Below are 115,343 nucleotides of genomic sequence, written 5' to 3'. Positions count from 1 at the left end.
TGACCCCTCCGACGACCGTGGATGACGATTTCGACCCGACCACCTTCGACCCGGACCACATACCCGGCGAAGACGATGAGCAGGGGTGGGCGGCATGAAACGCGGCCTGATCACCGAATCCCATGTCGTCATCTACTGCGATACCTGCGGGGATGTCCTCACCGATGCCGATGGCGAGTCGATCTGCTTCGACTCCACCAACCAGGCCGTGTCGTTCCTCGGCGTGAAGCTCGGCGGCTGGGCTTACGACGGCGACCGGATCACCTGCGACGCCTGCGCGGCCACCGCTGAATGCGAAGCGAACGGGCACCGCTGGCCGCCGACCTGGCAACAGGCGATCTGGCCCGCCTCCACAGCCGAAGCCGCCTGCAACACCTGCGGCATCACCAAATCCGAACTCACCCAGGAGAACTGACCATGGCACGCAAGAACACCACCGCCCGCACCGACAACGGCCTCGCTGACGTGATCGACTTCGCCGCCCGGAGCCGGTGCCGCTCCGAAGCTCGTGGCCTGGACCCGATCGCCGTGGCCGTGACCATGCTCGCCGAAACCGGCACCCCGCCGGCATGGGACGACTACAGCTCCGATGGTTGGGATGACGCGGCATGAACAGCTCATCTCGTCCCCGCCTGCTCGACCTGTACTGCAAGGCCGGTGGCGCGTCCATGGGCTACCACCGTGCGGGCTTCGACGTGACCGGCGTGGACATCGAGCCGCAACCGCGCTACCCGTTCACCTTCGTTCAGGGTGACGCTCTGGAATTCCTGACCGCTCACGGCCACGAGTTCGACGCCATCGCCGCGTCTCCGCCCTGCCACGATCACACCCCACTGTCCTCGCGTGCCGGGGTCAACGGTTCGGGATGGCTGCTCGGGGCGACCCTGGATCTGCTTGCCGCGCAGCCGGTGCCGTGGGTGGTGGAGAACGTCATGGGTGCGGATATGCGCGCTGACGCGGTGCTGTGTGGGTCGATGTTCGGGCTACGGACCTACCGGCACCGCAAATTCGCCATCGATACCCGGATCCCGTGGTTGCCCGCAGTGCCATGGCATCCGGCCCACACCGCCCGGACCTCGACCAAAAAGCGTCGCCGCGACTTCGACGCCGGCATGAACATCTCCATCACCGGCGACGTGGGCTCCTGGCTGGGTCCGGCGTGCATGGGCATCGACTGGATGACCGGTTCCGAACTGGCCCAAGCCATCCCACCCGCGTACACCCATCACCTGGGCCTGCACCTGCTCGACCACCTCGACAACACCACCGGTCTGGAGGCGGCATGAACACCGGCGACACACCCAAAAGCACTCGCAGACAGCCGAACCCGGTAGTGCAAGCCGCTGCCGCCAAGACCCGCAAACGTCGCAAGAGGATCGTCACCTTGCCGACCGATCCCACGCCGGGACAACTCCCGCTGTTTCCCGTGTCCGATCTCGATCCGGAGGCCCACCGATGAACAAGACCACCACCACGACGACGAACGACACCGACTTCGCCGACGCGATCATGGACATGCTTGGCAACCTCCTGGTCGCCATCGTCGTCGCCGCCGTCCAACTGGTGTGGTTGGCGGTGCTGTTCCCGATGCTCTCGGTCCCCGCCGGCCTTTCTATCGCGGCTGGATGGTTCTACGGCTGGCCGTTCGGGGTCGGCTTGGCCGGTGTGGCTGTCGCGGGGATGGTGCTGTGGCGAGTTTTGAGCCCGCAGACCTTCGAGCGCTGGCTCACCGGTCGCATCCGGTCCCGTTGGCTGACCTGGTTCCGCTACCGCCGCCGCTGGGCCGCGGTCATGGATGCCTGCCTGCTGATCAAGAAGGACGGCGACCGGGTGAGCGTCCCGCGGCTGATGGGAGTGCGGATCGGGGAATCGTTGGACACGGTCCGGGTGAAGATGCTGCCCGGGCACGCCCCCAGCGACTGGGAGAACCGCGCGGAGCACTTGGCCCACGCGTTCGGCACCCGGCACGCCCGAGTCGCGATCGTCGGCGCCAGCCTCGTCGAGGTCACCTTCCGCCGTTCGGATTCGCTCGCTGAACCGATCGTCGTCGACTTCGAATCGATGGCCGGTTTCAAGACGCTGCCGCTTCGCAAAGCCGCATGAGCATCACCATTGATCACCTAGCTGAGGGAGGCCGCACCATGGACACCACCACCACCAACGCCACCGACTCCGGCCCTGCGGCTTCCCTCGGTCGTACCACCGCCGCCCAGCGCCGCGCGATGCCTTCCCTCAAGGACATCGCTGCCTCGGCAGCAGAGAAGGAAGGCGTGTGCGCTCGGGTCATTCCGATGCGTGCCGTCGACGATTCCACCGGCAAGATCTCCTACATCGGTGCGCCGTGCAAATGCCGCTTCGAAGCGATCTGCCCGGCCTGCGCCAAGGCGTACCGCACCCTGCGGATGAACCAGCTCCGTGAGGGTTGGTGCCTGAGTAAGGAACCGGTCGATGAGACTGTCGAGCCGACTCAGGAGCAAACAGACTTGCTCACTGCCCGCGCGAAACTGTTCGACCAGTTCCGCCAGGCACGCGAACACGAGAACACCGAACTCGCCGACTCGATCCGTGAACAGGTCGCCGAAATCGACGTGAAACTGCGTGAACTCGGTGTCAAAGGTCGGTTCCCGTCGCTGGATGAAAAGCCACGCCGCAAAGCCAGGTCCACCCGCCGCCGCCAGGACGTTCCGAACTTGCCTCGTCGCAAGGTCGAAAAGCGCACCCTGGGTCAGGTTTACAACGGCTACCAGCCCTCCACCTTCCTGACGCTGACCCTCGATGGCTACGGCGCGATCAACAGGGTCTGGGACGCCAAGCAGAACAAGATGGTTTCCGACGGCTCACCCGTCGATCCGGAGACGTACGACTACACCCGTGCTGCCCGCGACGCGATCCATTTCGCCGCGTTGGTCGATCGCTGGGTGCAGAACCTTCGACGGGCTGTCGGCTGGGATGTGCAGTACTTCGCCAGTGTCGAACCGCAGAAACGTGGTGCCCCGCACCTGCACCTCGCTATTCGCGGGTCGGTGTCGAACAAGATGCTCAAGGCCGTCACTGCGGCGACTTACCGCCAGATCTGGTGGCCCCACTTCGACAAGCCGGTCTACCACGACGGGCAGATGCCTGAATGGGACTACGTCGCCGGCACTTTCGTTGACCCGCAAACCGGTCAACCGTTGCCCTCCTGGGATGACGCCCGGGCGGTGATGGACGAGGTAGACGACCTCGAACCGGCCCACGTGATCCGGTTCGGTGTGCAGGCCAAGCCGATTCAGATCCTCGGTGGCACCGACAAGATGGAACGCCGGGTGCGGTACCTGACCAAGTACCTCACCAAGAGTGTCGCTGACCTGCTCGAACCGGACTCTCGTCGTGTCGCCGAACACTACGACCGTTTGCACGCGGAGATGTGCGTTACGCCGTGCTCGGACAAGTGCGGGGTGTGGTTGCGCTACGGCATCGTTCCCAAGGGCGCCAGCGAGAAGACCCAGCCCGGCTACTGCAAGGGCAAAGCCCACCGCCGCGACACCCTCGGCCTGCCTGGTCGACGAGTCCTGAACTCGAAGAAGTGGACCGGCAAAACCCTGCCCGATCACAAGGCCGAACGCGCGGAATTTGTTCGGCAACAGCTCGCGGCGGTGGGCATCGTCAAGCCAGATAGCTCGCACGTTCGTGTGTATCCGGTCCCACCTGGCGATCCGGACGCACCTCCGCGTGAACACCTCGTGATGGCGCTGGTGAATGCGCGCTCGAAATGGCGGGTCGAATACACCGCTGCCCGCCTGGCCATGGGCGACAACCCGCCAGACCAACCGACTTTCGTTCAGCAATCGGCAGCGTAGGAAGGAAGACGATGATGACTCATCTAGTAGACGGCCGGTGGTACACAACCGCCCAACTCGCTACCGTCCTCGGGATCGATAGTTCGAGCCTGCGGCGCTGGCGTACCGCCAATCCACCCTGCGGACCGGCCTACATCCGGGTATCACCCCGCGTGGTGAAGTACAGCGCCGCCGACGTGGAAATGTGGCTCCTGAGCCTGCGCACGGACCCGACTCAGGCAGCAGCGTAATGGCGCAACGCGTGAATATCCCTGTGGGCGTAAAGCTTTCAGTGGACATCGAAGAACGAAGCGACTACGGCAAACGACCGTTTCGCGCCCGCGTGCGGTGGACTGAACCGGCGACGAAGAAACGGCCGACCGTCACCGAGCCGTTCGAAACTCGCGAAGAAGCCCAGGCGTGGATCGACCGGATGCAGCGTCTGGCTATGCAGGGCATCGATCCGAAGACTGCGACGATGTCTCTGGCCGACTACGGAAACGCCAATATGGACTTGGCGCTGCGCGGCCTCGAGAAGAAGACCACCGACCCCTATGGCTGCGGATGGCGGATGCGCGTTGTGCCGTCGTTGGGGCATATCCCGATCGGGATGATCACCAATGGCGCGATCGACCGTGCGGTGGTCGGCTGGATCAATGATGGGTCGGGCAAGTCGAGTGTCAAAAACACTCTGGCTGTGCTGGTTCGGGTCATGGAACAGGCCAAGCGTGACGGACTGAGGACGGACAACCCCGCCCAGGTACGTGGATGGCAGAAGCTCTACGCCCAGATCGAGGACGAGCTCGATGACCCGCGGTCGTTGGCGCTTCCGGACTGGTCGACCCTGGTGACGCTGGCCAATGCGTTGGTGGCTCGATCCGCCGACGAGTACCAGGGCTGGGGTGATGTCGTCACCTTCGCCGCGTGCACGGCGTCACGGATCGGTGAGGTGTCGGGGTGCCGGGTCGGTGATATCGATACCGCGACGTGGACGTGGACCGTTCGTCGGCAGACCACGCCCGGTCCCGGCGGACTCGACGACAAGGGAACCAAGGGCAACCGCCGCCGCTACGTCCCGCTGATCGAGGAAGTTCGACAATTGGTCCTCGACCGCATTGCCCTCGTCGGTGAAGACAACGCCGATGCTCGTTTGTTCGTCGGCCCGCGCGGTGGACGGATAGCTACCGGCGTTCTGCGCGATGCCACGCACTGGGACGAAGTGGTTACCAAACTCGGCTACGAACACCTGCGACGCCACGACCTCCGGCACACCGGCCTCACGTGGATGGCCGATGCCGGGGTGAGTCTGCACCTGCTCCAGAAGATCGCGGGGCACGCCGACAGCCGAACAACTGAGCGATATCTACACCCGGACCGGCGGGAGGTCACCGATGCCGGCGACAAGCTCTCGAACCACCTTCGGTCCCGTTCTGGTCCCGCTCTCCGTGTGGTGGGCTAACAGCAAAACCCTCTCCGACCAAGGTCAGAGAGGGTTTTCACTGTCGGGCTGACAGGATTTGAACCTGCGACCACTTGACCCCCAGTCAAGTGCGCTACCAAGCTGCGCCACAGCCCGTTCTTGCGCCCGTCTCCGGGTGCTCGAAAAGATTACCTCACGCCTTGGCGAAGGTACTAATCGGCTGGTAGATGCGCCTTTTTCCAACCTGGACGAGCGGTCAGCAGAGGTGCGGTGGAGCGTGACGGTGGGTGCCGAGATCATCGGGGTCCCATGTGGTTCCGGGAAGCTCGGAGCCGGGTCGACAATGTGACATACTCGTATCAGGCAGCATCGAGTCCTTTGGTGACCGAACTGCCCCGGCTGCGGTGAAGATCGACCCGCATCGCCTTCTTGAGCGCACATCCGCGACGTGCGCTTCAGATGTACCTCTCCCCCAGTTCTTCGACACCGCTCATTGAGCGCGCTGCACCCGCCCTCGTAACCAGTGGCCGAACCGGAGCCCTGCCGATTACCCGACTTCGCCGAGTCTTCGATCAGCAAGAGAATGGAGTGAAAGTCTATGTCTACCAACCCGATTACCACCGGCTCCGAGCGAGCGATCATCGAGAGCACGCTCGATCGCAACCGTGCAGCGCTCATCGCGACCGCACACGGCCTGTCCGACGACGACGCCCGCCGACGGCTCGTCACATCACTGACGACGCCGATCTCCTTGATCAAACATGCCGCCGCGGCGGAGCGGATCTGGTTCCAGCGGTTCTGGGCGGGACTCGACGCGGCCGAATGTGACGGGTACTCCAGCCGGGACGAGGGCACCTTCGTCGTTGCCGACGACGAATCACTGGCCGACGTGATCGTCGAGTTCGAACGGGCCAGCGCGCGATCACGGGCGATCGCCGCCCGCTTCGACCTCGACGAGACGAAAGACAATCCCCGCGAAGGGACGGTCAGTATGCGATGGACCCTGCTCGCCATGATCGAGGAATTCGCCCGCCACGCAGGTCACGGCGACATTCTCCGTGAGCAGATCGACCATCCACTGACGACACTCTGAGAGCCGCAAATATCGTGGGCCTGGCTAACCGATAGCTACCTTAGGGAAGTGCGTACAACCCCAGACGACTCCGGGTTGCCCGATTCGGTCGCATCCTCGACGCTGGGGCAGTCCTATCGAACCGGCGACTGCTATGTGGTCGGGCGCGAGAAGGTCCGCGAGTTCGCCCGCGCGGTTCAGGACGACCATCCCGTTCACCACTGCGAGCGAACGGCCGTCGACCGCGGTTACGGAGGTCTCGTCGCGCCACTGACCTTCGTCTCGGTACCAGCGCTTCTCGCCCAGCTCGAGATGTTCGATCGCGTCGTCCAGGGCTGTGATTTCAGCCGGATCACGCAGACCGACTACTCCCTCACCGTCGGCAGGCCGATCCTCGTGGGCGACTCGTTGCGCTTCGAGGTCGAGCTCGATGGGCTCCGAAAGGCGTTCGGAGGCACCCTCTTCGCTATCAAGTGTTCGGTCGTCGACCAGTACGGCGATCGGATCATCTCCCCACACGCACGTCATTCGTCGGCCGGTCGGAGGCGAATATCGCCGCGACGCGAATAGGCGACGGATTGCTGATGCAGAACTTCCGCCACGGCACGTCGATTCCACGACAGCACCACGCATTCGAGCATCCTGCGCCACACCTTCGGGCGACAACCGTGAACCCGGACCGGAATATGGTGCCGTTCAGCGCGGTAGCAGTCGGCGACGAGCTTCCGTCGAGAGTCGTGACCGTGAGGCTCGGCGATCTGGTCAACTACGCGGGCGTGGCGGGCGACCCGAACCCCATTCACTGGAGCAAGGCAGCGGCGGCATCGGTGGAGCTGGAATCGCCTGTCGCACAGGGCATGCTGATGGTCGGCATAGGTGCCGGGTATGTGACCTCATGGACAGGCGATCCCGGCGTGGTCACCGGATACGCGGTGCGCCTGACCAGCCCGGTCTCCGTGCCCGACAGCGGGGCAACGGTCGAGTACACGGGCAAAGTCAAGGCTTTCGATCCCGACCGCAAGACCGCGACGATCGCCCTCACCGCACAACAGGACGGCAAGCGGATCTTCGGGCGAGCGGTAGCCGTGATCGAGTGCGCGGATCGATAGCGCGTCTCAGCTGTCGAGGCTGACGGCGAGCAATCCGTCACTCACGCGAAGGCGCTCGGCCATCGTGACGAGGATGTCCATGGCCTCGCGCGACAATCCGACGACACGCAGCAACAGTGCGCGCGGCTCGTCGAGTTCCAGCTCGCGGATGAGCGTGTGATCGTCGGACTCCGGACGGTTCGCCGCGAGGAAGAAGTAATCAGGGGTGACCTGGAAATACTCGGCCAACGCCGCCACGGTTTTCGGGGACGGGTTGTCGCGATGCCCCGACCGCAGCTGTGACAGATACGGTGCGGAGATGCGGTGACCGGCCGCCTGCAGCATGCGCGCCACGTGGCGGTTCGTGCATAAACGCACGTCCGGCTCCGATGGGTTGTCGAAGAGCTCATTGAGGCGGGTGGCGAAGTGCGTCACAGCGGTTCCTCGGCGTCATGTTGATCAGAGAACCATCATGAGGCGCGGACTGTGTTTCCGGCAATAGTCCTAGCAAACTTGCGGACCTCATCACAGAAACTCGACAGGCAGTCTGTTCGGCATGACGACCGCCGACTCGACAGTGCCCTGCTCTATGCAAAACTGCAGAGTAGATGTCCCGCCCGTATCGAGGTGCGCACAGCGCCGGTGAAGGAGGCCTGACGGTGGGAGCCCGTACCGAGACGCGCCAGAAGATGCTGTGCGGTGCGATCGAACTTCTGGGCGAGCGCGGTGCGGCTGGGGTGACCGTAGACGCGGTGCTCGCGCGCAGTGGCGCTCCGCGCGGCTCGGTATACCACCACTTTCCTGGCGGACGTGCCGAGATCATGACCGCGTCACTCACCCTCGCAGGCGATGCGATCAGCGCCCTCATCACCGAGGCAGCCGATCGCGGCGCCCTCGGAGTGCTGGCCGGGATCGCCGAATTCTGGACGGCGACACTGCTGGCGTCCGATTTCGAGGCGGGGTGCCCGGTGGTGTCGGTGGCGGTCGGCGGATCCCCCGAAGACCGCCACTTGCAACCCGAGGTCGCCAACATCCTGCACCGTTGGCACGACACCCTGACCATCGCGATCACCGCGGAGGGTGTCGAACCGGCACGTGCGGCGCGCTTGGCCACCATGGCGATCGCCGGCGTCGAAGGGGCGGTGATCCTGTGCCGTGTCGACCGCTCCACCGCCCCGCTCGACGAGGTCGTCGACGAGTTGCGCGTACTGCTCGCCACCGCCGTCGACGCCTAGATCAGTAGGTCGGCCATGGTCCGCCCCGGACCGGTTTGGTGGCGGTGACGCGGTGCTCGTTGTCCCGGAAGCGGGGTTCGTAGTGGGTGAAGAACACCTTGGCGACGAGGTCACGGCGGCTGCGGACGCCGGTCTTGTCGAAGATGGCCTTCAGGTGCTGCTGCACGGTGTGTGCCGAGACGGTCATGTCGCGGGCGATCTGTGAGGTCGACGCGCCCTGCAGCACCAACCGGGTGACGTCGCGCTCGCGCTCGGTGAGCCCGTAGGCCGACATCAGCAGCGGGTAGATGCGGCCGGGATGGGCGGGTTCGATGATCACCGCGACCCTGGTCTGCCCGGTCGAGGTCAGGCGGGCGCCGTGCAACACCACCCAGGTGCCCGATCTGGACAGCGCTCGCGAGACGAGCACCTCGTCGGGGCGATCCTCGGCCGCGTTGCCGAACGCACGTGCGGCGAGGGTGATTACCGCGCTCGGCAGCTTCTGACGATCCCAGTCACCGTCGGGCAGATCGGCTATCCAACGCTGCACGCCCGCACTGGCCGATTCGATCTCGAATGCCGAATCCAGGACCAGCAGGCCGGGCGAATCCGCGTATTCGGGTTCGTCCGCCTGCCCGATCAGCAGGGACCGGCGGACACCGTCGGCCAGTGTCGGCGCCACGGTCGCCACGAATTCCTTCTCGGCGGGGTCGAACATCGCGGCGCCGGGTTCGCGATAGAGCGCGAGCGCTCCCCATACTTCACCGGAGCGGGTGCGCAGGCGCGCGATCATTTCCTGGTCCCCGCCCATCGTCATATTGCGTTGCCAGCGTTCACTTTTGGATGGGTCACCGCCGAGGGTGTCGTGCAGGGTCGACAATCCGGTCGCCGACCTGACGACGTCGACGATGCCGTTGCGTTCCTCGCCGTACTCCGCGGCCAGCCACTGCGGCGGAAACTCGGCGAGGCCGAGATGGAAGTGACTTGTCATCAGCAACGACGCGGGATCGAGGGTGTACCAGCACGGCGTCCAGTAGTGCGGGACGGCGGTGGCCAACACCTCTGTCGCCTGCTGCCACAGCGACACCAGATCACGCGGCTCGCGACACAGTCGCCCGATCTGGTCGGCGGCGCTTCGCATCGAATCCGTGCTCACCCGATCAACGGTAGGCCGTCGCCGGACCAGGGGAAATACCACGTTTGTGGAATGCCGCTCGGACCGGAATGCTCCTAACCTCGATATATGACGAATTCCGAAACCACGAATGTGCGACTCAGTCCGCCGCCGCCGGAATTGATGCGACTGATCAATCCTGTGGTTCGGCGCGTGTTGGCGACCCGATGGCTCGGCAATCGCATCCGGCGGCAGGGAATGGTCGAATTCACCGGCCGTCGCACCGGTCGCAGTCTGCGGATCCCGGTCTGTCTGCATCGAGTCGGTGACGAGACGCTGATCTTCACCGAGCGGCCGTGGCGCCACAATCTGGCCGGCGGCGCGCCCGTCACCGTCACCCATCGCGGGCATATCCGTCACGGTCGCGCCGTGCTGGTCGATGCCACACCGTCGCGAGTCGGTGCCGCGATGCGCGCGGCGATGGACGACGGTGCCCGACCGTTCGAGCTCGGACTGAAGGTCACCCGTGGTTACGACCCGACCGCCGACGATCTCGGTGTCATCGCGCGCTCGATCATTCGAATCGATTTCGAGGAATGAGGAAACATCATGCGTGTCAATCGAATCCAGCCCGATATCACTGTTCTCGCCGATGAACTGGAGGTTCCGGGTATCGGCCATCTTCCGGTGAATGCCTACGTTCTGCACGCGGCGGAACCGGTCGTCGTCGACACCGGACTCAGCCTTCCCGACCGCGGATTCATGGCGGCGCTGAGTTCTGTCATCAATCCCGCCGACGTGGAATGGATATGGCTCACCCATCCTGATCGCGACCACACCGGATCGCTGTTCGACCTGCTCGACGCCGCCCCGAACGCCCGGCTGATCACGACATTCCTCGGCGTCGGCATCATGTCGTGCGCGCGACCGGTCCCGATGGATCGGGTGTATCTGCTGAATCCGGGGCAGTCCCTCGACGTCGGCGACCGCCGCCTCACCGCGTTCCGGCCACCGCTGTTCGACAACCCGAGCACCGTCGGGTTCTACGACGAACTCAGCGAATCATGTTTCACCTCGGACTGTTTCGGCGCTCCGATGCCGAGCGCCGAACTCGCGACCGCCGACGACGTGGGGTACGCGCCGTCGGTCGAGATCCGCGCCGCGCAGCATCTCTGGGCGGCGGTGGACAGTCCGTGGGTGCACGCCGTGGACGAGAGAAAGTACCTTGCCACGGTGTCGGCTGTGCGCGCGTTCGACCCACGACGGATACTTAGCACTCACCTTCCGCCCGCATCGGGACGCACATCGCAGTACTGGGACATGCTTGCCGAGGCGCCGCAGGCAGAGCCGTTCGTCGGTCCCGATCAGGCCGCTCTCGAGCAGATGCTGGCGAGCTTCGAACCGTGAACGGTCAGGCGGGGCGCAGAATCCGCAACGCCGCCCGTTCGATGCGGTCGGCGATCTCGGAGTACGACTCATAGCCCATGCCCGCCCGCACCAGCGCGCCGGCGTAGATCATCTCGAGCCATTCGATGACCTCGTTGTCGGCGTCGGGACCGAGTGCGCGTGCGAGCCTGCTGCGGATCTCCATGCCGATGCGGGTGCGCAGGTGTTCGACGTCCGGGTCCGAGCCCAAGAGCGCGCCGGTGACCGCGCCGGACAACTCCTGCTCCTCGGCCACCAGTAGCGCGATGTTGCGTAGTTCGGCCAGCACCCGCACGGTCGGGTCGGGATCCTCGTTCGCGGGCGAGCCGGAGGCCAGTAAGCGACGCCAGAAGATCTCGGCGACCAGGTGCTCCTTGGAGGAGAAGTAGGTGTACGCGGTCGCGGTGGCGACGCCGGCCTCCGCGGCGACCAGGCGAATCGTCATGCCGGAGAATCCATCGCGGGTCAGCACCACCAGCGCGGCCCTGGTCAATCGATCGACGGTGTCGGCCTGCTTACCGGTCAATCGACGCCTGGTTGCTTCGAGGCTGATGGAATCGCTTTCAGACATGCGTCCGGATGTTACTCGGCAGTTCCGATGCCTCGGTGAACCGCACCGCGTGGGCGGGTTGTCCGGGATTGATTCGGAATACAGTCCAGAATAGTATCTGGACACATGTCTTATGAACGAAACACCAGGTCCGTCGTCGGTAAGGTAGTCGTGGTCACCGGCGGTGCCCGCGGCATCGGACGGGCGGTCGCGAGCGCGCTCGTCGACGCCGGATCGGTCGTCGCCATCGGCGACATCGACGCGACCACGGTCGCCCACACCGGAACAGAGATCGCCGCGACGGTTGCACAACACCTCGACGTCACCGACCCGGCCTCGTTCGCGACCTTCCTCGCCGAGGTCGAAAAGACCTGTGGCCCCATCGATGTGCTGATCAACAACGCGGGCATCATGCCGGTCGGCCGGTTCATCGAGGAGTCCGACGAGATCACCCGCCGGATTCTCGACATCAATGTCTACGGCGTCGCCCTCGGCACCAAACTCGTGCTGCCGTCGATGCTGGCTCGCGGCCGCGGGCACATCGTGAACATGGCTTCGATGGCCGGTGAGAACCCGACGCCGGGAATGGCCACCTACTGTGCGAGCAAGCAGGCCGTACTCAGCTTCACCGAAACCATGCGCCTCGAGCACCGCGGCACCGGCGTGCGGTTCTCGGCGGTCCTGCCGACGTTCACCAAGACCGAGATGATCACCGGAACCCGCGCGCCGCGCGCCTTGCTCGCCGACCCCGCCGACGTCGCCGCCGCGGTCGCGGCACTGATCGCCCGGCCACGACGACGCGTCTCGGTCACCCGCCTCGCGGGCGTGCTCGCCGCCTTCAACAAGCTGACTCCGCGCCCGATCGGCGAATTCATGGCACGCCGGTTGGGCGTGCACCGCACCTTCATCGATGTCGACCGCGATGCCCGCCGCGTCTACGACGACCGGCTCGCGACCGACTGACCGCTCAGGCGCCGGTGCGGGAGAGGATCACCACGGGGATCTCCCGCTCCGTCCACGACTGGTAGGCATCGAAATCGGCGTAGAGCTCGGTCAACCGCGGCCACAGCCGTTGCCGCTGTTCGGCATCGGCGACGCGGGCCAGCACCGGGTAGTGCTCGGCGCGGATCCGAACGTGCGCGTTCGGATCCGCGAGCAGATTCAGATACCACTGCGGGTGCTTCGCCAGGCCGCCTTGGGAACCGACGATCACCAGATCCTGGCCGTCGACGAGGTAGAGCAGCGGCGCGGTGAAGATCTTGCCGGACTTGCGACCTCGATGTTCGAGCAGCAGGGTCGGTACCGGCTTGCGGAACCCGGCGCCGATCCGCCAGGTCGCGCCGACGCGCCCGTTGGTGCGGCGATAGACCCACGCCTGCGCGCGCGATCCGTATCGGATGATCCGCGTCGTCATCGGCGCGTTCAGCCCTTTCGGCTGATTCTTCGGCATACCCATCGATCGCACGCTACAGCGGTCGCGGACGGCCGGGTTCGGTGTGGGTCATTTCTTGCGCCGCTCCTGCGCGATCACCTTGCCGACGGTGCCGTCGAGCGTCGTCCCCGACGGCCAGCCGACGTAGTGGCACAGGAACAGCGCGATCTCGCGCAGCTGCTCCTCGGACAACTCACCGTTGCGCAAGGCCGCGCCGATCTGGATCTCGGCGATGTCGAAATTGCCCTGCGCGGTGAGCGCACCGAGCAGCAGCAGCCGCCGTTCGCGCACGGTCAGCGCGGGCCGCGACCAGATGTCGGCGAACAGATGGTCGGCGGTGACGGCGAAATGGTCGCCGGGGCCGTCGGCGAATTCCCAGCCGTAGACCTCGCTCATCTTGGCCAGGCCACGCCGGCGGACGTCGGCGTTAGTCTCTCCGTCGGTGGTCATGATGTCTCCTTGTCGAGCGCGGGGTGGGCGACGCCGAGCCCCTCGGCTAGGCGCGTGATGGCGAGTTGTGCCAGTGGCAGGTCGACGTCGAGCCGGTCACCGAGTTCGAGCGCCAGCGACAGGTCCTTCTCGCCGAGATCGCGCACGTGACCGAGGATGGGGAACCAGAAGTCGTCCGGCTCGATCGGCGCGGTGGTGTCGCGCAGCATGATCGCGCCCGGCCCACCGGTCACCGCGTCGGAGTGCCGGACCACCTTGCCGAGCGCGGTGAGACTGATTCCGGCGGCCTCGGCGAGCCGCTGCGCCTCGGTGGTGGCGGCGAACGAGATGAAGTGGAGCAGGTTGCGCGCCAACTTCATGCGCGTGCCCGCTCCGACCGGACCGGCGTGCACGATCAGGTCGGCGAAACAACCGAACGGCGCCCGGATCTGGTCCACTGCGGTGTCGCTGCCGCCGACCATCACCGCCAGCCTGCCCTGGGTGGCGCCGGGGGCGCCGCCGCTGACGGGCGCGTCGACGAACTCGACCTCGTGCTCGGCGCAGCGGGCGGCCAACTCCTGCGCGGTCCGGTCACTGATGGTGGAGTGCACCGCGACGACCGTGCCCGGCGCCGCCGTACTGAGGATGCCCGCCGGGCCGGTGAGGACCTCGGTCACCTGCGCGTCGTCGATGACGGTCACGCAGATGATGCGCGCGTGCGTCGCGACCTGCGCCGGATCGGCGACCGACCGCGCGCCCGCCGCGACGAACGCTTCGGTGACCTCGGCGCGGACATCGCAGACCGTCAGCCCGCCCGGCCATTCCAGCAGCCGTCGCGCGATCGGCGCGCCCATATTGCCCAGGCCGATGAAACCGACCGGGGCACTGGTGGATTCGGTGGTCATCGGATGATCTGTCCGCCGTCGACATTGAGGATCTGGCCGGTGACCCAGCCCGCGTCGTCGGAGAGCAGGTACAGGCAGGCGCCCACCAGGTCCTGCGGGGTGCCCATTCGCTTGATCGGGATGCGCTTCACCATGTCCTTGACCATGTTTCCCGGCGTGACAGTCAGGGTGGCTTCGGTGTCGATCGGGCCGGGCGCGATGGCGTTCACCCTGATCTGCGAACCACCGAGCTCGGTGGCGAGCTGCTGGGTGAGGCCGTTGATGCCGACCTTGGCCAGCCCGTAGAAGCCCGAGTACAGCCAGGCGGCGGTGGAGGACTGGTTGACGATCGAGCCGCCGCCCGCCGCGATCATCGGCTGCCAGACCGCGCGCGTCACATTGAGCGCGCCGTCGAAGTTCACGCCCATGAACTTCTTGTAGTAGTCCCACGGCACGGTGAGCAGCAGATCGAGCTTCATCTCCCCGTAGATGGCCGCGTTGTTGACCAGATGGTTGATGGCGCCGAACTCGGCGACGGTGAATTCCGCCAGTGCGGCGGCGGATTCGGGATCGGCGACGTCGACGCGACGGAAGGCCGCCGACCCGCCGTCGGCGACGATCTGCTTGGCCACCTCCTCGCCGCGCTCGACATTGAGATCGGCGACGACGACATTGGCGCCTTCGGCGGCGAGCGCGGCGGCGTAGACCGCGCCGATGCCCTGCGCCGCGCCGGTGACGATCGCGGTACGACCGGTGAAACGTGCCATGGTTTTCAGCTCCTGAGTGTGGATGATTCGGTGAGGTCAGGCGGGGGTGGCGATCAGCTTGGTCTCGAGGTATTCCTCGAAACCGGCGACGCCCATCTCACGGCCGATGCCGGACTGCTTGTAACCGCCGAACGGCGCGTCGGCGTGATACCAGAGCCCGCCGTTGACGCTCAGGGTCCCGGTCCGCACCCCCGAGACCACGCGCTCGACCCGGTCCGGATCGGTACCCCAGACCGAGCCCGACAGACCGTAGGGCGATTCGTTGGCGAGCCGGATCGCGTCGTCGTCGCCGTCGTGGGCGATCACGACGAGCACCGGCCCGAAGATCTCCTCCTGCGCGACGGTCGCGGAGTTGTCGAGCCCACTGATGAGCGTGGGTTCGATGAAGTACCCGCGCTCTTTGTCCGCGGGCCTGCCCCCACCGACCTCGATGCGCCCGCCTTCGGCGCGCGCGCTCTCGAGGTAGCGCTCCACCCGCGCCCGCTGCCGCTCGGAAATCAGTGGCCCGCAGACGGTTCCGGGCTTGTTCGGGTCACCGGCCTTCAGGCCGCGCAGCGCACCCGCGGCCGCGGCGACCGCGGCGTCGTAGGACTCGCGCGGCACCAGCAGCCGGGTGGTGAGTGCGCAACCCTGGCCCGCGTGCACGGCGACCGTGAACGCGGTGTAGCTGGCGGCGGTCGCGATATCGGCGTCGTCGAGCACGACGGCGGCGGATTTGCCGCCCAGTTCGAGGAAGGTGCGCTTGAGTGTGGCCGACGCGCCGACCATCACCGAGCGCCCCGTCTGGGTCGAGCCGGTGAAGGTGATCATGTCGACGCGTGGATCGAGGACCAACTGGGCGCCGATGCCGTGATCGGACGAGGTGACGATATTGATCACGCCCGCCGGGATATCGGTGTGCTCGGCGATGAGCGGGCCGAGCACGGCCGCGCACCACGGAGTATCCGGAGCCGGCTTGAGCACCAGGGTGTTACCCGCGGCCAGGGCGGGCCCGATCTTGGCCAGGTTGATCTGGTGCGGGAAGTTCCACGGCGTGATGGCGCCGACAACGCCGACGGCCTCGCGGCGCACGACCCGACGGCTGGAGATGCCCATCTGGTCCCTGGTGCCGAGATCGGTTTCCCAGACGTAGTTCTCGGCCAGGTCGGCGGCGAAGGACAGATCCGCGATCGGCCCCTCCAGCTGCGGGCCGCTGGTCAGCATGACCGGCGCGCCGACCTCGGCGATCGTGATCGCCCGTAGTTCCTCGAGGTTCGCGACGAGCACGTCACGCAATTGACGGAGGCAGTGCGCGCGGAACGCCGGATCGCGCGACCACGGTGTCTCGTCGAAAGCGGTGCGCGCCGCGGCGATGGCCGCCTCCATATCGGCGCCCGAGGCGTCGGCGGCGTAGCCGAGCACCTCCTCGGTGGCGGGATTGATTGTCTCGAAGACACCGGAGCCACCCGGAATCAACTTGCCGCCGATCAACAGTGGTGTGCCTTCGGGAGGGACGAGGCCGTTCATAGCGAGGCTCCGATACGTGTCTGGACAGGTGTACGGAATATAGTTCGGTTTATCGACAAGACGCAAGACCATACAGTCCATTGGCCTGTACACCCGACTGTAGTAGCATCCGGACACATGTCCGAAATCGCGCCTACCGGCATCGAAGCAACGCGCCGACGTCTGACCGAGAAGCAGGCCGATACCGTGGACCGCCTGACTGTCGCCGCTGTCGACGTTTTGTCCCGCGAGGGCTACTCGGGGACGACGATCCGGCTCGTCGCCGCGGCCGCGGGCGTCGGCACCGCCACCGCGTACACCTACTTCTCCTCCAAGGAACACCTGATCTCGGAGGTGTTCTGGCGACGACTGGTCGCCATGCCACCGCTCGAGGCAGGCGATGCCGATGCGACCACGCGCGTGGTCGCCGTCCTCCGACAGGTCTCGATGCTGGTGGCCGACGAGCCCGCGCTGGCCGGGGCGGTCAGCAGCGCGCTGCTCGGCGACGATCCCGACGTGCATCATCTGCGAGTACGCATCGGCATGGAGATCCGCCACCGGCTCGAACAAGCGCTCAGCGCGAAAGATCCGGAACGCCTGGCCGCACTCGAACTGCTGTACTCGGGCGCACTCCTACAGGGCGGCATGGGCCTGCTGTCCTACGAGCAGGTCGCCGATCTGCTCGAGATGTGTGCGCGCCGGTTGATGATCGAGCCCGCCACCGACGACTGACGCGCCGATCGAGCCTTGTCGCGCGCTCGCCTCCGTAGTACTGTCCAGACACATGTCCACCAAGTGTCTGGACAGTATTCCGGGAAGGACGTTCCAATGACGCTGGTCAAACCGCAGCGCGTATCCGGAGGCGAAGAAGAACACGGGCACCTCGCCGAGTTCCGCACCGACCCGATCGCCCTGATGCGGCGCGTGCGCGCCGAGTGCGGCGATGTCGGGGCCTTCGAACTCGCGGGACGTGATGTCGTCCTGTTGTCCGGCGCCGAAGCCAATGAATTCTTCTTCCGCGCCGGCGACGACGATCTCGATCAGGCCGCGGCCTACCCGTTCATGAAGCCGATCTTCGGCGAGGGCGTCGTCTTCGACGCACCGCCGGAACGCCGCAAGGAGATGCTGCACAATTCGGCCCTGCGCGCGGACCACATGCGTGGGCACGCGGGCACCATCGCCCACGAGGTGGACCGGATGGTCGCCCAGTGGGACGACGAGGGCGAGATCGACCTGCTCGAGTTCTTCGCCGAGCTGACCATCTACACCTCCTCCGCCTGTCTGATCGGCGTGAAGTTCCGCAATCAGCTCGACGGGCGCTTCGCGCACCTCTATCACGAACTAGAGCAGGGCACCGACGCCCTGGCCTACGTCGATCCGTACGCGCCGATCGAGAGCTTCACCCGGCGCGACGCGGCGCGCGTCGCCCTGGTCGAGCTGGTGCAGGCGATCATGGATCAGCGGGAGGCGAATCCGCCCGAAGGCAAAGACGACCGCGACATGCTCGATGTCCTCATCTCGGTGAAGGACGAGAACGGGGCACTGCGGTTCTCGGCCAGCGAGATCACCGGCATCTTCATCTCGATGATGTTCGCCGGCCACCACACCACTTCGGGCACGGCGGCCTGGACGATCATCGAACTGCTGCGTCATCCCGAGACGATGGCCGGCGTCGTCGCCGAACTCGACCAGCTCTTCGCGGACGGCGCCGACGTCAGTCACCATGCGCTGCGCCAGATTCCGAATCTGGAGGCCGCGCTCAAGGAGTCGCTGCGGTTGCATCCGCCGCTGATCGTGCTCATGCGGGTGGCGCGCGCGGAGTTCGAGGTGTGCGGACATCAGATCGCACCGGGCGACATGGTCGCAGCCACCCCCGCGGTCTCCAACCGGATTCCGGAGGACTTTCCCGACCCCGACGCCTTCGATCCCGCGCGCTATCTCGATCCGCGCCAGGAGGACATCCTCAACCGCTGGACCTGGATTCCGTTCGGCGCGGGCAAGCATCGCTGCGTCGGAGCGCCGTTCGCACTCATGCAGCTCAAGGCGATCTTCTCGATTCTGTTGCGGGACTGGGAGTTCGAACTCGCTCAGCCCTCGGACACCTACCGCAACGATCATTCGAAGATGGTGGTTCAGCTGGAGCAACCCTGCCGCGTCCGTTACCGCCGCAGGCAGCGCTGAGCGCGGGCGGAGAAGCACTGTGACAGCGTCGTCCATTCCCAGCGGATTCGATTTCACCGATCCGGCACTGTGGGAATCCCGCAACCCCGTCCAGGAATTCACCGAGTTGCGCCGCACCGCCCCGGTCTGGTGGAACGCCCAGACCGACCCGCAGTCGGGCGGGTTCCGCGACGGCGGCTACTGGGTGATCAGCAAGCACGAGGACATCAAGGAGATCTCGCGCAATCCCGAGCTGTTCTCCTCCCAGCGCAAGGGTTCGGTCATCCGGCTGCCCGGTGAGGTGACTCCCGAGCAGATCGAACTCACCGGCGCCCTGTTGCTGAACATGGATCCGCCCAAGCACACCAAGATCCGCCGCATCATCTCCAAGGGGTTCACGCCGCGCGCGGTCGAGGGGTTGCGGGCGGCGTTGACCGAACGGGCGGCGGCGATCGTGCACGCGGCGCGGGCGGCAGGCGGCGGCGATTTCGTCGAACAGGTGGCGTGCGAGCTTCCGCTGCAAGCCATCGCCGAACTCGTCGGCGTCCCCCAGCAGGAACGTCGCAAGCTGTTCGACTGGTCGAACCAGATGCTCAACTACGACGATCCGGAGTACGGCGACGCGACCACGACCGACACCTCGTCGACCGCGGCTATGGAGATCCTCGGCTACGCCTGGAACATGGCCGAACAGCGGCGCGCCGAGCCGGCCGACGACATCGTCAGCAAGCTGGTGCACGCCGATCTCGACGGGGAGGCGCTGGGCTCCGACGAGTTCGGGTTCTTCGTGATCCTGCTGGCCGTGGCGGGCAACGAGACCACCCGCAACGCCATCACCCACGGCATGAAGGCGTTCATCGACAATCCGGATCAGTGGGAGCTCTACAAGCGGGAACGCCCACGGACCGCGATCGACGAGATCGTGCGGTGGGCGACCCCGGTGACGGTCTTCCAGCGCACCGCGACCGCCGACACCGAGCTCGGCGGGCAACTCATCCGCGCTGGTGATCGCATCGGATTGTTCTACAGCTCAGCCAATTTCGACGAGGATGCCTTCGAGCGCCCGTTCAGCTTCGACATCCTGCGCGACCCCAATCCGCACCTGGCCTTCGGCGGCACCGGCACCCATTTCTGTGTCGGAGCCAACCTGGCCCGGCTCGAGATCGAGCTGATCTTCAACGCCATCGCCGACGTGATGCCCGATCTGTCCCAGGTTTCGGAGCCGCAGCGGCTACGGTCTGGGTGGATCAACGGCATCAAGCACTGGCAGGTCAGCTACGAGTCAGGAGAACGGGACTGATGAGGATCGCACTGCTGTCCTACCGGAGCAAGCCGCACTGCGGCGGGCAGGGAGTGTATGTCCGGTACCTGAGCCAGGGGCTCGTCGAGCTCGGCCACGAGGTCGAGGTGTTCTCCGGGCAGCCCTATCCCGAGGATCTCGATCCGCGGGTGTGTCTCACCGAGGTGCCGAGTCTGGACCTCTACCGCGACGACGACCCCTTTCGCACACCGCATCCCCGCGAGATCCGCGATCGCATCGATCTGCTCGAGCTCGCCACCATGTGGACGGCCGGGTTTCCCGAACCGCGCACGTTCAGCCTGCGCGCGGCCAGGCTGTTGGCTTCGCGCGCACAGGATTTCGATGTCGTGCACGACAATCAGTGCCTGGGCTACGGCCTGCTCGACATCGCCGAGCGGCTGCCGCTGGTGGCGACGGTGCACCATCCGATCACTCGCGACCGCGCGGTCGATCTCGCCGCGACGCCGTGGCGGCGCAAGCTGTTCGTGCGGCGCTGGTACGGCTTCCTCGGCATGCAACAGCGAGTCGCACAGCAGATTCCGGATCTGATCACGGTGTCGTCGTCTTCGGCGGCGGATATCGCCGAAGACTTCGGCGTGCGGCCGGGACAGCTCCATACCGTTCCCCTCGGCGTGGACACCGAACTGTTCCGGCCGCGCGAGACACCGCGGGTGCGGGGGCGGATCGTCGCGGTCGCCAGCGCCGACAAGCCGCTCAAGGGCATCGCGCACCTGCTGAAAGCCGTGGCCCGGCTGCGCCATACCGGCGATGTCGAACTCCGGCTCGTCGCGAAGCTGGAACCGAACGGCCCCACCGAGAAGCTGATCGCCGAACTCGGCATCGCCGATATCGTCACCCCGGTCAGCGGAATGAGCGACGAGCAGTTGGCCGAGCTGCTCGCCTCGGCCGAGCTCGCCTGTATTCCGTCGATGTACGAGGGGTTCTCGCTGCCCGCGGTCGAGGCGATGGCCAGCGGGACACCGCTGGTCGCCAGCCGGGCGGGCGCGCTGCCCGAGGTCGTCGGCGAGTGCGCCGAACTGGTCGAGCCGGGCGATGTGGACGCGCTGACCCGGGTGCTCGGCGAACTGCTCGCCGACCCCGCCCGACGCGAGCTCCTCGGCGCGGCGGGTCGGGTTCGCGTGCTCGAGCTGTTCAGCTGGTCGGCCGTCGCCTCGCAGACGGTCGCGATCTACGACCAGGCGATCACCCGCCGCTCCCCCACCCCGCCGGGCACCGCCCGATGACTCCCCCGCCTGACCCTGTGCAGCACCTGGAGGCCTCATGTTGACCGTCGATTTCGACCGCTTGGGCGTCGGCCCCGGATCACGGGTGATCGACATCGGCTGTGGCGCGGGCAGACATTCCTTCGAGGCCTATCGCCGCGGAGCCGACGTCGTCGCGTTCGACCAGAACGCCGCCGACCTGGCCGATGTCGCGGTCATGTTCGAGGCCATGGCCGCGGCGGGCGAGGCGCCGGACTACGCCAAGGCCGAGACCGTGCGCGGCGACGCCCTCGATCTGCCCTACGGCAACGAGGAATTCGATGTGGTCATCGCCTCGGAGATCCTCGAGCACGTTCCGCAGGACACGCAGGCGATCGCCGAACTGGCGCGGGTGGTCAAACCCGGTGGCGCGCTGGCGGTCACAGTGCCGCGCTGGCTGCCCGAACGCATCTGCTGGGCGCTCTCGGACGAGTACCACGCCAACGAGGGCGGCCACGTGCGCATCTATCGCGCCGACGAGTTGCGCGACAAGATCACCGCGCGCGGTCTGCGCTACCACCACCAGGACTTCGCGCACGCGCTGCACGCACCCTTCTGGTGGCTCAAATGCGCTGTCGGCGTACGCAATGACAAGCACCCACTGGTGAGCGCCTATCACCGCATGCTGGTGTGGGACATGATGTCGGCGCCGGCCGTGACGCGCACGGCCGAGCGTGTGTTGAATCCGCTGGTCGGCAAGTCCGTCGCGCTCTACTTCACGAAACCGGCGGTGCGCGGCGATGCCCGTTGAACTACCGGCCCTTCCCGGAGTCCTCTCCGCGCGCGATATCCGCCAGACCGCCGAATCCATCGCCGCCGCACAGGAACCCGATGGCGCGATTCCCTGGTTCAGCGGCGGTCACACCGATCCGTGGGACCATATCGAGTCCGCGATGGCACTGACCGTGGCCGGCCTGTGGGACGAGGCCCGTGAGGCCTACATCTGGTCGGCGAAATCGCAACGCTCCGACGGCTCGTGGCCGATGCAGGTACGCGGTGGGGTGATCGAGAATCACGACGCCGACACCAACTTCTGCGCCTACCTGGCCACCGGCGTCCTGCACGCCCTTTCGATCACCGGCGATACCGGTTTCGCCGCCGAGTTGTGGCCGACGGTGCGCGCCGGCATCGACTTCGTGCTCGGCCTCCAGCTGGGCGCGCACGGCGAGATCCATTGGTCGGCAAACGAATCCGGATCCTCCGGGGAAGCCTTGCTGACCGGCTGTTCCAGCATCTTCCACAGCCTCGGCTGCGCGGTGACGCTGGCCGAGCGAGTGGGCGATCCACGCCCGGACTGGGCCGCGGCCCGCGACCGGCTCGGCCACGCCCTGCGCCATCGTCCGGAGGCTTTTCTGGACAAGAGCCGCTACTCCATGGACTGGTACTACCCCGTGTTGGGCGGTGCGGTGCGCGGCGTCGCGGCCACGGATCTGATAGCTCGGCGCTGGAACGAATTCGTCGTCGGCGACCTCGGAATCCGCTGCGTCTCCGACGCACCGTGGGTCACCGGCGCCGAGACCTGTGAACTGGTGCTCGCCTTGGACGCCATCGGCGACACCGCTGCCGCCGCCACGCTGTTCGCCAATATGCAGCATCTGCGCGAATCCGACGGTTCCTATTGGACCGGACTGGTTTTCACCGATGGCAAGCGCTGGCCGGAAGAACGCACGACGTGGACGGGGGCGGCGGTCGTGCTGGCCGCCGACGCCCTCACCCGTACTTCCCCGGGCAACGGCATCTTTCGCGACGCGCTGCCCGGCTGAGGCGACTCAGCCGCAGGCGGCGGTGCGCTGCAGGATGCGCAGTGAACCGGTGACCGAGAGTTCGCTGAACTTGCCGCTGTCGAGCGCGCGGCGATAGATGTTGAACGGCGCGCGGCCGCCGTCGGCGGGGTCGGGGAAGACGTCGTGGATGGCGAGCAGCCCGCCGCCCGCCACCCAGGGCACCCAGTTGTCGTAGTCGCGCTGCGCGGCTTCCTCGGTGTGGCCGCCGTCGACGAACAGCATCCGCAGCGGGGTGCGCCAGATGCGCGCCGCGGCGGTGGACGAGCCGATGATCGCGGTCACCGTGTCGGTGAGCTGCGCCCGAATCATGGTGCGCCGGAACGTGGTCACGGTGTCGAAGACGCCGGTCTCCGGGTCGACCAGGGTGGTGTCGTGGTACTCCCAGCCCGGCTGGTGCTCCTCGGAGCCGCGGTGGTGGTCGACGGTGAACACAGCGGCGCCGGTCTCGCGCGCGGCGGCGCCGAGATAGACGGTCGACTTGCCGCAATAGGTGCCGATCTCCATGATGATTCCGTCGCCCGCGTACGCGCGAGCGGCAGCGTAGAGCGCGTGTCCCTCGTCCGGCGGCATGAATCCGGTGACCTGTTCGGCGAGTGCGAACAGGTCGCTGGTACCGGCGGAGATTTCGTCCAGAGCTGCCATGCGAGCCACGCTAACATATGAACTGGAATACAATCCGGACTACTGTCCGGAAACCTGCTCGGATAGTCGAGACCAAAAGGAGAACACCGATGAAGACTCGTCTGAACTGCCCCTGCGGCGTCGCCATCAAGGGCACCGACGAAGACGATCTGATCAAGCAGACCCAGGCGCACCTGGCCGAGAACCACCCCGGACACGACTACACCCCCGACGAGATCCTCTTCATCGCCTACTGAGTCGGCTATTTGGTCGGCAGCGCGTTCTGCAGGCCACCCACCTCGGTGATCTGCCAGTCGGCATTGCGGTCGACAGTGAGCGAGTAGGTGACGGTGGTCCGCGTTCCGCCGGGCGTCTGGGCGCTGGTGGAGACCACATCGAGGTAGGCGTTGACCTTGTAGATGCCACCGCTTTCCGAGGTCACGGCCGCCGAGAGCGGAGTCGCCTTCGATGTCCACTGCAGTGGGAGCAGGATCTGCTCCAATTGCGGTGCGGTGGCGTCGAATTTCGCGGCCAGTTGCGGGGTGGTGCCGGTTCGCAGTCGGGTGAACCACGCTTGCACGTCGCGGTAGTCGATGGTGGACGCGCCGACCCCGTAGTCCGAGGCGATCTGTTCGACGTGCCGGGCATCGGCGTCGCGGGCCTCGCGATCGGCGATCGTCGCCTCGGCCGAGAAGTACAGCGACGCGAAGGTGACCACCGCGGCGACGAGGACCGCGATCGTGGCGGCGCTCAGCACGGTCGACAGTCGCAGGGATACGGTGCGCGGCTGCTGCTCGGCGGCCTCGGTGGTGGTGGCTTCTTCGGTCGCTGTACTCATGGTCTGTCCTTCGTCCGACTATTTGACGCCGATGCGCAAATGCACTGTGCCGTCGGCGTCCACGCTCTGCAGGGCTTGCTCGATCAGGGTGCTGAGGTCGAGGGCGGGTGTCCGGTTCACCGCATCGGTGACCACCGGACCCAGCACCTGCCCCAGCGGGGCGATGCTCGGCCCGATCTCCTCGATCAGGGTGGCGAGCTCGGCCAGGAACGGCACGAGGCCGTCGCCGGTGAAATAAGAAGGCACCGGACGGCTCTCGACGAGCTCCGATCCCGATTCGACGATCGCGTTCAGCGTCACGCCGAACTCGCCGAACAGTGGACCCGCCGTGCCGAGCGAGGGCCCGAACCATTCCATGTTGCCGCCGAGGGCTTGCACATCGGCGAACAGTTGCCGGACGGCCTCGGTGCGGCTGAGCAGGGTGGCCGCGAGCAGGGTCGATGATCGCTGCAGGGTCTGCATCGCGGTGTCCGTCCCGGCGAGCGCGCGGTCGAAGGTGTCGACCAGGTTCGCGATCGCCTCGGGATGGATCTGCTCGAGTAATTCGACCAGTCGGGCCGACAGGGCCGTGATGGTCATCGGCAGGTGGATCCGGTCGGCCGCGACGACCTGGCCGTCCTCGAGATACGGGCCCGCACCCGATTCCGGCGCGAAGGCGATATACGGCTCGCCGAGGGCCGAGAGCTGCTCGATCCGGACGTTGCTGGACACCGGGATGCGGTACCGGCTGTCGATCCGCAGCCGAACGAGCACCCCGCCTGCCTGTTTGCGCACCGACTCGGTGCGCCCGACCTGCACACCGGCGAGCAGGACAGGCGAATTCGGCGCGAGCCCGCCCGAGTTGTCCAGCCGCATGTCGGCGGTGATGTAGCTCAGTCGCGGGTCCAGCCGCAGCACCCCGAGCGACATGTACCCCACACCGAAAACCAGGACCGCCGCGATCGCGGAGAGCGATACTGTCGCGCGCAGATTCATCGTAGGAGTCCGATCATCCGCAGGGTGTCGACGATGCGGGCGGTGTGCTCGTCGGCGGGGGTCGAGCCGGTCGACGGCCCGAGGGTGACTTCGACCAGGTCGACCTTCGGGCCGTGGGTCGCGAAGGGCACGAGATCGGTGTTGATCAGGTCGATGAGCGCCTTCGTGTTCGACGGTGAATCGGCGTCGAGCGGGCGGCTGCCCAGCAGCATGGGAACGAGGGCGCGGGTGGTGTCGTCCAGGGAGGACAGCAGTGGGCCGAGCCACTGCGCGCTCGGCGCGACCGGGCCCAGCGCGGTCAGCACGAAGATGACCCGGATCTGCGTGTTCACCGCATCGGTGGTGTGTTGGACGCCGTAGGGGGTGAGCAGTTCGTCGAGAATCGGCAGGTTCTGCTGCATGCCCTCCTCGACTGTGGCCTCCAAGCCGTCGAGCAGGGCGTCGACCGAGTGCAGGTGGTCGCCGAGGTCGGTGATGTCGGCACCGAGAATGCCTGCAAGACGGGCGGTGTCGCGCGGATCGTCGGGGAACACGCCGTTCATGGTGCGCACGATGGATTGGAAATCGGTCACCGCGCCGCTGCCGATGAAGGTGGACAGCCCGGCCAGGATGTCCTCGATCGGGGGTGACTGGGTCGTGTCCGCGAGTGGGATGGTCGCGCCCGGCCTCAGCTCGCCCGTCCTCGCGGGCACCGGTTCGGTCAGCGCGATGTGGACGTCGCCGAGCGGAGTCTCCTGGCGGAGTTCGGCGGTGGTGCCGACCGAGAGCCGCACCGACTGCGCGATGGCGACATCGGCGACGGCATAGCCCGGCACGGCCGCGCGGTCCGGTGTGGCGGCGACCGGATCGACGAGGGTGACCCCGGTGAGTATGCCGACGCGGACACCGGCCGCGATCACCTTGGCGCCCTGCGGGAGATTGAGTACATCGGCGAACTCGATCCGCAGCTGATACGTCGGCCCGTCGACGCCCGAACCCGGTACCGGCAGGTCGGCGGGCTGGAAACCGCAGCCGGTGGCAGCGAGCAGCACCGTGAACAGGAGCAGGACAACGCGTTTCATCGTGCGCTCACCGCCCCGAGCAGCAGGGGCAGAGCAGGAATCGTCATCGCACCGCTTTCGGTCGCCTGGCAGGGCTGGCCCGTAACGACCTGCACGGCCGCACACACCTGGGTCGTGTCTTGCTGGGCAAGTACGAGTTTCGGTGGCGCGTAACCGATGGTCAGTGCCCCGCTGGCCGGGTCGACGGCGCCGGCGAAGCCGCTCGCGACGGCCGGGGCCATGGCGATGACATCGGCGAGCGAGCCGACGCCCGCCGCGATCATGCGCGACAGATCCGGCACCGAATTCAACGAGCGCAGCGCGGGCGATCCGAACATCACGATCACGTCGTTGAGCTGGGGCAGCAGGTCGGCGAGCGCGGCGACGATCTCGATGATCGGCGGGAACGCGATGGTGACGATGTCGTCGAACGTCTGCGGCAGCCCACTCACCGTGGTCTCCACCTGCGACCAGCCACTGCGCGCTCGGTGAGCGAGCTCGGTGAGCGCGTCGAGCAGTTGCCCGATGTGGCCGATCGCCGCGTCGGGTGCGACCAGCGCCCTGCTCAGCGCGGCGATGATCTCGTTGATCTGATCGCCGGTCCCCGCTGTCGCGCGATCGAGCGCGTCGACTCCGGCCCCGACGGCGGTGCGCTGCTGACCGGTTTCGCCCGCACCGTTGAGCTGGTCGGCGAGCCCGGCGAGGGCGTCGAAGGTCTGCGTGAGGCTTTTGGGAGTCAGTGTCTTGGTGATGCACGAGCTCGAATTCCAGCCCGGCCCAGCGGGTTCGGCCCCGATCAGGGCCAGTCGCCGGTCGGCGATCAAGGTGTCGCTGACGGTCACCGCTCCCACGTCGGTCGGCAACTTGCGATCGGCGCGGACGGTGAATTCGACGCGCGCCACCGCACCGTCGATGCTGATCTCGGTGACGCTCCCGACCTGCACTCCCATGACCGTGACCGCGCTGCCCTCATACAGCCCGATACTGTCCGGCATGTCGGCGCAATAGCTCCGCATCGGCGGATTCGGCGAGCTCAGCCGCAGGCCGATCGCACCGGCCAGCACGAGCGCCACGACGACCACGGCCGACATCAGCCCGCGCGATCCCAGGATCTTGTTCAGCATCAACAACCACCTCCCGGCAGCGGCACGCACAGGGCGGGGAGCTGGATGGTCGCGCCGGACTGGTCGACACTCACCCCGCCGCCCGCGGGCATCAGCGGGAGCAGCCGCTGTTCGAACGCGCGCACGGATTCCAGCAGGGCGCCGAGGCGCGCGCCGAGCTGCTCGAGCGCGGGGATGGCATCGGCGAGCGGCTGGGCGCGCTCCTTGATCGACGCGTCCCACGCCCGTCCGAGCGGCGTGAGGTCTTGCAGGATGACCGCCAGGTCGTACAGGGATTCGGCAACCTGCACCTTGTTGGTCTGGATGATCTGTTCGAGCGTGCCGAGGGTGATGACCAGATCCGCCAGCACATCGGCGTTCGCGTCGAGCGCGGTCAGGTATTCGTCGGCGATGGACAGGGCACGGGAGATGTCGGCGTTCTGCTCGTCCAGGATCGCGACCACGTCACCGGCGGCGCGTACCGTCGAGCGCACGGCGTCCGGGCTCTTGTCGATCGCGGTGGACAGTGCGGCGAGGTCCTGGCGGAAGACGCTCCCGTCGATCCGGCGGACGGGCTCCACCGCGTCCTGGAACGCCTTGGTCAGGTTGTAGGGCACGATGACTCGCTCCATGGGGATCACCGCGGCGCCGAGCGGTTTCGTGCCGGCGGGCAGGACGGCCAGGTAGTAGCCGCCGACAAAGGTGAGCATCCGGATGTCGAGGGTGGTCTGGTCGCCCAGGAACGCGTCCTCGGCGACGGTGAATTCCATCCTGACCCGATCGGGCAGCAGGGTCAGCGCGGTCACCTTCCCGACGGGTATCCCCGCGAGCCGCACGTCGTCGCCGGTGCGGATCGAGCCCGCCTGGGCCATCTCGGCGGAATACGTACGCTCAGCGGTGGTTCCGGTGACATAGACCGCGCCGATCGCGATCAGCAAGAGCACGGCGGCGCACATTCCCGCTATTCCCCAGCGCAATTCGCCCGCCCGCGGATCGGCGGCGCGTGCGCGCGCTATCGGTGACACAGCAAGATCCCCTGTCCGGCGATGAGTACTTGCAGAGGTTGGGGAGCCGTAGCGGCACCGTGCGAGCAGGTGAGGTCGGGCCCGGTGGGCGGAATCGCCTGTGTCATCGCCTGGATGAGACCGGGCATGCTCTCGAACGCGGCCACCGCGTCATACGGATCAGGGAACGCCCTGCGCAGCGCTACATCGAGGTCCCCGCCGGGTTCCCCTGTGACCCCGAAGACGGTGAGCATGCTCCGAAGTGGTTGCAGCACACCGGGGATGCCGTTCGCGAAGTCGACGAGTCCGGGCAGCTTCTCGGTGATGGTGATGAACAGGTTGGTCAGATTGGTCAGCAGGGTCATCGCATTGCCCGACTTTCCGCCGAGATGATCGGCCACCTGGGCGAGGTTGCCCACCAGCGTCGACAGCACCGCCTGCCGATCGGAGGCATACCGGCTGAGCTTGTCGATGGCGCCCAGCGCCTGCCCGACGCCCGTCCCGTCGCCCTGGACCACCGCGAGAATGCTGGTCGCGAACTGATTGAGATCATCGGGCGAGAGTTCGGCCAGCACCGGCTGTAATCCTTTGAACAGTCGCGTGATGTCGAAGTCGGGCACCGTCTCCGCGGTGCCGAAGACCGAGGCCGGATCACGCTGTCCCGCAGGCTGTTCGGGCTGCTCTATGTCCAGATACCTGAAGCCGGTGAGATTCTGGTACCGGATGGCGATGACGGTGTTGGTGAACACCGGCCGATCCCTGCTGACGATAAACCTCACGCGAGCCAGCGCCCCGTCGAGTTCGACCGCACGCACCTTGCCGACCTGCACGCCGTAGAGGCGCACGTCGTCGCCGGCGCGCAGGCCGTTCGCATCGGTGAACAGCGCTGTGTAGGTGTCGGTTTCGCCGTCGATCGGTCGCTCGATCACGCGCAGGACGCCCACCAGCACCAGACCCATCAGCAGGACCGCGGCGGCTACGCGTACCAGCAGGGAGCGTGTCGTCATCAGCGCGCGCCCCCGAGTATCGAGGCCAGAGGTGCCGCCAGACCGGGCACCACATCCAGTTCGACCCCGGCAGTGAGCACGGGGCCCTCGGGTGTGTCGCGAAAAGCGGTGTCGAGGCGGGTGAGCAGTTCGCTCAGTTGCTCCGCCGAACGGTGCGGGGTGCTGACCGATGCGGAAAGGCGGTCGAGGACAAGGCTGATCATGGGCAGGATTCCACCGAAATACTGTTGGGAGGTGCTGAGCAGTTGGGTCACCGTCGGCAGCAGTTGGTATTGGATGTTTTCGAACATCTGGCCGAAGCGTTGGAGTTGGTCGGGTACCGCCAGGTACTTGTTCGTGTACTCCGCGTTCAGCAGCGTCAGCCCGCCGGTGAGCATGGGCGGCAACCCGGTCAGCGCGGAACCGAACTGTTCGAACAGCATCGACGGCGGGAGCTCCCGGGTCTCGGCATAGGAGCGGGCGGTCGTGCCGATCGCCTGCAGCAGTGGCGTGAAGGCCGTGAGGTCGCGCGAGATCGTGCTGAGCAGTTCCACGAGTTTCGGTGTCAGCACCTCGTCGGTGAGCTGGCCCGTCGATGCCAGCAGGGCCGAGAGCGTGGCGTCGTGGACTCGATCAGCTTCACGATCGGTCAGATCGACCGTCGAGCCGTCGACCAGCTCCGCACCGCCCGGCGTCGAATGCAGCTCGATGGCGCTGATGCCGAAGAGGTTTCCCGGCGCGTAGTCGACGGTCAGGGCGTTCGTCAGGCCGAACAGCTGAGAACCACTCAGCGTCAGCTCGATTCGCTGCTCGCCGCGGCCCGCGAAGTCGATCGCGGCGACCGAGCCCACGCGTACGCCGTCGAGCCGGACATCGGTGCCCTCCCCGACGCCCTCGCCGACTTGGCCGACCAGCAGTGCGACCTGGATCCGGTCGTCGGGTTCGCTGTCGGGCACCACCCGCCAGACGAGCACGCCCACCAGCGTGAGCACGACGGCGAGGGTGCCGATAACGCGGGCGCGCAGTGGCCCGACTTCGGTACCCGGCAGAGCATAGGCAGGCATGGCATCACCCGGTGAACGTGACGGGGGATTGGAATCCCCACAGCAGAATGGTGGCGACCATGTCGAGCGCGATGATCGCCACCAGGCTCGCCCGAATGGCGCGCCCGGAACCGATGCCCACGCCCTCGGGACCGCCCGTGGCGAAATAGCCCTGATAGCAATGGATCAGCACGACAGCGACCGCGAACACCATCACTTTGACAGTCGCGGCGAAGACATCCCAGCCGACCACGAACTGCTCGAAGTAGTGGTTGTACGTGCCTGCCGGTGTCCCGTGGATGGTCGTGACGATGAAGGCGCAGGAGAAATAGCTCAGGATCAACGCGACCACGAATGCCGGTGCGACGGCGAAGATCCCGGCGATGACCCGCGTGGTCACGACGAACGGCACCGACCTGATGCCGAGCGATTCGAGGGCGTCGATTTCCTCGGAGATGCGCATGGAGCCGATCTCGGCGGTCATTCGGCACCCGGCCTGCGCCGCGAAGCCGATCCCCGCCGCGATCGGCGCGAGCTCGCGGGTCACGCCGAAGGCCGAGATGAGACCGCTGAGTTGCCCCAGCGACAACAGGTCGAGAGCACTGAACGCCTCGATGCCGATGGAGGCGCCCATGGCCGCGCCGAGCAACAGCATCAGCGGCACCACACCGCCGCCGATGATCACCGAGCCGCGACCCCAGGTCATGTCCGTCACCATCGTGATCGTCTGACGGCGGTAGTGCACCAGTGTGTAGGGCACCGACGAGAGCACCTGCCAGCAGAAGCCGAGGACGAACCCGATCGACTCGATCGGGCCGAACGGGCGGATACCACGGCGGCGCAGCCAGCCGACCCACCGCAGCGCGGCGGGATAGTAGGGCGCGCTCATCAGGCCATCCTCACCGGGAAGAACATCGTGACCACCTGGGTGATCACGGTGTTCAGCACAACGGCCGCGGCGATCGACATCACCACGGCCGCATTGACCCCGTCGGCGACACCGCGCGGTCCGCCTTTGGCTTCCAACCCGCGTTGACAGGCGATCACGACGACCAGGAAGCCGAAGATCAGCGCCTTGACCAGCGATACCCAGACGTCGATCGAGGTGGTGAAGGCGCCGAAGGACTGCCAGTAGCTGCCCGGGGTGACGTTCAACGCCGACACCGCGACCAAGAAGCCCGAGCCGACGCCGATGAAGATGATCAGGATATTGAGCAGCGGCGCGACCAACATCATGGCCGCGATGCGGGGCACGACCAGGCGTTGCACCGGGTCGATGCCCATCACCCGCAGTGCGTCGACCTCCTCGCGGACGGTTCGTGCGCCCAGGTCGGCCGCGATCGCGGCGGCGCCCGCCCCACCCAGCAGCATCGCGGTGGCCATCGGAGCGCCCTGCTTGATGACGCCGAGTCCGCCCGCCGCACCGATCATCGAATCGGCGCCGAGTTCGGACACGATATTGCCGACTTGCGCGGAAACGATGACGCCGAACGGAATGGCCATCAAAATACTCGGTACCGCGGTGACCCTGATCAGAAACCAGGCTTGCGTGAGCGTTTCGTGTACCTGGAATCGCCCGCGAATAGCGTCGATCACACCGATGTAGCTCGCTGCCGCGCCGATACGCAAAGCGCGGCCCAGAGTCGCGACACTCGAAAGGACAGTGTCGGAGAAGTTTCGACGAATTATCTGCCCGGCACCGGCCTGTTCCCCGTCCTGCACATCTGTATCGCTCGCGTCCGTCGCACCACCGTTGACCGGTGCAACTTCGTCGTCTACCCGTGCCATGGCGGTGACGGTACCATATGATTTGGACCACATTCCAGACACTGGTCCAGATATTTGACCGGCCGGAAACTCGGCCTCCACCAGCCGGTCAGCCCCCGCAAGGCCCCTGAAAGCGTTGTGCCGAACTCGTGTCGATGGTACCGTCCAGACACATGTCCAGCTACCTGTCTCCCTCGGGGTTGTCCGCCCCCGCCGCCGAAGGGGACGACCTATCGAAACCGGGGTATTCGCGATGACCAGCGCCACAGTGGAGCCCGTGGCATTCGACCCGTACGACTACGGATTCCACGAAGACCCGTACCCGACTTACCACCGATTGCGCACCGAGGCGCCGCTTTACCACAATCCGGAGCTCGATTTCTGGGCACTTTCCCGGCATTCCGATGTGCTCGCGGCATTTCGGGACAGCAATCGGCTTTCCAGCGCCAATGGCGTCTCCCTGGACCCGGCGGCCTGGGGTCCGCACGCCCATCGGGTGATGTCGTTCCTGGCAATGGACGATCCGCGACATATGCGTATGCGCAGGCTCGTTTTCAAGGGTTTCACCCCGAAACGCGTCGCCGAGATGGAAGTACGGATCCGGGAGATCACCCTCGAGCATCTCGAGCCGGCGCTCGCGCGCGGCAGCTTCGACTGGATCGACGAGGTCGCGGGCAAGCTGCCGATGGACGTCATCTCCGAATTGATGGGCGTGCCCGAGCCCGATCGCGCCGAGATCCGCCGCTTGGCCGATCTGGTGGTGCACCGGGAGGAGGGCGTGCTCGATGTGCCCGTCGACGCGATCGACGCCTCGATCCGACTGTTCGGCTACTACGCCGACATGGTCGCCCAGCGCCGCGCCGCACCCGCCGACGATCTCACCTCGGCGCTGCTCGATGCCGAGATCGATGACGACACCCTCACCGACGAGGAGATCATCGGCTTCATGTTCCTGATGGTCGTCGCCGGAAACGAGACCACCACCAAGCTTTTGGGCAATGCGCTCTACTGGGCCGGCGCCAACCCCGCGGAGTACGCCAAGGTCGTCGCCGAGCCGGAGCTGGTCAGCGACTGGGTGGAGGAAACCCTGCGCTACGACACCTCCAGCCAGATCGTGGCCCGCACCGCGGCGGTCGACCTCGAGTACCACGGCGGCACCATTCCGGCGGGCGCGAAGGTGTTGTTGCTGATCGGCTCGGCCAACCGCGATCCGGCCGCCTTCGACGACGGCGACAGCTACGTCATCGACCGCAGCAGCAGCTCCGCGCTCGCCAGTTTCGGCGCGGGCGTGCACTTCTGCCTCGGCGCGCATCTGGCCCGACTGGAGGCCACCATCGTGCTCGGCGAATTCGCTTCGCGGGTCTCGGCTTTCGACGTCGACGCCGACGGCATCGCCCGAGTGCACTCCACGAACGTCCGTGGCTTCGCCAAACTCCCCATCACAGTAGAGGTCAGCTAGTGCCCCGATTCGAACCCCATCCCGAGCGCAGGCCCGTACTGATAGCAGGCGCCTCCTCCGGCATCGGCGCCGCGAGCGCCGTCGCGCTGGCCCAGCTCGGCCATCCGGTGACGCTGGGCGCGCGCCGGGTCGAGTTGTGCGAGGAACTCGCCGCCAAGATCCGCGCCGACGGCGGCGAGGCGTACGCCCACCGGCTCGACGTCACCGATGCCGCCTCTGTCGACGAATTCGTGACGGCCGCCGAGCGCACGCACGGCCCCACCGAGATCCTCGTCTCCGGTGCGGGCGATATCGAATTCTCGCTGGTGGGCGAGATGGACCCGGAACGATTCCTGTTCCAGGTGCAGGTCCACCTCGTCGGCGCCCAACGCCTCGTCCACCGGGTGCTGCCGGGGATGACAGAGCGTCGGCGCGGCGATCTGGTCGTGATCAGCTCCGACTGCGCCGACCATCCACGGCCGCGCTCCGGCGCCTACAGCGCCGCGAAGAACGGTCTCGAAGCGATGGTCGGCCAGCTGCGCATGGAATTGGAGGGCAGCGGCATTCGCGCGTCGCTGGTCCGGCCGGGCCCGACCCTGACCGGAATGGGCATGGATTCGACCCCCGAGATCGTCGGGCCGGTGCTGCGGGACTGGAAGGACTGGGGCTTGGCCCGCCATCCCTACATGCTGCGTCCGCAACATCTCGCCGACGCGGTGGCGACGGTGGTCTCCGTCCCGCGCGGGGTCCACATGGTGCTGGTCGAGGTGCAGCCCGAGGCGCCCCTGCGGCCGGTGCCGGACGGAGGCGCGTCATGAGAATCGTGGTCGATCTGGATCTGTGTCAGGGACACGGGGTCTGCCAGGACGAGGCGCCCGCGGTCTTCACTGTGCCCAAACGCGGCCTGGTCGAGATCGTGGACGCCACCCCCGGCGACGCGCAACGCACGGCTGTCGAGGCCGCGATCCGCTACTGCCCCACCCAAGCACTGTCGATCGCCGACGGTGGCGAACCCGACTCCTCCGTGAAAGGCACAGACTGATGGCAAGTTTCGAGCGGGCCGAACTCGACGAGATGGTTCGGCGCTGGGTCGTGGAGAACCAGCGGTGTGAGGAGAAGGGCGACTGGAAGCCCCTCGCGGAGATGTACACGGTAGATGCGACCTACGGCTGGAACTACGGCCCCAAGCAGGAGTTCATGTCCGTCGGTCGCGACGAGATCCGCGACTACGCCCTCGGTCAGGAGATGCTCGGCCTCGAGGGCTGGACCTATCCGTACCAGGAGTTCGTCATCGACGAGCGCAGCGGCACCGTGATCGGCTTCTGGAAGCAGATCAACGAGGGCAAGCGCGCCGACGGCCGCCACTACTCCCCCGAGGGCATCGGCGGCAGCTGGTTCCGCTACGGCGGCGACTTCCAATGGTCGTGGCAACGTGACTTCTTCGACTTCGGCAATGTCTCGGCGATGTTCCTCGACATGATCACCGACAACGCGCTCTCGCCGGGCATGCACAAGCGCATCGAACGCTCCGTCTCGCGAGACCCGCTGCCCGGCTGGTACCGCATCGGCGAATCACCCGCTTCCCTGTGGTGAGCCCGATGAGCAGCTTCGCCGGGCTGTCCCGGCATCAACTGGCCGCGCTGGTCCCCGAGCTGTTGCTGTGCGGTCACCTCATCGATCGGTCCGGGATGGCGCACACCATCGCCGCCTTCGGCCGGGAGGGGATGACGGCGGTGGCCATCGAGGAGTGGCAGCTGGCCAGCCCGATCTACACCCGCCGGATGCAGCGGGCCCTGCGCTTCACCGGCGACAGCGTCGAGACCATCTTCAAGGGGCTGCAACTCGATATCGGCGCGCCGCCGCAGTTCATGGACTTCCGGTTCCGGGTCGACGACCACGATCACGGCGAGTTCTGGCTCGATCACTGCGGTGCGCTGGCCGATGTCGAGCCGATGGGCGAGGAGTTCGTGGTGGCGATGTGCCACGACATCGAGGACCCCACCTTCGACGCGACGGCGCTGGCCACCAATCCGCACGCCCAGGTTCGCCCGGTGCACCGCCCACCGCGCCGGCCCGCCGACCGGACCCCGGTGTGCGCGTGGACAGTGGTCATCGATCCCGCGCACGTTCCGCCCGCGGTGCCGCGCAATGCCGCGCTCCTGGCGAATTCCGTTGCCGCGGGGCTGGAATTGGCCGAGATCGATCCCGGCGACGAGGGCATGTCCGACTACACCGGGCCGCTGCTCAGCGATCTGCGGTTCGCCGATTTCTCCCACGCGGCCCTGCGACGGATGGCCGATGAGATCTGCCTGCAGCAGCATCTGCTGACGCTCGGGTTCATGGTCGCCATCAACGAACGCTCCGATGCGGAGACCGCGCTCGGGATCGGGCGCAAGCAGTTCGCCGGGATCGCCGGACTGACCTCCGAGCGAATCCGTCGATGCCTGGCCCTCGGCGACGATTCGCACGCGCTCGCCACGGTCCTGCGGCTTCATCCGGCGCTGAACCCGGTGAACTACACCGGAGTCGATATCGCGGTGCTGTCCTCCGGTGTGCGCCTGCGTTTTCCGCACGTCAGTGGGGCGCGAACCGACGGGGCCTGGTCTTCGATGGTGACACCCGAAGACCTGCGTCCCCTCGATGCACTGGTCCGCGGGGTCAACCCGCGCTTCGTCGCCCGCGTCGCGGCGACGGACGAGGACGGCTGGACCGTCGACATCGACCTGGCCGAGCAACCGTTCCGAGAAGCATCCGAGGTCGCGGTGACCCGCTTCAGCACCGGTGCGGGCTTCTCCTTCACCGACCGCGGAAAACCCCTGCCACTCACCGTCGTGTGAGAGATCGTCAAGAGATGGACTGACATGGCCAACAACTTCGCCGACCTGTTCGAACACTCCGTCGACGCCATGCCCGATCGCATCGCCCTGATTCAGCGCGATCGTCGAGTGACCTTCCAAGAACTCGATATTCGGGCCAACCGCCTGGCCAACCAGTTGGCCGAGTCGGGCGTCGGCCACGGCACGCACGTCGGTTTCCAGATGCACAACAGCATCGAGACCATGGAGACGTTGCTCGCCTGCTTCAAGCTGGCCGCCGTCCCGATCAACATCAACTACCGATACGGCCCCACCGAGCTGGCCTACGTCTACGGCAACGCCGACCTCGAGGTGTTGATCTACCACGCCTGTTACGGCGAGACCGTCCGCGCGGCCCTCGAGGTGACGCCGACTGTGCGCCAGTCGATCTGCGTCGACGACGATCGTGATGTCGGCGTACCGGGGGCGGGCGCGGTCCTGTACGAGCAGCTCGTCGAGGCGGGAAACCCGGTCCGTCCCTCGGTCACTCGCACCGCGGACGACCTGTTCATGATGTACACCGGCGGCACCACCGGCATGCCGAAGGGCGTCATGTGGCGTCAGGAAGACATGTGGCGGGTGCTCGGCGGCGGGGTCGACTTCTACAGCGGCGAACCGGTACGCGACGAGTATCAGCAGTCCGCGACCGGCGCCCAGGGTGTGCCGAGCATCTGGTTCGTGCTCCCGCCGCTCATCCACGCCGCGGCGATGATGCCGACGTTCAACGCACTCTGGTCGGGCAATACGGTGCTGTTCGAGCCGCGTTTCGACCCGGCGCGGGTGTGGCAGTCCGTCGCCACGCACCAGCCGCATGTCATGGTCATCACCGGCGACGCGATGGCTCGCCCGCTGATCGACACCTTCGTCGAAGCACCGGTGGACGCCTCCTCGCTGCTCGTGATCGCCTCGGGGGCCGCGCTGCTGTCGCAGCCGGTGAAGAACGCACTGCTGGAGCAGTTTCCGACGTCGATGGTGTCGGACTCGATCGGCTCGTCCGAAACCGGTTTCGGCGGTATCGGTTTCGCGCAGAAGGACGACGATCCGGCGCGCGGCCCCCGGGTGCAGACCGGGCGCGGCGCGGTGGTCGTCGACGAGGACGGGCGGCCCGTCGCTCCCGGCGAGGAGGGCTGGCTGGCCAAGACCGGCGCGGTCCCGCTCGGCTACTACAACGACCCCGAGCGCACCGCACGGCTGTTCAAGACGGTGGACGGCGCCCGCATCGTGGTCACCGACGACCGCGCCCGCGCCGAATCCGACGGCTCCATCACCCTGATCGGCCGCGGCAACATGGTGATCAACACCGGGGGCGAGAAGGTATTCCCCGAGGAGGTCGAGGCCGTGGTGAAATCCCACGACGCGATCTACGACGCGGTGGTCATCGGCGTCCCGCACGAACGGTGGGGCCAGCAGGTCGCCGCGATCATCTCGATCGCCCCCGACCGCACCCTGGACTTCGATGCCGTCCTGACCCACCTGCGCCCCCACCTCGCCGGATACAAGATCCCCAAACGCATCTGGACAGCGGAAACGATCTCCCGCTCCCCCAGCGGCAAACCCGATTACCGCTGGGCGAAGGACTACGTCACCGACCGCACCCCTGACCACCGGACCGATTGAGAAGACACTCTCGCCACAGCGGTATCCGCTCCAGAACTCGGCGGAAACCGCTGTGGCGCCTTTCGACCGTCAGATGACCTTGGCGTCGATCAGCAACGTCCAGATCTCACCCTGGTCGACGACCTCGACGCCGAGCTTCTCGGCCTTGGCCAGCTTGCTGTCACCGACCCCGGCGCCGGTGATGAGCATGTCGGTGTTGGCCGAGACCGAGGACGCCGCCGTCGCCCCGGCCTGCTCACAGAGGCGCTGAAAGGTGGGGCGAGCGACCTTTTCGCCGGAGCGCGGGTCGCTGATCGCACCGGTGATCACGACCGTTTTGCCCTCGAGGGGGGCGCCTGCCGCGATGACCGGCGGCAGGTCTTCTTCGCGCACATCGAGACTGACGCCGAGTTCTCGTAGGCGGTCCAGTTCCGGCCGCAGTCGCGTCAGGTGCGCGACCAGGGAGGCGGCGACCTTCGGGCCGATGTCCTCCACCGCGACCAGTCGTTCCTCGCCCGCGTCGGCGACCTCCTCCAAGGAGCCGAAGCCCGACCGGGCCAGGCGCGCGGCGGTGCCGTCGGAGGCCATCGGGATGGCAAGGCCGATCAGAGCGCGGCGCAGGCCGACCTGACGGCTGGCGTCGATCGAATCGATCATGCGCGCGGCGGAGACCTCGCCGACTCGGTCGAATTCGAGCAGCTGCTCTTTGGTCAGCGTGTAGAAGTCCGATGGGCTCTCGAGAATGCCCGCCTCGGCGAGGCGTTCGATCCACACTCCCCCGATGGCGTCGATGTCGGCGGCGGCGCGCGAGGCCCAGTGGATCAGCCTGCGCACTGTTTGCGCGGGACAGGAAACGTTGGTACAGAACAGTTCTCGGCTGTTGCCCTGCTCGGTGACCGGCTGACCGCACGAGGGACACTCGGTGGGCGAGATGATGTCGATTTCCTCGCCCGTGCGCTTGGCGGCGTCGAGCACACCCGCCACGAACGGGATGACGTCACCCGCGCGGCGCACCAGCACCGTGTCGCCGACCTTGATGTCGCGAGCGCGGATCACCTCTTGGTTGGCCAGCGTCGCCTTCGTGACCGTCGTGCCGCCGACGAACACCGGCTCGAGCCACGCGACGGGGACGATCTTGCCCGTCTTGCCGACATCCCAGATCACCTCGCGCAGCAGCGTGGTCTTCTCCTCGGCGGCGAACTTGAACGCCAGCGCACCGCGCGGTGAGTTCGACCGGGTCCCTGCCGCCGCGTAGGCATCACGGTCGGCCAGGCGTAATACGGCACCGTCGATATCGTAGTCCAGATCGTTGCGACCCTGCTCGATCTCGGTGATCGCCGCCTGCGCCTGCGCGGCGTCGGCGCACAGGCGCATCTGCGCACCCGCGACCCCGATCGCGCGCAGCCCTTCTCCGAGGTCGTGCGCGGCGTCGTCGGCCGAGGTGTCCAGGTCGAAGCCGAAGAACTGTAGGCGCCGTTCGGAGACGGTGGCCGGGTCCTTCGCCCGCAGGGTGCCCGCCGCGGCGTTGCGCGGGTTGATCAGCGGCTTGTCCGGGTGGGCGGTGTTGTAGGCGAGGAAGGTCGACCGCAGCATCACCGCCTCGCCACGCACCTCGACGCGGCCGGGCAGGTCGATCCGCTCGGGGACACCGTCGACGAGGGCGCGGACCAGCGGGGTCACGTCGTCACCGGTGGTGCCGTCGCCACGGGTGACCGCCCGCGCCAGTCGCCCCTTCTCGAAGACGAGAGCCAGCGACAAGCCGTCGAGCTTGGGCATCACGACCACCGACTGACCGGGGAAACGACCGAAGAACGCCTCGACCTGCTCGGGCTTGGTCGCCTTCTCCAGCGACAGCATCGGCCGCGAGTGCCGTACCGGAGCGTGCAGCACGGCGGGCGCACCGACCTGTTCGAGCGGATTCGGGTCCGGCGTGAGGTCGGGATGGGCCTCGATCAGGGCTCGCAGCTCGTCTTCGATCGCGTCGAATTCCGCGTCGGCGACCAGCGGCGCGCCCTGGTAGTAGGCGTCGCGCAGCGCCACCATCCGGTCGGCGAGTTCTCGGATACGTTCCCCTGTTTCCACGGACAAGACGCTACCGATACCCACCGACAACTCGCGCGGGTGGCACGCGGCGACGTCCTACTTCGCGTCGCCGTAACACTGGACGACCGCGGTGGTGAACGGGAACCGGACCGGCGTCTGCCCGAAGACGATCCGGCCCGCGGCGTCGGCGGCATCGGCGATCGCTTGGGCCACCGCCGCGGCCTCCTCGGTCGGGCAGTGCACGATCACTTCGTCGTGTTGGAAGAACACCAGTTCCGCGCGCAGGTCGCGGATCGCGTGCCGGATTCCGGCCAGCACCACCAGGGCCCAGTCGGCGGCGCTGCCCTGCACCACGAAGTTGCGGGTGAAACGGCCGCGGGCCCGGGCGGCGGAATCGGCGCGGGTGTCGCGGGGCGCGTCCGTGTCGTCGAGCCCGACCGACAACGGCGTGCAGGTGCGCCCCAGCCAGGTCCGCACCAGGCGGCCTTCCTCGCCCGCGTGCGCCGCGTCGTCGACGTAGGCCACCGCGGCCGGGTAGCGCCGGCGCAGGCCGGCGAGGTGGGTCAGGGCGTCGCCGGAGGTCTGTCCGTAGATGGCGCCCAGCAGCGCGATCTTGGCTTGGTCCCGATCGCCGCCGAATCCTCGAGCCGCCAGGTCCGCGTAGAGGTCGTCGCCACGGCCTGCCACCTCCATCAGTCCGGGATCACGCGAGATCGCCGCCAGGACCCTCGGCTCCATCTGGTCGGCGTCGGCGACCACCAGCGACCATCCTGGATCGGCCCGGATCGCCTGCCGGATGATCTTCGGGATCTGTAGTGCGCCACCACCATTGGTGGTCCAGCGCCCCGACACTGTGCCGCCGGGTAGATATTCGGGGCGGAAACGGCCGCCGTGCACCCACTGCTCCAGCCAGGACCAACCATGCGCCGTGTACAGCCGATAGAGCGATTTGTAGGCCAGCAGCGGCGCGACAGCCGGGTGATCGATCTGCTGGATCTCCCATTTCCGGGTGGAGGACAGCAGGATTCCGGCGCGACCGAAAGCCCTGATGATGTCGGCGGGCAGATCGGGCCGGACTCGCACCCCTGGCCCGAACGCCCGCGACACCTCCTCGGCCAACTCCGCCATCCGCCGCGGTTCGGATCCGCCCGGAAAGCGCTCGCCCAGCATCGAATCCAAGAGTTCGCGGTGGACATCGGCGCGCCACGGAATGCCGAGCTGCCCCATCTCGACAGCGACGAGCATGCCCGCCGATTCGGCGGCGAGCAGCAGCCGCATGCGCTCGGGATGCTCGGCCCGAGCGGTGCGCGCGACCTGTCCGGCATAGACCGCCAGCAAGGCGGTGAACTCGTCGATCCCCGGCGGCAGCGGCACCGGGCCCGATTCGAACAGCGACGGCTGGGTCTCCGCGGCCCGCACGCGAGCGTCCGGCGGGACAGCCAGGTTGTGCAACCGCGCCCAGCCCGCCGCCAGCGAGCGTGCCTGCCCCGCCTGTCCTTCCTCGTGTCCGATCAGCAGCGACTCCGCCGCCTGGACGTCGTAGCACCGCTCGACCCACACGCCCGCCGCCAGCAGCACACGGTAGATCTCGGCCGTGGACCGCCATACCCACCGGTCGACCTCAGGGCGGGTGCGTACCGCCTCGACGAGCGAGGGCTCGTCGAGGATCGGTCCCGCCGGGTGACCGTCCTGATCGAGCGGACACAACCGAGCGCCGCCGTCGCCCGTCTCCGCTATCGCCCATCTCACCTGCCGGATTCTGGCACCGGGGTACGACAATCAGCGGCAACCGCACGCCGACGACCAGCACCGACACCTCAGGAGACGCTCACCGCGGCCTGTTCTCGACGCTCACGCGACGGCATCGCCAAGGTCAGCACCGCGAGCGCCATCGCGACGACGGCGATCGCGCCCATCATCATGATGCTGCCGCCCAGGCTGTGCGAGCTGAAGAACACCGTGGTCAGCACCGCGAGGCCGACAGCATTGCCGATCTGTTCGATGGTCGGCAGCACACCGGAGGACTCGGCCATCCGATTCGCGTCCAACCCGGACAGCATCATCGGTTGCAGTTGCACGCCGAACAGCCCGACACCGAATCCGGCCGCGAACACCGGACCGGCGCAGAGCAGCGCGTTCGCCACACCGTCGACCAGATACAGGTACACCCCGCCCGCGGCGATGCACCCGCCGAACAGCGCGATACCGGCGGCCAGCGCCCAGATATCCCAGCGGGGAACCAGAATCAGCGAACCGAGGGCGCCGGCGCCCGCACCGACGGCGAACAGGGTCATCACCATGCCGGTGAGCAGCGGCGAGTAGCCGAGCACATCCTGCATGGTGATCGAGGCGGCGAACACGAACGCGGTGAAGAGTCCGAAGAAGACGCCGACCAGCACCGAGCCGATCCGGAAGCCCTGGTTGCCGAACAGGTCGAGGCGCACGAGCGGGTTGGCGCCTCGCGCGGTGCGGGCGCGCTGCTGGGCCAGGAACACCGCCGCCAGCACGAGCCCGGCGCCGGTGACGGCGATGAGGTGGAGCCGCCACCCGTGCTCCTGGATCTGAGCCAGGCCCGCGATCAGGGCGAACAACCCGAGCCCGGACAGCGCGGCGCCGACCAGATCGAGTCGGTGCCGACCGACCGGGCTGTTGCGGTCCAGGAATTTCCACGCCAACCCGAACGCGAACAACCCGATCGGCAGGTTGATCAGGAAGACCGACCGCCACCCCCAACCACCGATATCGATGGTGAGCAGGACCCCGCCCACGATGGGCCCGAGCATCCCGGCGAATCCGGCCACTCCCCCATAGAGCGCGAAGACCAGGGGATGGCGTTCGCGCGGAAAGCCGGCCGTGAGAAGAGCGATGGTCTGGGCCGCCATGCCCGCCCCCGCCGCACCTTGGACCACGCGTGCGATCACGAGTTCAACAGGGCCACCGGCCAATCCGCACCATACGGAGGCGGCGGTGAAAGCGACCACCGACACCAGGAACATCGTGCGCCGACCGACCATCGCACCGATCCGTGCGGCGGTGAGCAGGGTGCAGGCGAATGCCAGCGCATAGCCGGAGATCACCAGCAGTTGCGCCGATCTGGACGCTCCGAGGTCGGCGGTCAGGCTCGGCAGCGCGGTGTTCACGATCGTCACGTCGATCATCTGCATGAACACCGCGATCAGACAGGCGCCGAACGCCAGCCACCGGCCGAACTCGGCTACCTGCGCCTTCGCGACCCCGGTGGTTTCGCTCATGACACCAGTTCCATCGTGGCGCGCGGGGCCGACATCGACATCTGGGTCGGGAAACTCAGCTGCACCATCCGATGCGGCGCCGCCACCTCGAACAGCGCGATGAACGGCGGCACGACCGAGCCGACCATCTTGTCCAGCATCCCGTTGACCTGCTCGAAGCCGGGCCGCAACCGCACCTGCCAACACGGGAACACCCCGGCCGTCCCCGCGAAGACGACCTGTTTCTCCACCCGGACCAGCAATGGCCAGTGCACGGAGGAGGCGAGCCACACGTCGACCGTTTCGACCAGCCCGTCGGCGAATTCCAGTCCCCGCAACATGGTCAGACCGGCGGCGATCGGCATCACATTCGGGGGGAACGGACCGGGCAGGCCACCGAACTGCAGATGCACGGTGTCGACGAAATTCACCTCTTCGCGAGAAACCACCGTCGCTCCCGACCGTGTCTGCGCGCGATAGCTTTCCGCGTGCAGTCGCCCGTCGATGCGCCCGATTCGCTGTTCGACCGTCATGACCAGTGCACGGTCGCGCCCACTCTTGTCCTCCGGGCTCGCCTCGATGGTCGTGTGGTAGCCGCCCCGGTCGTGCACGACGACGTGGGACACCTCGAAGCCGCCGGGCTCGCCGGAGATGCCGACGCGGTATCTCGACTTCTCGCCGTCGGGAATGCCGGGATCACGAAAGATGGTCGGTTCGAATTCTTCTCGGATCATGGGTGCTCCGCGGCGCTGTCGATGATGGCTCCGAATACGGACTTCATGGCGGCCAGGTAGCGCCGCACCGACTCCTGCGCGATCGCGGTGTCGGGGAAGATGACGCTCAGCGTCGTCTGTCCCGGTAGCCGGTTGATCCAGATGAGGGCTTCCTCCGAGGCGGCGCGGTTGGCGAAGACCCCGGCTTTCATGCCGTCGAACAGTTCGTTGCCCAGAAATTCCCTCGCGTCGATGAACGAGATCATCGGGGTGACCCACCCCGGCTCGGCCTTGATCTCGGAATCGGCGGGCAGCAGGTCGAGAACACGGTGAAAAGAGGTGGGCGCCAACAGCAATCCACTGTCGTAGGCCCGTTGCGCGATCATGAGCGCGCGGGCGAACGTGGTGCGTTCGCTGAGCGGGAACGCGACCGGAACGAGCGTCACGTACCAGCCCACCGAATTGTTCTCGGCCGCCGTGGTTCTGGTACTGACCGGGGTCATGCCGAAGTAGTAGTCCGAACCGACCAGCTCGCGTTCGGCCAGTGCGGCCGCGGCGAACACACCGCCGACGAATTCGGCGCCGTTGGCCCGGCAGACCTCCTCGAATCGATCGGCCTGTTCGTCGTCGAACAGCACGACACTGAGGTGGGCGCTGCGATGGTAGCCGTCGGTCTTCTCGCCCAGGTCGAGCGGGAACGTCGGCAGCCGGTTGTCGTTGCCGCGCAACAGCGCGAGCCATTTCTTCACACCCGCCGAGGACAGGCTCTGCTGATCGCTGAAGAGCCGCTCGTTGCGGCAGTAGTCGAGATAGCTCGCCGCGGGAGCGAGCGGTTCGGCCTCGTCCCACAGTTGCGCCGCGTAGAGCTGGGCGAAGTCGGCCGCGGACAGGTACTGCCCGAGACCGTCGGTGTGCAGATGGTCCACGGCCAGATACACGGTGGTGGAATCGCCGTGCTCGATGGTGCCGAAGGTGAAGCAATCCCATTGGAACGGGCCGGGTGTCGTCTTCTCCACGTGTCGGCAGATCGACTCGGGGTCGTCGATGTGGCCGTAGTCGACCGGGACGAACTCGACATCGGCCTCCGGCACCAGATGGCGCCGCACTGTGCCGCCTGGTTCGACGGCGAACCAGGTGCGAAAGGTGTCGTGGCGCATCAGGAATGCGTGGATCGCCCGGGTGATGGCGTCGCGGTCGAGGTCGCCGGTGGGGATCTCGGCGGTGACCAGGCACAGGCCGGAGAACCGGAAATCCGCGCCGCCGTGCCGGTCGGCCAGCCGCAGATACTGCTCCTGCTGTAGCGAGGGCGGCGCCGGATGGGCCGGCGCCCCGGCCGCGCGCGCGACCGAGTCCGCCGAGGCGAACCAGGTCACGAGCCGACCGGGAGACGGGCGCCATTCGTCGATCAAACCGAAGTCGACCATCAGTGCGATCCCGCCATCGAGACCTCCGCCGATCGGTCGACGGTCCAGCGGTCGGGCACTTCGACACTCGGCGGGGCGGATTCACCGGGCGCCGGCGCCACCTCCGGAAGTGGCGGTGTCACCGTGGGTTCGGAGGCGAGAATCAGCTCCGCGACCTTCGGGCCCGCCTGTTCCAGGCTGAACGAGCGCCCCATCTGCATCGACATCAGGTCGATGCCCAGCGTCTTGGTGACGCGCGCGCCCAGTTCGACCGCCATCAACGAGTCGAGCCCCAGCTCGGGCACCGGCACCGTCATGTCGATCGACTCGACCGCGACCCCCATGACGACGGCGAGTTCGTCGGCCATCTTGCGGGCGATGGCCGGTCCGCGCTTGGCCTCCTCCATCGCGGCGAGTTCGGCACGGAGCCTGGCCAATTCGGAGGTGTCCTTGGCCGAGGATTGGGCCAGGGCGGCGGTACGGCCGGTGCGCACCAACTGTGGGAAGGTTCCGGTCAGTTTCGCCCAGTCGGTGGGGATGATCGCCGCGTTCGTCACGCCGAGGCGCAGGGTCTGTTCCAGGTAAGCGGTGGCGTCGGCCATGTCGATCGGACCGAACCCCACCAGGTCCAGATACTTTTCGGCGGTTTCGTCCGAGGCCATGCCGCCCGAGGCGCCCGACAGGTGGCCCCAGCCGATGCACAGTGCGCGCTCACCGGCGGCAGCCCAGCGCCGTGCCAATGTTTCGACGGCGACGTTGGCGGCGCAGTAGTTGTACTGACCGTAGATCCCGTACATCGAGCCACCCGAGGAGCACAGGACGAACATATCCAGGGTGATGCCCGCCTCGGCTACCGCCTGGTGGATCACCTGCGCGCCATGGACTTTGGGTCGATAGACCCGGTCGAGCTCGTCGATCGCCATGCTGGCCAATCGGTTGTCGGCCACCGCCCCCGCGGCGTGGAATACCGCGCGCAACCGATGGTGTTCGCTGTGCGCGCGAGCCACGATCGCGCCGACCGCGGCGGCATCGGTCACGTCGGCGTGTTCTTCGATCACCTCGATACCCACCGCGCGCCACGCCTCGAGCTGGCGTCGCGCCGGCTCGGTGGCGGCGCCGCTGCGCCCGACCAGCACCAGCCTGCGCGCACCGCGCATCGCCAGCCAGCGACCGATCGCCATGCCGAAGCCGCCGAACCCACCGGTGATGAGATAGCTTCCGGCGCCGTCGATCTCGAGTGGCGGCAGGTAGGGCCGCACGGGCGGCTGCGGGTCGTCCATCCGCAGCGCGACGCGGCCGACGCGCGAGGATCGCAGTGTCTCCTCGAACGCCTGGCTCACCTCGTGCGTCTGGAACATCTGGTACGGCAACGGGGTGTAGACACCCTCGGTGACCTTCTCGAACACCCGCTGGAGCAGTCGCGAGAGCCGTTGCGGACGCACCGCGACCAGGCGGTCCAGATCCATCGAGTAGTAGGCGAGATTCTTGTCGAAGTTGGCCAGTTCCAGCAGCCCCCCGGTGTAGATATCGGCCTTGCCGACCTCGACGATGCGCCCGAATTCGGCCGCGGCGTTGAAGTTCTGGCGCAGGATCTCACCGGGCGCGCTGCTGACGATCACGTCGACGCCCGCACCGCCGGTCAGCGCGAGAACGTCGTCGACGAAGTTGAGCGAACGCGAGTTCACCGCGAAGTCCGCGCCCATGGCCAGGACGTGTTCGCGACGCTCGGGTGAGCTCGCCGTGCCGATGATGCGGGCGCCGATCGACTTGGCCACCTGGATGGCCGCGGTACCGACACCGCCTGCCGCGCCGTGGATCAGCACGGTCTCGCCCGCTTCGAGGCGGGCCAGGTCGTGCAGGGCGTATTCGGCCGTGCCGAAGGCGATGGTGCTGGTGCAGTAGCCGGGATCGGTGTCGGCGGGCACGATCACGGCCAGCGCTCGATCGACGACGGCGAATCTGCGCATCATGCCCTTGGACGCCACCGCGACCTTGTCACCGACCGCGACATCGGTGATGTCGGCGCCGACCCGCACCACGGTGCCGATGCCCTCCATGCCGGGCACGGTGCCGAAATACGTCGGTGCGAGTTCGCGTTCGCCGAGCAGTCCGATGACCTTGAGCGGATCCTTGTAGTTCAATCCGATCACCGCCATCGCGACCTCGATCTGGCCCGGCGCGGGTTCCGGACGCGGGCACTCACGCCACGCCACCTGCGAGAGCAAACGCGTGCGTGGCATGTCCAGCTCGAAGTTCACCTCCGGATCGGCCAGCGGATGCGACGTCTCCAGCTCTTCGATGCGCTCGGGCAGCGGCTTGGTCACCATCGGCGCCAGGCGCTTGCCCGCGCGCAGCAGGACCTCGTCGCTGTTGTCGAGGGTGAAAGCGCCGGGCACACCGAGTTCGGTGACGAGTTCGCCGATCGTGGTGGCGGGCTCGGTGTCGATCAACCGCCAGCGCAGTGGGGTCTGCTCATTGAGCAACACCCGGCGGCCGCCGGCGAGCGCGGCTTGGCGCGGGTCCGGTGCCACCTCGCTACCGGGAGCCGTGAAGGCGGATTCGGTCACCAGCGTGGCGTGGACGTTGCCGTCGCCGAAGCTGATCTGCGGCGGGGCGCCTTCCACAGTCGGGGTGACGTATTCCGACACCGCGACCGCGACGCGCTTGAGCGTCCACAGGTCCGCGACGTCGTCGGTACCCGCACCGACCACGACGCAGACGTGGGTGCGCTGCGTGTCGTCGGCTTTCGCCGCCTCCAGATTCGCGACGAGATCGGACTCCAGTTCGCCGCTGTCCGGGTCGACGAGCACCACTCGCGACCCGGGGATCGCGGCGGCGAGTTCGGCGGTGCGCGGGTTGTCGCCGAGCGCGACGATCACGGTGGATACCGACCCGGCTTCGACCAGGGCAGCGGGGTCGATCGGGTCGCGCTCTTCGAGCACCTCGGTGTAGTAGAAGTCGGCCATCCGGTGCAGCGGGCTGTCACCGGGCTTGAGCGCGCCGATCTGCAGGCCCGTCAACCGCGCGACGAGCTTTCGGTCGCGGTCGAGCAGGTCGACATCGGCGCGCAGGCGGGCGCCGGGGTCGCGGCGGGCGACGACGGTGATCTGCGCGGGCAGTTCGGCGAGCAGCCGCACCGCGTTCACTCCCACGGGCACCATGACGCCCTCGTTGATCCGTTCGTCGGCGAAAAGCATCGCCGCGCACTGCATCGCGGCGTCGACGACGGCCGGATGCGCCAGATGCCCCGACCCTTCGGCGATGCTGCCGTCGACGGTGGCCAGCACGACGTCGCGTCCGACCCGCACCGAGGTCACCCGCTGGAACGTCGGACCGTATTGCAGGCCGGCCGAGGCAAGGCCCGCGTAGAACATCGCCGGGTCGACATCGACACCGATCTCGATGGTGGGCAGCTCGACTTCGGTCTGTTCGTGACTGCCGGTCAGCGAACGCCCCGTCGAGTGCACCGTCCACGCTGTACCGGTGGCGCTGCGCGATCTGATCAGGAAGCGGCCGCTGGCCTCCTCCACGCTCATCGCGACCAGCGGAACATCGGGGGCGCCCATGATCAGCGGCGCGACGAACCGAACCCCTTCCAGCGCGACCTGTTTGCTGCCGATCCGGGCGGCGGTGGCGCTCAGCGCCGCGTCCAGGTACGCCGCACCCGGCATGATCTTGACGCCGTTGACGACATGGTCGACCAACCACGGCAACAGTTCGGTGCCCACCTGCAACAACCACTCGGGACGCCCCTCGACATCGGGATCACCGAGCATGGCGTGGCCGCCGGGCGTGCCGAGGCGGGCCTGCTCGAACAGTGGCAGCGCCGAGTGCAGACGGGTGCGCTGCCAGGGATACCGTGGCAGCGGCACGTGCGCGGTGACGCCCCGCTCCGCCGGGAACAGCAGCCCACGATCGAGCACACCGGCGGCGTGCAGACCGATGAGGGTGCGCCGGAAGCTGTCCGAATCGGATTGCTCGCGGTCGAGGGTGGGCACCGTGGTGCCGTTCACGTCCGCGTCGACCAGCGCTTCGCGAATATTGCCCGACAGCACCGGATGTGGACCGACCTCGAGGAAGATCCGATTGCCCGCGGCGATCAGACTCCCGATCGCGGCGAAGAACCGCACCGGCTGACGGACATTCGACCACCAGTACTCCGCGTTCCAGTCGCCCTCGGTGACCAGCTCACCGGTCACCGAGGAGTACAGCGGCACCGACGGCGTCTGCGGCGCCAGATCGGCCAGCGCCGTGCGCAGTTCGTCGTGGATCGGATCCATCAATCGGCTGTGATAGGGCACCTCGACCCTTATCCGACGAGCGAATATGCCGTCCTCCGTGAGCTTTTCGGCGATCTCGTCGAGCCGGTCGACGTCGCCGGACAGGGTCAGCGACGTGGGGCTGTTGATGGCCGCGATGTCGACGCGCGGATCGCCGGCGATGAGCGCGTCGGCCTGCTCCTTGGTCATGCCGACGGCGAGCATCCCGCCGCTTCCCGCGGTCGTGGCCTGCAATCGCGCCCGGTGATAGGCCACGCGCACCGCCTCGCGCAGCGACAGCATGCCGCTCACATACGCCGCCGACACCTCACCCACGCTGTGGCCGACGATGGCAGCGGGGACGATGCCGTATTCGGCCAGCTCGCGCACCAGGCCCACCTGCACGAGGAAGTTCGCGGGCTGGGCGACCTCGGTGCTGGTGACCCGGGACTCGTCCTCGGGCTTGCGCAGTTCCTCGATGATCGACCAGCCCGCGATCGCGCGGAATTCCGCGTCGATCTCCTCGGCGGTCTCGGCGAACACCCCGCCTGCCGCGAGCAGACCACGGGCCATCTTCCAGTGCTGGGGACCCATCCCCGAGAACACGAACACCGGTTCGGCGGCGCTGGAGGAGACTGTGCGGCCGGCGTCACGGCCGGTACCCGACGCGTACGCGCGCAGTTCGTGAACCAGCTCGTCGGTGGAACCGTCGAGGAGCACGCCGGTACGGAACGGGTGGTGCGACATTCGGGTCCACGCCGCTTCGGCCAGTCGATCCGGGTCGGCCCCCGCGGTGATCAGGTCGGCGAACCGGCTCGCCAACGCGCGCGCGGCACCGGTACTGCGGGCCGAGATAGGCAGGATGCCGAGGTGGCGGGCCGGTTCGGTCGGCGATTCGGGCGCGCGGAACTCCTGCAGGATCGCGTGGGCGTTGGTGCCGCCGTAGCCGAAACCGTTGACCGCCACCGACATCGGCCCGGCGTCGTCGGGCAGCGGTTGCGCTTCGGTCTGCACGTGCAGGCCCAGCTCGTCGAAGGGGATGTCGGGGTTCGGGTTGTTCAGCCAGCCCTGCGGCGGCAGCGTGCGATGTTGCAGCGCCAGTGCGGCTTTGATCACGCTGGCCACACCCGCGGCAGCCTCGGTGTGACCGATCGTCGCCTTCACCGAGCCGACGCCGATGGTGCCGGTGCGCCCGGACGGCGCACCGAAAACCGCACCGAGAGCGCGCAATTCGACCGGATCGCCGACCAGCGTTCCGGTGCCGTGCGCCTCCAGATAGGTGATCTCGTCCGGCGCCAGGCCCGAGCGCTCACAGACCGCGCGGGCCAACGACTCCTGCGAGTCGGCGTTCGGGACCGTGATCGCGGTTGTTCGCCCGTCCTGATTGGACCCGGTGGCCTTGATCACGGCGTAGACGCGATCACCGTCGCGGACAGCGTCTTCGAGCTTCTTCAGCGCCACCATGCCCGCGCCTTCACCGCGACCGTAGCCGTCGGCGGAGGCGTCGAAGGACTTGCAGCGACCGTCGGTGGCCAGGAAACCGCCTTTGCACATGAGCACGAAGGTTTCCGGCTGCAGCATCACATTGACACCGCCCGCCAGCGCGACCTTGCAGTCGTCGTTCTCCAGCGCCTGGCAGGCCAGGTGCAGCGCGACCAGCGACGAGGAGCACGCGGTGTCGACGGTGATCGCCGGACCGACCAGGTTCAGCGCGTAGGCGATCCGATTCGACAGCATCGTGTAGGAGGCACTGGCCGGGGTGTGCATGTCGGTGTGGAACAGCGCGGGGCCCACCACGCCGATCACCGACTGGTCCACGACGAAACCGCCCACATAGACCCCGATCTGTTCGCCGGCCGAGCGTCCCGCGATCCCGGCGTCGTCGAGGGCCTCCCAGGTCACCTCGAGCATCAGCCGCTGCTGCGGGTCGAGCACCGTGGCCTCACGCGGGGAGATCCCGAAGAAGTCGGGATCGAACTCCCACGGATCATTGGTCATGAAGGCGCCGTGCTTGGTATAGCTGCGCCCCGGCGTCCGTGGCTCGGGGTCGTAGTAGCGGCGCCAGTCCCAGCGGTCGGCGGGCATCTCCACCACGCCGTCGCGCTTGTCGACGACAAAGTCCCAGAATGATTCCGGGGAGTCGATCCCGCCCGCGAACCGACATCCGATTCCGACAATGGCAATATCCGACACGTGATTTCCTCCGGTTCGACCGGCCTGTGGCATTGACCGTTGGTGTCAACGTAGAAGCCCACCACCGTGACGATCGTCCGATTACCGACCTCTGGAATTTCGGACGGGTAATAGCGCGCCTCTCTGTGATCGGGCCCATAGAGCGAAGTCATGCCTCACAAGAAGACTCGGAGAGTCGTTGTGACCGGCCGCAAGATTGCGTGGTAGCGACCGAAAAGGATACTGACAGTGACAAGTTCGACGCATCGCGAGCAGTTGGGAGGCGAATGTGTTCGCCGAGTTGACACAATGGGCAGACACCGTCGTGCGTCGGCGATATTTGGTGATCTTGATTATGGTGACCGGATTGTCGGCACTGGGAACCTACGGGCTCGGACTCGGCGCGGATCTGAGTTCGAAAGGGTTCGACGATCCGTCATCGGAATCGGTTCGTGCGGCGCACGTACGCGACAACGCATTCGGCCGTGATCACAGCAGCGATGTGATTTTGTTGTTTCGGGCGCCCGAGGGCGCAACTATCGACGATCCAGCCTTTACCGAGACAGTCGTAGCGGGACTGAACAGTCTGCCGCAGCGTTTCCCGAACGAAATCGACCGGATCAACGGCGCGTATTGGCCCACCGATACCGGCGTGGCGCTTCCCGACGTCTTCGGCTCGCCCGAACGTGACTACGCGTTCGCCTCCGTGGCGGTCAGCGGCCTCGATCCCACCGAACAGGGCCGCAACTACCGCAAGATCGCCGAGGAGTTCGTGATCCCCGGGGTCGAGGTCGAACTCGCCGGCGGGCAACCGGTCGCTCTCGCGTTGAACGACACCATGGTTCAGGATCAGCGACGCGTGGAGTTGTTCGCCATCCCCGCGGTCGCGATCCTGTTGTTCTTCCTGTTCGGCGGCGTCGTCGCCGCGGCGCTGCCGCTGATCATCGGCGGACTCACCATGCTCGGCGCGTGGGGCCTGCTGCGCTGCCTCACCGCGGTCACCGAGGTGAACTCCTTTGTCTCCCCTGTCGTCTCGATGATCGGCCTCGGCCTGGCGATCGACTACGGGCTGTTCGTGCTCAGTCGTTTCCGCGAGGAACTCGCCGACGGCCGCACGGTCGACGACGCGGTCCGACGATCGGTGACCACGGCGGGGCGCACGGTGTTGTTCTCGGCCTTGATCGTGGTGGTCGCGGCGGCGGGCATTCTGGTGTTCCCGCAGGGCTTCCTCCGATCGTTCGCCTACGGCGCCATCATCACCATTTCGCTGGCGGCGCTGACCTCGATCACCCTGCTGCCCGCGATGCTGGCCGTGCTGGGCAGGCGAGTCGACTGGCTCGGCGTCGACTGGTTCCGCAAACCGGTCGCGAGCGACCGTGTCCCCGACAACAGGTGGGGCCGATTCGCCGCGGGCGTCATGAAACGTCCGCTGGTGGTGGCGATTCCGATCTGCCTCGGATTGCTGCTGCTCATCGTCCCGATCCAGAATCTGGCCTTCGGCTCCATCAACGAGCGCTTCCTCCCGCCGACCCATCCGACGCGGGTGGCCCAGCAGCACTTCGACGAACTGTTCCCGCTGCGCCAGATCGACCCGATCGACCTGGTCATCATCACTTTCGACCCAGAAACGGCCGAGACCGTCCGCGCCGACGCCAACCACGCCCCCGGCATCGGCGCGCCGTTCGCCGAGCCGATGCAGTCGCCGTTCCAGCCCCAGGTCCTCACCACCCACACCGTGCTCGCCGGTTCCGACGACGCCGAGGCGACCGTCGACTATCTGCGTTCGATGCCGCTGCCGCCCGGCACGACACTGATGGTCGGGGGCAACCCCGCGGTGGAGAAGGACAGTATCGACGCGCTCGTCGAGCGGATGCCGCTGATGATCGCGTTCGTCTTCCTGGCCAGCACGCTCCTGATGGCGCTGACCTTCGGTTCGCTGATACTGCCGCTCAAAGCGGCCGCGTTGAACCTGCTCGGGCTCGGCGCCACCCTCGGCGTGCTGACGTGGGTCTTCATCGATGGGCACGGCGCGGGGTTGCTCGGCTTCACCCCGCAACCCATCATGTCGCTGGTCTTGGTCGTCATCGTGTCGGTGGTCTACGGGCTGTCGACCGATTACGAGGTCTTCCTGCTGTCTCGCATCGTCGAAGCCAGGGCGGCGGGAGCCTCCACGACCGAAGCGGTGCAGGCGGGGATCGCCCGGACGGGCCGCATCATCACCGCTGCCGCGCTGATCCTGCTGGTGGTCACCGGCGCGTTCGCGTTGTCGGATCTGCTGATGATGCAGTACATCGCCCTCGGCATGGTCACCGCGCTGTTCATCGACGCCACCATCCTGCGGATGCTGCTGGTGCCCGCGTCCATGCGGCTGCTCGGGGACGTCTGCTGGTGGGCGCCGACGTGGCTCACACGCTTGCAGCCCACTCCCGAACACGAATCTCTCGCCCACTCGACACCTTCCGGAGCTGCTCCGACGCCAGTCCGCGGCGACCGGGACTGACCCCGGAGTACCACCATGAAAGTCCGGAGCGGCACCGTCGACGTGCCCACCGCATCCGCCGGCGCGCTACCCGCCTTCGCATGGCGCGAGGTGTCGATTGTCGCGACCGTGGCCGCGACCCTGTTCCTCGCCAGGATCGACCGCTATCGCATCGGCGGCGACGAACTGTATTTCCTGGCGGCCGGGCGGCATCCGTCGGTGAGCTATGCCGATCAGGGCCCGTTGGTTCCGCTGCTGGCGGCACTGTCGGACTACCTCGCGCCGGGATCCACCGCCGTCCTGCGGTTGCCCGCACTGCTGTTCACAGTGCTGGCCGTCGTGCTCAGCGCGGTGATGGCCAGGGAATTCGGCGGTGGCCGACTCGCCCAGACCGTCGCCGCGCTCGCCTACGCGACCACCCCGATGGCGGTGATGCAGTCGGCGATGCTGAGCACCTTCGCCCTCGACATCACCTTGACGGCGACGCTGGCGTGGCTGCTGATCCGCTGGGTACGGACCCGCGAGGACTACCTACTGGTCGCAGCGGGCTTCGTCGCCGCGGTCGACTTCCAGGTCAAGTGGCTGATTCCGATCGTCTGGGCGGTGCTCGCCCTCGGTGTGGCCGTGTTCGGGCCGAGGGAGATGCTGCGTCGGACCGCGTGGTGGCTCGGCTCGGGTCTGCTCGCCGGGTCGGCTGTCCCGATTCTGTGGTGGCAGCACAGCAATGGCTGGCCGCAGTTGGCGATGGGCGCGGTCGTGCGCGACGAACAACTCGCCACCGCCGGGTTGACGGCGGTGCCGTGGACGATGATCCAGGTCACCGGGGCGGGCGGGCTGCTGTTGCTCGCGGGCATGTGGGCGGGCCTGCGCGCCGAGCGATTCCGGCCGTACTACTTCCTGATTCCGATGATCGCGCTCGGTCTCGGCGCGGTAGTACTCGCGGGTCTGCGCCCCTATTTCGTCGCCGGTGCGTTTCCCGGCCTGTTCGCGGCGGGCGCGGTGTATCTGGCAGACCGTGGCTTGTCCCGGCTCGGGGCGATCGTCAGCGGTGGCATCGGCGCCCTCGCGACCGCGATCTGTGTCGCGCTCGTCCTCGTGCTGCCCCTACCGGAGTCGGCACTACGACAGCCCACCGACGACTATGCACAAATCCATTCGCGCAGTCTGCTTTTCGGGCTGGACGGCTGGGACGACCTGGTCACCGCGGTGGCCGAGACCTACGACCGGGTACCGCCGCGCCAACGTGAGGCTCTGGTGATCGTGACCCAGAACTATTGGCAGGCAGCCGCACTCGACGACCTCGGGCCCGCAGCCGGCCTACCTGCGGTGTTCAGCCCGAACCGCGGCTACGGCTACTTCGGCACACCACCCGACACCGCCACCACCGTGCTCTACGTCGGGGTCGACGATCCGGGCACCGTGCTGGGAACCCGCTTCGACCGGACCACCCTGCTGACCCACATCGACGAAACGCTCGGCTTTCCCGGCGTGAACCGCGGCGTCGCGGTGTGGCTGTGCGACGGGCCGAGCCGACCGTGGTCGGTCGTGTGGCCCGATGCCATGCAGCTGCGGTTCGTCGACGGGACGAGCCGCCATGAGCGATAGCGACGACACCGGAGCGAACGGAGACGAGACAGTGGTGCATTCGATGCTGCGGCGGCTGGCGCTCGCGGTGGCGCTCGCCGCCACCGGCCTGCCCGTCGTCGCGACCGCGCAGGCGGCCCCGGACCTGGTCGCGGCCCACGCCATGGCAGCGGCACTACCGGCGCCGAACGGCTCGTTCGCCGTTTCGGCGGCCGCCAACGGCCCCGGCAAGGTGATCGACCTGACCGTGCACTCGGCGGCGATGAACCGCCCGGTCACCGTCGCGGTCATTCCCGCCGCCGATCCCGCGGCGCCCGCGGGCTCGCTGTATCTGATCAACGGGGTGGACGGCGGCACCGACACCCCCGATTGGCGGGAGGGCAGCAACTGGTTCACCAAGACCGACGCCGTCCAGTTCTTCGGCGCCGCACAGGCCAACGTGGTGATGCCGATCGGCGGCGCGGGCACCTTCTACACCGACTGGCAGGCCGACGATCCGGGCACCGGACGCAATCGTTGGCTGACCTTCCTCACCACCGAACTACCCCCGATCATCGACTCGGCCTTCCACGGCACCGGCCGCGACGCGGTCGCCGGTTTGTCGATGGCCAGCGCGGCGGTGTTCCGGATGGCGCAGGAAGCGCCGCAACGATTCCGGATGGTCGGCTCCTTCAGCGGCTGTATCCAGACCAGCAACCCGGCCGGACAGGCGATGGTGGCCTCGATCGTCACCGCGCGGCGCGGCAACCCGCTGAATATGTGGGGGCCGCCCACCGATCCGGCCTGGACGACCAACGACGCGGCCCTCAATGCCGAGAAGCTGCGCGGAGTGCAGGTGTATGTCAGTACCGGCAACGGCCTGCCCGGCCCGCTGGACACCCTCAACGGCCCCGGCGTCAAGAGCAATCCGATGAAGCTGCTCGACCAGTTGATCATCGGCGGTGTGCTCGACGGGATCACCGTGGTGTGCACCGCGTTGTTGCGTGACCGACTGGCCGCACTCGATATCGCGGCGACGTTCGATTTCCGCCCGGCGGGCACCCATTCCTGGGGTTACTGGGAGCAGGACATGCACGCCTACTGGGAACGTGCCGCAGCGCTGATCGTCCCGTAGACACACGAGATCAAGGCAAGGTCGTATTCGGAATATTCCGACGGAACTTCACTCACCCCCTGGCGCCTTTGTGCGGGAAACGCACGTCCGAGCACGAACCTTGATGAGCCTACTCAATACCGGTCCACCGAGTACCGAAAACCCGCTCGCGAAATCTACCCTTCGCCCATGACAACTCGACGTTCCCCGCCCGGCAGTTCCACCTGCAGTACGCGCACCATTCCGCCGCCTCGATCGCCCGATCGAAGTCAGCAGTGGACCGACTTCGCCGAAAAGGAACTCCGATGCCACCGAAACCCGTCGACCGGCGAATCCGCCCGAAGCAAGAGCGCGCGAAGGCGACCAGAGAACACATTCTCGACACCGCTGCGGAGTTGTTCGGCCAGCGAGGAATCGACAACACCTCTACCAATGTCATCGCGGCGCACGCGCAGATCAGCATCGGAACGCTGTACCGGTATTTTCCGGAGCGGTCCTTCCTCGTCGACGAACTCCTCGATCGGCTGATCACCGACGTCGAGCAGGATTTCACCCAGCGGGTATTCAGCTTGACCGTGGATACCTCGCCGACCAGCAGCGACGACTACGTCGCGATCGCGTCGGAGATTCTCGACGTCTTCGCCGATGCGCTGGCCGCCAAGTCGGATCTGGTTCGCGCGCTCGTGCGCAGCGTGCAGTTCTACAGCAGTGGGTTGCCCGAATTCGAACCGCGACTGCGCATGCTGCTCAAGCTCATCGTGATCCAGTTCGTCGGGCCCGGACACGACCATGACCACGACATGATGTCGTGGGTTCTGGTCAACACCGGTTTCGCCGCGGTGTTGCGCGCCTCGGCCGACGACGTGGCCGACGGCGACCGCGCCGCCGCCATCGCCATGACCGCGCGGATGATCGGCACCTGGCTGTACGCCGAGGTGCGGCGCAACGAATAGATCCCTCGCGCGGGCAGCTACACCGAAACCTCCTCGCGGGCTTGGAGATCGGCCAGCACGAGGCGCAGCAGTTGCTCGGCACGGATGCGCTGCCAACCCAGCATCGGGTGCGGACTGAACCTGGCCTCCTCGAACAGTGCGACAAGTTCGTGCGCGCCGTCGTCGTGCAGCACGCCGCTGTCGAAGGCCCGCTCCAGCACCTCCCTCGGGGTATCCGAAACCAGCGGTGCCGCAGCACGATCCGCCGCCAGCCCGGCCTCCATCGCCACGTAGCAGGCGATCACCGCGGTCCGCGGATCCTGCCCCGGCGCGTTCATCGCGGCCAGGCCCATCTCGGCCGCCCTGGTCAGCGAGTCGACCGTGTTCGCCACTTGCTCCTCGGTGAGTTCCACTCCTTCGACCAGGGGCGTCCGCCGCCCGGAGACGGTGACGCCGACGAGACCGACCAGCGCGATGCCGATCAGCACGATCGCCAGCCCCACCGCCCCCAGCAACGCCGTCCCGCTGAGACGCGACGAGTCGACCGCCGAGTCGACGACCTGCACCTCGACAGCGCCCGAGATCGGCGGCGTCCCTTCCGCGACGGTCGCCGGTGAAGCAGGTTGCCGCCGGGCGCCGGGCAAGACGAACAGCATGGTGATGCCGACAGCTAACGTCAGCGCCACAGCGCTGAGCGCGACGGGAGCCAGCACCGCGAACCGCTTGAACGACAGGCGAACCCCGAGATCGCTGTCGAGCGCGGGCATCGCCAAGGGCAGCCGATGCTGACTGACAATGACTCCGGCGAGCAAGATCACCACCGAGACCAGCAGCAGTACCGGCATCAATGCGACAGCCACCGGCGAAGCATTGCCGGTTTCACTGTGAACGGTGGTTCCAGGTAAATGTCCGTGCAGCGCGATAATCGCTGCGACAATCAGCACGACCGCCGCGAACGCACGACCTATTGGCGCCAATATCTTTCCCACTGCTGTACCGCCGAACCCCTGGAAGCCACCCGAAATGCCCACATAATGGCATTTCGCCCGCCCACCAGGAACCAACCACACCAGGTTTGGTCCAACTCCCTCAGTGTCGGCCGATTCCTTGTTCCCCACAACATTTCCTACCGCGGGGCAATGAAATTCTCAGCCGGGCATGTCAATCGGCGAGAAAGCGCTCGGCGTTCGCGTGCGCCCACTGACCGAAGGTGGTGGCGGGCTTGCCGGTGATGTCCTCGACGCTGGTGATGGGCAGCGATTCCGGGGTCGGGGCGAAGTCGATCAGGACGTTGTCGACGTACCAGGTGGCGTTGTCGCCCATGGTGGGCCGCAGGGCGGCGATGGTTTCCTCGCGAGTGGAGGTACGGAAGGTGAGCTCGCGATCGAGCGCGTCGGCCAGATGTGCGAGCAGGTCGGTGCGACTGAGGATCTCCGGGCCCGCGAGGGCGTGTGCGCGGCCGAGGTGACCATCGGTCAGTAGCGCGGTCGCGGCGACCGCGGCGATGTCGTTCATGGCGATGGGCGCGCTCGCGGTGTCAGGGTGTGGTTCCCGGACCGCACCGTTTTCGCGGATCTGCTGGGACCAGGTCAGGGTGTTCTCCATGAAGTCGGCGGGCCACAGATGGGTCCAGGCCAACCCGCTGCCTTCCACGGCGTTACACACACTGCCCCACCAGCTTTCGGGCTCGCCGGACAGATCCACGACGTGCCGCACACCGGCGGCCCGCGCCAGCTCCAGCACCTCGGTGACAGTGCCCGGCGAGGGTGCCAGATACATCCGGTCGACGTCCTCGAAGGCCGCGGACAAGCTGCCCGGTCGCCCCAGATGGCCTCGGACCACCTGAACCCCCTCGGGCAGTGCGGCTTTGTCCGGGTCGATGGTCAGCGCGCGAATGTCGGTGGCACCTCCCGCGATCAACTGGTCCACGACCAGCCGCCCGATATTGGCCGTCGCCCCGGTAACCAGGATTGTCATCGGTTTTCCCTCCGTCTCGGCTCGTTGGACCCTTCGATCCTGCCAACGAAATCCGACCGGCGCACATGGCAATGCGCGCCGGAATCTCCGCGAGCCCACGGCGCCGCAACGAGCCCGCCCGCCACGACAGGGGGCTTTCGCGTCTCGGCCTGACCCGGATAGCGCGTGTTCTCCGCGCCGGTAAGCCCGACCGGTCACGGATACGGCCCGTGCTGCCATGGATGAGGACCGTCGTCGACGACGTCGTCACGCACACGCGGATGAACAAGTTCCAAACCGTCGGTTGGGCGCACTGGTTCGCGAAGGTCAGGTTCCTGCTCGACGTGGACCTAAGGCTTAACCGGAGCCCGAGGTGGAACCGGAGCCGGTGGCCGAGGTCGCGTCCGCGACTACTGCTGCGCCGAAGGCTGCTCCCGCTGGTGGCGGTCTGGGGATGAAGGGTGGCGCGAAGGCTCCCGGTGGTGGACTCGGCATGAAGAGCGCTGCCAAGGCTCCCGGTGTGAAGCCTCGAGCCGTCGAATCGCCCACGGCAGAGGAAAATTTCCGGTAACCGTATCGATATCTACGGTATGGCAATGTAATTCGCTCTATATGTCGAAGTGATGATGTTTTTCCGGTATCACTCCTGGTGGGTTCCACGGAATCGATGACGATGCGAAAATGTCCTCGGACCGAGATCCGGTCCGGCAGAGGATGTTCCGCCGGATTCGGCGGGCAGACTGGAGGGGCAGGATGCATTTCTCGCGATTCAGCTCGATCGCCGTTCTCGCGGCAGGAGCTGTGGGCCTCGCGGCCACCACCACCGCGCAGGCCGCACCATCACCAGCGGTTCCGATCGTGCAGGGCGTCGACGGCGGCGTGGCGTTCACCGCGAGTCCGCGAGCCGATGGCTCCGGGCTCACCGTGTCCGCCCCGGACGGCACCTTCAGTGTCGCCGGGGGCGCGGTCACCCTCACGAACCGGGAGGGGCGGGTGGTCGCCGCGGTGCCGACCCGCATCATCACCGGCGCAGGCGATTTCGACCTGGTGGCGGGTATCTCCGCCGACGGCCGTTCCGCGACGCTGACTCCCACCGCCGCACCGGCCGTCGTCACCGCCAACATGGCGGAGTTCATCGACGCGGCCGGTGACGTCGAGGCTCGCAAACAGCACAACGCAGGCATCGGCGCGCTCATCGGCGCGGGTATCGGCGCAGTGCTCGGATTCTTCCTCGGCGGAGTCGGCGCACTGGTCACCATCCCGATCGGCGCGGGTATCGGCGCCCTCATCGGCTACTCGACGCCGTAGCGGGTCCCCAGTGGTGGTCGGCCGTCGGACGACCACCACTCACGCCGCTGTCCACGCCCGTCGGTCGACCCGGCCGGAAGGCGTACGGATCTGGTGACTCGGCCGTCTCACCTGCGCGACTAAGGTCGGCAGTGTGATTCGGTGGACCGAGCCCAGGAGGCAGCGATCATGAACGCGTCGAACGAGCGCACACCCAGCGCGTGGGAAGAGATCATCGCTGCGGATCCGGGGCATTCGAGGCGCTATGTGGAGCGGTTTCGGGACCTCGCCGCGCAGGGCACCGACATCGTCGGCGAGGCGAGGTTGATCGATGCGATGCTCGGGCGTGGCAGTCGCGTGCTCGACGCGGGATGTGGGCCGGGGCGCACGGGCGGATACCTCCACGACGCCGGGCACACGGTGGTGGGGGTCGATGTCGATCCGGTGCTCATCGATGCGGCACGCGCGGATCATCCCGGTGCGACGTGGCTGGTCGGCGACCTGGCCGAGCTCGATGTGCCTGCCGCCGACTTCGACGCCATCGTGTGTGCGGGCAATGTGATGACCTTTCTTGCCCCGTCCACCCGGTCGGCGGTGCTGGCGGGGTTCGCCGGGCATCTCGCGCCGGGCGGCCGGGTGGTCACCGGGTTCGGCGCGGACCGCGGCTACGAGTTCGCCGAGTTCCTGACCGATGCCGAATCGGTCGGTCTCACCGCCGATCTGTTGCTGTCGACCTGGGATCTACGGCCCTTCACCGACGACTCCGACTTCCTGGTCGCGGTGTTCTCGCACACACCCGACTCGAACCCACGTGACGCATGATGGGCAGCGACGAGCGATAGACCGGGAGGCACAGGTGTCGGAGACGACAGTGGACGAGGTGATGGCCGAACTGGCCGACCTCGACGATCCCAGGATTCGTGCGGTGAACGAGAAGCACGGCGACGATCACGGCGTCAACCTCACCGAGCTGCGAGCACTGGCAAAACGCTTGAAGACCCAACAGGTATTGGCCCGCCGGCTCTGGGACACCGACGACACCGCGGCGAAACTGCTCGCGCTGCTGATCTGCCGCCCGAAGGTCTTCGAGCGGGACGAGCTGGACGCCATGATCCGCCGGGCACGCACCCCCAAGGTCCACGACTGGCTCGTCAACTATGTCGTGAAGAAGAACCCACACGCCGAGGAACTGCGCACGGCGTGGTTCGCCGACCCGGATCCGGTGGTCGCGAGCGCGGGCTGGGCGCTGACCACCGAACGAGTCGCGAAGAAGCCCGATGGCCTCGACCTCACCGGTCTGCTCGACCTCATCGAGGCGCAGATGAAGACCGCGCCCGATCGCCTGCAGTGGGCGATGAACCACTGCCTCGCTCAGATCGGTATCGACCATCCCGACCACCGCGCCCGCGCCCTCGACATCGGCGAGCGTCTCCAGGTCCTGAAGGACTACCCGACTCCCCCTGGCTGCACCTCCCCGTTCGCACCCGCGTGGATCACCGAGATGGTGAGTCGGCAACAAGGCTGACGCCGACCGGAACCATCGCGGCCGCCTAGCCCTCGACGATCCGTCGACCCGCCGTACTCCCGAAAGTTGGTCACCCGTCGTGGCCCGATGGCCGTTAGCGTGTCGGCATGGGTGTGGATGAGATCTGTGATCGGTTCGTCGAGGACTACGCGGCCGCCGATCCGGTCATGGCGACCATGTTCGGCATCGCGGGGCACGACGATCGCCTGACCGACTATTCGCCTGCTGGACACGAGCTTCGGGCGCAGATCGCCCGAAACGCGCTGCGCGCCATACTCTCCGCGCAACCCGCCGATGACGGTGAACGGGTGGCGAAAGCCGTCTTCGCCGAACGCGTAGGGCTCGACGTGGAGATCCATGACGCCGGGCTCCCGCTCGCCTCGCTCAATGTGATCGAGAGTCCGGTGCAGAACATTCGGATGGTGTTCGACGTGATGGCCGCCGAGACCGCCGCGGACTGGACGGTGATCGCGCAGCGTCTCGCAGGGGTGCCTGCCGCGCTGTCCGGCGTGCGCTCGTCGCTGCTGGTCGCGGCGCAACGCGGACAGATCAGTGGGCTGCGACAGGTCGTCAAAGTCGCCGAGCAGGCCGACACCTGGGCCGGTTCCGGCGCGAAGGTCGGATTCTTCACCGCCTTCGTCGCTGCCGCCGAAGAGATCGACGGTGCGCCGCTGGCGCGACTGCACCAGGGCGCGCACGCGGCCCAGCAGGCCTACGCCGAGTTCGCCGAGTTCCTGCGTGCCGAGCTCGTACCGCTGGCTCCCGCCAACGATGCCGTCGGCGAGCACACCTACCGACTCTGGTCGCGCTATTTCACCGGCGCCGACCTGGACCTGAGGGAGGCCTACAGCTGGGGCTGGGCGGAGTTCGCCCGGCTGGAGACCGAGATGCTGGCCGTCGCTGACCGGATCGCGCCCGGGGCCTCGCTCACCGAGACCGCGGCCGCGCTCGACGCCGATCCGAAGTACCGGGTGAGCGGGCAGTCGAAGCTTCGCGCGTGGCTGCAGAAGATGTCCGACGAGGCGCTGGAGTCGTTGCGCGACGAGCACTTCGACATTCCCGACGAGCTCATGCGACTGGAGTGCACCATCGCGCCGCCCGGCGGGGTGGTCGGGGCGTATTACGTCGGGCCGAGTGCGGATTTCCGCCGTCCCGCTCGCATGTGCTGGTCGGTGGAGCCGGGGAAAGAGGACTTCGCGACCTGGCGTGAGGTCAGCACCGTCTATCACGAGGGCGTGCCGGGCCATCATCTGCAGATCGCGACCGCTGTGCGCGAGGCGGACTCGCTCAATCGGTACCAGCGGATGATGTCGTTCGTCTCCGGGCACGGCGAAGGCTGGGCGCTCTACGCCGAACGCCTCATGCAGGAGCTCGGCTATCTCGACGACGACGGCGATCTGTTCGGCATGCTGTCGCAGCAGCTGTTTCGCGCCGCGCGGGTGATCGTGGATATCGGAATGCACCTCGAATGGGAGATCCCCGGGGGCAGCGGCTTCCACGAGGGCGAACGCTGGACTCCCGACCTCGGCCTGGAGTTCCTGCTGACCCGAACGGTCACCGATTCGGCCACGGCCCGCGACGAGATCGACCGCTACCTGGGGTGGCCGGGACAGGCGCCCGCCTACAAGCTCGGTGAACGCCTGTGGCTCGCGGCCCGCGACGAGGCGCGCGAACGCGCGGGCGCGTCGTTCGACGCCAAGCAATTCCATACCCGCGCTTTGCGATTGGGCGGCATGGGTCTGGACACCATGCGGGCGCAACTCGCCGCCATGGCGTGAGGGTTCGTCAGAACAGGCTGGTCTGCGCGGGTTCCGGCGCCGCCGCGATCGTGGGATCGAGTTCGATGCGGCGACCGACGAGCCGGGTGTCGTTGACCAACACGAGTTCGCTCGCGCCCGCGGGGTCTCGGCACGCGATGGTGTGACCGTGCGCGGTGACCGCGTCGATGACGTATTCGCCTGGTTCCCCGGCGATTTCGGTGGCGACCGGGAAGCGGCCGTGCGCCAGGATGGTGGCGTAGAAGTCCCGCCCGCCCGACCAGGCGATGTCGGTGCGTGCGATATCGGTGGGCAGTGCGCTCGCGGCATGCTCGGCCGCGTCGGCGACGGCTGATTCCAGGGCAGCCCACGGGCGCAGCGGTTTCGTCAGAATGCGGGTCTTGGTGACACCGGCGACCGCCTGCCCGATGCCCGCTCGCTCGGTCACCGTCCGTTCGAGGTCTCGGACATGGAGTCCGTCGGGGGAATCGGTGATGAATCGAGCGACCAGCGCACCCTGTTCGAACAGACGGCGATTGCGCCGCGACGCCGAGGCCGTACCGACCTTGGTCATCCCGTCACCGAAGTACGCGATGTAGAGGTGGTGCGGTTGCGACATGTAGTCACGAACCTGTTCGGGCAACGCCGTGAGCGGACCGCGATGGCTGTGCACCACCGACCACCCCTCGTTGATCCGGCACTGCTCGCACTGGCGCCCCGCGTCGAGCCGTGCGCGGCGAGGACAGGCCAGCCGTCCCCGGCGCCCGCCGCCGAACCCGTGGTAGCCCAGGCAGAATCGGCCGGAGTCGGCGATCCGAAAGGCCAGCCGCGTGCCCACACCGGGCAGCAGTTCGGTGGTCCCGTCGTCGCCGAGCAGCTCGTAGAACCATCGCCCCTGCTCGTCCCAGCGAGTGCCGCAGTACAGGGCCGTGGAGATCATCGGTCGAACCTACACCGGTCGGTCGGTGCGGATCACAAGCCGAGGGCCGAAAAATATCCGAACGCCCAGTAACCCCCACACGATTTCCCCCGCCGCGAATCGGTCACCTACCTTGAGCGCACAGCAGGGGTGCGAAACTGGTAAGGGGAAAACAATGGACGATCTCGAGCTGCTACTCGACACAGCATTCAGCGTGACATCGACTGTACAGATGGATAGCCTGACCCATCAGCTGAAGGTCGCCGTCGAATCCTGTTCCCGTAGCGGAATTCCCTTTCCGCGGATCTGGGAGGAGGTCGAGGACGCTCTCGACATGGTCCCGGCGGATATCCCCGCCGAGTACCGCACGGAATTCAGGCTCTACCTCAGTGATCACGTGATCTCGGCCTTCATGAATGTACCGTCGGACGCGAGACTGCTCCCCGACATGTGAGTTGTTTCGGACCGATGCCAATCCCCGATCACCGGCATTGGACAGATTCCAACGCACCGCCGCCCGGACTTCGCCGCTGTTAGCGTGCGGCGGTGCGTATCTGGCTGTTCCCGACGATCGTGTTGACCTTGATCGGTGCGCTGATGGCCACGATGTATCTCGGCTACGTCGTCGACCCGGAGAAGAATCTGCACGACTTCCCGATCGCGCTGGTGGACCTGGATGTGGGCGACACGCTCGGCTCGCCACCGCAGTGGCGCGATGTCGGCAACGAGATCACCGAGGCACTGCGCGCCGGTGTGCCCGCGGACAAGATCGACCTGCGCGTGATCGGGATAGCCCAGGCCGAGCGACAGCTCCGCAGCGGCGAACTCTACGGCGCGATCATCATCGCGGGTGACTTCACCAAACGTCTCGGCAATCTCGGTACGGGGAGCGTGGTTCCCGGCGAGATCGAACGCCCCACGATCACCGTGCGGACCAATCCGCGCACCGGGGCATTCGCCTCGGCGATCATGGGGCGGGTCAGCGATCGAGCATTGACCGAGGTGAACGCGCGGATCGGCGAACAACTGCTCGCGACCGTGACCAGCGCACTCGGCCCGGACTACGCACTGCCGGGGACCACCGCTGTGGCATTGCGCAACCCCGTCGAGGTGATCCACACCGAGTTCCATCCGCTGCCCGACGGCAGCGGCGCCGGACTCAGCGCGTTCTTCTTCGCACTCGTGCTCCTGCTCGCGGGCACGCTCGGGGCGATGATCGTTCACACGATGGTGGACGGCGCGCTCGGGTTCGTGCCGACCGAGTATGGGCCGTGGTCGCCGCACGTGCCACCCGCGCGGATCTCCCGATTACGCACCCTGCTGCTCAAATGGGGCGTCCTCGTCGTCGCCGCGCATCTGGTCTCGGCAGTGCTGCTGGTCGTCGCGCCGATGGTGGGAATGCCCGTCGCACAACCGCTTCCGCTCTTCCTCTACAGCGCTTTCGCCATGATCGCCGTCGGAGTCACGGGCCTGTCGGTGCTGGCCGCGCTCGGCTCGGCGGGGCTACTGGTGAACCTGATCGTGTTCGTCATTCTCGGACTGCCGTCCTCGGCCGGGTCGGTGCCGATCGAGGCCACACCTCACTACTTCGGGGTGCTGGCCTCGTTCGAACCGCTGCATCAGGTGTACACGGCGGTCCGCGCGATCCTGTATTTCGACGGCGACCTCGGATCCGGGCTCGCGAGAGGGTTCTGGATGACCCTTCTCGGCCTGACGATCGGACTCGTTCTCGGTGCGGTGAGCACGTCGGTCTATGACCGCGTCGGATTGCACCGCCACCGATCGGCGACCGGCGGCGCCGCCCGCCTGTGAGCCCGCACAAACCCGGATGTCAGGGGATCGTGATCCCACCAGGCCATCCGATGGGATCGGGGACTACGCCCTCCGAGGTGGCTATGTTGCGATTCACACAGGACCACAACCAGCCCCATTCGCTGTCTGCCACGACGGAGTGCCTTCGATGAATTCTTCAGCCATGGATCGGATCTACGATCCGCTCATCATCGCGAACGGTCGAACCGCATCGAGTTTCCTGGGAAACGCCGACGAGTTGGTGTCACAGCTCGTCTCCTATTTCGCCGAGAACGTCATGCCGTGCCAGGCACTGCCCAGCGAGGCGATGCGCGGCGACGTCACCGAGTTCACCCGCCGCTGTCTGATGCTGGCGATGGAGATGCTGGACAAGCGGACGACCCCGTCGGAGCCGCAACTGGTGGCGTTGCGCGCGGCATCGGCCCAGCACGCACGGGAGGGGGTACCCGTCGCGACACTGCTGCGCGCGTACGCCGAGGGGTTCCGGATCGGCTTCGAACTCGTCATCGGGCAGGTGACCGCGGCTGATCTCGCCGAGGTCGTCGCGGGTACTCGCCTGCTGCTGCGCACGCTCGAGGTCATCAACGCGACGGTGACCAGTGCCTATCTCGAAGAGCAGCGCCAAGTCGCCAAGGAACACCAGACCGGTGCGCAGACGATGATGTCGGCACTGCTGAGCGGCCATGGCATCGGCGCCCTCACCCGGCAGACCGGCATCAGGGTGGCCGACTCGTATCAGGTAGTGGCACTGATGATTCCGGAGCTGCCCGAGGAGCACGACCCACGCGTGGACGCCCAGGTGGTCGCGCGGCGCAAACTTCGACGCGTGCAGGCGGCGCTGGCCGATGCCTTCGCCTCCCGGTCGCTCGCCCTGCTGAGCACCACCGGCGGAACCCTGCTGATCCCGAGCGACGAACCCGACACGGCGCGGATGACCGGCGACATCCTCGCCACGATCAGCGCGACCTCGGGGGTCGAACTCACCGCGACCCTGGTGCCCGCCCCGACCGACCAGATCCCCAAAGCCACCGAGGAAGCACACGAGCTGCTCGATCTGGTGCGTGGCATCGCCAAACCCGCCGGCCTGTACGAGCTCTCGGATGTGGCGATCGAGTATCAGCTCACCCGTCCCGGTCCGGCGCGCGAGCATCTGGCCGGTGTCATCGCCCCGCTCGCCACCCATCCCGAACTGCTGGAAACGTTGCGGACCTACATGGCGACCGGTCTCAATCGCAAAGCCACCGGCCGGCGACTTCACGTGCACCCCAACACCATCGACTACCGCCTGCGGCGAGTGGGCGGCCTGACCGACCTGGACCTGACGACCGCGGAGGGCATTCTGCGGGCTCGCATCGCGCTGCTCGCCGACGACATGGTGCATACCCGGGGCGCCGCGTAGCTCGCACGCGACGCCCCGGGGCCGGCTCACCCGATCAACTCCTCGGCTGCCGCGACACCGGATCGGTAGCAGGCTTCCAACTGCGCCCCGAGTAGGTAGTCGCCCGCGAGCTGCAGTCCCGCAACGGATTTCGTCTGCTCGCGCAGCGCCGTGCGGAATCCGGCGTGATCGGGGAGGTAGGCGCAGTGCGCCGCGGCCCAACTGCGCGTTTCGGTGCGCACCCTCGCGATCGACGGTCCGCCGAGATGACCGCGGACCTTCGCCTCGGCCTCGTCGATCCAGGTCGCCAACTGTCGCGCATCCGGTGTCGGCCTGGCATCGCGCCCGCTGAAGGTGTAGCGGACGATGTCGAGATCGTTGACGCCGTAGACCCCGGCGGCGCTGCACGGCCCCGAGTCGAACGCGATCGATCGAACGACGCTGCCGAAGAACGGCTGCTCGTACTGCACCACCGCGACCGTGGACGGCTGGTATGCCACCTGGCCCAACACCTTGCTCAGCGCGGGAGCCACGGGTTCCACCAGAGTCGCCGCCGCGTACGCCGGGACAGCCAGCACCACCCCGTCATAGGCGGAAAACGTCGTGGCGCCACCGTTTTCGGAGGTATCGAGCCCGATCACCCGGCCCTCCCGCAGCACGATGCGATCGACGCGGGTGTTCAGTCGGACCGATACCTGCCCGGCGAACCAGTCCAGGACCGGTTGCAAACCGTCGACGAGTTGGTCGTATCTGTCCTGCACCATGCCGAGGCTCACCCCGAACGCGCCGAGGTACACCTCGTCCGGTTCGGCGGCATTGAGTCGAACTGTCAACGGCCGCAGTACAGTACGACCGAACTCGGCTCCGAAGTGCGCGCCGAGCGCGACGTCGTCGCCTGCGGTTCCCGCTGTGCCGAAGTACTCCGATCCCAGGTAGCGGTTGCGTTCGTCGAACCGTACGCGCGCACCGTAGTAGAGCATGCGCGCCGCGTCGACCGGCGAACCCGTGCGCAGCAGATGGCGCAGGAAACCGGCGATGCCGGGGTTGTCGAGGGTCACCAGTTCGCCGTTGACGATCTGCGAGCTGTTGATTCCGAACGGCTCGTAGGTTCGCTCCCCGGACGCGGCGATGAACTCGCGCAGCCGCTGATAATGGCGGCCGATGTTCTTGCCGCCCAGCATGATCGGCCGACCGCCGAGGGTGTCGAAGCCGCAGCGGCCACCGAGCACCGCGTCCTGCTCGATCAGTTCGACGCTGTGGCCCGCCCGATGTAGTGCGAAGGCGGCGCCGATGCCGGACAAGCCGCCACCGATGACCGCGTACCGCTTCGCCGATGCTGTGGTCATGATCCGAGGTTCTCCTGTCGTTGCCCGGACACGGGATAGTGCGCCAGCTCGACGTGTGCGAGGGCGATGCGGTTGCCGTACTGGTGCAGCGCCACCTCGACCGTGATCTCGTCCAGGTCGCGATCGCCGACGGCCGCCGTGGTGCAGGTGATGGGGGCGTCCAGCTCGGCGAAGTCGGTGAACTGGGCTTCGAGGTCGAGTACCGCGGCGACCGGCGAGGCGAGCAGACCCGTCGCGGTCGCCGCCAGCACCGCGGCCTGCCGGAACACCTCGAGGAGCAACGGCCCCGGCACATGGTCGTATTGGTGGTCGAAGAAGCTCGGATGCCCGCGATCGACCACCACGACCAGGTCCTGGGCCGCGGTGCGGGCGAGCACGACATTGCGGGGGTCGCGCCGCCCCACGAGTTCCGGCGGCAGGCGCCGTACCGCATCGGGACCCACCGCGACGAGCGCCGAGCGCTTGCCCTGCTGGAGTTCGCGGAACTCGTCGTAAGCGTCACGGGGGAAGGTGATTCCGCTGCCGCGCACCGTCATCGCGAGGGCTCCGCGGATGGTCAGCGTGGCGTCGAAGGACACGTCGTGGTAGTAGCCACGCCCGGTGCCTGCCGCTCCCGGTCGCAAACGCACCACTCCCTCGAGCGGTTCTCGTTCGCTGTCGCGGAACAAGCTCAGGTCCTCCACCGCGAACGACATCCGCTGCAGGCTGGCCGGCGCGTCGGCGGGAACACCGAGGTGTCGTTGACCGACTACGAGCAGCGACTGCCGGACGGCCTCGACGGCGGAGAACGGATCATGGTAGGGAACCAGCCGATCGAACCACAGCGAGTGCGCCCGCGGCACCTGCACGGCGGCGAGGTATTCCGAGCTTCCGACCATGGCCGTGTCGGCGACGTAGACCTCCGCGAGCCCGCGCCGGTGGGCCAGCGCGGCGGGCACCAATTGTTCGAAGCCGAGGGTGCCGCGCACCGGCGACAATCGCCCGTTCATGCGAGCACCGCCTCGTGGGTCGACGCGTCGCTCCAGATCCGGGCGGCGAGTACAGCGCCGAGCGCCCGCGGGGTCGGGTGGGTGAACAGGTCCTCCAGCGAGAGAGCGGTGCCCGCGGCGGCATTGATTCGGCCGCGCAGTTCGAGGGCGGACAGCGAGGTGAGTCCGATCGCGAGAACCGTGGCATCGAGATCGATGTCGTCTTCGGTGAGGTCGATGAGGATCTCACGGATCTGATCCACGACCAGGCCCACCGCGACATCGGAGCGCTCGTCCTCGGGGACGGTCTGCCAGTCCGGATGCGTGGGCACCACCTCCCCTGCCGGTCCCTCGCGTCGGCCGATGCTCCGGTCACCGGCGAGTTCGGCTCCCGCGACGCCGATCATGCTCTCGAGTACGGCACTGTCGGTGTGGACCCAGTAGCGGCGGTGCTGGAACGGATAGGTCGGAAGATCGACCGCCCTGGCCGTCTCGTCGGAACACAGCGCCGACCATCCGACTTCGGCACCGGCAACCCACGCTGCCGCAACAGCTTTCACCACCGAGTCGGCTTCGTCGGTACCGGGACGCAGCACCGGGACCGCTGTGCTGCCGGTATCGGCGAGTGCCTCGTAGACCAGCCCGGAGAGGGTGTCTCCCGCGCCGAGTTCGAGGTAGGTGCCGACGCCGGATTCGTGCAGCCACACCACGCTGTCGTGGAAACGCACCGGCTCACGGGCCTGACGTACCCAGTAGTCGATCGAAGTCAGCTGTCCCGGTGTCGATGCCATGCCGGTCACCGTGGAAACGACGGGGATGCGCGGTTCCAGGAGTTCGACGCCGGCCACGACGGCACGGAACTGCTCGGCGATCAGATCCACGTGCGGCGAGTGGAAACCGCGATCGACGCCGAGCCGGGTGACCCGTCGACCACGTTCCCGCCAGTGCCGTGCGAGCTCACCGACAGCCGCGACATCGCCCGCGATCACGGTGGCGTTCGGTCCATTGGCCGCGGCGACCGACAGTTCGGACTCTCGACCGGCGATCGATTCGGTGACCTCGGCACACGATGCCCGCACCGAGACCATCGCGCCCACCTCCATCCGTTGCATCAACCGACCGCGCGCCGCCACCACCGCGATCGCGTCGTCCAGCGACAGCACACCCGCGACGTGCGCGGCGCAGAGTTCACCGATGGAGTGTCCGACAACGAAATCCGGTGTTGTGCCCCAGGATTCGAGCAGTCGGAACAGCGCCACCTGCAGTGCGAAAGCAGCGGGCTGGGTGTATTCGGTCCGGGTGAGCCGTTCCCCCGATCCGAACAGCTCCGCGCGGAGCGGGTGCGCGAGATGGGTGTCGAAACCGGCGCAGACGTTGTCGAGCGCCTCGGCGAAGACCGGGTACGCGTCGTAGAGCCCGCTGCCGATGCCCGCGAGTCGGTCGCTCTGACCGGGGAACATCATCGCCAGCTTGCCGCCGGTGCCGTGATGCGCGAGGACGGCCGAGGCGGCGGTGTGGCCGTCGGCGATGGCGGCGAGCCCGTCCAGGAACTCACCGCGGGTGTTCGCCACGACTACGGCGCGATGGTCGAATCGCGTTCGCGTGGTTGCCAAGGAGTAGGCGACATCGGCCAGGCGGTGCGAGGAGTTCGCGACCGCCTCGCCGATACGGGCCGCCTGCTCGCACAGTGCGGCGGCGGTGCGCGCCGACAGCAGCCACGGCGTCGGCGGATGGGACGGCCTCGTCGGATGGGCGGAAGCGGGTGTAGGCAGGTCATCGGCCGCGCAGGGTCGCGGTGCTTGCTCGACGATCACGTGGGCGTTGGTGCCGCTGATGCCGAAGGAGGACACCCCCGCCCTTCGTGCGTGCTCGGTGCGCGGCCACGGTTGTCGCCGCAGCGCCAGCCGGATGCGGTCCTCGGCCCAGTCGGCGTGCGGGGTCGGCGCGTCGACATGCAGCGTGGGCGGGATCATCTCGTGCCGGATCGCCTGGACCACCTTGATGAGTCCGGCTATCCCCGCGGCCGACTGTGTATGTCCCATATTCGATTTCACCGACCCCAGCAACACCGGTGGCCCACCGTCGCGCTGCCCGTAGGTCGCCAGCAGAGCCTGTGCCTCCACCGGATCGCCCAGCACGGTGCCGGTGCCGTGGCCCTCCACCATATCGATATCGGCCGGGCGCAGACCGGCATTGGCCAGCGCGGACCCGATCACCCGCTGCTGAGCCGGTCCGCGCGGTGCGGTGAGCCCGTTGGACGCACCGTCACTGTTCACCGCCGAGCCGCGCAGCACCGCGAGTACCCGGTGTCCGTGGCGCTGCGCTTCCGAAAGGCGTTCCAGCAGAACGAAACCGACACCCTCACCCCAGGCGGTGCCGTCCGCGCCCGCGGCGTAGGACTTGCACCGCCCGTTCGGCGCCAGCGCCCGCTGACGCGAGAACAGCGCGAACGGCATCGGGGTGGACATCACCGTGACGCCCCCGGCGAGCGCCATCCCGCACTCCCGCAGGCGCAACGACTGCATCGCCTGATGAATCGCGACCAGCGACGACGAGCAGGCGGTGTCGACGGTGACCGCCGGACCCTCCAGCCCCAACAGGTAGGCGACCCGCCCCGCCGCCATCGAGGCGTGATTGCCGGTGAAGTAGTAGGTCTCCGCACCGTCCCAGGCCTGAGTGGCGCCGAATCCGTACCCCTGGTCGCTGAATCCCACGAAGACGCCGGTGTCGCTGCCGCGCAACGTCGTCGGGTCGACGCGGGCCTGCTCGACCGCTTCCCAGGCGAGCTCGAGCAGCAGCCGCTGCTGCGGGTCCATCGCCTCGGCTTCGCGCGGGCTGATCCCGAAGAACCCGGCATCGAATTCGCCCGCCCCCTCGAGGAAACCACCGTCACGCACATAGGATTTGGCGAACTTGTCCGGGTCGGGATCGTAGAACCCGTCGACGTCCCAGCCCCGATCCGCCGGGAACTCGGTGATCAGGTCGCGCCCCTCGATCAGCGCCCGCCACAGGTGATCGGGTGAGGCGATCCCGCCGGGGAACCGACACGACATTCCCACGATCGCGATCGGTTCCCGCGCACGTGCCTGCTCGTCACCGAGCTGCTGTCTGGTCTCCTGCAACTGTCGGGTGGCGCGCTTGAGATAGGCGCGCAGTTCCGCTTCGTCGGCCATTCGACTCTCGCTTTCTGGTCCGGCTCAGACCGAACGGACCTGGTCGATGAGATCGAAAAGGGCGTCGTCATCGGCGCCGTCGATGTTGTCGACGACATCGTTCGCCGCGTCACCGCGCAGGGTGCGCACGAGGTCGTTGATCCGCACCAGCAGTTCGTCGACCCGCTCCGGCGCCAGCTCCACTCCCACGCAACCCGCGGCCAGCGCGTCGAGTTGTCCGACGATCCGCGCGGCCGGGTCGTCCACGGGGGCGATCTCGGTGCGCAGGTAGTCGGCCAGTGCGGCGGCATTGGGATAGTCGAAGACGATCGTGGTGCGCAATTTCGCGCCGGTGGCCGCTTCGAGCCGGTTGCGGAATTCCACGGCGCCCAGCGAGTCGAAACCGAGGTCGGTGAAGGCGGTTTCGGCGGGCACCGCCTCCGCGGAGGCGTGACCGAGTACAGCTGCCGCGTGCGACCGGATGACGCCGAGGATGACCGCCTCCTGCTCGGCCGGTTCGCGGCCGGTCAGGCTCGCCAGCAGCTTCGCCGACTCGTCGGAGCCGCCACCGGCCGCCCGGCGCGGGCCGCGAAGCAGCGACCGCAGCATCGCGGGCATCTCGTCGACGTCGCCGAGCGAGCCCAGTGCCGTGAGGTCGAGCCGTGCGGGCACCGCCAGCGGTCTGCCGGTCGACAGGGCGCTGTCGAACAGGGCCATGCCGTCGTCGTCGGTGAGCGGGATCAGCCCTTCGCGGCGCATGCGCCGCAGGTCGCGTTCGGTCAGGTGACCGGTGATGCCCGTGCCGCGTTCCCACAGTCCCCAGGCCATCGCGGTGGCGGGCAGGCCGCGGTGGCTCCGGTGCTGGGCCAGCGCGTCGAGGAAACCGTTGGCCGCGGCGTAGTTCGCCTGGCCGGGGTTGCCGAGCAGACCTGCGATCGAGGAGTAGAGGACGAACATCGACAGGGGGTGTGCCCGGGTGACCTCGTGCAGATACCAGGCAGCATCGGCCTTGGGGCGCGACACTGTCGCGATGTGCTCCGGGGTGTGCTCGGTGAACAGCGCGTCGTCGACGACGCCCGCGGTGTGCACCACCCCGGTCAGCGGGTGCGCTGCGGGTATCGCCGCGACCAGTGCCGTGAGCGCGGCGCGGTCGCCGACATCGCAGGCGGCGATCTCGACCTGGGCGCCGAGTGCGGACAGTTCGGCCACGAGTTCTGCCGCACCGTCCGCGTCGGGTCCGCGACGGCTGGTCAGCAGCAGGCGGCGCACCCCGTGCGCGGTCACCAGGTGCCGGGCGGCCAGCGCGCCGAGGCCGCCGGTGCCGCCGGTCACCAGGACGGTGCCGTCGGGGTCCAGTGGGGTCGGCACGGTCAGCACGTACTTGCCGACGTGGCGTGCCTGGCTCAGCTGCCGGAACGCCTCGGGTGCCCGTCGTACATCCCAGCGGGTGACCGGAAGTGGCGTCAGGACACCGGATTCGAAGAGCGCGCGCAGCTCGGTCAGGATCTCGTGCAGCCGGTCGGGGCCTGCCTCCATCAGGATGAAGTTCTGGTATCGGACGCCCGGGTGGGTGCCCGCGATCTCGTCGGCGTCGCGCAGGTCGGTCAGGCCCATCTCGATGAACCGACCGCCGCGCGGGAGCAGATCCAGCGACGCGTCCACTTTGTCGCCGGCGAGTGAGTCGAGCACGACATCGACGCCGCGTCCACCGGTGGCGTCGAGGAACTTCGTCTTGAACTCGGTGGTTCGTGTATTGCCGATCCGCTCGTCGTCGAACCCGTTCGCGCGCAGCACATCCCACTTGCCAGGGCTGGCCGTGACGAAGAGGTCCAGCCCGAGATGGCGTCCCAACTGCACCGCCGCCATACCGACGCCACCGGTGGCGGCGTGGATCAGCAGCGACTCCCCCGCCCGCACCTGCGCCAGGTCGACCAGCGAGTAGTAGGCGGTGGCGAACACGATCGGCGCGGCCGCCGCCTCCTCGAACGACCAGCCCGCGGGAATCTTGATGACGGTCCGCCGGTCGGCCACCACCGTGGCGCTCACCCCGGTGAAGATGCCCATCACCCGATCGCCGGGCGCGAAATCGACGACATCGGCGCCGACTTCGACGATCACACCCGCGCCCTCACCACCGATGGCGGTATTCGGGATCGGGTACATGCCGAGCACGATCAGCACGTCACGGAAGTTGACACCCGCCGCCCGCACCGCGATCCGCACCTGCCCCGGTCCGAGCGGTTCCGCCTCCGGTCGGGTGGCCAGAATCATGTTGTCGCCGTGCAACGTTCCGCGCCCGTGGTCGACCAACTGCCAGTCGTCGCCGCCGAGCAACTCGGCGGACCCGACCGTGTCCGCACCGGCGCGCACCAGGCGCGGCGCGTGCGTTTCACCGTGCCGGAGCGCCAGCTGCGGCTCGGTGGTGAGGGCGGCGCAGCTGAGCACCGCCTCGCGGTAGTCGCCGCGACCATCGAGATCGAGCAGCGCGATGCGGCCGGGGTTCTCGTTCTGCGCGGTCCGCAGCAGACCCCACACCGCCGCGCCTGCCAGGTCACCGACATCTTCGGCGCCGTGGGTCGCGACAGCACCACTGGTCACGAAAACCACCAGGGCCTTGGCGAAATCGTCGTCGGCGAGCAATTGCTGCACCACCGTCTGCACGGCGGTCACCTGCTCGCGCACAGCGGCCGGTTCCACCGAACCGACGCCGGCTTCGGGAACGCGCACGACGACGAGGTCGCGGTCAGCACGTTCGCACCGCTCGACGGTTACGCCGCCGGACGCGAAGTCCAGTTCGGACCATTCACCGTGTCCCGCAAGGGGTCCGGGTGACGGAACGGTCACCCAGTTCACCTCGTAGAGTCCGCCGTCCGAGGAGGATGCCCGCTGACCCAACGCCGACAGGGGAATCTCGCGCAGCGCCAGCGATTCCGCACCGGCGACCGGCCTACCCGCCGAATCGGTGAGTTCGAGGCCGATGCGGTCGGCGCCGACAGGGGTTATCCGAACACGCAGCGACGACGCGCCGACTGCGTGCAGACACACGCCTTCCCAGGCGAACGGGAGGCGGATCTTGCCGGATTCGGTCGGGCCGACCGTGCCGGTCGCGATCATCGCGTGCAGTGCGGCGTCGAGCAGTGCCGGGTGCAGACCGAATTCGGCGGCGTCTGCCGTGGCCGATTCGGGCAGCGCCACCTCCGCCAGTACATCGTCGCCGTGGCGCCAGATCTGACCGAGGCCGCGGAAGGCGGAGCCGTAGTCGTATCCGGCTGCCGCCATCGCGTCGTAAGGATCGCCGACGGTCAGCGCGACCGCGCCCGCGGGAGGCCACGCGCCGCCATCGACTGTGGCAGCCGCGATCTCGTCCGACGGTCGCACGGTACCGGTGGCGTGTCCGATCCACGGCAGCTCCGGCGCGGACGCTTTCTGCAGACGCGAGTACACCCCGATCGTCCGATGACCCGATTCCTGTGCCGGTCCGACCAGTACCTGCAGTTCCACCGCGCCGGTCTCGGGAATCACGAGCGGGGCCTCGAGCACGAGCTCGCCGACGACCGGGCACTGCACCGATCGACCCGCATGCCAGGCCAGTTCGATGAACGCGGTGCCGGGAAGCAGCACCGCGCCGCCGATCCGGTGCCCGGCCAACCAGGGATGCGAGTGCAGCGACAGCAGCCCGGTCAGCAACAATCCGCCGTCCTGAGCCAGACCGATCTTCGCGCCGAGCAGCGGGTGATCGTCGGCGTCGAGTCCGGCGCCACGCACATTGCTGCCCTGGCTCACCTCGAGCCAGAACCGCTCACGCTGGAAGGCATAGGTGGGCAGGTCGATCGGGCGGGGGTCGGCGCCCGCGAAGAGGGCGGCCGGATCCAGTGCTGCCCCGTGGGAATACAGCGCGGACAAGCCGGTGACGAACGCGAGATCACCGGCGACGCCGGGCCGCTGCAACGCGACGGCGGTCATCGCCGCGCCGTCGTCGACGATCTCGTGCACCATCGCCGTGAGCGCGGCTCCCGGCCCCATCTCGGCGAAGCAGTTCACCGCGCCCTGTTCGCGGGCCCACCGCACCGCGTCCAGGTAGCGGACCGGTTCGCGCAGGTGACTCACCCAGTAATCCGGCGAACACAGCTGCGCGGCCTCGGCCACCTTGCCGGTGAGCGCCGAGATCACCGGCACGGTCGGCGGGCGGTAGGTGAGTCCCCGACAGACTTCGCCGAATTCCGCCAGCACCGCGTCCATCTGGGACGAATGGAACGCATGGCTCACCCGCAACCGGGTGGTTCGCACACCGTCGGCCGCCAGTCGCTCGGCGATGGCGTGCACGGAATCCGCCGCACCCGAGACGACGACGGACGCGGGCCCGTTCACCGCGGCGATGCTGACATCGCCGTGTCGGCGCACGAGTTCGGCCACGGTCTCCGCGTCGGCGGCGACCGCGATCATCGCCCCGCCGGCGGGCGCGGACTGCATGAGTCGACCACGTGCGGCGACCAGGGTGCAGGCATCCGCGAGCGACCAGACCCCGGCCACATAGGCGGCGACGATCTCACCGATCGAGTGACCGAGCACGAATGCCGTTCGCAAACCCCATGATTCGGCCAGGCGGTACATCGCCACCTCGGTGGCGAAGAGGGCGGCCTGGGTGATCTCGGTCCGGTCGAGCGTGCCCGCGGTGTCCTGATCGTCGAAAACGGCAGCGCGCAGCGGTGTTTCGAGATGCTGGTCGAACTCCGCGCAGATCTCGTCGAAGGCGGCCCGGTACACCGGATAGCCCTCGTACAGCTCGCGCCCCATCCCCGCGCGCTGAGCGCCCTGGCCGGGGAACATCACCGCCGTGACCGCCGCGGTGACAGTGCCACGCACCACGTTCTGCGCCGATCGCCCGTCCGCGAGCGCGCGCAGCCCGGCGGTCAGCTCCTCGGCGTCGTGGCCGACGATCACGGCGCGATGCTCGAACCGAGCACGGGTGCCCAGCAGTGCGGCGCCGACATCGACCGGGTCGGCTGTCTCGAGCCGGTCGAGCAGCGCGCTCGCCTGGGCGGCCACCGCGGCGGCCGAGCGCGCGCTGACGACCCACGGAATCACCGGCGGTGCGACGGTTTCGGCCGCTCGCTCCACCTCCGGCGAGAATTCGCCGCGCTCGATCACCACATGCGCGTTGGTGCCGCTGATGCCGAAAGACGACACCGCGGCGCGCGGCGGCTGCCCGGTCGCGGGCCACGCCTGCGCCTGGGTCACCAGCCGGACCGAGCCCGACGACCAATCCACATGCGGCGTCGGCTCATCGACATTCAGCGTCGGCGGCACCACCCCGTGCCGCATCGCCATCACCATCTTGATCAGCCCACCGACCCCGGCGGCGGCCTGCGTATGCCCCATATTCGACTTCAGCGAGCCGAGCAACAGCGGCTCCCCGCCCGCGCGCTCGGCACCGTAGGTGGCGAGCAGGGCCTCCGCCTCGATGGGATCGCCCAGCCGGGTCCCGGTTCCGTGCGCCTCGACGACGTCCACGTCCGTCGTGGCCAACCCCGCGTCCGCCAGCGCCGATCGGATCACGCGCTGCTGGGACCGCCCGTTCGGCGCGGTCAGACCGTTGGACGCGCCGTCGGAGTTCACCGCGGTGCCACGCACCAGACCCAAGATCGTGTGCCCGAGACGCCTGGCCTCGGAGACCCGCTCGAGCAGGAGCATCCCGACGCCCTCGCCCCACGCGGTGCCGTCGGCGCCCGCGGCGAAGGATTTGCACCGGCCGTCGGCCGCCAGCGCGCGCTGGGTGGAGAACGCGACGAACGCGGCCGGGGTCGACATCACGGTGACACCGCCTGCCAGCGCCATCGTCGACTCACCCGAGCGCAACGATCGCACCGCCTGATGAATCGCGACCAGCGACGACGAGCACGCCGTGTCCACGGTGACCGACGGGCCTTCCAGCCCCAGCACATACGACACCCGCCCCGAGGCGATGCTCGACGCCTGACCGGTCATCAGGAACTGATCGATCGTCTCGCGCAATCGATCGTCGATATCGCGCGACGACGGGCCTTCGGAGTCCGGCATCAGGCCCACGAAGACGCCCGTCGCACTGCCGCGAACCGTCGTCGGGTCGATGCCCGCCCGCTCGAAGGCTTCCCAGGCGGTCTCCAGCACCAGCCGCTGCTGCGAATCCATCGCCTGGGCCTCACGGGGGCTGATCCCGAAGAAGCTCGCGTCGAATCCGGTGGCGCCGTCGAGGAATCCGCCCGTTCGCACATACGACTTGCCCGGCACACCCGGCTCCGGATCGAACAGACCCTCGATATCCCAGCCGCGATCGGTCGGCCACTGCGACACCAGACTGCGCCCGTCGACCGCCGCCTGCCACAACTGCTCCGGCGAGGTCACCCCACCCGGATAACGGCATGCCATGCCGACAATGGCGATCGGCTCGGTCGCCCGCGCTTCCACATCGTCGAGGCGCGCGCGGGTGGTCTGCAGTTCCCGGATCGCCTTCTTCATGTAAGTGCGTAGTTCGTCTTCGCGAGCCATAGGGCAAACATCTCCTGCATCAGGGGTATCGACAGGGAAGCGAGCAGTGCGGCGGGATCGGGTATTCGCCCAGCGATCTACTCGACAACACTGACCGGCGCCACGCTACGACAGCGGGCAAGCGAATTCGCGGCGCGCCGAACCTCTTTGGGAAACGACCAATGGCCGCCGCGTCGTCCCTGACAATTTCCAAACGCATTGCCACCGCGCGACCGCGATTCGTAAGGTCATGCGCCATGGCAAGGACTCCCGATCCGATACCGGATCAGCACGGCCGACGATTCGTTATCACCGGGGCCAACGGCGGACTCGGCGAGGTGGTGACCCGCACGTTGGCCGCTCATGGCGCCACGGTGATCATGGCTTGCCGGGATACGAAACGGGGGCGAGATATCGCCGAGCAGCTCGACGGCGATATCTCCGTGGCCGCGTTGGATCTTGCCGACCTGTCCGATGTGCGCCGGTTCGCGCGCGAGTGTGGCGAATTCGATGTGCTGATCAACAATGCCGGGTTGATGAATGTGCCGTTCGCTCGTACCGCCGACGGATTCGAAACACAATTCGGCGTCAACCATCTCGGGCACTTCGCGTTGACGGGCCTGCTGCTGGATCGGATCAAGGACCGGGTGATCTCGTTGTCGAGCATTTCCCACGGGTGGACCAACGCACTTCCGCTCGACGATCTGCGCTTCGAACACCGTCGATACAGCCGACATGCGGCCTATCCGGAGTCGAAACTGGCGACCCTGATCTTCGGCCGTGAACTGCAGCGCAGACTCCGCGAGTCCGGGTCGACATTGCGTTCCTATTCCGTGCACCCCGGTGTCGCGCCGACCGGGCTCGTCGCCAAGACCCAGACGCCACTCGATTACGTCGCCGAGCCGTTCATCCGCCTGGTCGGCCAATCACGCACCGCCGCGGCCCGATCCATGCTGTATACCGCCACCGCACCCGATGCGGACCCCGACATCTATTGGGGCCCGACCAAGCTGTTCAAGACCCGAGGGCCGGTCGGCGCCTGCCCGTCGAGCGCACTGTCGCAGGACCGAGCCCTGTGGCAACAGTTGTGGACGGTGTCCGAACGCGCCACCGGTGTCCGTTTCCCCGCGTCGGCGGTGATCCATGAGAATTAGTCTGCGCACCCTCACCTGTGCCCTCATGGTCGGACTGCTCGCCGCCTCGGGCCCGCCGTCGGCCGCCGGGGCGCCACCGGTGTATCCGGCGCCTGACCCCGACCCCTTCTACGCCGCGCCCGCCGACATCGCGAGCAAGGAACCCGGCGCCGTGCTCGCGGTCCGCGTTCAGGAGCCGCTGCCCTATTTCCCCACCGCCACAGTCACTTTGGTGAAGTTCCGATCCAACGACTCACAGGGTCGACCGATCGCCGCGACCACCACGATCCTCACTCCGAAGGATCATCGTCCCGGCGCGCCGCTGCTGTCCTATCAGCACATCATCAACGGCCTCGGCACCCAGTGCGCGGTCTCGCGCGCTCTCTACGCCTACGATCCCAATCTGCTCTATCGTGCTGTGCCGCTGCTGAATACGATGCTGCTGCGCGGCTGGAGCATCGCCCTGCCCGACCATCTCGGCCCGAACGCCGCCTACGGCGCGGCCAAACTCGGCGGCCAGATCACCCTCGACGGCATTCGCGCCGCGACCAGGGTCGGAGAACTCGGCCTCGCCGACAGCCCCTCGGCCATGCTCGGCTACTCCGGCGGCGGCATGGCCACCGGCTGGGCTGCCGCGCTCGCGCCCCAGTACGCGCCCGAACTGCGCCTGGTCGGCGCCGCGCAGGGCGGCGTGCCGATGAACATCACCACGATGGCGCGCGCACTCGGTTTCGCCCCGCATCCGATGTTCGGGCTCGCGATGGCCGCCGCGCTCGGGCTCGAACGCGAGTACCCCGATCGCCTTCCGATCAGCGCGCAGCTCAACGACACCGGCTTGGCGGTGCGCGATGCCATGTCCAACGGTTGCACCGTCGAACTCATCGCCGCCGGTGCGATGCACAGCGCCTCCGATCTCGCCTCGACCGTGTCCCTGATCGACGACCCGCGAGCGTGGGAAGTGGGCGATGCCAACAGCCTGGAGCTGTTCGAGCCCGTGCCGACGATGCCGATCTTCGAGTGGCACACCCCCATCGACCCGCTCATCCCCGTCGACGCCGTCGATCGCACGAACGAGCGCTACTGCCGGGCCGGGACACCGGTGCTGTCCGAGCTCTATCCGAGCCCCGATCATCTGGCCACCGCGGTCATGGGTTTTCCGTCGGCCGTCGCGTGGCTCGATGCCCGCTTCCGCGGCGAGACCGCCCCGAGTAACTGCTGACATCTCGAGAGATAGGGAATTATCATGCGCCGGATATTGACGGCCGCGTTGACGGCGCTGTTCTACAGCCTCACCGTCGCCATCTTCGCTCCCGTGGCGACGCCGGAACCGCACTACCCCACACCCAATCCCGATCCCTTCTTCACCGCACCGGCCGATATCGGCGACTTCGCTCCCGGTGACGTGGTGCGGCAGCGCAAGTTCGACCTCGGCGCCTATCAGGGCACCGACATCTGGCACGTCGCCTTCCGCTCGACCAACTCCGCGGGCGACCCGATCATGGGTGTGACCACGGTCTTGATCCCCGCCGGCGTCACGAATCCGCCGCTGGTGTCGTATCAGGCGCTGATCAACTCCCTCGGCACCAAGTGCAACCCCTCCACCTCGCTGATCAACGACGAGACCCCCGACGCGTTCGGCGCGGTACTGCCGCTGGGGCGCGGTTGGGCGGTCGCCTTGCCCGACTATCTCGGCCCGAATGTCGCCTACGGCGCGGCCAAGCTCAGCGGCATGGTGACCCTCGACAGCGTGCGTGCGCTGCAGCGAGCGCCCGAACTCGGCCTCGGACAGTCCCCGATCGCACTCGCCGGGTACTCCGGTGGCGGCTTGGCGACCGCGTGGGCCGCCGCCATGCAACCGACCTACGCACCGGAGTTGACGCTCGCCGGCGTCGCCGCGGGCGGCATCCCGGCCGACCTCGAGCAGATGGCCCTCGGGATCGGCTTCGGCCACCATCCCGGTTTCGGCCTCGCCTGGGCGGCGGCGATGGGCCTGGAACGTGAATACCCTCGGCGTTTGCCCATTTCCGACCAGCTCAACGGCGAGGGTCTGTGGTTCCGCGACTTCACCGCCGACGAATGCCGACGCTTTCTGCTGTTCCACGGTATCGCCCGCAGCGCCGAACAGCTGGCAGCGACCAAATCCCTGATGGACAGCCCCGAAGCGCGCGCGGTGTTGCGCGAGAACAGTTTGCGCTACGACCCCGCGATCCCGGAGACCCCGATGTTGATCTGGCAGGGCGTCTTCGACGGGCTGACACCCTTCGACGCCGTCGAGGACGTGGCCACCCGCTACTGCGCGGCGGGCGCGCCGGTCACCTTCTCCCGCTATCAGATCGCCGAACACATGACGACCGCGGTGGCAGGTCTGCCCGAGGCCTGGAACTTCATCGAAGCGCGATTCCGCGGCGAACCCGCGCCGACTCGCTGTTGATCACAGCGCGCCGAGCAGGTCTTCCAGATGGATCGGGACATGACGGAGGCGGACGCCGGTGGCGTGGTAGATCGCGTTGCCGACCGCGGCCGCCGACCCGACGATGCCGATCTCACCGATTCCCTTGCTGCCCATCGGGTTCAGATGCGGGTCGTGTTCGTCGATCCAGCTGACATCGATATCGCCGATATCGGCGTTGACGGGGATGTGATACCCGGCCAGGTCGTGGTTGATCACCGTGCCGAGGCGCGGATCGAAATCGCTCTGTTCGAGTAACGCCATCGACAGTCCCATGGTGATCGCGCCGACGAACTGCGAACGGGCCATGCGCGGATTGATGATGCGACCCGCGCCGAAAACACTGACCACGCGCGGGACCCGGATCTCGGCGGTGTCGGTGTCCACGCGGACCTCGACGAAGTGGGCACCATAGGCGTGGGTCGAAAAGTCCTCTCGCTCAGGGTATTCGGGGGCTTGCACGGTGATCTCGGCACCGTCGGCGGGTTCGTACCCGAATCGGTCACGGAAGGCCCGCGCGGCCGCCACCACGGCCGAGCCCCACGACGCCATGCCGGACGAACCGCCCGCGACCGTCGCCGCGGGGAGATCGGAATCGCCGATGCGCAGCTCGATGCGGCCCGGGTCGACACCGAGCGCGTCGGCGGCGATCTGGCCGAGCGAGGTCCAGGTGCCGGTGCCGATGTCCACGGCGTCGATGGCGACTTCGTAGCGGTCGCCGGTGCGGCGCACGCGGGCGCTGTTGCCCGCGGCGGTGTCGGCCGGGTAGGTGGCCGCCGCGACCCCGGATCCGATCAGCCATCGGCCCTCGCGTCGCGACTTCGGCGCCGGGTCGCGTTCGGCCCAGCCGAAGCGCTGCGCTCCGGTACGCAGACACTCGGCCAGCCCGCGTGTGGAGAAGGGGCGCCCCGATTCCGGGTCGACCTCGGGTTCGTTGTGGATGCGCAAGGCGATCGGGTCCATGCCGAGAGCGACCGCGAGTTCGTCCATCGCTGTTTCCGCCGCGAACATCCCGGGGCAGTGCCCTGGCGCCCGCATCCACGATGCGACGGGGACATCCAGCGTCGCGAAACGGTGCGAGGTCGATCGGGCGGCCGCCGCGTACATCACACGGCTGACCACCGCGGTCTGCTCGGCGAATTCCTTCACCGTGGAGGCCTGGGCGATCGCCGCGTGGGCGATGGCGGTCAGGGTGCCGTCATGATGCGCGCCGAGCCGGACCCGCTGGATGGTCGGTGTCCGGTAACCGACGAGGGAGAACAGCTGCTGTCTGGTCAGCGGCAGTTTCACCGGTCGTCCGCCGGACAGTTTCGCCGCCATCGCCGCGACCACGATATTGGCGTGCGGCTCGCCCTTGGATCCGAAGCCGCCGCCGACGAAAGGCGCGATCACCCGCACCTGTTCGGGCGCCAACCCGAACAGCGGCGCGATCTTCGCCCGCACGACATGTGGGCCCTGGGTGGAGTCGTACAGCACCAGGGTGTCATCGGTCCACTGCGCGACGGTGGCGTGCGGTTCCATCGGATTGTTGTGGACCATTGCGGTCGTGTAGGTCTGGTCGATCGTGACCGGGGCGATGGCCATGGCCGCGTCCACGTCGCCGATCGAGGTGTCGGTGGGAAAGCCGCCGCTCACCTCCTCGGGAGCGTGGAGGTTCTCGCTGTCGGCGTCGAGCACGACGTCGGCGGGCCGCTCGTCATAGGTCACGCGCACCTGCGCGGCGGCTGCACAGGCCACTTCCGGGCTCGTCGCGACGACCGCGCCGATCACTTGCCCGCGGAACGCGATCTCGTCGTTCTGCAGGATGAACAGTTCGTTGTCGTCGTCGACGGCCAGCCGGGCGGCGTTGTGGTGGGTGAGCACCGCGACCACACCATCGATCCCTTCGGCCACGGAGGTGTCGATCTCGCGGATACGGCCGCGGATGATCGTCGACTGGATCACGAAGCCGTACAGAGGATCCGGTTTGCGGATGCTCCATCGCGTAGGGCGCGACACCGCGGAGTTTGGCCGGTCCGTCGAGGCGGGTGGGTGAGGTGCCGATCGCCGGTGTGTTCACGGCGCCTCACTCAGCTCACGCAGGGTCGCGACGAGGACGTTGCGCGCCAAGGCGATCTTGAAGCCGTTCTGACGCTGTGGGCGCGCGTCGGCGAGTTCGGCATCCGCCGCGACGGCGAAGCTTTCCTCGGTGGCAGCCCGCCCGCGTAGTTCGGCCTCGGCGGTGTGCGCTCGCCATGGTTTGGCCGCGACACCGCCGAAGGCGATCCGCACATCCCGCACGACGCCGTCGGCGATGTCGACGGCGGCCGCCACCGAGACCAGCGCGAAGGCGAACGACGCACGGTCGCGGACCTTGCGGTAGGTGGAGGTGGTAGCCCACGCGAGCGCGGGCAGGTCGACGGCGGTGATCAGGTCCCCGTGTTCGAGGACGGTGTCGCGTTCGGGTTCGTCGCCGGGCAACCGGTACAGGTCGACCAGCGGGATCTCGCGCTCGCCATCCGCACCGAGCACTCGCACTGTCGCGCCCAACCCGACCATCGCCACCGCCATATCGGAGGGATGGGTGGCGATGCACCGACTGGACGCGCCGAGGATGGCCTGGTCTCGATCGAACCCGCCGATCGCCGAGCACCCGCTGCCCGGCTCGCGCTTGTTGCACGGCACGGTCGAGTCCTGGAAGTAGGGACATCTGGTGCGCTGCAACAGGTTTCCGCCGGTAGTGGCGAGGTTGCGCAGTTGGGCGGACGCTCCCGCCACGAGGGCGGCCGACAGCATCGGATAGCGGGTCCGGATCACCGGATGCGCGGCCAGGTCGGCGTTGCGCACCGCCGCACCGACGCGTACGCCACCGTCGGGCAGGTCGGTCACCTGATCGAACGGCAGACCGCTGACATCCACCAGCTTGCCGGGCGCGATGATCCCCAGTTTGAGGTGATCGACGAGATTGGTTCCCGCGCCGAGGAATACGGCGTCGGGCTCGGCGAGAACCGCGGCAACCGCTTGCCCCGCGTCGGTGGCGCGTTCGTAGGCGAACTCTCTCATCGAGCGACCTCCTGGATCGCCGCGACAATGTTCGGATACGCCCCGCAGCGACACAGATTGCCGCTCATCCGTTCCCGGATCTCGTCGGCACTCAACGCGTTCTCTGCCATCGGATTCGCGCTCACCTGACTCGGAGCGCCCGCCTTCACCTCGTCGAGCATGCCGACCGCCGAACAGATCTGCCCCGGCGTGCAGTATCCGCACTGGAAGCCGTCGTGGTCGAGGAAGGCTCGCTGAACCGGATGCAGGTCGTCGCCGTCGGCGAGTCCGTCGGCGGTGACGATCGTGGCGCCGTCGTGAGCGACGGCCAGCGCGAGGCACAGGGTCGCCCTCCGTCCGTCCAACAGGACCGTGCACGACCCGCATTGCCCGCGATCGCAGCCCTTCTTCGGGCTGGTGACGCCCAACTGTTCGCGCAGGACATCCAACAGGGTGGCGCGGGTGTCGACCTCGACCACCCGCGTCCGCCCATCGACGATCACACTGATTCGCGCACGCATCGAACGGCCTTTCGTCGTGGGACAGGCGACTCCACAGACAACCGCAGCCGACCCTTCCGGGCCCGCTACCAGCACCTACGCAACTGCGGTGCGCACGCGCACGTCGGCCACGCTACCAACCCCGGCGCCTGAGCGTCGGACGCCGCGACCACACCCGCCGTGGTTTCGCCGGTCACCGTGACCGCCGTTCGGCTCCTCCCACGTGAGCGCCTCAGCGGGCGAAGCGGGCGTTCACCCAGGCGAGGGCGTCGGCATTGCCCGCGCCGAGGACAGCCCGGTGATCGACGCCGGGGTAGGTGCGGTATTCCACGGATCCGCCGCTGAGCTGCTGCTGGGCGACCATGGCGTCGGTGCCCGCGGGCAGGACGACGGTGTCGGCCCTGCCCTGCAACACCAGCATCGGGGTGGTGAGGGGCAATCCGCTGGGGTCGTTGTCGTCGAGGACCTTCACCAGCGCACCGGGGTCGGCAGCGGCGGAGAACGTCTCACCCGCGCCGAGGCCACCCCAGGAATCCCGCTCCCGCAACTGTCCGATGCAGCGGTCGTCGGCCTGATCCACCATCGAATCAGCCTTCTTTACAAGGAATTTCGCGGGGTCGACAGTGGCGACGGTCTGGGCGCCACGAATGAACAACGGCAGGAACGACACCGACCCGGCCGGCGCGTCGACCTTGTCCGCGATGCCGGTTCGCTCGGCGAGGGCGAAGCCTTGCACCACCGCACCGAGATGCGAGGCAGGCGCCATGGCCACCGAACCCAGCAACCGCAGCTGCGGAGCCCACTGCTGCGAGCGCGCGTTGGCGTACACCGCGGCCTGGCCACCCTGGGAATGCCCCATCGCCACCCAGCGAGTTCCGATCTCGGGCGCGATCGCGCGCGAGGCCAGCGCCATGTCCGCGACCGCGCGCTGCTCGGCCTCACCGATCAGATATCCGTGCGGCCCCGGCGTGCCGAGACCCTGATAGTCGGTCTGCGCCACCGCGTATCCGGCAGCCACCCACTGAGCCAAGGTCTCGCGAGTCAACGAGGTGTAGTCATGGGCCGGGAATTCGGCGCCGGTGTCGCGCGAGGGCGCGCACACGTCGGCGGTGCCGGTGGTTCCGTGTGCCCAGGAGATCAGCGGCCAACCACCGGGCGGCGGAGTTCCTTCGGGAACAGCGACCGTGCCCGACACAGCGACCGGCTGCCCGTGCACATCCACCGACCGGTAGAGCACCAGGAAATTGCGCGCGCCCGGCAGGCCGGGATCGCCGACTATCGGCCGGAACGCGATCACCGATCCATGCTCACCCGCCACGGAGTCCGGTGCGGGAGAATAGAATTCGAGATCTACGGGCGCGGCGTCCGCGAGAGCGGTCGGTACCGCCGAAACAGCGATGGCCAGTATCACGGCGACTGCCCGCGCGCACCGATGCGCGAGGATCGACGCCGATTTCATGCCTGAATCCGTCACCACTGTTCCTCCCGATACGCCGTGTCGAACTCTCGTCGCGGTCCGACTGCGGCGGAATATACAGCTCACACGAGGCGGGGCTTCGTGCCGCACCGATGAGTTTCGAGGCGCGAGGGCGTCGTACTGGTAGAAGACATCGGATCAGAGATCCGCGCGCCCGACACCGAGAGGAACGAGTTATGAGGATCGCTACGTCGAAGGACGGCACCGAACTCGCGTATGACGTGTCCGGCGACGGACCTGTTCTGGTCTACATCACCGGCGCGACGTGTTTCCGGAGGTTTCGGCCGGTCGTCACCGATGTGGGGGTGTTCGCCACGAAGTTCACCGTCTACAGCTACGACCGGCGCGGGCGTGGGGACAGCGGGAACGAGCTGCCGTATGCGATCGAGCGGGAAGTCGACGATATCGAGGCCGTGGTCGACGCCGCCGGCGGGCGCGCGATTCTCTACGGGCATTCGTCGGGGGCCGCGCTGGCGCTTGAAGCGGCGGTCCGGATGCCGGACAAGATCGACCGGGTCGTGGTCTACGACGCGCCCTATGTGCACGACGAGGCCGAGCGGGCGTCCTACGCCGAGTTGGGCGAGACGGTACGCGCGCTTCTCGGTGAGGCGAAGAACGCGCGAGCGCTGAAGGCATTCCTGCGCGGGATCGGGATGCCGGGTGCGTTCATCGCGCTGCTACCGCTGTTCCCCGGCTGGAAAACGATGAAGGCACTCGCTCCCACGCTGATGTACGACATCGCCATCACCGAGGTACTTCCCCCGGTGGAACGTTTCGAGAACATCCGGGTACCGGTGAAGGTCATTGTCGGAGAGAAGAACCCGCCCGGCATGCAGCAGGTGGCGCGGGAGTTGGCCGCGGCGATCCCCCAGGCGACGCATCGGGTGCTCGCCGGGCAGGACCATATGGTCAGCGCCAAGGCGTTGCTCCCGCTCCTGACGGGTTCCGCCGCGAACGAGTGAACGGCGCCTAGGTCGTCATCCACGACGCCGGCGGGATGGACTGCCCGAGCCCGAGCCCGAGCGTGGGCGTGGCGGCTATGGCTTCGGTGCGGCTGACATAGACCGGAAGCCACTGGGTCAGGCCGGCGGCGATGATGATCCGGTTGGTGACCGACGGCCCGGGAATGACCACACTCGTGCGCAGCGCGCTCTGTTGGGCGCGGGTAGCCATGTCGAGGATCGCCCGGCACGACATGAAGGTCACATCTCTGATGTCGATCACCAGATGGCCCGACTCGCCCTCCGCTGCGATGGCATCGTCGAGAATCACGCGCCACTGGAGCAGATTGCACGCGTCGATCTCGCCGTGCACGTGCAGCACGGTCGCCGTGTGATGGAGGGTGACCTCGGCGCGCAGTCCCGAGTCGGATTCCTCGACTCGGACGGTCTTGTCGCCATGATTGGAAGGGGTGTTCACGAGTGCTCGATCCCTCGACACCGGCAGGGGTACACACTGCTCCCGCCGATCCTGGTAGCTCAAGCTCGGCTGGTGTTTCCATTTGAGCACGCCGAGTCGGTGCTGTCAGCGATTGTGATGGATCTGATGCGCACGGGTCACGGTCGGCGACATCCTTCGAGGGTGGCATCGGCGAGTTCGCTGATGACGTCGGCGATCTCGCGTCTTCGGTTCCACGCCGCCAGTTGTCGGCGCGCGCCGTTTCCGCGCTCTTCGAGTCTCGCGACCGTCTCGGCGACGAAGGTGTGGTCGCCACTACGGCGCAGTGCCGGTGTGATGTCGTCGATGAGCTCGGCGAGTAGTTCGCGATGAGGAACGACACGACCGGCGACGAGGTCGAGGCCGTCGCCGTCCAGACCTGAGCGCGCGGCGTTCCAATAGGCGGCGCGCAAGACCTCGCCGGACACCGCGGGAGCGGGAATGTGCTCGGCGATCGCCCCGAGCGCGGTGCTGACGATTCCGCGGATGAGCGCGGCCAGCAGGGCGGATTCCTCCACGGTCGCCGGAACATCACTGACCCGGATTTCGACGGTCGGGAAGCTCTCCGACGGACGGACATCCCAATACACCATCTTGTTGTCCAGGATGCTGCCGCTGGCGCGCATCATCGCGACGATCGATTCGTAGTCGCGCAGTGAGGTGAAATACGGTGGCGGACCCGCACTGGGCCATCGACGCCACAGAATGCTGCGCCAACTCGCGTAGCCGGTTTCGCTGCCACGGTAGATCGCGGAATTCGCGGTCAACGCGAGCAGGATCGGCAGCCGCGGGCGGACATAGTTACTGACCAGGACCGCTGTATCGCGGTCGGGAACGGCCACGTGCACGTGGCACCCGCACAGCCCCTGCTCGTGGGCGATCATGCCGAAGGAGTGCGCGATGCGCTGGTAGCGCGGTGTATCGGTGACCGGATATCCCTCGACCAGGGTCGGCGGCACCCCGACCGCCAGCAGGCGGGTTCGGTGCTCGGCCGCGCACTCGGCCACCCGGCGCCGCGAGGTCCGCAATTGCGCCGACAGGGCCTCGATATCGGAGTGGACCGCGCTACTGGTCTCGACCTGACAGCTCGTCAGCTCCAGCTGCAGATCGATACCGGCCCGTTTCGCGGTAGCGGCGACCTGGGTGTTCTTCGCCACGGGCGCCCCGGACTCGGGATCGGTGAGCAGAAACTCCTCTTCGACACCGACCGTCGGGACATGTGCGGACACTGCCATCACCTCCAGCACCTGTGGAGCGAGCGCGGGTCATCGGCCCGTGTGGGACCGATGACCCGGGCGGCGTAGAGCAGGTCAGTCGCGGAAAGCGTCCTTGACCTTCTCGCCTGCGTCCTTGAGGTTCGACTTCGCCTGCTCGCCGCGGCCCTCGTTCTCGAGTTTGCGGTCGTCGGTGGCGCGCCCGGTAGCTTCCTTGGCCTTGCCTGCCAGCTCTTCGGCCTTGTTCTTCGCCTTGTCAGCGATACCCATGGTGTTCCTTTCAGGCTGTTTCTCGGCCGACTCGCGGCCGTGGGCCGTCCTGGGGACCCGTCAACGGCCTACCCGGGTCTGCCGGGTGCAAACAGGCGCGACGACCAAGGTGAATAATCGGGGCATGACCGAACCGGACGACGAATCCATGGCAGAGCGGGCTCTGGTAGAGCGCGTGATCGGAGTGGGCGACTCGTTGACGGTCGGCCGTTTCCGGTTTCGATCCGCGACCCGGCAGTGGGAATGGTCCGACGAGGTCGCGCGGATGCACGGCTACGAGCCCGGCACCGTGCCGACGACCGACATGCTGGTCTCGCACAAGCATCCCGACGATCGGGATCGGGTCGCGGCGATGATCACCACGGTCCAGGACAGCGGCGTGTTCTCCAGCCATCACCGCATCGTCGATACGCAGGGGCAGGTGCGCGATGTGCTGGTCGTGTCGGAGCCCCTCGCCGACACCGACGGGACGGTGATCGGCACCGAGGGCTACTACATCGACCTGTCCGATACCGCGGCCGGATACCGGCGAGAGGCGCTCGACAGCACCCTGCCCGGCCTGCTGGAGGCGCGCGTGGTGATCGAGCAGGCCAAAGGCGCGTTGATGCTGGCCTACGGCGTCAATGCCGACCAGGCGTTCCGGGTGCTCCGGTGGCGCTCGCAGGAGACCAATGTGAAGCTGCGCGCGATCGCCGAACATGTGGTGGCCGAATTGCCGACCGTGGCCAGAGACGAGGTGCGGCTGCGGACCCGGCTCGATCACGTGCTGCTGACCGCGCACGAAGGCGCCCCGATCGACACCGTGGGCTAGGCGATCGACGGGGACGCGCTCAGCGAAAGACCGGCGGCGGCACGGGGTCGGGGCCGGGCGGGGCAGGCGGAGCGGGCACCGGATCACCGGGTCCGGGCGGAGTCGGCGGGGCGGGCACCGGAGCCGGGCCGGGCGGTACCGGCGGAGGTGGCACCGGCGCCGGGCCGGGCGGTACGGGCGGCGCGGGCACGGGGTCGCCAGGACCCGGCGGGAACGGGTCGGGTGCGGGACCCGGCGGCGCGGGCTCCGTGGGTGCGGGCACCGGGCTCGGCTCGGTGAGCTCGATCGCGAACATCTTCGCCTCCTGTTCATCAGTGCACGCGGGCGCGCGAATCGAACGCCCGCGAAGGCCGCGACGCAGGTCGAGCGGGCACACCACGATGACGCCGTTGGCATCGTGATGGGACCACGCTCGACCTGCCCCGAGGTACTCCGGTGTCGACACCGTCGAACGAACGCGTGGCTCGGCCGGTTCTTCGGCGCCCGTTCTACATTCGGCCGATGGCCACAGGCAGGGAATGCCCGCCTGCCTTCACTCGAAACGACGAGGGCAACCCAAACGTCGGCACGATTCAGGACTCGTCTTCGATCCGCGCCCACGCGCGATGCTCACCCAGGTCGGTGAGCAGTCCGCTCGCGGCCGCTCCGGAATCGGCGACAGTGATTCCCGGTGCGTCGGAGTCGATGTCGTTGCGCTGCAGCACCGATACCGCGGTATCGACCGCCGCGATCGCCTTGCCGTGCCGCCACATCTCCTCGACCAGCAGGTTCACCCTCGGGTCCGCCGGGGCGGCCAGCAGCAGCGCACCGTCGAATTCGACCGACCGCATCGTGGCGAAGGTCCGTGCCACCGGCACGCCGTCGATCACTCCGCCGCGTGCCGCCACGACCATCGGCCTCACCTTGGCCTCTTCCAAGGCGGTCGAGACCTCCCGCACCGCGTCGGCCGACGTGGCGTCGTCGACCAGCACGGCCACCGTCCGCCCGTCCACCGGGAAACTGCCGCGCCGCTGCGACAACGCGGGACTCGGCGCGAGCTCCACCCGTTCGCTGTTCGGGGCCGGCTTGTCGAGCCCGAGTTGCCCGGCGACGTAGTCGGCCAGCCCGTCGTCGACATTGACCAACATCTGCAGACCACGCTGCTGGATCGTCTCGGACAGGCACTTGCCGAGTTCGAACGAGAACGCGTCGGCCAGATTCCGCTGTTCGCCCGCGGTCAGGCTGCGATAGAACATCCGCGGCTGCGAGTAGTGGTCGGCGAACGACACCGAGCCCGCGCTGTTGGCGGAAGTCCGCAATTTCGCGGTCGGCGGCGGAATGGGCGTCGGGGACTCCACATAGGCGTCGTCGGCGAAACTCGCCGCGTAGGGGCAACCACCGCCCAGCGAATTGGGTTTGTAGGCAGCGACTCCGGCGTGCACGGCACCCTGGTGCATACCGTCACGGGAGAGATCGTTGACATCGGCGTGCGGTGTGTTGATCGGCAGCTGGGTGAAGTTCGGGCCGCCGAGGCGACTGATCTGGGTATCGAGATAGGAGAACAACCTGCCCTGCAACAGCGGATCGTCGGTGACTTCGATACCCGGAACCAGGTGCGTCGGGCAGAAGGCGACCTGTTCGGTTTCGGCGAAGAAGTTCTCCGGATTCGCCGTGAGCCGCAGGGTGCCGATCGTCTGCACCGGCGCGAGTTCCTCGGGGACGAGCTTGGTCGGGTCGAGCAGATCGATGCCCTCGAAGAGGTGCTCGGGCGTATCGGGGAACACCTGCACGCCGAGATCCCACTCCGGCGCCATGCCCGCCGCGATCGTGTCGGCCAGATCCCGGCGATGGAAATCGGGGTCGAACCCGGCCGTCAGCTGGCATTCCTCCCACAGCATCGAGTGCACGCCCAGCCGCGGCTTCCAGTGGAATTTCACCAGACTCGTCGTGCCGTCCTCGGCGACCAGCCGGAAGGTGTGGATGCCGAAGCCCTCCATCATCCGCAACGAGCGCGGCAGCGCCCGATCGGACATGTTCCAGAAGGTGTGCGCGGTCGCCTCGGTATGCAGGGTGACGAAGTCCCAGAAGGTGTCGTGGGCGGATTGCGCTTGCGGGATCTCGCGGTCCGGCTCCGGTTTCCCGGCGTGGATCACATCGGGGAATTTGATCGCTTCCTGGATGAAGAACACCGGGATGTTGTTGCCGACCAGGTCGTAGACCCCTTCGTCGGTGTAGAACTTCACCGCGAAGCCACGGGTGTCACGCACCGTGTCGGCCGACCCGCGTGAGCCGAGCACCGTGGAGAACCGGACGAAGACCGGTGTGCGCGCGTCGGCGGCCAGGAACTTCGCCCGCGTCAGCGACGCGGCGGCGCCGTTGGCCACGAACACCCCGTGCGCGGCGGTACCGCGGGCGTGCACGACCCGCTCGGGGATGCGCTCGTGATCGAAGTGGGTGATCTTCTCCCGCAGATGGAAGTCCTGCAGCAGCGTCGGGCCCCGCGGACCCGCCTTGAGGGCGTGATCGGTGTCGGCCACGCCCGCGCCCTGCGGGGTGGTGAGCCGAGGGCCCTGTTGGGCGCGCACAGTCGCCTCGCCGGGAAGCGGGGCGCCGGTGGGGCTGCGCAGCGCGGGACCCTCCTGGTCGGGGGCCGGGCCCGCCTGCTCGCACGGTGTCCCCGGGTCCTCGTCCGGCGGAGTGGGCGGGTGGGTGAACTCGGACGGAACATCGTGGTCGGTCATTATTTCGTCGTCCCTTCGTCACACTCGCGGAATTCGGAAAATCAGGCTGCCGCCGTCCCCGATGGACTACCGCGTTCTGCGCTCGGCAAACAGCGATTCGACCTCGGCGGGTGACGATTCGAAACGGCCACGAGGCGTGACCTGATGGTTACGGGGTAACCTCCGACCAAACAGTCGGTGATGAGGGAGGTGGCGTGCGAGCTCGAGATCGCGACACCGCTCCCCGCTCGAGAACCGTCGGATTCCAGGTGCCCGCCGAGCTGGACCAGCTGAGCATGGTGCACGCGCTCGCCGAGACCGTCCTGCTCGTGGGTGGTTTCGCGCTCGACGAGGTGACCGATCTGCTCCTGGCACTCGACGAGGTCGCCACCGCGTTGATGATGATCGCGACACCGGAATCCCAGCTCGACTGCTCGTTCACCGGCGGCGACGGCGCCCTCGGCGCCCGGGTGAGCGCACTGGCACGAGAGCCCGACGCCCTCGACGAACAATCGTTCGGCTGGCACGTCGTCGCGACGCTCACCGACGCGCTACGCACCGATTACGCCGGCTTCGACCCGGCTCGCGGCGGCTACCCGACCACCGTCGAATTCGGCTGGATCCGGAGATTGCACGGACCTACCGAGTCGTGACCATCGGGCGCTAGCCTCATAGGTAGGGCATAGCCCCGGGTCCCGGTGGGTACCCCATGAACACATCTGCAACCGCCTGGAAGTGAGGCAAGTAGCGATGACATGGGATTCAACTGCAGCAGCCGATCGTCCGACCGCCCGGCGATCACATTCGCACGGTGACAGCTACGACAACATCGAACCGTGGTTCGAGAAGCTGCGGGCGCTGCCCGACGGCGACGAGCATCACGACGCGCTGCGCGGCCAGGTCATCGAACTGTGTCTGCCGCTCGCCGACCATATCGCCCGCAAGTTCAACGGTCGGGGCGAGCAGTTCGACGACCTCGAGCAGACTGCCCGGGTAGGGCTGGTGCTGGCCGTCGATCGCTACGACGTCACCCGCGGCTCCTCCTTCCTGTCCTTCGCGATCCCGACGATCATGGGCGAGGTGCGCAGGCACTTCCGTGATCGCACGTGGGCGGTGCGCGTGCCGCGTCGGCTCAAGGAGATCCAGCTCAGGATCGGACCCGCCACCGAGGAGCTGTCACAGCGGCTCGGCAGGCTGCCCAACGCGCGCGAACTCGCCGACGAACTCGACGTCGACCTGGTCGAGGTCACCCGCACGCTGGTCGCGGGCAACGGCTATCAGACCAACTCCATCGACGGTGTCACCCACGACGGTCGCGACAATTCCTCGCAGCCGATCACCGACACCCTCGGCTCGGAGGAGCCCTGCTATCAGCTCACCGAGGACGCGATGGCGGTGCGCCCGCTGATCGCCGCGCTCCCCGCCGAGGAGCGGCGGGTGCTGATCATGCGGTTCTACGAGGCCAAGACGCAGGGCCAGATCGCCGAGGAACTCGGCGTCTCCCAGATGCAGGTTTCCCGGATCCTGTCGCGAACCTTGGCGTTGCTGCGCGAGCAGGCACTCGCCGAGCCGACGCCGACACGGTGACAGCGACGTCGGCACGTGCCAGAATTGTTCCAGGTTGAGACCTCCAGCCGACCCTGGTTCTCGTGTGCCGCTCTCAGCAAGTCGGCCGGTACCGCCTCGGCGGGCGCGGGCCGGAAATTCCTGTCGCACAGGAGGTTCTATGTCTGTCGTCATGGATCGTCGGCATCCGAGCCGGCTGCGCTGGTATCGCGGAAGCTCCGCGGCTGCCGCGGCGGCGTTGGCGCTGCGTGACCCGGGACGACCCGGCTGCTGGGTGCTACGTGGCGGTATCGAACTCGACGCGGCGCGGATGCCCCGATTCCGTGCGTTGCTCGACCGTTCGGTGCGTTCCGGCGCGCGGGTGGTCGTCCTCGATCTACGCGATACCGAGTTCCTGAGCCTGCGGGTGGCCGTGCTGCTCGGCGTCGCCAAAGCCGATGCGTGGGCCCGCGGGGTCGATATCCGCCTGCTCACCGCAAGCCGTGAGGTGGAGCGGGCACTCGGCCTGGTCGGCGTGCGGCCGCTATTTCGGTACTACCGGTCCATCGACGAGGCGTCGGGATCGGAATCCGGCTGCTGAGGAGCTGTTTCACTCCCCCGATTCCAGGGTATGCGCAGGATGAAGCCACTCCAGCGCGGTTCGGGAGGAGGACATCGTGGATTCGAGCGACAGGATCATCGCCGATTCGATACATGCGACATCGATCCAAATTCAGATCGACGCCGACCTCGGTCAGGTTGTCATGCTCCGGGCCGTCGCCGAAACCGTCGCCCTGATAGCGGGTTTCACCGTCGACGAGGTGGCGGACACGCGAGTAGCGCTCGACGAGGCCGCCACGTGCCTGATCCTCGGCGCGATACCCGATTCCCAGCTCCACTGCGACGTCGTCGCCGACAGCTTCCGGATCCGGATCGAGGTAGGCGCGGTGTGCGGGGACACCGACCCGATCGACACGGCGGGGTTCGGCTGGCATGTGATGCACTCGATCACCGACCACCTCACCGCCGATCACGACCCCTACGACCGGGCACAGGGCGGTTATCCCGTCGCCATCGCCTTCACACAGGTTCGGCGGGTGCACTGAGCGGCTCGCGCAGGGAAGCGCGGTCCTCGTTCCAGCACTTCAGGACGTGATCGGCGAAGCGGTCTTCGAGCAGGTTCGTCGCCTGGATACCGAAGACGATCGAGGCGGCCGAGCCGGGTTCGGCATCCAGCAGCCCGGCGATGACATCGCGCCGCATCACCTGCTCGTGCACGGCGTCGGCCTCGACATGCTCGGCATAGAAGTGCGCGCACGCGGGATGCGGGAGCAGCGTGCGGGCCAGCTCGGCGAGACGCCGCGAGGCGGGCGACGACGTGATCTCGGCGGTGGCGAAATGCCCGATCAGTGCGCCGCGTAGCCCGCGATGCAGGCCGAACAGCGACATCATGTCCACCAGCGCGAGCATCGGCGCGGGCACCGTGTCGAGGTAGTGCAGGTAGCCCGGCTCGAGGTCGGCGCCCGCGAGCAGGTCGGCGAACAGTTGGGCGTGGACGCGTTCGCCGCGCCCGCCGCCGAACTCGTCGAATTCCACCGCCACCAGCGACGCTTTCACCTGCCCGCGCAGACGCGGGATCACCCAGGCATACGGGTCGGCCTCGATGTGGTGGTAGATCGAGCGGTGGACGAAGTACTCGCGCAAGTGATCGGCGGTCCCCCGCTCGGCGAGGAATCCGGCGATGCCGTCGGTGTCGCTGGTCGGTTCGAGTAGGCGGTCGAGTTCCCCCTCGACGTCGTCGCCACCGGGGACATCGGCATGCAGCGCCGTGAGCAGGGTGTTCTCCAGGTCGCGGCGCACGCGCAGGAGGCCGGGGTCCCATTCCCAGTTCTCGTCGACACCGGCGAACCCCTGATAGTGCAGTTCGTAACAGGTGTGCAGGGTCAGCAGGAGATCTTCGCTGTAGGGGTCGAGTCCGGCAGCCTCAGGCACTGCCGAACCTGGTGTGCGCGTGAGCAATTCGACCACCGCGGCGGACAGCTCGCCGCGGGGGCGCGGAAGGGATCGGCCGGGCATCATCGAGTGCTCCTCGGAGGGCGTCGGCGCCGATGGCTGGTATCGCACAGCGGGTAGGTGCTCGACCGACGGCACAGACACAGCGCCACCACGAAACGGTCGCAGTGCAGCACGGCGCCGTCGGCGGTGACCAGGTCGACAGGTCCGTCGATGAGCGCCGGTCCGTCGTCGGTGAGCACGACCCGGCGCGGTTCAGGCGGGGTCGGAGACAACAGGGGACGAGCTTCGGTCGACACGGATCACCACCAGTTCCTCATCGCGCTGACCATGGGAGATGAACCCCTTAGCGGCCAACCATCCGGCACGCGAGCGCATGACCGGTCCGAACGGCACCGTTCCCGTCGCCACGATCTCCGCGTTCGCCCCCAGCTCACGGAGCTGGTCCAAGCTGCGCCCTGGGTTGCTGACAACCGAATGCACGATCAACCCGACGCCGCGTTCGGTGAGCAGGTCCGGCAGCATCGCGCACAATCGGTCGAGCACGCTCCGGCCGTCCGGGCCTGCGTCCCACGCCAGGGCCGCACCACGCCCGCCCGCCCGCTCGACGGGCACATAGGGCGGGTTCGCGACTACCACGTCGAAGCGCGGCAACCGCAGCGCGGACGCGAAATCGCCGTGCAGCAACTCCACCGCCACCCCGCGTAATCGACAATTCATCCACGTCGACATCAGCGCCGACCGGGACAGGTCGACCGCGGTCAGACTGCCCGCACCCGCCGCAGCGGCCGCCACCGTCAACGCGCCGGTACCCGCGCACACGTCGAGCACCCGGCCGCCGCGCAGCGAGGGCACCTCGTTCAGCGCACGGGCCAGCATCCAGGTGTCGGCCTGCGGGCGGTAGACGCGCGGCGCTCGGAAGACCACCACCTCAATGACCCCGCGGTTCACCCAGGGCCAGACCCTCTTGCGCCTTCACCCGCCGATGTTCGGCGACCACGAGCCCGATTCCCAGCAGCAGGCACACCGCACAGGCCACCCCCGCGATCACAGCCCAGCCCGCGAAGCCGTACCCGGCGGCGGTGAGCGTGAGACCGAGCAGCACCAATCCGATCGCGGCAAGAATCAATCCGGGCCAATTCCTCGCGTCTCTGATCGACTCCCCCGCGTGTGCGCGAGTGGTCCGAGCGTCATCGGGGAACTGCTTCTCCGTCTGGTTCATGGACGTGCTCCTTTCGAGGACGAGACCGCCCTGTAGTCGGCATGCCCGCAAACCGGCAAAGCAATCAGCCGGCACCCCTGGCGCACCGGCCAGTGGCCGGTCCGATCAGGTGGTTCAGTTCGTCTCGATGACCTCGGCGACCGGGCGGCGCGGGGTGGATTCCAGCGGGGCCGCGGCGTGCGGCATGACGCCGACTCGGATCATGACGTGGGGATAGGCACATTCCTGCAGGACTGTGGTGCGGATCTGTTCCCGCAGGTCGAGCATTCCCAGCGGTTCGGATTGCAGGCTGGTTGCCAGGCCGAGGTAGGTCGCCTGGAGCAGTATCGCGCTCGTCGCCTGACCCGCGCTCAGCTGGGAGAGGCGGTTGTCGTGTGGGGTACACACGACCAGCCAATGGGCGGAGTCGGGTTCGTCGGTGTACTCCGACAGTTCCGCTTCGGCGAAGACCCGCACCGGCAGTTCGTCCGAGGCCCTGGCGGCGGGGGCGTTGCGGGCGGGCACGCCGGTGGTCTCACCGTGGCAGCCGCTCCACTGGTCGAGTTCGGCGAGATAGTTCGTGTCCGTCGCGTGTCGGGCGGCGGCTCGGCGCATGGGGGCGGCCAGCTGCGCGAGCATGCGGTCGGGGACGTGCCTGGCAGCGGCCCCGAACCGGGAGGCACACCGCGAGACCGCACGCAGGTCGTGTGCGGCCACCGGCAAACCGGGATAGCGGCGCCGATCGGATTGCCGCAGGTGGATGGCGGCGGCGAGGCGGATGTCGAGATCCGACGGCGGACGCGGCGTGAACTTCATCGTCGCGAGATGGTCGGGCCGATCAGGATCGGGCATCCGGTCGATGTCGGCCTGCCAGCCCAGCATGGCGAACGCCACTTCGAGATGATGCAACGCGGCGCCGCAACTCACCACGAGAGCGCGCGCCAGGGGATCGGTCGCGGTGACCTGTCGCCCGAAGTCGGCGAACAGATCCACCCGGCCTCGCTGGATTCGCCACCGCCAGGGCTGGGTGTTGTGCACCGAGGGAGCACGCACCGCCAATTCCAGCGCGTCTCGGCATGTTGTGATGCTCGGCATATCCGGCCAGTCTTCCTTCCCGTGCAGGTAGGCGTTCTGAGGGCGGAACCGACCATAGGCTGCGAACCTGTGAAATCACACAGCCGGATAGACCTCGGTGGGGACGCTGGTGGCCGCCGCCCAGTGCAACAGGCAGTCACGGGTGTCGAAGTGCCGCACGTCGCCCGCACTGTGGTCAGGACCACCTCCCAGGGCTTCGGGGTCCTGCACGGCGCGGGCTGACCGGGCTCGGTCGAATTCCGAGCCCGGTCGGCCGCGTACTACGCGGGCAGTCGAGCCTCGATCGCGGTGATGATCCGCGGGCGCAGATCGGCGACGCTGACGATGGCGTCCACCGAGCCGACCTCGACCGCGCGCTGGATGTTGTGGACGCGGTCGAACTCCGCGGCCACATCGCCCAGCTTCTCCGCACGCACCGAGGACCGCGTCTCGTCGAGTTCGGCGCTCAGCTCCGCTCGATCGGTGCCGACAGCGTTCGCGACCCGGGATTCCAGCTCCCGCACGCGCGGATCAGCCGCGGTCCTGGCCTTCACCTCACCGGCGAACACCACCGCCGCGGCCGGTGCGCCGCCGAGCACCGAGGCGAACGAACCTTCCAGCGCGAGCACCGTCATGTTCGGGTTCAGTGCCTTCGAGAACACCACGAACGCGCCGCCGTGGTAGCGCGAGATCACGCAGAACACGATGGGGCCTTCGAAATTCACGATGGCGCGGCCGATTTCGGCGCCGTACTCGAGTTGCAGCTTGCGCATCGATTCGGGCGAGCCGTCGAAGCCGGACAGGTTGGCCAGCACCACCAGCGGGCGGTTGCCGCTGGCGGCGTTGATGGCCCGTGCGGCCTTCTTCGACGAACGCGGGAACAGGGTGCCCGCGGTGTAGGTGTCGGGCCCGTCCGTGGACGGGAAGCCGCGCCGGGCCACATTGCGTGACTCGATGCCCAACAGGCACACCGGGATTCCGCCGAGGTGCGCGTCGTGCACCACCGCGGTCTCGGCGTCGGCCATCCCGGCCCAGCGTTCCAGGACGGGGTGGTCCTGGTCGGCCAGTGCCCGCATCACCGTGCGAATGTCGAAGGGCTTCTTACGATCCGGGTTGGCGGTGGCGGAGAAGATCTCGCCGACGGTGGCGAAGGTGCTGTCCGCCAGCACATGCGGGAAGCTCGAGATATCGCGGTCGACGGGATCGCCGGTCGCCGCACGGCGCGGCGCCAGCTCTCCGGGGGCGACGTAGGTGTGGTCGTAGTGCGCCATCAGGACATCGCGGGCGGCGGACAGGTTCGGCGCCCAGTACTGCGCCTGCCCGTTCGGGCCCATCACGCGGTCGTAGCCGCCGATGCCGAAGTTGTCCTCGGCGGAGACGCCGCCGGAGAAGTCGAGCGACTGCTTGCCGGTCAGCACCATGGCCGAGTCGGGGGTCATGACCAGCACACCCTTGGTGTGCATGAGCATGGTGGCCTCGGCGTTCCAGTACGGCTGCGCGCCGACGTTGATGCCGGCGACCACGATGTTGATCTCGCGACCGTCCTGGGTGAATTCGACGATCCGCTTGAGCGCGGCCGCGACCCAGTCCATGTTCTCGGTACCCGAGGCCATCGAGATGCGCGCGCCCGAGGACAGCGCGTACCACTCGAGCGGAACCTGCAGGCTCTCGGCCAGATCCAGCGCGGCGATCACGCGACGGCATTCCGGTTCCGACAGTGCCCCGAGCGATTTGGTCGGGTCACCGAGCAGCAGCACCCGGGTGACACCCTGTGGATGCTGCACGGTCGGCGTGGTCACCACACCGGCGACGATCGCCGCGGTGTTGTGGCCCTTCGGCCGATCGACCGGCACCAGCGCGTGGTCGGCATCGAGATCGTATTCGGCGAAATCGCCGAGCAGCGAGGTCAATTCGTACGGGTACACGGTGTTACGAGCCGCGGCGCGCAACACCTTCTGCCGGTATTCGTCCAGCGGCTCGACGGGCTCGTCGGTCCGTTCGCCGACCGTCACCTCGGATTCGCCGTTGGGGCGGAACGAGATACGCACACCGACCTTGGTCAGCTCGCCGGTCTCGGGATCGCGCTGGCGGGCGATGAGCAGGATCTCCTCGAGCCCGGCGCCCGCGGCCGTCGGCAGCACGTGGCCGCCGATGGTCTCGAGCTCCGCGCGGGTGACATCCATGTGCGGCCAGATGTACATCACGATGCGGTTGGTGTTGAGTCGCTTGGCCGAGGGGAACCGCGACTGGGCCCGACGGATCGAGTCGACGCAGGTGGCGATGGCGCTCTCGGCGGTGGGCAGGGCCACCAATCGGCCGTCGTGATCGCGCAACGCCGCGAGGTCGCGGACCTGGGCGAAGGCGATGAGGCGCTCGTCGGAGGGATTCTCCTTGGCCACGCCGCGGAACAGGTAGACCTCTTCGTCCGAGGACGGCAACCGGGTGAGGTCGAACTTGCGCAGTCGCTCCAACTGCATCCGCTGCGCGATGTAGGGGTGCAGCCCGCGGATCAGCCGCTCCTCGGCCATCCCGGTCACCGACGGACGGAAGGTGAAGTGGTGGTGCATCACCGAGCCGCCGCTGCCTGCGACGGTGGCGGTGATCCGGTGCACCTGGTTGGGCACCGGATGCGCGCCGAGCACCTCCTGCAGGGCCGCGGCCATCGCGTCGAAGTCCTCTGGCTGCGATTCCCAGCTGAGGTAGATGTCGGCGTCGATGGAGACAGCGCCGGTCGCCAATTCGGCGAGCCCGTCGAGTGCCGAGTCGAGCTTGTCGAAACTCACGGCGGTCGAGACCAAGGTCGAACCGTAGCGTTCGGCGACGACGAAGGTGGTGTCGCCGACCTGCTCGGTCCGAACGCCGGTGAGACCCTTGTTGCCGTAGTAGCGCCGCGTCAGCACCTCGAGCATCGAGGTGTGGTCGGGCTTGTCGCGCTCGAGCCGCTGGCCGAGCAACCGCACCAGCGGTTCGGTGCTGCGCACCATCTCGGCGATCCTGGCGCCGCGATCGTCGGCCTGCGGGTTCGCGTCCAGGTAGCTCAGGTGCTTACGGACATTGGTGTACACGCGAGCACGGTTGCGGCGCAGCAGCGGCTGGCCGTACCAGGCGTAGACCAGACCGCGGGCGAGATCGGCGATCACCGGGAAACGCACCTGCGTCGCCGCGACGAGACGCTCGAGCGCCAGGCCGACGGGTTCGCGCAACACCTGGTCGGGCATCGGCTCGGTCAGCCATTCGCGCAGCAACGCGGCGACCACGGTGACGGTGTCGGTGGGACGCTGCTGAGCGAGGAAGATCCGGAAGACCGCCGATTCGAGGTCGGGCGTCCGGTCCAGCTCGGTGATCCCGTAATGGCGCAGCGCCGTACCGAGTTTGGCCTGGTACGACTCGGGGAGTCCGGCCCGTTCGACGTCGAGGCTCTGCAGGTAGGTGTGGAAGTACTCGCGGGCGCTGTGCACGTGGCCGTGGCCGTGATCGTCGTCGGCCGACCGATTGTGGCTCAGTTCGGCGAGGTCGGCGAACATCTGCACCAGTTCGAGCTCTTCGGCGAGCGGGCGCAGGCTGTCGGCGACGGCTTCGCGACGGGCCGTGAGGTAGTCGTCGAGGACGCGACGGTCGTCGTGCGGGTCCACGTCGAAGCCGAGCAGCAGGCTGCTCAGGTCCTGCAGGCCGCGGGCTACGCGCTCGTGGGCGCGCAACGGCGTTGCCGCACTGGGCAAGTCGAGTTCGACGGTGCCGGTGGTCTCGGCTTCGGCGGCTTCGTCGTCGTCGGCGAGGGGTTCGAGCCGCAGCAGCGGCGCGCCCGCCTCGACCTGGGTGCCGACGGAGACCGCGCATTCCTTCAACCTGGCCCGGAACGGTGCGCGCAGCACCGTTTCCATCTTCATGCTCTCGAGCACGAGCACGGGCGCTCCGGCCTCGACCTCGGCGCCGACCTCGAGCGGGGTGCCCACGACCAGCGCGGGAGCGGGCGAACGGACGACACCGCCCTCGTCGCGGCTGATCCGGTGGGTCACGCCGTCGACATCCACCACGTGGGTGGGCCCGTGGGTGCCGGTGATCAGGCGGTAACGGGTGCCGTTGACGACGATCTGGCCGGTGTGGTGATCGAAACGCTCGAGATCGACATCGGCGGTGCGCAAGTCGCCACCGGCCTCGATGCCGACGCGGAAGCGGTGCGCGCCGATCCGGGCCACGCGCACGCGATATCCCGCGCCACGCAGTTTCAGATCCAGGGGTCGACCACTCTCGTGCTGCACCTGCGGACGTCCGCCGGACGCGGTCGACAGCAGTCGATTCCGCTCGACCCGCTCGTCTTCCTCGTAGGCGTCGATCGCGGCCACGGCCAGCGCGACGGTGGAGTGGCGGTGGGTCACCAGGCGGCCTTCGCCGCGCACCCGGTCGATCCAGCCGGTGTCGGCGCTGGCGTCGATCACCTCGGGCTGATCGAGCAGGTCGAGCACGAAGCTCTTGTTCGTCGCGCCGCCCGCGATGACGACGCGGGTCTGGGCCATGGCCCGGCGCAGTCGGCCGAGGGCCTCGTCGCGGTCGCGGCCGTAGGCGATGATCTTGGCGATCATCGAGTCGAAGTCGGCGGGGATCGTGTCGCCCTGGCTGACGCCGGTGTCGACGCGAATGCCGGGGCCCGCGGGCAGATCGAGTCGCACGATGCGACCGGGGGCGGGCGCGAAGTCGCGGTCGGGGTCTTCGGCGTTGAGGCGGGCTTCGATGGCGTGGCCGCGCTCGACCGGCGGCTCACCTTCGAGCTTGATGCCCGAGGCCACCCGCAACTGCGCGTGCACCAGGTCGAAACCGGTGGTGAGCTCGGTGATCGGGTGCTCGACCTGCAGGCGGGTATTGACCTCGAGGAACGCGAACAGCTTGTCGCCGGGGTGGTACAGGAACTCGACGGTCGCCGCGCCGCAGTACCCGACCGCGATCGCCAGGCGCTCGGCCGAAGCCTTGAGTTCGGCGGTCTGCTCGGCACTCAGCACGGGAGAGGAGGATTCCTCGATCACCTTCTGGTTGCGCCGCTGCACCGAGCAGTCGCGCACGCCCAGCGCCCACGCGGTGCCCTGACCGTCGGCGATCACCTGGACCTCGACATGGCGGGCGCCCGTGACCAGGCGCTCCAGGAACACGACGCCGCTGCCGAAGGCGCGGGCGGCTTCCTGCTTGGTGCGCTCGTAGGCGTCGACGAGCTCGGCTTCGTTGGTGATCACGCGGATGCCGCGACCGCCGCCACCGGCGGTGGCCTTCAGCATCAGCGGGTACCCGATCTCGGTGGCCGCTTCGATGGCGTCCTCGACGGTGTCGACCGCGCCCCGGCTCCACGGCGCGACGGGCACGCCGACTTCCTCGGCGATCAGCTTGGCGCCGATCTTGTCACCGAGCTTGCGCATCGCGTCAGCGCTGGGCCCGACGAAGGTGACGCCGATGTGGTCGCACAGCTCCGCGAACGCGGGATCCTCGGCGACGAAGCCCCAGCCCACCCAGGCCGCGTCGGCCTTGGTGGCGACCAGTGCGTTCTCGAGGGCCTTGAGGTCCAGATACGGGCGTGCCGATGCCGGACCGAGGTCATAGGCGATATCGGCTTCCCGGACGAAGGTCGCGTTCCGGTCGACGTCGGTGTGCAGGGCTACGGTTTCGATAGGTAGCCCGGTTGCCGCCGCCAGATCACGGACGGCATGGATGAGGCGCATTGCGGCCTCGCCCCGATTCACGATGGCGATACGGCTGAACACTCGCCGACTCCTTCCATTTACCCAGGACATCGTCCTGCGGGTGAGGTTTGCAACTCCCGGTCCGTGCGCAGTCTGCACCCCCGTGTCCCATAAGGAAACACCGTGCGGGGGTTACCGGCACGTAGCCAGAACTCGGGTGGCCGCCGAGCACCATACAACTCGACGAACGCGAGCGGGCGAAGGCGCCGAGATGACGGCTTGTGGGCATTGTGATGCCGCACAGTTGAACAATCACATTCCCCAAGCGAGTGGACGGCCAAGGTCTGCGGTCCCGGACCATCCACTCACTTCGAAATCCTATCAATCATGTTGACCTACAACATATTCGAGGTGACTTCCCGCTCCTTCGGCCCGCGGCTCCGCCGATGTCGCCGTCACCGGTCGGTCCCCCTGCCCGCATCGTCGGCGACACGCCGTTCGCCACCTGCGCGTCGCGTGAACGCGGGTCGAACCATCCGCTGTCATCGGTTCCATAACTTCGCGCCCGAGATAGTGAATTCTGCCAGCCCGCGCGCCGAATCGGTCACTTCGGCACCTGGGCTTCTACCGTCGGGTCCGTGTCAGAAGCCTCCTCCGATAGCGCCACCCCTTCCTACGACTACGACGTCTTGATCGTCGGGTCGGGGTTCGGCGGCAGTGTCACCGCCCTGCGGCTGGTGGAAAAGGGGTACACCGTCGGCGTCCTCGAGGCCGGTCGCCGGTTCGCGGACGCGGACTTCGCGGCGACCAACTGGGATCTGCGCCGATACCTGTGGGCCCCGCGCTTCGGCTGCTACGGGATTCAGCGCATCCACCGCCTGCGCGACTGCTTCATCCTGGCAGGCGCCGGGGTCGGCGGCGGTTCGCTCAACTACGCCAACACCCTCTACAAACCCGGCGAGGCGTTCTTCGGCGACCGGCAGTGGGCAGGCATCACCGACTGGGACGCCGAGCTCAGCCCCCACTACGACCAGGCGCGCCGCATGCTCGGCGTCGTGCGCAATCCGCACATGACACCGGCCGACACCATCATCGAGTCGGTGGCCGAGGAGATGGGAGTCGGTGACACCTTCGTGCCGACCCCGGTCGGGGTGTACTTCGGCGAACCCGGCCAGACCGTCGCCGACCCCTACTTCGGCGGGGTCGGACCCGAGCGCACCGGATGCATCGAGTGCGGCGAATGCATGACCGGCTGCCGTCACGGCGCCAAGAACACCCTGGTCAAGAACTATCTCGGCTTGGCGGAGAAGGCCGGGGCTGTGGTCTCGCCGATGACCACCGTGACCGCGATCCGGCCGCAGTCCGACGGCAGCTGGCTGGTCGACACCGAACGCACCGGACGCTGGGTCCGCAAACACCGCGCCACACTGTCGGCGCGACACGTCGTGCTGGCGGCGGGCACCTGGGGCACCCAGCACCTGCTGTTCCGCATGCGAGACACCGCGATACTCCCCGAGATCTCGCCGCGGCTCGGCGTGCTCACGCGGACCAATTCCGAAGCGATCCTCGGCGCCGGACGCACCGAGGTCGACCCGGACGTCGACATCACCAAGGGCGTGGCCATCACGTCGTCGTTCCATCCCACGCCGAACACCCATGTCGAGCCCGTGCGCTACGGCAAGGGTTCCAATGCCATGGGATTGCTCAACACCTATCTCGTCGACGGCGATCACCGACTGCCGCGCTGGTCGCGAGTCCTGCTGATCGCCGGGCGCCACCCGGTGCAGACCGTGCGACTGCTGCGCACCAACCGGTGGAGCGAGCGCACGCTGGTCCTGCTCGTGATGCAGAGCCTCGACAACTCGATCACCACCTACACCAAACGAGGGGTGTTCGGTCGCCGGTTCACCAGCAAGCAGGGGTTCGGCGAACCCAATCCGTCCTGGATCCCGCCCGGTCACGAGGCGACGCGCCACGTTGCCGCGAAGCTCGGCGCCACCCCCGGCAGCACCTGGCCGGATGTGTTCAACGTCCCGATGACCGCGCACTTCATCGGCGGCTGCGTCATCGGTACGGATGCGGGCAACGGCGTCATCGACCCCTACCACCGGGTCTTCGGCTACCCCGGTCTGAGCGTCGTCGACGGCTCGGCGATCTCGGCCAACCTCGGTGTCAATCCGTCACTGACGATCGCGGCCCAGGCCGAACGCGCCGCCGCGCTGTGGCCCAACAAGGGCCAATCGGATCCGCGTCCGGCGATGGGCGATCCCTACGAGCGGATCGCCACGGTGGCGCCGAACGCCCCCGTCGTCCCCGCCACCGCGACCGCCGCATTGCGTCTGCCGATCTGGCCGGTCACCGCGACCGTACCGAAGGACCGCTGAACGCGCTGTAGAGAATGCGATGAGATAGCTGGGCGAGACTTTGTGATCTCTCCCGCCTCCCCTGCTTCTCGCGCTGTCACACGGTGATTCGACTACCGTCGCGCACAGCACTTGAGTTGGTTGGAAGGTGGCAGTAAGCGTGGTAAGCACCAAGGCGAAGCTCGACGGGCTGGCTGAGATTCTGGCGATCGCCGCGGAACCAGCAGGTGAGGCCGCCGTAGCCAAGCGAGCGAAGAAGGGCGTTCCGAGCGTTCGCGAGCGGATGAACATGCTGCTCGACCCTGGAACATTCATCGAGATCGGAGCGTTGGCACGTCAGCCCGGACAGACAGATGCCCTCTACGGTGACGGACTGGTGACCGGTCGTGGGCTGATCCATGGCCGGACGGTGGTCGTGATCGCTCACGATCCGACCGTGTACGGCGGGTCGGTCGGCATCACAGCGGCGCGCAAGTTCATGCAGGCGCTGAAACTCGCGTTCGACAACGGCTGCCCGGTGGTGACGATCAACGAATCCCCCGGCGCGCGGGTTCAGGATGCGGCCGGTTCGCTCGCCTCGTTCGGCGATATGACCCGGGTGCTGGAGAAATTGTCGGGCTATGTGCCGCAGGTATCGATCATGCTCGGCAAATGCGCGGCGGGCTCGGTCTACGGGCCGATCAATACCGATGTGCTCGTCGGCACGAAAGATACCTACATGTTCGTCACCGGGCCCGACGTGATCAAGGCCGTCAACGGTGAGGACATCAGCGCCGAGGCGCTCGGTGGCGCGGAGGTGCAGGCCAAGCGTGGCACCCTGCATCACGTCGCGGACGACGAGCAGGAAGCCTTCGACTGGGCCCGCAACTACCTCAGCTTCATGCCGTCGAGCTGCCTCGAACAGCCGCCGATCGTCAACCCCGGCCTGGAACCCGACATCACCGCCTACGACCTGGAACTCGAGACGATCATCCCGGATTCCGATCGTGCGGGTTACGACATGCACGACGTCCTGTTGCGCCTGTTCGACGATGGTGAATTCCATGAGATCCGAGCGGCTTTCGCCCCGAACCTGATCACCGGGTTCGCCAGGGTCGACGGCTATCCGGTCGGCGTGATCGCCAACCAGCCACTGGTCCTCGGTGGGTCCGTCGACGCCGCCTGCTCGGACAAGGGGACCTACTTCATCCGGCTGTGCAACGCCTTCAACATCCCGCTGATCTTCGTCACCGACACCCCCGGTGTGCTGCCTGGCCTCGATCAGGAAGACGCGGGCGTGATCATCCGGGGCGGCCGGATGCCGCGGGCGATCATCGAGGCGACGGTACCGATCATCAGCCTGGTGGTGCGCAAGTCCTATGGCGGCGCCTACGGAATGATGGGGTGCCGTCAGGTCGGTGCCGATGTCAGCTTCGCCTGGCCGACCGCCCGGATCGCCGTGATCGGCGCCGAAAGCGCGGTCGACCTCGCCGCCAAACGCCAATTGGCCGCTGTCCCCGAGGAACACCGCGCGGCGGCGCGCGATTTCATGATCAACCAGTACAACGAGACCATCGCCACCCCGTGGGTCGCCGCCGAGCGCGGCTACATCGACGCGGTGATCGAGCCCTCACGTACCCGCCTCGAGATCCGGCACGCACTGCGCCTGCTGCGCGACAAGCCGCCGGTCAAGCCGGAGTTCAACCCGCGCAAGCACCCGCTCTATCCCATGTGATCAGCCTGCGCGCGAACTGGTTTCGCTCGAGCTTCGATAGAGCTCTGTTGATCCGGACCCACGGTGGGCCCGGATCAACAGAGCCGCGCGTAGATGGCACAGGCCGGAAACATCGTTGAGGTCGAACCCGGTCATCTGACCGATCCGTTTCAATCGGTAGTCGACGGTGTTGGTGTGAATGAACATCAGGCGCGCGGTCCGCGCACGCTGCATATTCGTGGACATGTACACCTCGAGCGTGCGTAATAGTTCAGGATGGGCTTCGAGGGAATCCACGATGGAGCTCAGATAGTCGCGCGCGGGGCCCGGTCGGGTCAGCTGATATTCGAAGGCCAATTCGTGCGGGCGATATACCTTGCTCGGTCCACCGAACCGATGCACGATTTCGACGAGTTCATGGACTTGCTCGGCGGCGTGCGGGATTTCGGCCGGCGTCGCCGATGTGGCCACCGCCCGCACCGGCACCTGTGCCGCCGTGGACAGGTGCACGATCAACTCGTCCAATTCCACCTGGGTGAATTCGTGTGCGGGCAACAGCAGCGTGCCGCCGTCCACACTCAACAACGACAGCACCCTCCCGTCACAGCGGTCCGCCAGTTCTGCCTGCACGCGGCGCAATTTGCGTCGAGCGACGACCTTCGCATCGAGGGTGGGGTCGAATTCCTCCGCGTGCGGCGGCAGTTCGAGTGCCATCACGTGATAGCGATCGGCGACCTCGATGCCGCACTCCCGCGCCATCGTCGAGGTGTTCTGGCCGCCGAGCAATGCCGAGGTCAGCGTGTGCACCGCCGTGTGGTGCTCGCTGTCCACCGATCGCAGTTCACGAACGTAGGCCACCGACACCGCCGAGGTGATCATCTTCTGGGCGTCCATCAGCCGCCGGGCCACCCCGACGACGGTGTCGTAGTCGTGGTTGGTGACATTGGTAATGACCAGGTCGAAGCCGAGTTTGAAGCCCTCGTGCACCGCGTCGTGAATGGTGTCGATCGGGATTCCCTCGCGCGCCCAGTCGGCGGCGGCGGCCTGCACCCGCTCCACGCGCCCCGGGATATCGCGGCCGTCGAGCATGCTCCTGGTCAGTTCCAGACAGACGCGAGTCACCGTCGTGACGTCTCCGTCCAGCGCTTCGCCGGGCAGCGTGCCACACGGCACGACATTCTCGATGAAATGCACCACCATCTGGCGGGATATCGTCCGCACATCCTTGAGGGGGTTCGATACCGGCCGCCCCGAAACTGTCAGGAACGGTTCGATGGAAGTTGCGCCAGCCATGATGAATCCTTCCCACCCAGATCACTGGGCAAGCCCCCAAACTACCGTGAACGACAATCCCCCGTCCAACCTTCGTTTGTGACAAAACGTAAGAGAACGGCGGATCTATGATGCTTTCCGACAAGAAAGCCCGCAGGCCTGCGGATCTACTCCGGGTGCGGCGGTGGCGGCTCCGAACGGAGCCGCGCACATCTTCACCCCGTGACCGGTGCCGCCACCGCCGCATGTATCCGTGTTAGCCGGTCACAGACAGAGACTGACCTCGAGCACCGGAAGCGGAAGAGGGACACACACTTCCACCGAACCCGAGACGGGCGCCGGCGCCGCCGCCGTAGCGGTACCGGCGCCGATCGCACCGGCGGACAATACGATGGCGGCGACGGCGAGCGGACGAGAAATTCTGGAATTCATACGGTCATCCTCATTTATGTTCTGTGAGACATCCCAGCTTCGGGACATCTCGATCAGATCACGAACGTGACACCGATCGCTATCATCACGCACAGGTTTTGACGTTCCTATTCCCTTTCCGCGGGATTGTCATGGATTTCCACAACAATTTCCTCCGCGAATTACTCGCGTTTCGCAGCGCCGTCAGGTATCGCGTGATCTCCTACCGCGCGCAGGGCTCGAGATCGGTTGCGGCACTTGGCGCATGAGCCATCTGCGTGGGCCACCGCCGGGGAGGTCGATCACCGCGGTCGTGTCGAATCCGAGGCGTTCGTAGAAGGCGAGGTTGTCCGGGTTCGTTGTCTCCAGATGTACGGGAACACCGTCGGCCGCCGCTCGATACATTCCCGCCGCGATCAGGTCCTGTCCGTGTCCGAGTCCGCGCGCTTTCGCGGAGACGCCGACCGCCATCAGGTGCCAATGCTGCTCCCGCACGCCCGCCGCGTAGGTCGCCTGTGCGCCCGCGCGCGCCTGTGCGGCGTGTGAACCGTAGGTACGCAACGCTGCGAGCTGTCCGACCGACCGTCGCTCGGGGCAGGATGTGAAAGGTCGCCAGCCAGACCGCGACACCGACGATCGCGCCGGTGCTGTCGAGGGCGAGGTCCACCCCATCGCTGCAATCGCGGGAATCGTCGAGCGAGGATCGAAACGACCGGACGAGCCTGGCCCTGCGGGTGGATTGCTTGGGGTGCAGCCACAGGGTCGCCGGGTCGTCCGCCAAGGCCGCGGCCAACAGTTCGGCGGCGCCGCCGAAGTCCTTCCTGTTGCCGGGGCGAATCCGCCGAGCATTCCCGTGTACCGCATCTCCCACGGGCGGAATGATAATGGCGAGTGGTCCATGGGGCCGCTCGAGCTGGACGGTCAGACCGGGACGGCTCGACCCCGCAGGTAGGCGATGACGCTGTCGGCGCCGCAGTCATCGGGATCGGCGAATCGGAACCGGTTCACCGCGTCGTCGAGTCTCGGTCCCGGGCCGTGGTCGGCGAGCAGAACGACGATGGCTTCCAGGGTGGCGGGTTGCGGATTCGGGTCCGCCAGTAGTTCGTCGAGGTAGGCGTCCGGTTCGAGCAGGCGCAGCGCCCGGCGGGCGTAGGCATGCACGCGCACCGGCAAGTCGGCGCGAATGGCGTCGACGTCGGCCTGTAGCGCGGGGCGCGACCGATGGGCCGGATCGACCCGCAGCGACCACAGCCCGGTCAACTCCTCGCCCATCCCGCGATCGTCGATCAGTGCGGGCCCGGTCGCCTGTTCGAGCGTGGTCGGTGGGAGTCCTCGCACGGTATCGCGCCAGTTGCGGTAAATCCACCAGGCAGTCGGCGTCGCGCCGAGTTCCAGGCCGAATCCGATCGCCTGCTGACCGTCGGTCCAGCTCCGCTGAATGCGGGTGCGGCGGATCGTTGCGACGCCGCCGGTGGTGATCTGCGTCCAGGCGGCGTCCGTTCCGTGAAAGCCGTATGGCCGCAACAACTTTCCCGCCTCGCGTGTCAGGCGGCGTAGCGCAGAGTCCGGTCCGTCCATGTGAGCAGAATAAAGGTGCGCACCGACAAGTTCGGTTCACCGACGCTGAGCGCCCGCTGTGGCCGCATGTCGCGGCGCTCGACCGCGACGGCGGTGCGGACTAGGAATCCACGGCGCGCGCGCCCGTCGTCGCGGCGAGCACCGCGGCGGTGACCTGCTCGGGCGACTCGACCATCACCAGGTGCCCCGCACCGTCGATGACGATCGCCCGCGACGGTGTCAACGTGCGGTTCAGCGTGGCGCCGGCGCGGGCGCACAGCACGCGATTACGACTGCCCCAGATCGTGGTGACGGGTGGAAAGCCGGCGGGCGGCACGAAGCTGTCCAGTTCGCCGAGCAGCGGAATCTCGCGAGAGATCGCGGCGGTGACCATCAGCCGTCGGGGTTCGGTCCAGCTCTCGCGCAGATGCGCGACGATCTCGGCCGGGGCGTTGTCCGAACCGAGTTGTTCCGCCACGAGCAGCCCGGCCACCGGGCCGGGAATGCGAACGCGGGCCAGCACCGAGTCGATGTGCAGCCGTCGGCCGAGCGCTGCCG

99 protein-coding genes, 1 tRNA gene and 1 pseudogene (2 of these 101 only partly in view) are annotated in these 115,343 nt (G+C 67.5%); 50 read left to right on the top strand and 51 right to left on the bottom strand.

What is annotated here, in order from left to right; translation table 11 throughout:
* The 8 genes from QX204_RS09680 to xerC all read left to right on the top strand — a co-directional run.
* Nucleotides 1–98 carry the 3' portion of an FtsK/SpoIIIE domain-containing protein gene (locus QX204_RS09680; protein WP_301906259.1) on the top strand. The gene continues 1,210 nt to the left of window position 1, outside the view, so the window shows 98 of its 1,308 coding nt (coding positions 1,211–1,308); the start codon falls outside the window, past its left edge; its stop codon occupies nt 96–98.
* Nucleotides 95–415, top strand: coding sequence for a hypothetical protein (locus tag QX204_RS09675; protein WP_301906258.1), 321 nt, complete (start codon nt 95–97; stop codon nt 413–415). The genes QX204_RS09680 and QX204_RS09675 overlap by 4 nt, the downstream gene beginning before the upstream one ends.
* A gap of 2 nt (nt 416–417) precedes the next feature.
* Nucleotides 418–612 carry a hypothetical protein gene (locus QX204_RS09670; RefSeq protein ID WP_301906257.1) on the top strand — a complete coding sequence of 65 codons (195 nt, stop codon included), beginning with the start codon at nt 418–420 and terminating at the stop codon, nt 610–612.
* Entirely contained in the window at nt 609–1,286 is a 678-nt protein-coding gene (locus QX204_RS09665; protein WP_301906256.1) for a DNA cytosine methyltransferase, read from the top strand. Before QX204_RS09670 ends, QX204_RS09665 begins: the two co-directional genes overlap by 4 nt.
* Nucleotides 1,283–1,459 (top strand): hypothetical protein, encoded by a 177-nt coding sequence (locus QX204_RS09660; protein WP_301906255.1) that lies wholly within the window; start codon nt 1,283–1,285, stop codon nt 1,457–1,459. The genes QX204_RS09665 and QX204_RS09660 overlap by 4 nt, the downstream gene beginning before the upstream one ends.
* The gene (locus QX204_RS09655) at nt 1,456–2,103 is read left to right on the top strand and encodes a hypothetical protein (protein ID WP_301906254.1); all 648 of its coding nucleotides are present in this window, start codon (nt 1,456–1,458) and stop codon (nt 2,101–2,103) included. Before QX204_RS09660 ends, QX204_RS09655 begins: the two co-directional genes overlap by 4 nt.
* Nucleotides 2,104–2,141: 38 nt before the next feature.
* The gene (locus QX204_RS09650) at nt 2,142–3,839 is read left to right on the top strand and encodes a replication initiator (protein WP_301906253.1); all 1,698 of its coding nucleotides are present in this window, start codon (nt 2,142–2,144) and stop codon (nt 3,837–3,839) included.
* A 322-nt stretch (nt 3,840–4,161) separates the two neighbouring features.
* Complete coding sequence (xerC, locus tag QX204_RS09645; RefSeq protein WP_301906252.1) at nt 4,162–5,277, top strand: site-specific integrase; 1,116 nt, start codon at nt 4,162–4,164, stop codon at nt 5,275–5,277.
* Nucleotides 5,278–5,320: 43 nt separating this feature from the next.
* Here the strand turns inward: xerC and QX204_RS09640 are convergent.
* Nucleotides 5,321–5,394, bottom strand: a tRNA-Pro gene (locus tag QX204_RS09640).
* A gap of 442 nt (nt 5,395–5,836) precedes the next feature.
* Between QX204_RS09640 and QX204_RS09635 the strand changes: the two genes are divergently transcribed.
* From QX204_RS09635 to QX204_RS09625, 3 genes are all read left to right on the top strand, one after another.
* Complete coding sequence (locus QX204_RS09635; protein WP_301906251.1) at nt 5,837–6,331, top strand: DinB family protein; 495 nt, start codon at nt 5,837–5,839, stop codon at nt 6,329–6,331.
* Nucleotides 6,332–6,379: 48 nt separating this feature from the next.
* Nucleotides 6,380–6,880 (top strand): FAS1-like dehydratase domain-containing protein, encoded by a 501-nt coding sequence (locus QX204_RS09630; RefSeq protein ID WP_301906249.1) that lies wholly within the window; start codon nt 6,380–6,382, stop codon nt 6,878–6,880.
* Nucleotides 6,881–7,047: 167 nt separating this feature from the next.
* The gene (locus tag QX204_RS09625) at nt 7,048–7,419 is read left to right on the top strand and encodes a MaoC/PaaZ C-terminal domain-containing protein (protein ID WP_301906248.1); all 372 of its coding nucleotides are present in this window, start codon (nt 7,048–7,050) and stop codon (nt 7,417–7,419) included.
* A gap of 6 nt (nt 7,420–7,425) precedes the next feature.
* Here the strand turns inward: QX204_RS09625 and QX204_RS09620 are convergent, their stop codons facing one another.
* A complete protein-coding gene (locus QX204_RS09620; protein ID WP_301906247.1) occupies nt 7,426–7,833 on the bottom strand; it encodes a helix-turn-helix domain-containing protein in 408 nt (135 codons plus the stop codon).
* Between the two features lie 224 nt (nt 7,834–8,057).
* On the opposite strand from QX204_RS09620, the gene QX204_RS09615 reads away from it, so the two are divergent.
* Nucleotides 8,058–8,633 (top strand): TetR/AcrR family transcriptional regulator, encoded by a 576-nt coding sequence (locus QX204_RS09615; RefSeq protein WP_301906246.1) that lies wholly within the window; start codon nt 8,058–8,060, stop codon nt 8,631–8,633.
* A 1-nt stretch (nt 8,634) separates the two neighbouring features.
* On the opposite strand, the gene QX204_RS09610 is transcribed toward QX204_RS09615, so the two are convergent.
* Nucleotides 8,635–9,768, bottom strand: a complete 1,134-nt coding sequence (locus QX204_RS09610) for a helix-turn-helix transcriptional regulator (RefSeq protein WP_367620171.1) — start codon at nt 9,766–9,768, stop codon at nt 8,635–8,637.
* 87 nt (nt 9,769–9,855) lie between these two features.
* On the opposite strand from QX204_RS09610, the gene QX204_RS09605 reads away from it, so the two are divergent.
* Together QX204_RS09605 and QX204_RS09600 are read left to right on the top strand one after the other, a co-directional pair.
* A complete protein-coding gene (locus QX204_RS09605; RefSeq protein WP_301906244.1) occupies nt 9,856–10,326 on the top strand; it encodes a grhN in 471 nt (156 codons plus the stop codon).
* Nucleotides 10,327–10,335: 9 nt separating this feature from the next.
* On the top strand, nt 10,336–11,133 hold the full coding sequence (locus tag QX204_RS09600; RefSeq protein WP_301906243.1) for an MBL fold metallo-hydrolase: 798 nt from the start codon (nt 10,336–10,338) through the stop codon (nt 11,131–11,133).
* A gap of 4 nt (nt 11,134–11,137) precedes the next feature.
* Here QX204_RS09600 and QX204_RS09595 read toward each other — a convergent pair whose 3' ends face one another.
* Entirely contained in the window at nt 11,138–11,722 is a 585-nt protein-coding gene (locus QX204_RS09595) for a TetR/AcrR family transcriptional regulator (RefSeq protein ID WP_301906242.1), read from the bottom strand.
* A gap of 105 nt (nt 11,723–11,827) precedes the next feature.
* Here QX204_RS09595 and QX204_RS09590 point away from each other — a divergent pair, with 105 nt between their 5' ends.
* Nucleotides 11,828–12,664, top strand: coding sequence for an SDR family oxidoreductase (locus QX204_RS09590; RefSeq protein ID WP_301906240.1), 837 nt, complete (start codon nt 11,828–11,830; stop codon nt 12,662–12,664).
* Nucleotides 12,665–12,668: 4 nt separating this feature from the next.
* On the opposite strand, the gene QX204_RS09585 is transcribed toward QX204_RS09590, so the two are convergent.
* From QX204_RS09585 to QX204_RS09565, 5 genes are read right to left on the bottom strand one after another with little or no spacing between them, the layout of a single operon-like run.
* Nucleotides 12,669–13,157, bottom strand: a complete 489-nt coding sequence (locus QX204_RS09585) for a nitroreductase family deazaflavin-dependent oxidoreductase (RefSeq protein WP_301906239.1) — start codon at nt 13,155–13,157, stop codon at nt 12,669–12,671.
* Nucleotides 13,158–13,202: 45 nt separating this feature from the next.
* Nucleotides 13,203–13,583 (bottom strand): carboxymuconolactone decarboxylase family protein, encoded by a 381-nt coding sequence (locus QX204_RS09580; RefSeq protein ID WP_301906238.1) that lies wholly within the window; start codon nt 13,581–13,583, stop codon nt 13,203–13,205.
* Nucleotides 13,580–14,467: an NAD(P)-dependent oxidoreductase gene (locus QX204_RS09575; RefSeq protein WP_301906236.1), complete on the bottom strand. Its 888-nt coding sequence runs from the start codon at nt 14,465–14,467 to the stop codon at nt 13,580–13,582. Before QX204_RS09575 ends, QX204_RS09580 begins: the two co-directional genes overlap by 4 nt.
* Nucleotides 14,464–15,213 carry an SDR family oxidoreductase gene (locus QX204_RS09570; protein WP_301906234.1) on the bottom strand — a complete coding sequence of 250 codons (750 nt, stop codon included), beginning with the start codon at nt 15,211–15,213 and terminating at the stop codon, nt 14,464–14,466. The genes QX204_RS09575 and QX204_RS09570 overlap by 4 nt, the downstream gene beginning before the upstream one ends.
* Before the next feature lie 36 nt (nt 15,214–15,249).
* Nucleotides 15,250–16,719 (bottom strand): aldehyde dehydrogenase, encoded by a 1,470-nt coding sequence (locus tag QX204_RS09565; RefSeq protein WP_301906233.1) that lies wholly within the window; start codon nt 16,717–16,719, stop codon nt 15,250–15,252.
* Nucleotides 16,720–16,836: 117 nt separating this feature from the next.
* Here QX204_RS09565 and QX204_RS09560 point away from each other — a divergent pair, with 117 nt between their 5' ends.
* The 6 genes from QX204_RS09560 to QX204_RS09535 all read left to right on the top strand — a co-directional run bounded on the left by QX204_RS09560 (nt 16,837) and on the right by QX204_RS09535 (nt 23,183).
* The gene (locus QX204_RS09560; protein WP_301906232.1) at nt 16,837–17,430 is read left to right on the top strand and encodes a TetR/AcrR family transcriptional regulator; all 594 of its coding nucleotides are present in this window, start codon (nt 16,837–16,839) and stop codon (nt 17,428–17,430) included.
* A gap of 96 nt (nt 17,431–17,526) precedes the next feature.
* Nucleotides 17,527–18,879, top strand: a complete 1,353-nt coding sequence (locus QX204_RS09555) for a lanosterol 14-alpha demethylase (protein WP_301906231.1) — start codon at nt 17,527–17,529, stop codon at nt 18,877–18,879.
* Nucleotides 18,880–18,898: 19 nt separating this feature from the next.
* Nucleotides 18,899–20,158 (top strand): cytochrome P450, encoded by a 1,260-nt coding sequence (locus QX204_RS09550; protein WP_301906230.1) that lies wholly within the window; start codon nt 18,899–18,901, stop codon nt 20,156–20,158.
* Nucleotides 20,158–21,402: a glycosyltransferase family 4 protein gene (locus tag QX204_RS09545; protein WP_301906229.1), complete on the top strand. Its 1,245-nt coding sequence runs from the start codon at nt 20,158–20,160 to the stop codon at nt 21,400–21,402. The genes QX204_RS09550 and QX204_RS09545 overlap by 1 nt, the downstream gene beginning before the upstream one ends.
* 37 nt (nt 21,403–21,439) lie before the next feature.
* On the top strand, nt 21,440–22,171 hold the full coding sequence (locus QX204_RS09540) for a class I SAM-dependent methyltransferase (RefSeq protein WP_301906228.1): 732 nt from the start codon (nt 21,440–21,442) through the stop codon (nt 22,169–22,171).
* A complete protein-coding gene (locus tag QX204_RS09535) occupies nt 22,161–23,183 on the top strand; it encodes a prenyltransferase/squalene oxidase repeat-containing protein (RefSeq protein WP_301906227.1) in 1,023 nt (340 codons plus the stop codon). The genes QX204_RS09540 and QX204_RS09535 overlap by 11 nt, the downstream gene beginning before the upstream one ends.
* Nucleotides 23,184–23,189: 6 nt before the next feature.
* Here the strand turns inward: QX204_RS09535 and QX204_RS09530 are convergent, their stop codons facing one another.
* Nucleotides 23,190–23,846 (bottom strand): class I SAM-dependent methyltransferase, encoded by a 657-nt coding sequence (locus tag QX204_RS09530; protein WP_301906226.1) that lies wholly within the window; start codon nt 23,844–23,846, stop codon nt 23,190–23,192.
* Nucleotides 23,847–23,935: 89 nt separating this feature from the next.
* On the opposite strand from QX204_RS09530, the gene QX204_RS09525 reads away from it, so the two are divergent.
* A complete protein-coding gene (locus QX204_RS09525; protein WP_063816260.1) occupies nt 23,936–24,082 on the top strand; it encodes a DUF1059 domain-containing protein in 147 nt (48 codons plus the stop codon).
* Between the two features lie 5 nt (nt 24,083–24,087).
* Here the strand turns inward: QX204_RS09525 and QX204_RS09520 are convergent, their stop codons facing one another.
* Genes QX204_RS09520 through QX204_RS09480 form a run of 9 tightly spaced genes read right to left on the bottom strand, consistent with a single transcriptional unit; the run spans nt 24,088 to nt 32,644 of the window.
* Nucleotides 24,088–24,663 carry a hypothetical protein gene (locus tag QX204_RS09520; protein WP_301906225.1) on the bottom strand — a complete coding sequence of 192 codons (576 nt, stop codon included), beginning with the start codon at nt 24,661–24,663 and terminating at the stop codon, nt 24,088–24,090.
* A gap of 18 nt (nt 24,664–24,681) precedes the next feature.
* The gene (locus QX204_RS09515) at nt 24,682–25,638 is read right to left on the bottom strand and encodes an MlaD family protein (RefSeq protein WP_301906224.1); all 957 of its coding nucleotides are present in this window, start codon (nt 25,636–25,638) and stop codon (nt 24,682–24,684) included.
* Nucleotides 25,635–26,699 (bottom strand): MlaD family protein, encoded by a 1,065-nt coding sequence (locus QX204_RS09510; protein WP_301906223.1) that lies wholly within the window; start codon nt 26,697–26,699, stop codon nt 25,635–25,637. The genes QX204_RS09515 and QX204_RS09510 overlap by 4 nt, the downstream gene beginning before the upstream one ends.
* Nucleotides 26,696–27,802 (bottom strand): MlaD family protein, encoded by a 1,107-nt coding sequence (locus QX204_RS09505; protein WP_301906222.1) that lies wholly within the window; start codon nt 27,800–27,802, stop codon nt 26,696–26,698. Before QX204_RS09505 ends, QX204_RS09510 begins: the two co-directional genes overlap by 4 nt.
* On the bottom strand, nt 27,802–28,806 hold the full coding sequence (locus tag QX204_RS09500; protein ID WP_301906221.1) for an MlaD family protein: 1,005 nt from the start codon (nt 28,804–28,806) through the stop codon (nt 27,802–27,804). Before QX204_RS09500 ends, QX204_RS09505 begins: the two co-directional genes overlap by 1 nt.
* On the bottom strand, nt 28,794–29,792 hold the full coding sequence (locus QX204_RS09495; protein WP_301906220.1) for an MlaD family protein: 999 nt from the start codon (nt 29,790–29,792) through the stop codon (nt 28,794–28,796). The genes QX204_RS09500 and QX204_RS09495 overlap by 13 nt, the downstream gene beginning before the upstream one ends.
* Nucleotides 29,792–30,835 (bottom strand): MlaD family protein, encoded by a 1,044-nt coding sequence (locus QX204_RS09490; RefSeq protein ID WP_301906219.1) that lies wholly within the window; start codon nt 30,833–30,835, stop codon nt 29,792–29,794. The genes QX204_RS09495 and QX204_RS09490 overlap by 1 nt, the downstream gene beginning before the upstream one ends.
* A 4-nt stretch (nt 30,836–30,839) precedes the next feature.
* The gene (locus tag QX204_RS09485) at nt 30,840–31,703 is read right to left on the bottom strand and encodes an ABC transporter permease (RefSeq protein WP_301906218.1); all 864 of its coding nucleotides are present in this window, start codon (nt 31,701–31,703) and stop codon (nt 30,840–30,842) included.
* Nucleotides 31,703–32,644, bottom strand: a complete 942-nt coding sequence (locus QX204_RS09480; RefSeq protein WP_301906217.1) for an ABC transporter permease — start codon at nt 32,642–32,644, stop codon at nt 31,703–31,705. Before QX204_RS09480 ends, QX204_RS09485 begins: the two co-directional genes overlap by 1 nt.
* Nucleotides 32,645–32,834: 190 nt before the next feature.
* Here QX204_RS09480 and QX204_RS09475 point away from each other — a divergent pair, with 190 nt between their 5' ends.
* From QX204_RS09475 to QX204_RS09450, 6 genes are read left to right on the top strand one after another with little or no spacing between them, the layout of a single operon-like run.
* Nucleotides 32,835–34,040: a cytochrome P450 gene (locus QX204_RS09475; protein ID WP_301906216.1), complete on the top strand. Its 1,206-nt coding sequence runs from the start codon at nt 32,835–32,837 to the stop codon at nt 34,038–34,040.
* On the top strand, nt 34,040–34,837 hold the full coding sequence (locus QX204_RS09470; RefSeq protein WP_301906215.1) for an SDR family oxidoreductase: 798 nt from the start codon (nt 34,040–34,042) through the stop codon (nt 34,835–34,837). Before QX204_RS09475 ends, QX204_RS09470 begins: the two co-directional genes overlap by 1 nt.
* Nucleotides 34,834–35,061 (top strand): ferredoxin, encoded by a 228-nt coding sequence (locus QX204_RS09465; RefSeq protein ID WP_056823119.1) that lies wholly within the window; start codon nt 34,834–34,836, stop codon nt 35,059–35,061. Before QX204_RS09470 ends, QX204_RS09465 begins: the two co-directional genes overlap by 4 nt.
* On the top strand, nt 35,061–35,612 hold the full coding sequence (locus tag QX204_RS09460; protein WP_301906214.1) for a nuclear transport factor 2 family protein: 552 nt from the start codon (nt 35,061–35,063) through the stop codon (nt 35,610–35,612). Before QX204_RS09465 ends, QX204_RS09460 begins: the two co-directional genes overlap by 1 nt.
* Before the next feature lie 5 nt (nt 35,613–35,617).
* On the top strand, nt 35,618–36,856 hold the full coding sequence (locus tag QX204_RS09455) for a hypothetical protein (RefSeq protein ID WP_301906213.1): 1,239 nt from the start codon (nt 35,618–35,620) through the stop codon (nt 36,854–36,856).
* Between the two features lie 24 nt (nt 36,857–36,880).
* On the top strand, nt 36,881–38,491 hold the full coding sequence (locus QX204_RS09450) for an acyl-CoA synthetase (protein WP_301906212.1): 1,611 nt from the start codon (nt 36,881–36,883) through the stop codon (nt 38,489–38,491).
* A gap of 69 nt (nt 38,492–38,560) precedes the next feature.
* Here QX204_RS09450 and ligA read toward each other — a convergent pair whose 3' ends face one another.
* The 6 genes from ligA to QX204_RS09420 form a co-directional block, all read right to left on the bottom strand.
* Nucleotides 38,561–40,552, bottom strand: coding sequence for an NAD-dependent DNA ligase LigA (ligA, locus tag QX204_RS09445; protein WP_301906211.1), 1,992 nt, complete (start codon nt 40,550–40,552; stop codon nt 38,561–38,563).
* 57 nt (nt 40,553–40,609) lie between these two features.
* Nucleotides 40,610–42,262 (bottom strand): bifunctional 3'-5' exonuclease/DNA polymerase, encoded by a 1,653-nt coding sequence (locus QX204_RS09440; RefSeq protein WP_301906210.1) that lies wholly within the window; start codon nt 42,260–42,262, stop codon nt 40,610–40,612.
* A gap of 68 nt (nt 42,263–42,330) precedes the next feature.
* The gene (locus tag QX204_RS09435) at nt 42,331–43,764 is read right to left on the bottom strand and encodes an MFS transporter (RefSeq protein WP_301906209.1); all 1,434 of its coding nucleotides are present in this window, start codon (nt 43,762–43,764) and stop codon (nt 42,331–42,333) included.
* On the bottom strand, nt 43,761–44,477 hold the full coding sequence (locus QX204_RS09430; RefSeq protein WP_301906208.1) for a hypothetical protein: 717 nt from the start codon (nt 44,475–44,477) through the stop codon (nt 43,761–43,763). Before QX204_RS09430 ends, QX204_RS09435 begins: the two co-directional genes overlap by 4 nt.
* Nucleotides 44,474–45,880, bottom strand: coding sequence for a condensation domain-containing protein (locus tag QX204_RS09425; protein ID WP_301906207.1), 1,407 nt, complete (start codon nt 45,878–45,880; stop codon nt 44,474–44,476). The genes QX204_RS09430 and QX204_RS09425 overlap by 4 nt, the downstream gene beginning before the upstream one ends.
* Entirely contained in the window at nt 45,880–52,311 is a 6,432-nt protein-coding gene (locus QX204_RS09420; protein ID WP_301906206.1) for a type I polyketide synthase, read from the bottom strand. Before QX204_RS09420 ends, QX204_RS09425 begins: the two co-directional genes overlap by 1 nt.
* Before the next feature lie 268 nt (nt 52,312–52,579).
* On the opposite strand from QX204_RS09420, the gene QX204_RS09415 reads away from it, so the two are divergent.
* From QX204_RS09415 to QX204_RS09400, 4 genes are all read left to right on the top strand, one after another.
* Complete coding sequence (locus tag QX204_RS09415; protein ID WP_301906205.1) at nt 52,580–54,790, top strand: MMPL family transporter; 2,211 nt, start codon at nt 52,580–52,582, stop codon at nt 54,788–54,790.
* A 15-nt stretch (nt 54,791–54,805) separates the two neighbouring features.
* Complete coding sequence (locus QX204_RS09410; protein WP_301906204.1) at nt 54,806–56,374, top strand: glycosyltransferase family 39 protein; 1,569 nt, start codon at nt 54,806–54,808, stop codon at nt 56,372–56,374.
* The gene (locus tag QX204_RS09405) at nt 56,364–57,467 is read left to right on the top strand and encodes an alpha/beta hydrolase (protein WP_301906203.1); all 1,104 of its coding nucleotides are present in this window, start codon (nt 56,364–56,366) and stop codon (nt 57,465–57,467) included. The genes QX204_RS09410 and QX204_RS09405 overlap by 11 nt, the downstream gene beginning before the upstream one ends.
* A 284-nt stretch (nt 57,468–57,751) precedes the next feature.
* A complete protein-coding gene (locus tag QX204_RS09400) occupies nt 57,752–58,399 on the top strand; it encodes a TetR/AcrR family transcriptional regulator (protein ID WP_301906202.1) in 648 nt (215 codons plus the stop codon).
* 17 nt (nt 58,400–58,416) lie between these two features.
* Here the strand turns inward: QX204_RS09400 and QX204_RS09395 are convergent, their stop codons facing one another.
* Together QX204_RS09395 and QX204_RS09390 are read right to left on the bottom strand one after the other, a co-directional pair.
* Nucleotides 58,417–59,238, bottom strand: coding sequence for a DUF4129 domain-containing protein (locus tag QX204_RS09395; protein ID WP_301906201.1), 822 nt, complete (start codon nt 59,236–59,238; stop codon nt 58,417–58,419).
* Nucleotides 59,239–59,539: 301 nt separating this feature from the next.
* Nucleotides 59,540–60,355 (bottom strand): NAD(P)H-binding protein, encoded by an 816-nt coding sequence (locus QX204_RS09390; protein WP_301906200.1) that lies wholly within the window; start codon nt 60,353–60,355, stop codon nt 59,540–59,542.
* A 732-nt stretch (nt 60,356–61,087) separates the two neighbouring features.
* Between QX204_RS09390 and QX204_RS09385 the strand changes: the two genes are divergently transcribed.
* The 4 genes from QX204_RS09385 (at nt 61,088) to QX204_RS09370 (ending at nt 64,924) form a co-directional block, all read left to right on the top strand.
* Nucleotides 61,088–61,642 (top strand): DUF8020 domain-containing protein, encoded by a 555-nt coding sequence (locus tag QX204_RS09385; RefSeq protein ID WP_301906199.1) that lies wholly within the window; start codon nt 61,088–61,090, stop codon nt 61,640–61,642.
* A gap of 168 nt (nt 61,643–61,810) precedes the next feature.
* Nucleotides 61,811–62,443 (top strand): class I SAM-dependent methyltransferase, encoded by a 633-nt coding sequence (locus QX204_RS09380; protein ID WP_301906198.1) that lies wholly within the window; start codon nt 61,811–61,813, stop codon nt 62,441–62,443.
* Nucleotides 62,444–62,477: 34 nt separating this feature from the next.
* Entirely contained in the window at nt 62,478–63,146 is a 669-nt protein-coding gene (locus QX204_RS09375) for a DNA alkylation repair protein (RefSeq protein ID WP_301906196.1), read from the top strand.
* 107 nt (nt 63,147–63,253) lie between these two features.
* Entirely contained in the window at nt 63,254–64,924 is a 1,671-nt protein-coding gene (locus QX204_RS09370) for a DUF885 domain-containing protein (protein ID WP_301906195.1), read from the top strand.
* A gap of 7 nt (nt 64,925–64,931) precedes the next feature.
* Here QX204_RS09370 and QX204_RS09365 read toward each other — a convergent pair whose 3' ends face one another.
* Nucleotides 64,932–65,843, bottom strand: coding sequence for a DUF2797 domain-containing protein (locus tag QX204_RS09365; RefSeq protein ID WP_301906194.1), 912 nt, complete (start codon nt 65,841–65,843; stop codon nt 64,932–64,934).
* Nucleotides 65,844–65,997: 154 nt separating this feature from the next.
* Here QX204_RS09365 and QX204_RS09360 point away from each other — a divergent pair, with 154 nt between their 5' ends.
* From QX204_RS09360 to QX204_RS09350, 3 genes are all read left to right on the top strand, one after another.
* Entirely contained in the window at nt 65,998–66,276 is a 279-nt protein-coding gene (locus tag QX204_RS09360) for a hypothetical protein (RefSeq protein ID WP_301906193.1), read from the top strand.
* 92 nt (nt 66,277–66,368) lie between these two features.
* Entirely contained in the window at nt 66,369–67,634 is a 1,266-nt protein-coding gene (locus QX204_RS09355; protein WP_301906192.1) for a YhgE/Pip domain-containing protein, read from the top strand.
* Nucleotides 67,635–67,782: 148 nt separating this feature from the next.
* Nucleotides 67,783–69,033 carry a PucR family transcriptional regulator gene (locus QX204_RS09350; RefSeq protein ID WP_301906191.1) on the top strand — a complete coding sequence of 417 codons (1,251 nt, stop codon included), beginning with the start codon at nt 67,783–67,785 and terminating at the stop codon, nt 69,031–69,033.
* Nucleotides 69,034–69,059: 26 nt separating this feature from the next.
* Here the strand turns inward: QX204_RS09350 and QX204_RS09345 are convergent, their stop codons facing one another.
* From QX204_RS09345 to QX204_RS09330, 4 genes are read right to left on the bottom strand one after another with little or no spacing between them, the layout of a single operon-like run.
* On the bottom strand, nt 69,060–70,358 hold the full coding sequence (locus tag QX204_RS09345) for a protoporphyrinogen/coproporphyrinogen oxidase (RefSeq protein ID WP_301906190.1): 1,299 nt from the start codon (nt 70,356–70,358) through the stop codon (nt 69,060–69,062).
* A complete protein-coding gene (locus tag QX204_RS09340) occupies nt 70,355–71,347 on the bottom strand; it encodes an AfsA-related hotdog domain-containing protein (RefSeq protein ID WP_301906189.1) in 993 nt (330 codons plus the stop codon). The genes QX204_RS09345 and QX204_RS09340 overlap by 4 nt, the downstream gene beginning before the upstream one ends.
* The gene (locus QX204_RS09335) at nt 71,344–74,499 is read right to left on the bottom strand and encodes a type I polyketide synthase (protein ID WP_301906188.1); all 3,156 of its coding nucleotides are present in this window, start codon (nt 74,497–74,499) and stop codon (nt 71,344–71,346) included. Before QX204_RS09335 ends, QX204_RS09340 begins: the two co-directional genes overlap by 4 nt.
* Before the next feature lie 24 nt (nt 74,500–74,523).
* Complete coding sequence (locus QX204_RS09330) at nt 74,524–81,003, bottom strand: type I polyketide synthase (RefSeq protein WP_301906187.1); 6,480 nt, start codon at nt 81,001–81,003, stop codon at nt 74,524–74,526.
* A 236-nt stretch (nt 81,004–81,239) separates the two neighbouring features.
* Here QX204_RS09330 and QX204_RS09325 point away from each other — a divergent pair, with 236 nt between their 5' ends.
* From QX204_RS09325 to QX204_RS09315, 3 genes are read left to right on the top strand one after another with little or no spacing between them, the layout of a single operon-like run.
* Nucleotides 81,240–82,136: an SDR family NAD(P)-dependent oxidoreductase gene (locus tag QX204_RS09325; RefSeq protein WP_301906186.1), complete on the top strand. Its 897-nt coding sequence runs from the start codon at nt 81,240–81,242 to the stop codon at nt 82,134–82,136.
* Nucleotides 82,137–82,161: 25 nt separating this feature from the next.
* A complete protein-coding gene (locus tag QX204_RS09320; RefSeq protein WP_301907957.1) occupies nt 82,162–83,334 on the top strand; it encodes a lipase family protein in 1,173 nt (390 codons plus the stop codon).
* A 24-nt stretch (nt 83,335–83,358) separates the two neighbouring features.
* Nucleotides 83,359–84,546, top strand: a complete 1,188-nt coding sequence (locus QX204_RS09315; RefSeq protein ID WP_301906185.1) for a lipase family protein — start codon at nt 83,359–83,361, stop codon at nt 84,544–84,546.
* Here the strand turns inward: QX204_RS09315 and QX204_RS09310 are convergent.
* The 4 genes and pseudogenes from QX204_RS09310 to QX204_RS09295 form a co-directional block, all read right to left on the bottom strand.
* Nucleotides 84,547–86,623, bottom strand: a pseudogene (locus QX204_RS09310) (xanthine dehydrogenase family protein molybdopterin-binding subunit). It abuts the gene before it with no gap.
* Nucleotides 86,620–87,606 carry an FAD binding domain-containing protein gene (locus QX204_RS09305; RefSeq protein ID WP_301906184.1) on the bottom strand — a complete coding sequence of 329 codons (987 nt, stop codon included), beginning with the start codon at nt 87,604–87,606 and terminating at the stop codon, nt 86,620–86,622. The pseudogene QX204_RS09310 and the gene QX204_RS09305 overlap by 4 nt, the downstream one beginning before the upstream one ends.
* Nucleotides 87,603–88,106: a 2Fe-2S iron-sulfur cluster-binding protein gene (locus QX204_RS09300; RefSeq protein WP_301906183.1), complete on the bottom strand. Its 504-nt coding sequence runs from the start codon at nt 88,104–88,106 to the stop codon at nt 87,603–87,605. The genes QX204_RS09305 and QX204_RS09300 overlap by 4 nt, the downstream gene beginning before the upstream one ends.
* 211 nt (nt 88,107–88,317) lie before the next feature.
* Nucleotides 88,318–89,544, bottom strand: a complete 1,227-nt coding sequence (locus QX204_RS09295) for an alpha/beta hydrolase family protein (protein ID WP_301906182.1) — start codon at nt 89,542–89,544, stop codon at nt 88,318–88,320.
* A 194-nt stretch (nt 89,545–89,738) separates the two neighbouring features.
* Between QX204_RS09295 and QX204_RS09290 the strand changes: the two genes are divergently transcribed.
* Nucleotides 89,739–90,524, top strand: a complete 786-nt coding sequence (locus tag QX204_RS09290; RefSeq protein ID WP_301906181.1) for an alpha/beta fold hydrolase — start codon at nt 89,739–89,741, stop codon at nt 90,522–90,524.
* A gap of 7 nt (nt 90,525–90,531) precedes the next feature.
* Here the strand turns inward: QX204_RS09290 and QX204_RS09285 are convergent, their stop codons facing one another.
* The 3 genes from QX204_RS09285 to QX204_RS09275 form a co-directional block, all read right to left on the bottom strand.
* Complete coding sequence (locus QX204_RS09285) at nt 90,532–90,981, bottom strand: STAS domain-containing protein (RefSeq protein ID WP_301906180.1); 450 nt, start codon at nt 90,979–90,981, stop codon at nt 90,532–90,534.
* 137 nt (nt 90,982–91,118) lie between these two features.
* The gene (locus QX204_RS09280; RefSeq protein WP_301906179.1) at nt 91,119–92,228 is read right to left on the bottom strand and encodes a glutamate--cysteine ligase 2; all 1,110 of its coding nucleotides are present in this window, start codon (nt 92,226–92,228) and stop codon (nt 91,119–91,121) included.
* Nucleotides 92,229–92,309: 81 nt separating this feature from the next.
* Nucleotides 92,310–92,483: a CsbD family protein gene (locus tag QX204_RS09275; protein WP_301906178.1), complete on the bottom strand. Its 174-nt coding sequence runs from the start codon at nt 92,481–92,483 to the stop codon at nt 92,310–92,312.
* Nucleotides 92,484–92,607: 124 nt separating this feature from the next.
* On the opposite strand from QX204_RS09275, the gene QX204_RS09270 reads away from it, so the two are divergent.
* On the top strand, nt 92,608–93,294 hold the full coding sequence (locus tag QX204_RS09270) for a PAS and ANTAR domain-containing protein (protein ID WP_301906177.1): 687 nt from the start codon (nt 92,608–92,610) through the stop codon (nt 93,292–93,294).
* A 19-nt stretch (nt 93,295–93,313) separates the two neighbouring features.
* Here the strand turns inward: QX204_RS09270 and QX204_RS09265 are convergent, their stop codons facing one another.
* On the bottom strand, nt 93,314–93,739 hold the full coding sequence (locus QX204_RS09265; protein WP_301906176.1) for a hypothetical protein: 426 nt from the start codon (nt 93,737–93,739) through the stop codon (nt 93,314–93,316).
* Nucleotides 93,740–93,866: 127 nt separating this feature from the next.
* Nucleotides 93,867–96,014, bottom strand: coding sequence for a catalase (locus tag QX204_RS09260; protein WP_301906174.1), 2,148 nt, complete (start codon nt 96,012–96,014; stop codon nt 93,867–93,869).
* A 194-nt stretch (nt 96,015–96,208) separates the two neighbouring features.
* On the opposite strand from QX204_RS09260, the gene QX204_RS09255 reads away from it, so the two are divergent.
* From QX204_RS09255 to QX204_RS09240, 4 genes are all read left to right on the top strand, one after another.
* Entirely contained in the window at nt 96,209–96,646 is a 438-nt protein-coding gene (locus QX204_RS09255; protein ID WP_301906173.1) for an anti-sigma factor, read from the top strand.
* A 97-nt stretch (nt 96,647–96,743) separates the two neighbouring features.
* Nucleotides 96,744–97,580, top strand: coding sequence for an RNA polymerase sigma factor SigF (locus tag QX204_RS09250; protein WP_056823036.1), 837 nt, complete (start codon nt 96,744–96,746; stop codon nt 97,578–97,580).
* 139 nt (nt 97,581–97,719) lie between these two features.
* Entirely contained in the window at nt 97,720–98,139 is a 420-nt protein-coding gene (locus QX204_RS09245) for an STAS domain-containing protein (RefSeq protein ID WP_301906172.1), read from the top strand.
* A gap of 76 nt (nt 98,140–98,215) precedes the next feature.
* A complete protein-coding gene (locus QX204_RS09240) occupies nt 98,216–98,644 on the top strand; it encodes an ATP-binding protein (protein ID WP_301906171.1) in 429 nt (142 codons plus the stop codon).
* On the opposite strand, the gene QX204_RS09235 is transcribed toward QX204_RS09240, so the two are convergent.
* The 6 genes from QX204_RS09235 to QX204_RS09210 form a co-directional block, all read right to left on the bottom strand.
* Entirely contained in the window at nt 98,619–99,617 is a 999-nt protein-coding gene (locus QX204_RS09235) for an iron-containing redox enzyme family protein (protein ID WP_301906169.1), read from the bottom strand. The two genes, QX204_RS09240 and QX204_RS09235, sit on opposite strands and share 26 nt — an antisense overlap.
* Nucleotides 99,614–99,793, bottom strand: a complete 180-nt coding sequence (locus tag QX204_RS09230) for a CDGSH iron-sulfur domain-containing protein (RefSeq protein WP_301907956.1) — start codon at nt 99,791–99,793, stop codon at nt 99,614–99,616. Before QX204_RS09230 ends, QX204_RS09235 begins: the two co-directional genes overlap by 4 nt.
* 13 nt (nt 99,794–99,806) lie before the next feature.
* The gene (locus tag QX204_RS09225) at nt 99,807–100,481 is read right to left on the bottom strand and encodes a HemK2/MTQ2 family protein methyltransferase (protein ID WP_301906168.1); all 675 of its coding nucleotides are present in this window, start codon (nt 100,479–100,481) and stop codon (nt 99,807–99,809) included.
* A 1-nt stretch (nt 100,482) separates the two neighbouring features.
* A complete protein-coding gene (locus QX204_RS09220) occupies nt 100,483–100,773 on the bottom strand; it encodes a hypothetical protein (RefSeq protein ID WP_301906167.1) in 291 nt (96 codons plus the stop codon).
* A 114-nt stretch (nt 100,774–100,887) separates the two neighbouring features.
* The gene (locus QX204_RS09215; RefSeq protein WP_301906166.1) at nt 100,888–101,847 is read right to left on the bottom strand and encodes an Acg family FMN-binding oxidoreductase; all 960 of its coding nucleotides are present in this window, start codon (nt 101,845–101,847) and stop codon (nt 100,888–100,890) included.
* A gap of 260 nt (nt 101,848–102,107) precedes the next feature.
* Nucleotides 102,108–107,570 carry an ATP-binding protein gene (locus QX204_RS09210; protein WP_301906164.1) on the bottom strand — a complete coding sequence of 1,821 codons (5,463 nt, stop codon included), beginning with the start codon at nt 107,568–107,570 and terminating at the stop codon, nt 102,108–102,110.
* A gap of 557 nt (nt 107,571–108,127) precedes the next feature.
* Here QX204_RS09210 and QX204_RS09205 point away from each other — a divergent pair.
* Together QX204_RS09205 and QX204_RS09200 are read left to right on the top strand one after the other, a co-directional pair.
* Entirely contained in the window at nt 108,128–109,873 is a 1,746-nt protein-coding gene (locus tag QX204_RS09205) for an FAD-dependent oxidoreductase (RefSeq protein WP_301906163.1), read from the top strand.
* 139 nt (nt 109,874–110,012) lie between these two features.
* Nucleotides 110,013–111,566, top strand: coding sequence for an acyl-CoA carboxylase subunit beta (locus QX204_RS09200; protein ID WP_301906162.1), 1,554 nt, complete (start codon nt 110,013–110,015; stop codon nt 111,564–111,566).
* Here the strand turns inward: QX204_RS09200 and QX204_RS09195 are convergent, their stop codons facing one another.
* The 4 genes from QX204_RS09195 to QX204_RS09180 form a co-directional block, all read right to left on the bottom strand.
* Nucleotides 111,567–112,838, bottom strand: a complete 1,272-nt coding sequence (locus tag QX204_RS09195; protein ID WP_301906161.1) for a PucR family transcriptional regulator — start codon at nt 112,836–112,838, stop codon at nt 111,567–111,569. It abuts the gene before it with no gap.
* Between the two features lie 594 nt (nt 112,839–113,432).
* Nucleotides 113,433–113,789, bottom strand: a complete 357-nt coding sequence (locus tag QX204_RS09190) for a GNAT family N-acetyltransferase (RefSeq protein ID WP_301906160.1) — start codon at nt 113,787–113,789, stop codon at nt 113,433–113,435.
* 360 nt (nt 113,790–114,149) lie between these two features.
* A complete protein-coding gene (locus QX204_RS09185) occupies nt 114,150–114,806 on the bottom strand; it encodes a hypothetical protein (protein WP_301906159.1) in 657 nt (218 codons plus the stop codon).
* 100 nt (nt 114,807–114,906) lie between these two features.
* Nucleotides 114,907–115,343, bottom strand: the 3' portion of a protein-coding gene (locus QX204_RS09180; protein ID WP_301906158.1) for an alpha/beta fold hydrolase. Its footprint extends 394 nt past the window's final position; 437 of the gene's 831 nt are visible here — the last part of the coding sequence; the start codon falls outside the window, past its right edge; it ends in the stop codon at nt 114,907–114,909.

It is taken from the genome of Nocardia sp. PE-7 (assembly GCF_030486425.1).
GTDB lineage: Bacteria > Actinomycetota > Actinomycetes > Mycobacteriales > Mycobacteriaceae > Nocardia > Nocardia salmonicida_A.
Note: the sequence above shows the minus strand (reverse complement) of the source record. Positions and strands in the feature narration are given on the sequence as shown.

What these genes read in the sequence shown, in the direction of transcription:
- QX204_RS09505 (WP_301906222.1), bottom strand. Translation starts at nt 27,802, where the DNA reads ATGCTGAACAAGATCCTGGGATCGCGCGGGCTGATGTCGGCCGTGGTC.
- QX204_RS09185 (WP_301906159.1), bottom strand. Translation starts at nt 114,806, where the DNA reads ATGGACGGACCGGACTCTGCGCTACGCCGCCTGACACGCGAGGCGGGA.
- QX204_RS09455 (WP_301906213.1), top strand. Translation starts at nt 35,618, where the DNA reads ATGAGCAGCTTCGCCGGGCTGTCCCGGCATCAACTGGCCGCGCTGGTC.
- QX204_RS09650 (WP_301906253.1), top strand. Translation starts at nt 2,142, where the DNA reads ATGGACACCACCACCACCAACGCCACCGACTCCGGCCCTGCGGCTTCC.
- QX204_RS09655 (WP_301906254.1), top strand. Translation starts at nt 1,456, where the DNA reads ATGAACAAGACCACCACCACGACGACGAACGACACCGACTTCGCCGAC.
- QX204_RS09515 (WP_301906224.1), bottom strand. Translation starts at nt 25,638, where the DNA reads ATGAATCTGCGCGCGACAGTATCGCTCTCCGCGATCGCGGCGGTCCTG.
- QX204_RS09400 (WP_301906202.1), top strand. Translation starts at nt 57,752, where the DNA reads ATGCCACCGAAACCCGTCGACCGGCGAATCCGCCCGAAGCAAGAGCGC.
- QX204_RS09365 (WP_301906194.1), bottom strand. Translation starts at nt 65,843, where the DNA reads ATGATCTCCACGGCCCTGTACTGCGGCACTCGCTGGGACGAGCAGGGG.
- QX204_RS09465 (WP_056823119.1), top strand. Translation starts at nt 34,834, where the DNA reads ATGAGAATCGTGGTCGATCTGGATCTGTGTCAGGGACACGGGGTCTGC.
- QX204_RS09585 (WP_301906239.1), bottom strand. Translation starts at nt 13,157, where the DNA reads ATGGGTATGCCGAAGAATCAGCCGAAAGGGCTGAACGCGCCGATGACG.
- QX204_RS09360 (WP_301906193.1), top strand. Translation starts at nt 65,998, where the DNA reads ATGGACGATCTCGAGCTGCTACTCGACACAGCATTCAGCGTGACATCG.
- QX204_RS09570 (WP_301906234.1), bottom strand. Translation starts at nt 15,213, where the DNA reads ATGGCACGTTTCACCGGTCGTACCGCGATCGTCACCGGCGCGGCGCAG.
- QX204_RS09315 (WP_301906185.1), top strand. Translation starts at nt 83,359, where the DNA reads ATGCGCCGGATATTGACGGCCGCGTTGACGGCGCTGTTCTACAGCCTC.
- QX204_RS09215 (WP_301906166.1), bottom strand. Translation starts at nt 101,847, where the DNA reads ATGCCGAGCATCACAACATGCCGAGACGCGCTGGAATTGGCGGTGCGT.
- QX204_RS09520 (WP_301906225.1), bottom strand. Translation starts at nt 24,663, where the DNA reads ATGAGTACAGCGACCGAAGAAGCCACCACCACCGAGGCCGCCGAGCAG.
- QX204_RS09220 (WP_301906167.1), bottom strand. Translation starts at nt 100,773, where the DNA reads ATGAACCAGACGGAGAAGCAGTTCCCCGATGACGCTCGGACCACTCGC.
- QX204_RS09545 (WP_301906229.1), top strand. Translation starts at nt 20,158, where the DNA reads ATGAGGATCGCACTGCTGTCCTACCGGAGCAAGCCGCACTGCGGCGGG.
- QX204_RS09385 (WP_301906199.1), top strand. Translation starts at nt 61,088, where the DNA reads ATGCATTTCTCGCGATTCAGCTCGATCGCCGTTCTCGCGGCAGGAGCT.
- QX204_RS09235 (WP_301906169.1), bottom strand. Translation starts at nt 99,617, where the DNA reads ATGATGCCCGGCCGATCCCTTCCGCGCCCCCGCGGCGAGCTGTCCGCC.
- QX204_RS09485 (WP_301906218.1), bottom strand. Translation starts at nt 31,703, where the DNA reads ATGAGCGCGCCCTACTATCCCGCCGCGCTGCGGTGGGTCGGCTGGCTG.
- QX204_RS09435 (WP_301906209.1), bottom strand. Translation starts at nt 43,764, where the DNA reads ATGAGCGAAACCACCGGGGTCGCGAAGGCGCAGGTAGCCGAGTTCGGC.
- QX204_RS09590 (WP_301906240.1), top strand. Translation starts at nt 11,828, where the DNA reads ATGTCTTATGAACGAAACACCAGGTCCGTCGTCGGTAAGGTAGTCGTG.
- QX204_RS09540 (WP_301906228.1), top strand. Translation starts at nt 21,440, where the DNA reads ATGTTGACCGTCGATTTCGACCGCTTGGGCGTCGGCCCCGGATCACGG.
- QX204_RS09530 (WP_301906226.1), bottom strand. Translation starts at nt 23,846, where the DNA reads ATGGCAGCTCTGGACGAAATCTCCGCCGGTACCAGCGACCTGTTCGCA.
- QX204_RS09665 (WP_301906256.1), top strand. Translation starts at nt 609, where the DNA reads ATGAACAGCTCATCTCGTCCCCGCCTGCTCGACCTGTACTGCAAGGCC.
- QX204_RS09325 (WP_301906186.1), top strand. Translation starts at nt 81,240, where the DNA reads ATGGCAAGGACTCCCGATCCGATACCGGATCAGCACGGCCGACGATTC.
- QX204_RS09600 (WP_301906243.1), top strand. Translation starts at nt 10,336, where the DNA reads ATGCGTGTCAATCGAATCCAGCCCGATATCACTGTTCTCGCCGATGAA.
- QX204_RS09320 (WP_301907957.1), top strand. Translation starts at nt 82,162, where the DNA reads ATGGTCGGACTGCTCGCCGCCTCGGGCCCGCCGTCGGCCGCCGGGGCG.
- QX204_RS09580 (WP_301906238.1), bottom strand. Translation starts at nt 13,583, where the DNA reads ATGACCACCGACGGAGAGACTAACGCCGACGTCCGCCGGCGTGGCCTG.
- QX204_RS09410 (WP_301906204.1), top strand. Translation starts at nt 54,806, where the DNA reads ATGAAAGTCCGGAGCGGCACCGTCGACGTGCCCACCGCATCCGCCGGC.
- QX204_RS09670 (WP_301906257.1), top strand. Translation starts at nt 418, where the DNA reads ATGGCACGCAAGAACACCACCGCCCGCACCGACAACGGCCTCGCTGAC.
- QX204_RS09495 (WP_301906220.1), bottom strand. Translation starts at nt 29,792, where the DNA reads ATGACGACACGCTCCCTGCTGGTACGCGTAGCCGCCGCGGTCCTGCTG.
- QX204_RS09345 (WP_301906190.1), bottom strand. Translation starts at nt 70,358, where the DNA reads ATGACCACAGCATCGGCGAAGCGGTACGCGGTCATCGGTGGCGGCTTG.
- QX204_RS09295 (WP_301906182.1), bottom strand. Translation starts at nt 89,544, where the DNA reads ATGAAATCGGCGTCGATCCTCGCGCATCGGTGCGCGCGGGCAGTCGCC.
- QX204_RS09250 (WP_056823036.1), top strand. Translation starts at nt 96,744, where the DNA reads ATGACATGGGATTCAACTGCAGCAGCCGATCGTCCGACCGCCCGGCGA.
- QX204_RS09635 (WP_301906251.1), top strand. Translation starts at nt 5,837, where the DNA reads ATGTCTACCAACCCGATTACCACCGGCTCCGAGCGAGCGATCATCGAG.
- QX204_RS09305 (WP_301906184.1), bottom strand. Translation starts at nt 87,606, where the DNA reads ATGAGAGAGTTCGCCTACGAACGCGCCACCGACGCGGGGCAAGCGGTT.
- QX204_RS09490 (WP_301906219.1), bottom strand. Translation starts at nt 30,835, where the DNA reads ATGCCTGCCTATGCTCTGCCGGGTACCGAAGTCGGGCCACTGCGCGCC.
- QX204_RS09245 (WP_301906172.1), top strand. Translation starts at nt 97,720, where the DNA reads ATGTCTGTCGTCATGGATCGTCGGCATCCGAGCCGGCTGCGCTGGTAT.
- QX204_RS09290 (WP_301906181.1), top strand. Translation starts at nt 89,739, where the DNA reads ATGAGGATCGCTACGTCGAAGGACGGCACCGAACTCGCGTATGACGTG.
- QX204_RS09270 (WP_301906177.1), top strand. Translation starts at nt 92,608, where the DNA reads ATGACCGAACCGGACGACGAATCCATGGCAGAGCGGGCTCTGGTAGAG.
- QX204_RS09560 (WP_301906232.1), top strand. Translation starts at nt 16,837, where the DNA reads ATGTCCGAAATCGCGCCTACCGGCATCGAAGCAACGCGCCGACGTCTG.
- QX204_RS09370 (WP_301906195.1), top strand. Translation starts at nt 63,254, where the DNA reads ATGGGTGTGGATGAGATCTGTGATCGGTTCGTCGAGGACTACGCGGCC.
- QX204_RS09595 (WP_301906242.1), bottom strand. Translation starts at nt 11,722, where the DNA reads ATGTCTGAAAGCGATTCCATCAGCCTCGAAGCAACCAGGCGTCGATTG.
- QX204_RS09340 (WP_301906189.1), bottom strand. Translation starts at nt 71,347, where the DNA reads ATGAACGGGCGATTGTCGCCGGTGCGCGGCACCCTCGGCTTCGAACAA.
- QX204_RS09575 (WP_301906236.1), bottom strand. Translation starts at nt 14,467, where the DNA reads ATGACCACCGAATCCACCAGTGCCCCGGTCGGTTTCATCGGCCTGGGC.
- QX204_RS09475 (WP_301906216.1), top strand. Translation starts at nt 32,835, where the DNA reads ATGACCAGCGCCACAGTGGAGCCCGTGGCATTCGACCCGTACGACTAC.
- QX204_RS09510 (WP_301906223.1), bottom strand. Translation starts at nt 26,699, where the DNA reads ATGAAACGCGTTGTCCTGCTCCTGTTCACGGTGCTGCTCGCTGCCACC.
- QX204_RS09565 (WP_301906233.1), bottom strand. Translation starts at nt 16,719, where the DNA reads ATGAACGGCCTCGTCCCTCCCGAAGGCACACCACTGTTGATCGGCGGC.
- QX204_RS09260 (WP_301906174.1), bottom strand. Translation starts at nt 96,014, where the DNA reads ATGACCGACCACGATGTTCCGTCCGAGTTCACCCACCCGCCCACTCCG.
- QX204_RS09300 (WP_301906183.1), bottom strand. Translation starts at nt 88,106, where the DNA reads ATGCGTGCGCGAATCAGTGTGATCGTCGATGGGCGGACGCGGGTGGTC.
- QX204_RS09460 (WP_301906214.1), top strand. Translation starts at nt 35,061, where the DNA reads ATGGCAAGTTTCGAGCGGGCCGAACTCGACGAGATGGTTCGGCGCTGG.
- QX204_RS09390 (WP_301906200.1), bottom strand. Translation starts at nt 60,355, where the DNA reads ATGACAATCCTGGTTACCGGGGCGACGGCCAATATCGGGCGGCTGGTC.
- QX204_RS09555 (WP_301906231.1), top strand. Translation starts at nt 17,527, where the DNA reads ATGACGCTGGTCAAACCGCAGCGCGTATCCGGAGGCGAAGAAGAACAC.
- QX204_RS09380 (WP_301906198.1), top strand. Translation starts at nt 61,811, where the DNA reads ATGAACGCGTCGAACGAGCGCACACCCAGCGCGTGGGAAGAGATCATC.
- QX204_RS09450 (WP_301906212.1), top strand. Translation starts at nt 36,881, where the DNA reads ATGGCCAACAACTTCGCCGACCTGTTCGAACACTCCGTCGACGCCATG.
- QX204_RS09195 (WP_301906161.1), bottom strand. Translation starts at nt 112,838, where the DNA reads ATGGCTGGCGCAACTTCCATCGAACCGTTCCTGACAGTTTCGGGGCGG.
- QX204_RS09425 (WP_301906207.1), bottom strand. Translation starts at nt 45,880, where the DNA reads ATGGTCGACTTCGGTTTGATCGACGAATGGCGCCCGTCTCCCGGTCGG.
- QX204_RS09350 (WP_301906191.1), top strand. Translation starts at nt 67,783, where the DNA reads ATGAATTCTTCAGCCATGGATCGGATCTACGATCCGCTCATCATCGCG.
- QX204_RS09525 (WP_063816260.1), top strand. Translation starts at nt 23,936, where the DNA reads ATGAAGACTCGTCTGAACTGCCCCTGCGGCGTCGCCATCAAGGGCACC.
- QX204_RS09535 (WP_301906227.1), top strand. Translation starts at nt 22,161, where the DNA reads ATGCCCGTTGAACTACCGGCCCTTCCCGGAGTCCTCTCCGCGCGCGAT.
- QX204_RS09330 (WP_301906187.1), bottom strand. Translation starts at nt 81,003, where the DNA reads ATGGCTCGCGAAGACGAACTACGCACTTACATGAAGAAGGCGATCCGG.
- QX204_RS09335 (WP_301906188.1), bottom strand. Translation starts at nt 74,499, where the DNA reads ATGGCCGACGAAGCGGAACTGCGCGCCTATCTCAAGCGCGCCACCCGA.
- QX204_RS09605 (WP_301906244.1), top strand. Translation starts at nt 9,856, where the DNA reads ATGACGAATTCCGAAACCACGAATGTGCGACTCAGTCCGCCGCCGCCG.
- QX204_RS09675 (WP_301906258.1), top strand. Translation starts at nt 95, where the DNA reads ATGAAACGCGGCCTGATCACCGAATCCCATGTCGTCATCTACTGCGAT.
- QX204_RS09405 (WP_301906203.1), top strand. Translation starts at nt 56,364, where the DNA reads ATGAGCGATAGCGACGACACCGGAGCGAACGGAGACGAGACAGTGGTG.
- QX204_RS09275 (WP_301906178.1), bottom strand. Translation starts at nt 92,483, where the DNA reads ATGGGTATCGCTGACAAGGCGAAGAACAAGGCCGAAGAGCTGGCAGGC.
- QX204_RS09660 (WP_301906255.1), top strand. Translation starts at nt 1,283, where the DNA reads ATGAACACCGGCGACACACCCAAAAGCACTCGCAGACAGCCGAACCCG.
- QX204_RS09430 (WP_301906208.1), bottom strand. Translation starts at nt 44,477, where the DNA reads ATGATCCGAGAAGAATTCGAACCGACCATCTTTCGTGATCCCGGCATT.